General features: G+C 72.2%; 105 protein-coding genes and 1 pseudogene (1 of these 106 cut by a window edge). 60 read left to right on the forward strand and 46 right to left on the reverse strand.

Annotated elements, in window-relative coordinates:
• On the reverse strand, nt 1-81 hold the start of the coding sequence (locus M1R94_RS08020; RefSeq protein ID WP_249381144.1) for a hypothetical protein. The gene continues 444 nt to the left of window position 1, outside the view; only the first 81 of its 525 coding nucleotides appear in the window; it begins with the start codon at nt 79-81; its stop codon lies beyond the left edge, outside the window.
• A gap of 87 nt (nt 82-168) precedes the next feature.
• Between M1R94_RS08020 and M1R94_RS08025 the strand changes: the two genes are divergently transcribed.
• The 4 genes from M1R94_RS08025 (at nt 169) to M1R94_RS08040 (ending at nt 3,530) form a co-directional block, all read left to right on the forward strand.
• Entirely contained in the window at nt 169-855 is a 687-nt protein-coding gene (locus M1R94_RS08025; protein ID WP_249381145.1) for an LmeA family phospholipid-binding protein, read from the forward strand.
• Nucleotides 856-1,078: 223 nt separating this feature from the next.
• Nucleotides 1,079-2,644, forward strand: a complete 1,566-nt coding sequence (locus M1R94_RS08030; protein ID WP_249381146.1) for a sodium-dependent transporter — start codon at nt 1,079-1,081, stop codon at nt 2,642-2,644.
• Nucleotides 2,641-2,799 (forward strand): methionine/alanine import family NSS transporter small subunit, encoded by a 159-nt coding sequence (locus tag M1R94_RS08035; protein WP_249381147.1) that lies wholly within the window; start codon nt 2,641-2,643, stop codon nt 2,797-2,799. The genes M1R94_RS08030 and M1R94_RS08035 overlap by 4 nt, the downstream gene beginning before the upstream one ends.
• Before the next feature lie 11 nt (nt 2,800-2,810).
• The gene (locus tag M1R94_RS08040) at nt 2,811-3,530 is read left to right on the forward strand and encodes a purine-nucleoside phosphorylase (protein ID WP_249381148.1); all 720 of its coding nucleotides are present in this window, start codon (nt 2,811-2,813) and stop codon (nt 3,528-3,530) included.
• A 2-nt stretch (nt 3,531-3,532) separates the two neighbouring features.
• On the opposite strand, the gene M1R94_RS08045 is transcribed toward M1R94_RS08040, so the two are convergent.
• Nucleotides 3,533-4,018: a hypothetical protein gene (locus M1R94_RS08045; RefSeq protein WP_249381149.1), complete on the reverse strand. Its 486-nt coding sequence runs from the start codon at nt 4,016-4,018 to the stop codon at nt 3,533-3,535.
• Nucleotides 4,019-4,138: 120 nt separating this feature from the next.
• Between M1R94_RS08045 and M1R94_RS08050 the strand changes: the two genes are divergently transcribed.
• A complete protein-coding gene (locus tag M1R94_RS08050) occupies nt 4,139-4,459 on the forward strand; it encodes a hypothetical protein (protein WP_249381150.1) in 321 nt (106 codons plus the stop codon).
• A 51-nt stretch (nt 4,460-4,510) separates the two neighbouring features.
• Nucleotides 4,511-4,966: a DUF6176 family protein gene (locus M1R94_RS08055; RefSeq protein ID WP_249381151.1), complete on the forward strand. Its 456-nt coding sequence runs from the start codon at nt 4,511-4,513 to the stop codon at nt 4,964-4,966.
• Between the two features lie 42 nt (nt 4,967-5,008).
• Here the strand turns inward: M1R94_RS08055 and bla are convergent, their stop codons facing one another.
• The 3 genes from bla to M1R94_RS20675 all read right to left on the reverse strand — a co-directional run bounded on the left by bla (nt 5,009) and on the right by M1R94_RS20675 (nt 9,616).
• Complete coding sequence (bla, locus tag M1R94_RS08060; protein ID WP_374109448.1) at nt 5,009-5,947, reverse strand: class A beta-lactamase; 939 nt, start codon at nt 5,945-5,947, stop codon at nt 5,009-5,011.
• Nucleotides 5,948-6,026: 79 nt separating this feature from the next.
• Entirely contained in the window at nt 6,027-7,865 is a 1,839-nt protein-coding gene (locus tag M1R94_RS20670; RefSeq protein ID WP_308199890.1) for an ATP-binding protein, read from the reverse strand.
• Nucleotides 7,862-9,616 carry a TM0106 family RecB-like putative nuclease gene (locus M1R94_RS20675; RefSeq protein ID WP_308199891.1) on the reverse strand — a complete coding sequence of 585 codons (1,755 nt, stop codon included), beginning with the start codon at nt 9,614-9,616 and terminating at the stop codon, nt 7,862-7,864. The genes M1R94_RS20670 and M1R94_RS20675 overlap by 4 nt, the downstream gene beginning before the upstream one ends.
• Before the next feature lie 143 nt (nt 9,617-9,759).
• Here M1R94_RS20675 and M1R94_RS08070 point away from each other — a divergent pair, with 143 nt between their 5' ends.
• Nucleotides 9,760-10,236: a hypothetical protein gene (locus M1R94_RS08070; protein ID WP_249381153.1), complete on the forward strand. Its 477-nt coding sequence runs from the start codon at nt 9,760-9,762 to the stop codon at nt 10,234-10,236.
• Nucleotides 10,237-10,290: 54 nt separating this feature from the next.
• Here the strand turns inward: M1R94_RS08070 and M1R94_RS08075 are convergent, their stop codons facing one another.
• Both M1R94_RS08075 and M1R94_RS08080 read right to left on the reverse strand, forming a co-directional pair.
• A complete protein-coding gene (locus M1R94_RS08075) occupies nt 10,291-11,778 on the reverse strand; it encodes an SPFH domain-containing protein (protein WP_249381154.1) in 1,488 nt (495 codons plus the stop codon).
• 31 nt (nt 11,779-11,809) lie between these two features.
• A complete protein-coding gene (locus tag M1R94_RS08080) occupies nt 11,810-12,301 on the reverse strand; it encodes an NfeD family protein (protein ID WP_249381155.1) in 492 nt (163 codons plus the stop codon).
• A gap of 232 nt (nt 12,302-12,533) precedes the next feature.
• Between M1R94_RS08080 and M1R94_RS08085 the strand changes: the two genes are divergently transcribed.
• Entirely contained in the window at nt 12,534-12,800 is a 267-nt protein-coding gene (locus M1R94_RS08085; RefSeq protein WP_249381156.1) for a hypothetical protein, read from the forward strand.
• A 9-nt stretch (nt 12,801-12,809) separates the two neighbouring features.
• Here the strand turns inward: M1R94_RS08085 and M1R94_RS08090 are convergent, their stop codons facing one another.
• The 5 genes from M1R94_RS08090 to M1R94_RS08110 form a co-directional block, all read right to left on the reverse strand.
• On the reverse strand, nt 12,810-13,352 hold the full coding sequence (locus M1R94_RS08090; RefSeq protein ID WP_249381157.1) for a hypothetical protein: 543 nt from the start codon (nt 13,350-13,352) through the stop codon (nt 12,810-12,812).
• Between the two features lie 219 nt (nt 13,353-13,571).
• Nucleotides 13,572-14,786, reverse strand: a complete 1,215-nt coding sequence (locus M1R94_RS08095) for an ABC transporter permease (protein WP_249381158.1) — start codon at nt 14,784-14,786, stop codon at nt 13,572-13,574.
• Nucleotides 14,783-15,748, reverse strand: coding sequence for an ABC transporter ATP-binding protein (locus M1R94_RS08100; protein ID WP_249381159.1), 966 nt, complete (start codon nt 15,746-15,748; stop codon nt 14,783-14,785). Before M1R94_RS08100 ends, M1R94_RS08095 begins: the two co-directional genes overlap by 4 nt.
• A gap of 26 nt (nt 15,749-15,774) precedes the next feature.
• Nucleotides 15,775-17,271 carry a glucose-6-phosphate dehydrogenase gene (locus tag M1R94_RS08105; protein WP_249381160.1) on the reverse strand — a complete coding sequence of 499 codons (1,497 nt, stop codon included), beginning with the start codon at nt 17,269-17,271 and terminating at the stop codon, nt 15,775-15,777.
• A gap of 71 nt (nt 17,272-17,342) precedes the next feature.
• Nucleotides 17,343-18,125, reverse strand: coding sequence for a hypothetical protein (locus tag M1R94_RS08110; protein WP_249381161.1), 783 nt, complete (start codon nt 18,123-18,125; stop codon nt 17,343-17,345).
• A 170-nt stretch (nt 18,126-18,295) separates the two neighbouring features.
• Here M1R94_RS08110 and M1R94_RS08115 point away from each other — a divergent pair, with 170 nt between their 5' ends.
• The 4 genes from M1R94_RS08115 to M1R94_RS08130 all read left to right on the forward strand — a co-directional run bounded on the left by M1R94_RS08115 (nt 18,296) and on the right by M1R94_RS08130 (nt 21,129).
• Nucleotides 18,296-18,589: a DUF427 domain-containing protein gene (locus M1R94_RS08115; protein ID WP_249381162.1), complete on the forward strand. Its 294-nt coding sequence runs from the start codon at nt 18,296-18,298 to the stop codon at nt 18,587-18,589.
• Nucleotides 18,586-19,230, forward strand: coding sequence for a redoxin domain-containing protein (locus tag M1R94_RS08120; protein ID WP_249381163.1), 645 nt, complete (start codon nt 18,586-18,588; stop codon nt 19,228-19,230). The genes M1R94_RS08115 and M1R94_RS08120 overlap by 4 nt, the downstream gene beginning before the upstream one ends.
• Before the next feature lie 2 nt (nt 19,231-19,232).
• Nucleotides 19,233-20,108, forward strand: a complete 876-nt coding sequence (locus M1R94_RS08125; RefSeq protein ID WP_249381164.1) for a cytochrome c biogenesis CcdA family protein — start codon at nt 19,233-19,235, stop codon at nt 20,106-20,108.
• An 82-nt stretch (nt 20,109-20,190) separates the two neighbouring features.
• Entirely contained in the window at nt 20,191-21,129 is a 939-nt protein-coding gene (locus M1R94_RS08130; protein WP_249381165.1) for a hypothetical protein, read from the forward strand.
• Between the two features lie 58 nt (nt 21,130-21,187).
• On the opposite strand, the gene M1R94_RS08135 is transcribed toward M1R94_RS08130, so the two are convergent.
• From M1R94_RS08135 to M1R94_RS08145, 3 genes are read right to left on the reverse strand one after another with little or no spacing between them, the layout of a single operon-like run.
• On the reverse strand, nt 21,188-21,640 hold the full coding sequence (locus M1R94_RS08135) for a YdeI/OmpD-associated family protein (protein WP_249381166.1): 453 nt from the start codon (nt 21,638-21,640) through the stop codon (nt 21,188-21,190).
• Nucleotides 21,637-22,071, reverse strand: coding sequence for a VOC family protein (locus tag M1R94_RS08140; protein ID WP_249381167.1), 435 nt, complete (start codon nt 22,069-22,071; stop codon nt 21,637-21,639). Before M1R94_RS08140 ends, M1R94_RS08135 begins: the two co-directional genes overlap by 4 nt.
• A gap of 10 nt (nt 22,072-22,081) precedes the next feature.
• Entirely contained in the window at nt 22,082-22,516 is a 435-nt protein-coding gene (locus M1R94_RS08145) for a helix-turn-helix domain-containing protein (RefSeq protein WP_249381168.1), read from the reverse strand.
• A gap of 91 nt (nt 22,517-22,607) precedes the next feature.
• On the opposite strand from M1R94_RS08145, the gene M1R94_RS20680 reads away from it, so the two are divergent.
• Nucleotides 22,608-24,638, forward strand: coding sequence for an alpha/beta fold hydrolase (locus tag M1R94_RS20680; protein WP_308199892.1), 2,031 nt, complete (start codon nt 22,608-22,610; stop codon nt 24,636-24,638).
• An 11-nt stretch (nt 24,639-24,649) separates the two neighbouring features.
• Here M1R94_RS20680 and M1R94_RS08160 read toward each other — a convergent pair whose 3' ends face one another.
• The 10 genes from M1R94_RS08160 to M1R94_RS08205 all read right to left on the reverse strand — a co-directional run bounded on the left by M1R94_RS08160 (nt 24,650) and on the right by M1R94_RS08205 (nt 32,862).
• The gene (locus M1R94_RS08160) at nt 24,650-25,390 is read right to left on the reverse strand and encodes a hypothetical protein (RefSeq protein WP_249381169.1); all 741 of its coding nucleotides are present in this window, start codon (nt 25,388-25,390) and stop codon (nt 24,650-24,652) included.
• Between the two features lie 41 nt (nt 25,391-25,431).
• Nucleotides 25,432-26,853 (reverse strand): MFS transporter, encoded by a 1,422-nt coding sequence (locus M1R94_RS08165; RefSeq protein WP_249381263.1) that lies wholly within the window; start codon nt 26,851-26,853, stop codon nt 25,432-25,434.
• 90 nt (nt 26,854-26,943) lie between these two features.
• A complete protein-coding gene (locus M1R94_RS08170) occupies nt 26,944-27,594 on the reverse strand; it encodes an MBL fold metallo-hydrolase (RefSeq protein WP_249381170.1) in 651 nt (216 codons plus the stop codon).
• A 76-nt stretch (nt 27,595-27,670) separates the two neighbouring features.
• Complete coding sequence (locus M1R94_RS08175; protein ID WP_249381171.1) at nt 27,671-28,324, reverse strand: hypothetical protein; 654 nt, start codon at nt 28,322-28,324, stop codon at nt 27,671-27,673.
• 97 nt (nt 28,325-28,421) lie between these two features.
• The gene (locus M1R94_RS08180; RefSeq protein ID WP_249381264.1) at nt 28,422-29,090 is read right to left on the reverse strand and encodes a GTP pyrophosphokinase; all 669 of its coding nucleotides are present in this window, start codon (nt 29,088-29,090) and stop codon (nt 28,422-28,424) included.
• A 247-nt stretch (nt 29,091-29,337) separates the two neighbouring features.
• A complete protein-coding gene (locus M1R94_RS08185; RefSeq protein ID WP_249381172.1) occupies nt 29,338-30,771 on the reverse strand; it encodes an FAD-binding oxidoreductase in 1,434 nt (477 codons plus the stop codon).
• 97 nt (nt 30,772-30,868) lie between these two features.
• Complete coding sequence (locus M1R94_RS08190; protein WP_249381173.1) at nt 30,869-31,498, reverse strand: hypothetical protein; 630 nt, start codon at nt 31,496-31,498, stop codon at nt 30,869-30,871.
• Complete coding sequence (locus M1R94_RS08195) at nt 31,495-32,121, reverse strand: DUF1048 domain-containing protein (RefSeq protein WP_249381174.1); 627 nt, start codon at nt 32,119-32,121, stop codon at nt 31,495-31,497. The genes M1R94_RS08190 and M1R94_RS08195 overlap by 4 nt, the downstream gene beginning before the upstream one ends.
• Nucleotides 32,114-32,482: a PadR family transcriptional regulator gene (locus M1R94_RS08200; RefSeq protein ID WP_249381175.1), complete on the reverse strand. Its 369-nt coding sequence runs from the start codon at nt 32,480-32,482 to the stop codon at nt 32,114-32,116. Before M1R94_RS08200 ends, M1R94_RS08195 begins: the two co-directional genes overlap by 8 nt.
• 56 nt (nt 32,483-32,538) lie before the next feature.
• The gene (locus tag M1R94_RS08205) at nt 32,539-32,862 is read right to left on the reverse strand and encodes a hypothetical protein (protein ID WP_249381176.1); all 324 of its coding nucleotides are present in this window, start codon (nt 32,860-32,862) and stop codon (nt 32,539-32,541) included.
• A gap of 168 nt (nt 32,863-33,030) precedes the next feature.
• On the opposite strand from M1R94_RS08205, the gene M1R94_RS08210 reads away from it, so the two are divergent.
• The 7 genes from M1R94_RS08210 (at nt 33,031) to M1R94_RS08240 (ending at nt 37,772) form a co-directional block, all read left to right on the forward strand.
• Nucleotides 33,031-33,489, forward strand: a complete 459-nt coding sequence (locus tag M1R94_RS08210) for a hypothetical protein (RefSeq protein WP_249381177.1) — start codon at nt 33,031-33,033, stop codon at nt 33,487-33,489.
• A 120-nt stretch (nt 33,490-33,609) separates the two neighbouring features.
• The gene (locus tag M1R94_RS08215; protein ID WP_249381178.1) at nt 33,610-34,164 is read left to right on the forward strand and encodes a DUF6318 family protein; all 555 of its coding nucleotides are present in this window, start codon (nt 33,610-33,612) and stop codon (nt 34,162-34,164) included.
• Nucleotides 34,165-34,256: 92 nt separating this feature from the next.
• A complete protein-coding gene (locus tag M1R94_RS08220; RefSeq protein WP_249381179.1) occupies nt 34,257-35,036 on the forward strand; it encodes a PKD domain-containing protein in 780 nt (259 codons plus the stop codon).
• A 154-nt stretch (nt 35,037-35,190) separates the two neighbouring features.
• On the forward strand, nt 35,191-35,433 hold the full coding sequence (locus tag M1R94_RS08225) for a chemotaxis protein CheW (protein ID WP_249381180.1): 243 nt from the start codon (nt 35,191-35,193) through the stop codon (nt 35,431-35,433).
• A 96-nt stretch (nt 35,434-35,529) separates the two neighbouring features.
• On the forward strand, nt 35,530-36,072 hold the full coding sequence (locus tag M1R94_RS08230; RefSeq protein ID WP_249381181.1) for a DUF4240 domain-containing protein: 543 nt from the start codon (nt 35,530-35,532) through the stop codon (nt 36,070-36,072).
• A 34-nt stretch (nt 36,073-36,106) separates the two neighbouring features.
• Nucleotides 36,107-37,288 (forward strand): N-methyl-L-tryptophan oxidase, encoded by a 1,182-nt coding sequence (gene solA, locus M1R94_RS08235; RefSeq protein WP_249381182.1) that lies wholly within the window; start codon nt 36,107-36,109, stop codon nt 37,286-37,288.
• Nucleotides 37,289-37,343: 55 nt separating this feature from the next.
• Nucleotides 37,344-37,772, forward strand: a complete 429-nt coding sequence (locus M1R94_RS08240; RefSeq protein ID WP_249381183.1) for a hypothetical protein — start codon at nt 37,344-37,346, stop codon at nt 37,770-37,772.
• Here the strand turns inward: M1R94_RS08240 and M1R94_RS08245 are convergent.
• Nucleotides 37,686-38,096 (reverse strand): RidA family protein, encoded by a 411-nt coding sequence (locus tag M1R94_RS08245; RefSeq protein ID WP_249381184.1) that lies wholly within the window; start codon nt 38,094-38,096, stop codon nt 37,686-37,688. The two genes, M1R94_RS08240 and M1R94_RS08245, sit on opposite strands and share 87 nt — an antisense overlap.
• An 82-nt stretch (nt 38,097-38,178) precedes the next feature.
• On the opposite strand from M1R94_RS08245, the gene M1R94_RS08250 reads away from it, so the two are divergent.
• Complete coding sequence (locus tag M1R94_RS08250; RefSeq protein WP_249381185.1) at nt 38,179-38,580, forward strand: winged helix-turn-helix transcriptional regulator; 402 nt, start codon at nt 38,179-38,181, stop codon at nt 38,578-38,580.
• A gap of 208 nt (nt 38,581-38,788) precedes the next feature.
• Nucleotides 38,789-40,381, forward strand: a complete 1,593-nt coding sequence (locus M1R94_RS08255) for a glycoside hydrolase family 64 protein (protein ID WP_249381186.1) — start codon at nt 38,789-38,791, stop codon at nt 40,379-40,381.
• Here the strand turns inward: M1R94_RS08255 and M1R94_RS08260 are convergent.
• Nucleotides 40,339-41,103 carry a hypothetical protein gene (locus M1R94_RS08260; RefSeq protein ID WP_249381187.1) on the reverse strand — a complete coding sequence of 255 codons (765 nt, stop codon included), beginning with the start codon at nt 41,101-41,103 and terminating at the stop codon, nt 40,339-40,341. The genes M1R94_RS08255 and M1R94_RS08260 overlap by 43 nt on opposite strands.
• A gap of 158 nt (nt 41,104-41,261) precedes the next feature.
• Between M1R94_RS08260 and M1R94_RS08265 the strand changes: the two genes are divergently transcribed.
• The 4 genes from M1R94_RS08265 to M1R94_RS08280 all read left to right on the forward strand — a co-directional run bounded on the left by M1R94_RS08265 (nt 41,262) and on the right by M1R94_RS08280 (nt 46,635).
• Complete coding sequence (locus M1R94_RS08265) at nt 41,262-42,731, forward strand: outer membrane protein assembly factor BamB family protein (protein ID WP_249381188.1); 1,470 nt, start codon at nt 41,262-41,264, stop codon at nt 42,729-42,731.
• Nucleotides 42,732-42,744: 13 nt separating this feature from the next.
• Nucleotides 42,745-45,024 carry a DEAD/DEAH box helicase gene (locus M1R94_RS08270; protein WP_249381189.1) on the forward strand — a complete coding sequence of 760 codons (2,280 nt, stop codon included), beginning with the start codon at nt 42,745-42,747 and terminating at the stop codon, nt 45,022-45,024.
• Between the two features lie 124 nt (nt 45,025-45,148).
• Nucleotides 45,149-46,027, forward strand: a complete 879-nt coding sequence (locus M1R94_RS08275; protein ID WP_249381190.1) for a sensor domain-containing diguanylate cyclase — start codon at nt 45,149-45,151, stop codon at nt 46,025-46,027.
• A 26-nt stretch (nt 46,028-46,053) separates the two neighbouring features.
• A complete protein-coding gene (locus tag M1R94_RS08280; protein ID WP_249381191.1) occupies nt 46,054-46,635 on the forward strand; it encodes a hypothetical protein in 582 nt (193 codons plus the stop codon).
• Nucleotides 46,636-46,657: 22 nt separating this feature from the next.
• On the opposite strand, the gene M1R94_RS08285 is transcribed toward M1R94_RS08280, so the two are convergent.
• Nucleotides 46,658-47,974, reverse strand: coding sequence for a glycosyltransferase (locus tag M1R94_RS08285; RefSeq protein WP_249381192.1), 1,317 nt, complete (start codon nt 47,972-47,974; stop codon nt 46,658-46,660).
• The gene (locus M1R94_RS08290; RefSeq protein WP_249381193.1) at nt 47,971-50,211 is read right to left on the reverse strand and encodes a glycoside hydrolase domain-containing protein; all 2,241 of its coding nucleotides are present in this window, start codon (nt 50,209-50,211) and stop codon (nt 47,971-47,973) included. Before M1R94_RS08290 ends, M1R94_RS08285 begins: the two co-directional genes overlap by 4 nt.
• Nucleotides 50,212-50,573: 362 nt before the next feature.
• Here M1R94_RS08290 and M1R94_RS08295 point away from each other — a divergent pair, with 362 nt between their 5' ends.
• From M1R94_RS08295 to M1R94_RS08315, 5 genes are read left to right on the forward strand one after another with little or no spacing between them, the layout of a single operon-like run.
• A complete protein-coding gene (locus M1R94_RS08295) occupies nt 50,574-50,936 on the forward strand; it encodes an AbrB/MazE/SpoVT family DNA-binding domain-containing protein (protein ID WP_249381194.1) in 363 nt (120 codons plus the stop codon).
• Nucleotides 50,914-51,840, forward strand: a complete 927-nt coding sequence (locus tag M1R94_RS08300) for an ABC transporter ATP-binding protein (protein ID WP_249381195.1) — start codon at nt 50,914-50,916, stop codon at nt 51,838-51,840. Before M1R94_RS08295 ends, M1R94_RS08300 begins: the two co-directional genes overlap by 23 nt.
• Nucleotides 51,837-52,580: an ABC transporter permease gene (locus M1R94_RS08305; RefSeq protein ID WP_249381196.1), complete on the forward strand. Its 744-nt coding sequence runs from the start codon at nt 51,837-51,839 to the stop codon at nt 52,578-52,580. The genes M1R94_RS08300 and M1R94_RS08305 overlap by 4 nt, the downstream gene beginning before the upstream one ends.
• Nucleotides 52,581-52,593: 13 nt before the next feature.
• Nucleotides 52,594-53,379, forward strand: coding sequence for an AraC family transcriptional regulator (locus M1R94_RS08310; protein ID WP_249381197.1), 786 nt, complete (start codon nt 52,594-52,596; stop codon nt 53,377-53,379).
• Between the two features lie 50 nt (nt 53,380-53,429).
• On the forward strand, nt 53,430-53,780 hold the full coding sequence (locus tag M1R94_RS08315; RefSeq protein ID WP_249381198.1) for a VOC family protein: 351 nt from the start codon (nt 53,430-53,432) through the stop codon (nt 53,778-53,780).
• A gap of 27 nt (nt 53,781-53,807) precedes the next feature.
• On the opposite strand, the gene M1R94_RS08320 is transcribed toward M1R94_RS08315, so the two are convergent.
• Nucleotides 53,808-54,539 carry a DUF998 domain-containing protein gene (locus M1R94_RS08320; RefSeq protein WP_249381199.1) on the reverse strand — a complete coding sequence of 244 codons (732 nt, stop codon included), beginning with the start codon at nt 54,537-54,539 and terminating at the stop codon, nt 53,808-53,810.
• A 56-nt stretch (nt 54,540-54,595) separates the two neighbouring features.
• Here M1R94_RS08320 and M1R94_RS08325 point away from each other — a divergent pair, with 56 nt between their 5' ends.
• From M1R94_RS08325 to M1R94_RS08340, 4 genes are all read left to right on the forward strand, one after another.
• Nucleotides 54,596-55,192: a TetR/AcrR family transcriptional regulator gene (locus tag M1R94_RS08325; protein WP_249381200.1), complete on the forward strand. Its 597-nt coding sequence runs from the start codon at nt 54,596-54,598 to the stop codon at nt 55,190-55,192.
• Nucleotides 55,189-55,806, forward strand: coding sequence for a hypothetical protein (locus tag M1R94_RS08330; RefSeq protein ID WP_249381201.1), 618 nt, complete (start codon nt 55,189-55,191; stop codon nt 55,804-55,806). The genes M1R94_RS08325 and M1R94_RS08330 overlap by 4 nt, the downstream gene beginning before the upstream one ends.
• Nucleotides 55,796-56,374 (forward strand): GNAT family N-acetyltransferase, encoded by a 579-nt coding sequence (locus M1R94_RS08335; protein ID WP_249381202.1) that lies wholly within the window; start codon nt 55,796-55,798, stop codon nt 56,372-56,374. Before M1R94_RS08330 ends, M1R94_RS08335 begins: the two co-directional genes overlap by 11 nt.
• Before the next feature lie 368 nt (nt 56,375-56,742).
• Entirely contained in the window at nt 56,743-57,993 is a 1,251-nt protein-coding gene (locus tag M1R94_RS08340) for a hypothetical protein (RefSeq protein WP_249381203.1), read from the forward strand.
• 57 nt (nt 57,994-58,050) lie between these two features.
• On the opposite strand, the gene M1R94_RS08345 is transcribed toward M1R94_RS08340, so the two are convergent.
• Entirely contained in the window at nt 58,051-58,527 is a 477-nt protein-coding gene (locus M1R94_RS08345; RefSeq protein WP_249381204.1) for an SRPBCC domain-containing protein, read from the reverse strand.
• Between the two features lie 16 nt (nt 58,528-58,543).
• On the opposite strand from M1R94_RS08345, the gene M1R94_RS08350 reads away from it, so the two are divergent.
• Nucleotides 58,544-58,870 carry an ArsR/SmtB family transcription factor gene (locus tag M1R94_RS08350; RefSeq protein ID WP_249381205.1) on the forward strand — a complete coding sequence of 109 codons (327 nt, stop codon included), beginning with the start codon at nt 58,544-58,546 and terminating at the stop codon, nt 58,868-58,870.
• A gap of 49 nt (nt 58,871-58,919) precedes the next feature.
• Complete coding sequence (locus M1R94_RS08355; protein WP_249381206.1) at nt 58,920-59,675, forward strand: M15 family metallopeptidase; 756 nt, start codon at nt 58,920-58,922, stop codon at nt 59,673-59,675.
• Nucleotides 59,676-59,836: 161 nt separating this feature from the next.
• Here M1R94_RS08355 and M1R94_RS08360 read toward each other — a convergent pair whose 3' ends face one another.
• On the reverse strand, nt 59,837-60,487 hold the full coding sequence (locus M1R94_RS08360) for an NADPH-dependent F420 reductase (RefSeq protein ID WP_249381207.1): 651 nt from the start codon (nt 60,485-60,487) through the stop codon (nt 59,837-59,839).
• Between the two features lie 249 nt (nt 60,488-60,736).
• Between M1R94_RS08360 and M1R94_RS08365 the strand changes: the two genes are divergently transcribed.
• The 5 genes from M1R94_RS08365 to M1R94_RS08385 all read left to right on the forward strand — a co-directional run bounded on the left by M1R94_RS08365 (nt 60,737) and on the right by M1R94_RS08385 (nt 67,142).
• Nucleotides 60,737-61,360 carry a DUF4956 domain-containing protein gene (locus tag M1R94_RS08365; protein ID WP_249381208.1) on the forward strand — a complete coding sequence of 208 codons (624 nt, stop codon included), beginning with the start codon at nt 60,737-60,739 and terminating at the stop codon, nt 61,358-61,360.
• Nucleotides 61,357-62,160 (forward strand): polyphosphate polymerase domain-containing protein, encoded by an 804-nt coding sequence (locus M1R94_RS08370; protein ID WP_249381209.1) that lies wholly within the window; start codon nt 61,357-61,359, stop codon nt 62,158-62,160. The genes M1R94_RS08365 and M1R94_RS08370 overlap by 4 nt, the downstream gene beginning before the upstream one ends.
• Nucleotides 62,161-62,195: 35 nt before the next feature.
• The gene (locus M1R94_RS08375; protein ID WP_283253078.1) at nt 62,196-63,968 is read left to right on the forward strand and encodes a carbohydrate-binding domain-containing protein; all 1,773 of its coding nucleotides are present in this window, start codon (nt 62,196-62,198) and stop codon (nt 63,966-63,968) included.
• Between the two features lie 197 nt (nt 63,969-64,165).
• A complete protein-coding gene (locus tag M1R94_RS08380; protein ID WP_249381210.1) occupies nt 64,166-64,891 on the forward strand; it encodes a DUF6318 family protein in 726 nt (241 codons plus the stop codon).
• 37 nt (nt 64,892-64,928) lie between these two features.
• On the forward strand, nt 64,929-67,142 hold the full coding sequence (locus M1R94_RS08385; RefSeq protein ID WP_249381211.1) for an EAL domain-containing protein: 2,214 nt from the start codon (nt 64,929-64,931) through the stop codon (nt 67,140-67,142).
• Here M1R94_RS08385 and M1R94_RS08390 read toward each other — a convergent pair.
• From M1R94_RS08390 to M1R94_RS08400, 3 genes are all read right to left on the reverse strand, one after another.
• Nucleotides 67,126-67,563, reverse strand: a complete 438-nt coding sequence (locus M1R94_RS08390) for a nitroreductase family deazaflavin-dependent oxidoreductase (RefSeq protein WP_249381212.1) — start codon at nt 67,561-67,563, stop codon at nt 67,126-67,128. The two genes, M1R94_RS08385 and M1R94_RS08390, sit on opposite strands and share 17 nt — an antisense overlap.
• A 38-nt stretch (nt 67,564-67,601) precedes the next feature.
• Nucleotides 67,602-68,222, reverse strand: coding sequence for an L-threonylcarbamoyladenylate synthase (locus tag M1R94_RS08395; protein ID WP_249381213.1), 621 nt, complete (start codon nt 68,220-68,222; stop codon nt 67,602-67,604).
• A gap of 94 nt (nt 68,223-68,316) precedes the next feature.
• Complete coding sequence (locus tag M1R94_RS08400) at nt 68,317-71,418, reverse strand: tetratricopeptide repeat protein (protein WP_249381214.1); 3,102 nt, start codon at nt 71,416-71,418, stop codon at nt 68,317-68,319.
• Between the two features lie 78 nt (nt 71,419-71,496).
• Between M1R94_RS08400 and M1R94_RS08405 the strand changes: the two genes are divergently transcribed.
• Nucleotides 71,497-72,198: a DnaJ-like cysteine-rich domain-containing protein gene (locus M1R94_RS08405; protein ID WP_249381215.1), complete on the forward strand. Its 702-nt coding sequence runs from the start codon at nt 71,497-71,499 to the stop codon at nt 72,196-72,198.
• Here the strand turns inward: M1R94_RS08405 and M1R94_RS08410 are convergent.
• From M1R94_RS08410 to M1R94_RS08425, 4 genes are all read right to left on the reverse strand, one after another.
• Nucleotides 72,166-73,722: a chitinase gene (locus M1R94_RS08410; RefSeq protein ID WP_249381216.1), complete on the reverse strand. Its 1,557-nt coding sequence runs from the start codon at nt 73,720-73,722 to the stop codon at nt 72,166-72,168. The two genes, M1R94_RS08405 and M1R94_RS08410, sit on opposite strands and share 33 nt — an antisense overlap.
• Before the next feature lie 76 nt (nt 73,723-73,798).
• On the reverse strand, nt 73,799-76,273 hold the full coding sequence (locus M1R94_RS08415; protein ID WP_249381217.1) for a glycosyltransferase family 2 protein: 2,475 nt from the start codon (nt 76,271-76,273) through the stop codon (nt 73,799-73,801).
• A 101-nt stretch (nt 76,274-76,374) separates the two neighbouring features.
• Nucleotides 76,375-77,004 (reverse strand): class I SAM-dependent methyltransferase, encoded by a 630-nt coding sequence (locus M1R94_RS08420; protein ID WP_249381218.1) that lies wholly within the window; start codon nt 77,002-77,004, stop codon nt 76,375-76,377.
• A 75-nt stretch (nt 77,005-77,079) separates the two neighbouring features.
• Entirely contained in the window at nt 77,080-77,922 is an 843-nt protein-coding gene (locus M1R94_RS08425) for a siderophore-interacting protein (protein ID WP_249381219.1), read from the reverse strand.
• A 100-nt stretch (nt 77,923-78,022) separates the two neighbouring features.
• Between M1R94_RS08425 and M1R94_RS08430 the strand changes: the two genes are divergently transcribed.
• The 4 genes from M1R94_RS08430 (at nt 78,023) to M1R94_RS08445 (ending at nt 81,785) form a co-directional block, all read left to right on the forward strand.
• Nucleotides 78,023-79,000, forward strand: a complete 978-nt coding sequence (locus tag M1R94_RS08430) for a siderophore ABC transporter substrate-binding protein (RefSeq protein WP_249381220.1) — start codon at nt 78,023-78,025, stop codon at nt 78,998-79,000.
• 7 nt (nt 79,001-79,007) lie between these two features.
• On the forward strand, nt 79,008-80,033 hold the full coding sequence (locus M1R94_RS08435; RefSeq protein ID WP_308199893.1) for an ABC transporter permease: 1,026 nt from the start codon (nt 79,008-79,010) through the stop codon (nt 80,031-80,033).
• Nucleotides 80,034-80,100: 67 nt separating this feature from the next.
• Nucleotides 80,101-81,030: an iron chelate uptake ABC transporter family permease subunit gene (locus M1R94_RS08440; RefSeq protein WP_249381221.1), complete on the forward strand. Its 930-nt coding sequence runs from the start codon at nt 80,101-80,103 to the stop codon at nt 81,028-81,030.
• Nucleotides 81,027-81,785, forward strand: coding sequence for an iron ABC transporter ATP-binding protein (locus tag M1R94_RS08445; protein ID WP_249381222.1), 759 nt, complete (start codon nt 81,027-81,029; stop codon nt 81,783-81,785). Before M1R94_RS08440 ends, M1R94_RS08445 begins: the two co-directional genes overlap by 4 nt.
• A gap of 40 nt (nt 81,786-81,825) precedes the next feature.
• On the opposite strand, the gene M1R94_RS08450 is transcribed toward M1R94_RS08445, so the two are convergent.
• A complete protein-coding gene (locus tag M1R94_RS08450; protein ID WP_249381223.1) occupies nt 81,826-82,269 on the reverse strand; it encodes a hypothetical protein in 444 nt (147 codons plus the stop codon).
• Between the two features lie 366 nt (nt 82,270-82,635).
• Here M1R94_RS08450 and M1R94_RS08455 point away from each other — a divergent pair, with 366 nt between their 5' ends.
• Nucleotides 82,636-84,813, forward strand: coding sequence for a bifunctional metallophosphatase/5'-nucleotidase (locus M1R94_RS08455; protein ID WP_249381224.1), 2,178 nt, complete (start codon nt 82,636-82,638; stop codon nt 84,811-84,813).
• An 85-nt stretch (nt 84,814-84,898) separates the two neighbouring features.
• On the opposite strand, the gene M1R94_RS08460 is transcribed toward M1R94_RS08455, so the two are convergent.
• Complete coding sequence (locus tag M1R94_RS08460) at nt 84,899-87,019, reverse strand: elongation factor G (RefSeq protein ID WP_249381225.1); 2,121 nt, start codon at nt 87,017-87,019, stop codon at nt 84,899-84,901.
• Nucleotides 87,020-87,249: 230 nt separating this feature from the next.
• On the opposite strand from M1R94_RS08460, the gene M1R94_RS08465 reads away from it, so the two are divergent.
• The gene (locus M1R94_RS08465) at nt 87,250-89,751 is read left to right on the forward strand and encodes a glycoside hydrolase family 94 protein (protein ID WP_249381226.1); all 2,502 of its coding nucleotides are present in this window, start codon (nt 87,250-87,252) and stop codon (nt 89,749-89,751) included.
• A 55-nt stretch (nt 89,752-89,806) separates the two neighbouring features.
• Nucleotides 89,807-90,850, forward strand: coding sequence for an aldose epimerase family protein (locus tag M1R94_RS08470; protein ID WP_249381227.1), 1,044 nt, complete (start codon nt 89,807-89,809; stop codon nt 90,848-90,850).
• Here the strand turns inward: M1R94_RS08470 and M1R94_RS08475 are convergent.
• Complete coding sequence (locus M1R94_RS08475; protein ID WP_249381228.1) at nt 90,841-91,356, reverse strand: DUF421 domain-containing protein; 516 nt, start codon at nt 91,354-91,356, stop codon at nt 90,841-90,843. The two genes, M1R94_RS08470 and M1R94_RS08475, sit on opposite strands and share 10 nt — an antisense overlap.
• A gap of 224 nt (nt 91,357-91,580) precedes the next feature.
• Here M1R94_RS08475 and M1R94_RS20900 point away from each other — a divergent pair.
• Nucleotides 91,581-91,829, forward strand: a pseudogene (locus M1R94_RS20900) (DUF2809 domain-containing protein); the annotation flags it as partial.
• Between the two features lie 90 nt (nt 91,830-91,919).
• Here M1R94_RS20900 and M1R94_RS08480 read toward each other — a convergent pair.
• From M1R94_RS08480 to M1R94_RS08490, 3 genes are all read right to left on the reverse strand, one after another.
• Nucleotides 91,920-92,825, reverse strand: coding sequence for a hypothetical protein (locus tag M1R94_RS08480; protein WP_249381229.1), 906 nt, complete (start codon nt 92,823-92,825; stop codon nt 91,920-91,922).
• Between the two features lie 267 nt (nt 92,826-93,092).
• Entirely contained in the window at nt 93,093-94,949 is a 1,857-nt protein-coding gene (locus tag M1R94_RS08485) for a glycoside hydrolase family 2 protein (protein ID WP_249381230.1), read from the reverse strand.
• A 183-nt stretch (nt 94,950-95,132) separates the two neighbouring features.
• Complete coding sequence (locus tag M1R94_RS08490; RefSeq protein WP_249381231.1) at nt 95,133-96,215, reverse strand: LacI family DNA-binding transcriptional regulator; 1,083 nt, start codon at nt 96,213-96,215, stop codon at nt 95,133-95,135.
• A gap of 276 nt (nt 96,216-96,491) precedes the next feature.
• Between M1R94_RS08490 and M1R94_RS08495 the strand changes: the two genes are divergently transcribed.
• The 4 genes from M1R94_RS08495 to M1R94_RS08510 are packed head-to-tail and all read left to right on the forward strand — an operon-like array spanning nt 96,492 to nt 100,792.
• Nucleotides 96,492-97,838, forward strand: a complete 1,347-nt coding sequence (locus M1R94_RS08495) for an ABC transporter substrate-binding protein (RefSeq protein ID WP_249381232.1) — start codon at nt 96,492-96,494, stop codon at nt 97,836-97,838.
• 1 nt (nt 97,839) lies between these two features.
• Nucleotides 97,840-98,808 (forward strand): carbohydrate ABC transporter permease, encoded by a 969-nt coding sequence (locus M1R94_RS08500; protein WP_249381233.1) that lies wholly within the window; start codon nt 97,840-97,842, stop codon nt 98,806-98,808.
• Nucleotides 98,805-99,719: a carbohydrate ABC transporter permease gene (locus tag M1R94_RS08505; protein ID WP_249381234.1), complete on the forward strand. Its 915-nt coding sequence runs from the start codon at nt 98,805-98,807 to the stop codon at nt 99,717-99,719. Before M1R94_RS08500 ends, M1R94_RS08505 begins: the two co-directional genes overlap by 4 nt.
• Nucleotides 99,720-99,754: 35 nt before the next feature.
• A complete protein-coding gene (locus M1R94_RS08510) occupies nt 99,755-100,792 on the forward strand; it encodes a glycoside hydrolase family 43 protein (RefSeq protein WP_249381235.1) in 1,038 nt (345 codons plus the stop codon).
• A 125-nt stretch (nt 100,793-100,917) separates the two neighbouring features.
• Here M1R94_RS08510 and M1R94_RS08515 read toward each other — a convergent pair whose 3' ends face one another.
• A complete protein-coding gene (locus tag M1R94_RS08515; RefSeq protein WP_249381236.1) occupies nt 100,918-101,910 on the reverse strand; it encodes an FKBP-type peptidyl-prolyl cis-trans isomerase in 993 nt (330 codons plus the stop codon).
• A 183-nt stretch (nt 101,911-102,093) separates the two neighbouring features.
• Here M1R94_RS08515 and M1R94_RS08520 point away from each other — a divergent pair, with 183 nt between their 5' ends.
• The 5 genes from M1R94_RS08520 to M1R94_RS08540 all read left to right on the forward strand — a co-directional run bounded on the left by M1R94_RS08520 (nt 102,094) and on the right by M1R94_RS08540 (nt 108,682).
• Entirely contained in the window at nt 102,094-102,984 is an 891-nt protein-coding gene (locus M1R94_RS08520; RefSeq protein ID WP_249381237.1) for an SDR family oxidoreductase, read from the forward strand.
• A 94-nt stretch (nt 102,985-103,078) separates the two neighbouring features.
• Nucleotides 103,079-104,170 (forward strand): Gfo/Idh/MocA family protein, encoded by a 1,092-nt coding sequence (locus tag M1R94_RS08525; RefSeq protein ID WP_249381238.1) that lies wholly within the window; start codon nt 103,079-103,081, stop codon nt 104,168-104,170.
• A gap of 20 nt (nt 104,171-104,190) precedes the next feature.
• On the forward strand, nt 104,191-105,273 hold the full coding sequence (locus M1R94_RS08530; protein ID WP_249381239.1) for a Gfo/Idh/MocA family protein: 1,083 nt from the start codon (nt 104,191-104,193) through the stop codon (nt 105,271-105,273).
• Between the two features lie 40 nt (nt 105,274-105,313).
• Nucleotides 105,314-106,393, forward strand: a complete 1,080-nt coding sequence (locus M1R94_RS08535; protein WP_249381240.1) for a VIT1/CCC1 transporter family protein — start codon at nt 105,314-105,316, stop codon at nt 106,391-106,393.
• 99 nt (nt 106,394-106,492) lie between these two features.
• On the forward strand, nt 106,493-108,682 hold the full coding sequence (locus M1R94_RS08540) for a putative bifunctional diguanylate cyclase/phosphodiesterase (RefSeq protein WP_249381241.1): 2,190 nt from the start codon (nt 106,493-106,495) through the stop codon (nt 108,680-108,682).
• Nucleotides 108,683-108,845 lie beyond the last annotated feature (163 nt).

Genomic DNA, 108,845 nt, shown 5'->3' on the forward strand with positions numbered 1-108,845 from the left:
CTGCCTGCGCCGTCCCTCGCCGATGAGGTGATCCGACCAGCCTAGGCCTGCGGCACGCACCCCACCACCGTTCTGCCTCACGGATCCGCGGTGCCCCGGTGCGGGGCCACCGGGTGGCCGCGCGGGCCTGCGCGGGCCCCGGTGCGCGGGCCTGTCTAGGGTCGGGGCATGGGACGACGTGCAGTGGTGGGTGTGGTGGTCGTGGTGGGCGTGCTGGTCGGCGGTGCGGCGGTGGCCGACGGGGTGATCCGGGAGCGCACCGAGGAGCGCCTCGCGACCGACCTGCAGACCCAGATCCCCGGGCTGGACACCCCGCCCGAGGTGACGATCAGCGGGTTCCCGTTCCTGACCCAGGTGCTCGCCGGTGAGCTCCAGGACGTGCACGTCACCGCCCCCACCGCCACCGTCGAGGGCCTGCGGATGGAGCAGATCGACGTCCGGCTGCGCGGGGTCACCACCGGCGAGCCGTACTCCGCGCGAGACGCCGGCATGACGGCCTTCCTGCCGATCCGCGCCGTGCAGGACGCCCTGGGCATCCCGTTCGACCTCGCCGTCAGCGGTGAGTACCTGACGACCTCGGCCACCGTGCTCGGGCTGGCCGTGGACGTCGAGCTCGTGCCGCGGGCCGCCGGACGCGCGATCGAGATCGACGTCGAGACCTTCGGCCTGGGTGGTGTCCGGGTCGGTGCCCAGGACCTCCCCCGGGGGTTGGGTGACCAGCTCCAGGGGCTCAGCTTTCCCGTCGAGGGTCTTCCGCAGGGCATCGAGCTGACCGACCTGCGCGTGCGCGGCGACGGTGTCGAGCTGACCGCCGAGGGGACAGACGTCGTGCTGGACGAGACCGCGCTGCCCTGAGCTCGATCGCAGGCCCGGTCGTGGGACCTCTGGCGTGGTCTGCCGGGCGGCGTGGCGCTATGTTCCAGGGCGAGGCCCCGCGCATCCACGGGACCGGTAGGCGGCGCCGCGCACCACCCCCGCGCCCGTTGCCGACGTCACCACCTGATCCGGTGCGCCGCGAACGACGCGCCCTGCGCGCCCGGCGCCCCAGCACCCGTGAACGAGCAGGATCGAGACCGTCGTGCCGAAGACTCACGCCCACGCCCAGCGTCCCCGAGAGCAGTGGTCCGGACAGCTCGGCTTCGTGCTGGCCGCGATCGGCTCGGCCGTCGGTCTGGGCAACATCTGGCGCTTCCCCGGGGTGGCGTACGAGAACGGCGGCGGCGCCTTCCTCATCCCGTACCTCGTGGCGCTGCTCACCGCGGGCATCCCGATCCTGTGGCTCGACTACTCCCTGGGTCACCGGTTCCGCGGGGCGGCCCCCACGGTCTTCCGGCGCCTGACACGGGGCAAGGGGGAGATCCTGGGTTGGTTCCAGGTCACGATCTCCTGCGCGATCATCCTGTACTACACGGTGATCATCGCCTGGTCGGCGAGCTACGTCTGGTTCTCGGTGGACCGTCGCTGGGGTGAGGACCCGGCCGGGTTCCTCATCGGCGAGTACCTGCAGGCCGGCGACCCGGGCATCAGCACCACGATCGTGCCCTCGGTGCTCATCCCCCTGGTGGGCATCTGGGTCGTGGCCATCGCGATCCTGGCCCTGGGGGTCCAGAAGGGCGTCGAGCGCGCCAACCTGATCTTCATCCCGCTGCTCGTGATCATGTTCCTGGGGCTGGTCATCCGCGCGGTGACCCTGCCCGGCGCCCTGGACGGGCTCAACGCCTTCTTCACCCCCGAGTGGGCGGCACTGACCGACCCCGGGGTGTGGATCTCGGCCTACAGCCAGATCTTCTTCTCGCTGTCCATCGCCTTCGGCATCATGATCACCTACTCCTCGTACCTCAAGCGCCGGGCCAACCTGGCCACCACGGGCCTGGTCGTCGGGTTCGCGAACTCCTCCTTCGAGCTGCTGGCCGGCATCGGGGTGTTCAGCGCGCTCGGGTTCATGGCCATGCAGAGCGGCGTGCCGGTGGCCGAGCTGCCGAACATCGCCGGGGTCACCCTCGCGTTCATCGCCTTCCCGCAGATCATCTCGATGATGCCTGGCGGGCAGCTCTTCGGTGTGCTCTTCTTCGGTTCGCTGACCCTGGCGGGCATGACGTCGCTGCTGTCGATCCTGCAGGTGGTCTCGGCCGCCTTCCAGGAGAAGTTCGGCATCACCCCGCGCCAGGCCGCCCTGCGCATCGGGGGTGTCGCGGCCCTCGTCTCGATCGCCCTGTTCTCCACCACGACGGCCCTGCCGCTGCTCGACACCGTCGACAAGTACGTCAACGAGGTCGGCGTGGCGGGATCGGCCGTGGTGATGGCCGTCGTCGTGACCTGGGTGGTGCGCAGGCTCCCTGAGCTCCAGGGGCACCTGAACAACCGGCCGGGGGTGCGGGTCGGCGGCTGGTGGCGGGTGCTGGTCGGCGTCGTCGTCCCGGTGGTGCTCGGGTACATCCTGATCTCGGGCATCCGCACCCTGATCGTCGAGGGCTACGACGAGTACCCGCGCTGGTTCACGAACACCTTCGGCTGGGGGACCATCGCGGCCCTGGTCGTGCTGGCCGGTCTGATGACGGTGCTGCGCTGGCGCCGCAGCCCGGACGACTACCAGCCTGAGGAGCTGCCCGGGCTGCACGGCGACACGAGGGAGGTCGGACGATGACGACGACGGCACTGGTCTTCATGCTGCTCGCGATGGTGCTGGTGTGGGGCGGGCTGGTGGTCAGCATCCTGCGGCTGCGACGCGACGGGAACGACGCCGGCTGGGACGAGCACGGTGACCCGGTCGACGGTCATCCGGGGGTCGGGCGGGAGTAGCGTCGGCGACCATGACCACCCCGCACATCGCCGCGCAGCCCGGTGACCTCGCCCCCGACGTCCTCATGCCCGGTGACCCGCTCCGGGCCCGCCGCATCGCCGAGGAGGTGCTCGACGACGCGCGCCTGGTCACCGAGGTGCGTGGCATCCTCGGTTACACCGGCACCCACCAGGGCCGCCCGGTGTCGGTGCTGGCCAGCGGCATGGGCATGCCGTCGATGGCGATCTACGCGACCGAGCTCTACCGGTTCTTCGGGGTGCGGCGGATCATCCGCATCGGGACGGCGGGCGGCATGGCCGACCGCGTGCGGGTCGGGGACGTCGTGATCGCGAGCGCCGCGCACACCGACTCGGCGATGACCGCGAACCGCATCCCGGGCATCCACTACAGCCACGCACCCGGCTTCGCGCTGACGATGGCGGCCGCCTCGGCGGCGGGGTTCCGGCCCGGTGTGACGCCCGACGGCGTCCACGTGGGCGCGGTGCTCTCGAGCGACGTCTTCTACGCCGAGCGACCCGAGGCCACGGCGCTGCTGGTGCAGCGGGGGACGCTCGCGGTCGAGATGGAGGCGGCCGCCCTGTACGCCGTCGCGGACGCCGAGGGCGGCCAGGCGCTGACCATCTGCACCGTCTCGGACCTGATCTCCGGCGGCGAGTCGCTCTCGGCCGACGAGCGCGAACGCCTGTTCGCGAGGTCGGTCCAGCTGGGGCTGGCGGCCTTCGCCGCCTGAGCTCACTCCTGGGGTGCGGGTCGTGCCTCGTGCCCGGGCTTCCCGTGGGTGCGGTTCTGCTCCTTGAGCCGGGCCTCGTAGACGTGGCGACGACCGTCCATGAGTTGCTCGCGCACGGTGCGCTCCCAGTCGCGGAACGGCTGCCAGTACGAGTCGTCGTAGTCCTCGACGATCTGGAAGGTCCACCGCTTGGCGATGACGTTGCGGCCGAAGAGCTCGGTGCGCATCGCCCCGGCGAGGTCCCCGTGCCCGGCCTCCTCGAGCGCGTCGAGGGCCTCGACGAGGTCGTTGTCCGCGCGCCCGGTCATCCGGTGGAACCCGTAGAGCATCCCGCGCGCCTGCTCGACCACCTCGAGGGCCGCGGTGAGCTTCCCGACGGCGACCACCGTGGCGTCGTCGACCCCCGCGGGCACCTGGTGCGCGGGGTCTGGTCCCTGCGGGGTCGAACCGGCCGGGGAGGGCACCTCGGAGTGGCGTGGGGGCGTCATCTCGTGATCCAACGACGCCGGGGGGTGAACTGCAACCGCAGCGGGTCACGTCGGTCCTCACTCTGCCGATGGGCTGGAGGACGGCGCCGACGGGCACCGCGACGGCAGCGGAGGTGGGCCATGACGCAGACGACGACCATCGCGACGGACCGGTCGGTCACCGACGTGCACCGTCCTCGGTCCGAGGCGCACCGTCCCCGGCCGGACGCCACCGTCCTGTCGATCCACGGCACCGACTCCCGGGGGTTCCCGGTGACCTGGCACGTGACGTCGTTGGCGGACGACGGCGTGGCGGGCACCTACCTGATCGAGCGTGCCGCGGGCGACATCCGTTCACCCGCGGTCTGGATGCAGGCGCAGCGGCACGCGATGACCGTCGGTGAGCCCGAGGTCCTCGAGCTGGTGCGTCAGGTGATGTTCGGCGAAGGCCCGGGCCACTGACCCTTCGCGGCGACGCCGGGGAGCGTCGGGCGCCGGTGCGAGACTGGTCGGATGGCATCCTCCGACCCGGTTGCCCGGATCCCCTTCGCCCCGGCACCGCGTGACTTCCCCGGCCATCCGATGCCCCCGTCGGTGCCTGCGGGCATGCGCCTCGAGCTCAGCCGCGCCCCGCTCGTCGAGGGCAGGGGTGCGGAGTTCGACGAGTGGATGGCGATGCTCAACTCGCGGCCCGAGGAGCTTCAAGCGGGGCTCCCGGCGGAGAGGGTCGTGTTCGAGGCGACCTTCTTGCACGTCGAGGCCGATGGTTCACGCTGGATGTACCACCTCACGCTGCGGGGCGAGGAGTCGGGCGGGCTCGACGAGTCCATCCCGATCGACGCCGACCACGCCGCCTGCTCCCGGCGCGTCAAGATGCCGGGCTGGGAGGAGCTCGCACCGCGGTTCATGCTCGCGCCGGATCATCTGCTCGAGGCCATGCGGTCGTGGGCGGTCACGGGTGAGCGATGAGGTCGGGACCCTCGCGCCACGACTGCGGGCGCGGTGGCCTGGTCAGGTGAGGGCGTCGACGACGACGCGGGCGGCCTCGGCGAGCAGCGCGTCGTCGGCCAGGGCATCCGGCTGCTCCCGGTTCGAGAGGATCGCGATGACCAGCGGGTCGCCGTCGGGAGGCCAGACGACGGCGATGACGTTGCGGGTCCCGTAGCCACCACCGCCGGTGCGGTCACCGACCTGCCAGTCCTCGGGGACGGCAGCGCGCACCAGCGTGTCCCCGGTCGTGTTCCCGACCAGCCACGCGGTCAGCTGCTCGCGCTCGGCCGGTCCGAGCGCGTCCTGGAGGACCACCGCACGCAGCGACCTGGCGAGTGCTCGTGGCGTGCTGGTGTCCCGCTCGTCGCCCGGGGTGGCCTCGTTGAGCATCGGCTCGTAACGGTCGACCCGGGTGACCTCGTCGCCCATCTCGCGCAGGGTGGCCGTCAGCCCCGCGGGCCCGTCGACGGCGTCGATCAGGAGGTTCGCCGCGGTGTTGTCGCTGAAGCGCACGGCAGCGTCGCCCAGCTCGCGCAGGGTCATGCCGGTCGACACCCGCTCTGCCGTGACGGGCGAGTGGGGTACCAGGTCGGCCTCGCTGAAGCTCACGACCTCGTCGATGCCGTCCACCCCGAAGCGGTCCAGGACGGCCGCGGCGGCGAACGCCTTGAAGGTCGACGCGTGGGCGAAGTGCTCGTCGGCGCGGAAGGCGACCTCCTGCTCGGTGCCGGTGTGCACGGCGAGCACGCCCAGCCGTGCGTCGTAGGTCGCCTCGAGGGCGGTGAGCGCGGCGCGGGTCTCGGCGTCCAGGTCGGGGTCGGGGGTGGGTCGCGGGGTCGTGCTCGGGCCAGGACTGCTCGTGGTCGGGTCCACCGGCGGCGGGTCCGCGGCGGGCGCGTCGGTCCGGGCGGGGGAGCAGGCGACCAGCACGAGCAGCGCAGGGACCACCAGCCTGGTCAGGACCCTCCGTGCTCCACGACGACCCGTCCGCGGGTGACCGGGGTCGCGGGACGGCGCAGGTGGGCGACCGCCGTCGTGCCTAGCCGCACAGGCCGATGAACGCACCGAGCTCCTCCAGCATCTCTGGTCGGGTGGGCAGGTGGTCGGTGAGATCGGCCGAGTGGACGACGATCGCGCACCACTGCCCGCGGGAGACCGCCACGTTGACGCGGTTGCGGTTGAGCAGGAACTCCATGCCGCGGGGCACGTCGTCGGCCGACGACGCCGCCGTCGTGACCAGCACCACCGCCGCCTGCTGTCCCTGGAACCGGTCGACGGTACCCACGCGCACCGCGCTCAGGCCGGCCGAGTCCAGGGCCCGGCGCACCGTCCACACCTGGGCGTTGTAGGCCGCCACCACGATGACGTCCCGCGCGGCGAGCGGACGTCCTTCCCGGGTCGCCGGGTCGCTCGAGGCGGGGTCGCGCCAGGTGCGTCCGATGACCGCCTGGGCCTGGTCGACGACCACCGCCGCCTCCTCGGTCGAGGCGACCGCGTTGCCGGTGTGCGGCACGCGGATCCCCCGGACCCCCGGTGCGACACCGTCCAGGTCCCGTTCGGCGGTGCAGGGCATGCTCGTGAGCCGACCCTCGTACGCCAGGCGCGACACCGCGTCGCACAGGTCGGGGTGCATGCGCCAGGTCCGGGCCAGGAAGTAGCCCAGGTGCGCGGGCAGGGTGTCGTGACCGTCGGTCAACCAGCCCAGGGCCGAGGTGTCCACCGGCTCGGGGTGACGCCCCTGGCTCACCTGGGGCAGCTGCTGCGGATCGCCGAGCAGCAGCAGGTTCCGGGCCGAGTCCGCGACCGCCAGGGTGTTCGCCAGGGAGAACTGACCGGCCTCGTCGACGACCAGCAGGTCGAGCGGCTCGGCAGGACGGCGTCGGGCGTTGGTCAGGTCCCACATGGTGCCGCCCAGCACGAACCCGCCCGGCTGGCGTGCGACGAACTGCCCGAACTCCGGATCCTTGCGCAGCCAGGTCCAGGGTGCGTCGAGCACGTCTCCGTGGGGCTTCTTGCCGATCGCCGAGGCCTCGACCCCCGCCTCCGCGACCCCGCGCAGCAGGTTCTCGACCACCGCGTGGGACTGGGCGACCACCCCCACCCGCCAGCCCTGCTCGACCAGGGAGGCGATCACCCGCGCACCGGTGTACGTCTTGCCCGTCCCCGGGGGGCCCTGCACGGCCAGGTAGGACCCGTCCAGGTCGAGCAGCGCCGCGGTGATCGCCTCGACGTAGGCCCCCGCCCCCGCGCCGACGACCGGCAGCGGCCCGCCGGTGCGGGTGCGGGGCGGCACCCGCCGCAGCAGGTCGATCGCGGGGTGGTCGGGGAGTGCGGGCAGGCCGGCCACGACCCTGTCGGCCAGGGAGCGGATCGCTGCCGCGATGCCCGCGGTGCTCGGCGGGACACCGGGCCCCAGGGCCATCGGCACGGCGTCGTGCAGGTCGGCGCCACCGGGGAGGGTGTCCTGGACCACGAGGACGTCCCGCCCGCCGGCCGCCGAGGCCTCGGCGCTCACCTCCTGGACCTCGATCGAGAACGTCCACCCACGGATCCCGTTCTGCGAGGTCTGCGCGCAGCCCGGCAGCGGCCGGTCGTAGATCGCCGACGCCGCGGCACCGGCGCGCAGCTCGCTCCCCGGTTCGAGGCGGCCGACCAGCCGCAGCCGTCGGCGCGGGTTCCGCTTGCCGGGCGGCACGTGCCACGGCTCCAGCACGGTGGCCTCGTCGGCGACGAAGGTGCTGCGTGCCTCGGTCCACTCCGACGGGTCGCTGACCAGGCGGTCGAAGTGGGCCCACCAGAACGGCTTGACCTCTCGCCAGTGGTAGCCGAGGGCAGCGGCCAGGAGTGCCGCGGCCTGCTGGTCCGGGGTGCGCGTCATCGAGCCGGGCTGTCCGCGTAGGCGAGCAGGGCCTCGGCGGTGGGGTCGTGGTCGGGCGCGCCGTCGGCCGCGTGCACCTCGGCGGCGTCAGCCTCGTCCGTGGTCGCGCCGACCGGGTCGCGGGGGCTCACCCCGTGCTCGGCGGCGCGGGCCAGCAACCAGTCACGCAGCCGCAGGGTCGAGAGGCAGTCGTACTCGTTGTAGCGGGCGATCTCGGCGAGCCTGTCCTGCCACTCCTGGGTGCGGCCGGCCTCGCGCACCGCGCACGCCTCGGCGTACTCCACGATCGAGTCCCCGGCGGTAGTGACCTCACCCGTCCGGGCGACCTCCATGTACAGGGGTTCGAGCTTCTTCAGGGAGTAGCTGTCCTGGCCCGTCCGCAGGGACGCCCGCACGGTGGCGTACAGGTCGACCAGCACGCCGTCGGCGAGCAGCCCGTCGACCTCCGCCTCACCGGTGCCGTGGCGCCCGGCCAGTCGCAGGAGGGCGGTCTTCTCGTAGGGCGCGTAGTGGTAGACGTGCATCCCGGGGAAGCGGGAGCGGCGCTCGGCCAGGTAGTCCAGGAAGGCGCGCAGGGCAACCTTCTCCTGGGCACGGTCGTGCGCCCAGAAGGAGACGAAAGGCGGGGTCGCGCGCGGGGACGGCGGGTTCTCGACCACGCCGAACAGGTACTCCAGACCCCAGTCCGCGGGGACCCCCGGAGCTGTGGGCGCGGCCCACAACGGGTCGCCCTCGAAGTCGAAGAACAGGTCCCCGGGGTCGGGGGCCGGCAGGTCACCCACGGCCTCGGGGGCGAAGAGCTCGAACACCACCGCACCGCCGGGCCCCGCGGCGTCGTCGGCCGGCCACTGCCTGACCTGGAGCCTGGCCTGAGCGCGCAGCGAGACCAGGGCCGCCGAGCCGATGCCCTCGACCGGCCCGGTGCTCGCGGCGAGGTCGTCGATCGTCCGGACGGCGGCGGTGCGCAGCCGCGCCCGCTGGGTGGTGCGCATCCCCGCCACGAGCAGGACGTCGCGACGGGCCGTCACCTCGGGGGTGCACAGGTCGCACCGCAGGCAGGCGCGGTACCGCTCGTCCCCCCAGGCCAGCGGGGAACCGGCGGCCTGCTGCTCGTCGAGGATCGTCTGGAGCCGTGCACGGCGTTCACGGTAGACCGGCAGCAGGTCGGCCAGGCGGTGCTCGGTGACGGTCCGGTCCCCCAGGATCAGGTGGACGTGGTCGGAGACCGCGATCCCCGAGGCGAGCATCTGGTCGGCGTACGCCGCGAGCTGCAGCAGAGCGGTGATCTTGGCGTGCCGGGCCAGCTTGGTGTCGTAGACCGCGTACGCCGGCTCACCCGCGGCGGGCACGCGGACCAGGAAGTCGGCCCATCCCCCGAACCTGCCGTCGAAGAAGCCGGCCTGGAAGACGACGTCGGCCCCTGCCCGCAGCGTCGCGACGGTCTCGGCGTGCTTGGCCTCGAGGGTCGCGCGGTCGGCGTACCGGTCCGTGGGGCGGTCGATCAGCGCGACGCCGGTGCCGGACGCCGGGTCCCAGGGCCCGAAGGTCGCCAGGTACTCCCCGAGCACGGTCTCCTCGTGGCGGTCACCCAGTCGCGCGGCACGGTCGAGCATCGCGTCGGCGGCGAGCTCGAGCGGCTCGATCCGGCCGAGCCGCGCGTCGAGCGAGCGCAGCACCGCGAACTCGCACGCCGCGGCGTTCGCCAGGTCGCTCGCGCTGTACACGAGGGCGCCGTCGTCGAGGAGGAACATGCCGCGAGGCTAGCCCCGAGCACGGACACGACCGGCGCGGACCGGAGAGGATCCTGTCGCTGCGGTGACCCCGGCCCTACTGTTCGAGCACCGGACGTCGTCGGTCGACGACGTCGATCACCTGCGACGGAGCGGAGCATGCCATGGGTGGACGTGCGCGATCTCGCCTCCCGGGCTGGTGGCCGGCCCCCGCTGCTGCGCTGAGCCTCGTCGTCGGCGCCCTCGTCGGGTGGGGAGCGGGGGCCGTCATGCTTGCGACCTCCGACCCCGCCGACGGCTGGGCAGACCTGGCCGCGGTGGTCGTGGGGCAGCTCGTCGGGGTCGTCGTCACGATCGGGGTCTGGGTCGCCGTCGTGGTGCGCGCGGCGTGGGTGCTGTACCCCCGGGGACGACGGCTGCGCGTGGTCCTGGTCTCGCTGGGGGCCGCCGTCGCGACCGTGGTCGGGGCCTCCGCCGTGCTGTCCGCGTCGGCCGTCGGTGAGACCGTTCGACTGGAGACCGCCGGGGTGGTGATCCTCGTGACGGTGCTCGTCGTCCCGGTGGTGACCGGCCTGCTGTTCGCCCGCCACACCCGCGTCGTCAGCCACGACTCCGGTGTCGTCGGCCTGCACCCGACATGACAGAGGGTGGGCGCCGCCGGAGCGACGCCCACCCTCTGGTCGAACCGGACCGGGCTAGACGGACGTGCGCGAGCCGTCGTTGCTGGACGTCCCTGACGCCCCCGCCGAGTCGGTCACGCTCGAGATCAGCTGGGACAGGTCCAGGCCGGTCAGCTGCTTGACGACCTCCTGGCCCTGGGCGAGCACCGAGGTCACGTTCTTGGTGATCGCCGAGGCGCCGTCGGTCGAGATCACGGTCATGTTCTGGATCGAGCCGATCGGCTCGGCCGCAGCCCGCACGATCTCGGGAAGCCGGGAGATGACCTCCTGGGCGATGGCCGCCTGGCCGTACTTCTTGAGCGCCTCGGCCTTGGCGTCGGTGGCGACCGCCTCGGCGCGACCCTCGGCCTCGGTGGCCGCGGCACGCGCCTCACCCTGGGCGCGGATACCTGCGGCGAGAGCGACCTGCCGGTCACGCTCGGCCTCACCGGCACGACGGACCGTCTCGGCCGCAGCCTCGGCGTCCTGCAGGGCCGCGGTCTTGTTCGCCTCGGCGATCGTCTTGCGCTTGTACGCCTCGGCCTCGGTCGCGGCGTTGGTCGCGTCACGCTCGGCGTTGGCCTGCTGGACCGCGGCGTACGCGGCGGCCTCGGCCGGCTTGCGGACGTCGATGTCGAGCTGCTCCTCGGTCACCCGGGCCTGCTCCGCGAGGGCCTGACGCTGCTCGGCCGCGACGATCCTGTCCTGCTCGGCGCGGGCGAGCTGACCCGCGGCCTCGGCCTCGGCGTTGGCACGGTCGGTCTGCGCCTTGATCGTGGCCTTCTTGAGGTCCAGGGCCTTCTGCCGCTCGGCGATCTGCTCGGCCGCCTCGATCACGGCGAACTCGGAGACCCGCTGCGCCTCGGCCTCGGAGACCTCGGCGACCTGACGGGCGCGGGCGTTCTCGGCACGACCCAGGTTGGCCAGGTAGTCCGACCCGGGCGTGGAGATGTCGGAGATGTTGAGCAGGTCGACCTGCAGGCCCTGCTCGGACAGGTCGGTCTTGGTCGAGTCGACGACCCGGTCCGAGAGGCCCTTGCGGTCGGAGATGATCTGCTCGATCGTCATGTCGCCGACGATCGAGCGCAGCGAGCCCTCGAGGGACTCCTTGATGATCTCGGTCAGCGTGCCCTGCTGGGAGAGGAAGCGCTGGGCGGCGCGACGCACACCCTCCTCGTCACCGCGGACCTTGAAGTTGATCGAGGCCTTGATCGCGATCTTGATGCGGTTCTTGTCGACGCCCTCGACGGTGATGCCGATCTGGCGCTGCTCGAGCGAGATCGGGAAGCCCTGCTGAAGGATCGGCCAGACGAAGACCCGCCCGCCGACGACGACGCGCTGGCCCGAGTCCGCGGCGGCCGCCTTGCGACCGGCACCCCGCCCCACGATGATCAGCGCCTCGTTGGGGGGCACCCGTCGGATGCGCTTGGCGATGAAGCCGACGATCGCAGCGGCGGCGATCGCCAGTGCCACCACCGAGATCACGGTCACCGTGTCGGCGGCGAGATCGAGAAAACCATTCACGCGGGAGACCTCTTTCGGGTTCGGTACTGCGTCAGACGTCGTGGATCGGGGGGGTCGTGGTCGGTGCGGGCGCGACCTTGACGCGGCTGCCGGACTGCTCGACCACGACGATGCGTGCGCCGCTCGGGATGGTCACGTCGGCCCAGGCGAGCCGACGTTCGACCTCGTGCGGGTCGTCGAGGCTGACCTCGCCGTTGCTGTGGGGGGTGATCGTGGAGGTCACGACCCCGCCGCCGCCGGTGAGCGTGCGGGGCTGGCCGTCCTCGGTGTCACGCAGCTGCTTGATGACCAGCTGGACGCCGATCACCGCGATCACCGCCACGACCGCTGAGGCGACGTAGGCCCAGACGGTGGGCAGGCCGTTCGCCGTGACGATGGCACCGATGGCCCCGAAGGCCACGGCCCCTGCGCCGAGCGAGGTGCCGGACAGTGCGCCGTCGCCGAGCTCGAAGACGTCCCCCAGCGGGAGGGAGATGAGCAGCAGGAGCATCCCGACGGCTCCGATGATGATGAAGGTGATCATGTCCTGGTGGTCCCGCCGTCCCCTGCCCGTGCGTGCACTGGTCTGTGCGAACCCTAGCGGGCTGCCCGGACGCGCCGGGCGCGAACCCGGCGTGATCCCGGGCTCGGGCTGCTCCACCGGGCGGGTGATGTTCGGCCCGGGTCGGTGTTCTGGTTCAGGGCCGGGCCGCACCGGTCGATCAGGACGGTAGAGGCAGCCGTAAGGCACGGCTGCACGGCACAGGAGGTGGGTCATGGCGCAGACGATGCTGGCCCCGAAGGGTGCGAGCGGCCCCGTCCCCGCGGCGGTCGTGCTCCACGGCAGCCACCCCCTGCGCGGGTACCCGGTGACGTGGCACATCACCCCGGTGACCGACCGTGCGGGCACCCGGGGGATGTACCGGGTCGAGCGCGCCGACGGGGAGATCCACGACCCGCTGGTGTGGCGGCTCGCGGAGAAGGACGTGGACGTCATGGCACGGGCCGAGGTGCAGGCGCTGGTCCGCCACGCCCGTCGCTGAGCGCGTCCGTCAGCGCCCTCCCCGTGACACCCATCGCAGCGACCAGCAGTCCTCGTTGGGTCGCCACGGGTTGGTGCGCCGCAGGATCTCGTCTGGTCCACGACCCGCGTGGAGGCCCAGGTCGCGCTCCACGTCGGGCGGCATCATCAGCTCGCCCACCACGTACACGAAGAGGCCCTCGACGGTCAGCCGCTCATCGAGACGTCCCGGCCCCACGAGGTACCCGTGCAGCTCGAGGTCGACCGGGTGGCGCACGGCCGCCAGCAGCAGGGCGCCCAGGGTCGGCGCGTCGTCCGACCGGTCGGCGAGGCGCTCGACGGGTAGTCGCTCGAGCAGGAGCGCGGAGCCGGCGGCATCCAGACCGGCGAAGCCGACGAGCCCTGACGGGCTGGCCGGCATCTCGGTCAGGTAGGGGTCGATGACGTCCGGGACACCGGCGTCGAGCAGCCAGCCACGCGCTCCGTTCTCGCCCTGCCGGGGCTCGTGGGGGTCGGCGAGCACCTCGTCCAGCTGGTGCTGCCACAGGGTGGCCAAGGTCCGTCGTGGGTTCATGGTGCCTCGTCGTCCGGGGTCGGGACGACGACCGTGCCGTGGTGGGCGGCCAGCCCGCCAGACAGCTACCCCTCCCCTGTGGACAGCACCACCGCCCCCAGCCCCAACCTCCCCACCCCGTCCCACCCCGTCCCCACGCTGACGACGCACATCTGCACCGACGTCGCACTGGCGCACGTGCGTCCTCGGTGCGGATGTGCGACCTCGGCGAAGGGTGGGTCAGGAGCGCAGTGCTTCGCGGAGCTTCATGCGTCCGCCGGTGTGCAGCACGCCGCGCTGGTAGATGCGGGCCGCGAGCCAGATCAGTGCCGGGATGGTGAGCAGCGAGACGCTGATGGCCAACGGCATCTCCCAGGGCGCCAGGGCGCCCAACGCGTCCCTGGTCGGCATCATGAAGGGCGAGAAGAACGGCACCTGCGACAGGACGCGCACCAGCGTGCTGTCGGGGGTGTTCGGCACCAGGAAGAGCGTGGCGTAGAAGGGCACGAACAGCAGGAACATCAGCGGGGTGGTCACCGAGCCGATGTCCTCCTGGCGCGAGACGAGCGCGGCCAGCCCGCCGAAGAGCAGCGCGTAGATGGTGTAGCCGATGAGGAACCAGATCACCAGCCACACCAGGGCGATGCCGATGTTCAGGTCGGCGACGTCGCCGAAGTCCAGCACGAGGGCGGACACCCCCGCGGCCCCGCCGAGCAGCACCACCTGGAACAGCCCGTAGACGCCGATGCCGAGGATCTTCCCGGTGAGCAGCTGGCTGGGCTTGATCGTGGCGAGCAGGATCTCGACCACGCGTGAGGTCTTCTCCTCGACGACTCCCACGGAGATCAACGAGCCCGAGCCGATCAGGGCGAAGAGCAGCAGCGAGATCACGACCAGCGAGACGAAGTAGGCCGGTCCGTAGAAGCCGCCGCCCTCGTCACCGTCGACCTCCTCGACGGACTCCACCTGGGGCGCGGCCCCCGCGATCGCGGCCTCGAGGGCGGCGGCGTCCCCACCCAGCGCCCCGAGCTCCTCGGCGAGCACCCACGACTGCGCGGCCTCGGTGACCAGGGCCAGCAGCTGCATGTCGGGCTGGGAGGCGACGAGCATCCGTGGCGCGGACGGCTCACCGTCCAGGAAGGCGTCGAGCTGGAGGTCGCCGTCCCCGACCAGCTGCGTCTGGGCCTCCTCGACCGTCAGGGTGGTCAGCTCGAGGGTCACGTCCTGCTCCGCGGCGGCGGCCTCGAGGTCGCCCTGCAACGGGGTGACGCTCTCGGCGACCGCGAGGTAGGTCACCGGTGGCTCGCTGTCGCGGTTCATGAAGTAGGCGGCGACACCCGTGCCGATCGCGATGACCGCGAGCATCACGGACAGCGAGATGATGTTGGCCTTGGTCAGCATGCGCGTCTTGATCTCGCGCCGGGCGACCATCCAGACGACCCCGGCGGAGCTCATGCGGCCTCCTCGTCGCGGGTGTCGGCCGGTGACCCGGCCGGGGAGTCCTCGGCGCTGACGACGTCACGGAACCTGTCGGCCAGGGTGGGACGCACGCGGGAGAACTCCCGCACGGACCCCAGGGCCAGGGCACGGCCGAGCAGCTGCTGCTCCGCGGAGTCGTGGCTGTCCGAGAGCTCGACGACGACGGTCCCGGGCCGCCCGGGCACGGCCCGCGCCCGCGCGCCCGGGACGGCCTCGGCGAGGGCCAGCACGGCGTCGGGCTCGGCGTGGACGTCGAGCAACCACTGCGGGCGGTCGGTGGTGCGCAGCTCGTCGATGGTGCCCAGCGCCTCCATCGTCCCGGAGCGGATGATCCCCACCCGGTCGCACAGGCGCTCGACCAGGTCGAGCTGGTGCGAGGAGAAGATGACCGGGACGCCCGCCTGGGCGCGCTCGCGCAGGACGGCGCTCATGACGTCGACCGCCACGGGGTCCAGGCCGGAGAACGGCTCGTCGAGGACCAGGACGTCGGGGTCGTGGACCAGGGCTGCGGCGAGCTGGACCCGCTGCTGGTTGCCCAACGAGAGCTTCTCGACCGGGTCACCCCGACGCGCCCCCACACCCAGCCGGTCCGTCCAGAGGTCGACGGCGGTGGTGGCCTCGGCGGCGCTCATCCCGTGCAGCCGGGCGAGGTACACGAGCTGTTCGCCGACCTTCATCTTCGGGTACAGGCCCCGCTCCTCGGGCATGTACCCGACACGCCGGCGTGCGTCGAGGTCCAGCTCGACGCCGTTCCAGCGGACCTGGCCCGAGTCGGCGGCGAGCACACCGAGCATGATCCGCATCGCGGTGGTCTTGCCCGCGCCGTTGGACCCGACAAAGCCGAAGATCTCCCCGGCGCGCACGTCGAAGGTCAGGTCACTCAGGGCTCGGAGGTGGGTGTAGGTCTTGTTGAGGTGATCGATCTCCAGGACGCTCACCGTTCCAACGTATCAACGCACCCGGTTCAGGACCTGCCGAGGACCCAGCCGGCAGGTGCGGCGAGGGCGTCGGCCTCGGCCGGCCCCCAGCTCCCCGGGGCGTAAGGCAACGGCTCGGGCCGGGCGGGGCCGAGCAGCGGCTCGAAGGCCGCCCAGGCGTCGGCCAGTCCCCGGGGGGTGGTGAACAGCGTGCGGTCGCCGACGAGCACGTCGTGCAGCAGCGAGGCGTAGGCGGGCAGCGTGTCCCCGGTCTCGACGTCGCCGAGGTCCAGTCGGGCGGTGCCGGTCGCCAGCGCCAGGTCGGGACCGGGGCGCTTGACGTTGGCGGTGACCTCGATCGAGCCGTCGCCCGCGAGGGACAGGCTGACGCAGCCGGGTGCGACGCCGTCGCCGAAGATCTCGACCGGGTCGCGCCGCAGCACCAGGGAGACCCGTTGGGCCGAGGCGGCCATGCGCTTGCCGGTGCGCAGCAGGAACGGCACCCCGCGCCACCGCTCGTTGTCGATCCACAGCCGGGCGGCGACGAACGTGTCGGTGGTCGAGTCGTCGGCGACGCCCTCGATGTCGCGGTACCCCTCGAACTGGCCCAGGACGACGTCGTCGGCCTCGAGGGGGCGGAAGCAGCCGATGACCTCCTCGCGGACCCGGGCGAGGTCGTCCGCGGCCAGGGCACGGGGCGGCTCCATGGCGACCTGGGCGGCCACCTGGAACAGGTGGGTCACGAGCATGTCGAGCGCAGCGCCGGTCTCGTCGTAGAACTCGGCGCGCTGGTCCACGTCGAGGGTCTCAGGGACGTCGATCTGCACCTGCGTGACGTGGTGGCGGTCCCAGATGCTGCCGAAGAGCTCGTTGGCGAAGCGCAGGACGTGCAGGTTCTGGACCGCCTCCTTGCCCAGGAAGTGATCGATGCGGAACACCTGCTTCTCGTCGAAGACCTCGTGCACCACACCGTCCAGCTCGCGGAAGGACTCGGGTGAGGTCCCGTAGGGCTTCTCGTAGACGATGCGGACACCGTCGGTGAGGTCGTGGGCGTCCAGGGCGCGGGTCAGCGGGATGAACGCCGTGGGCGGCACCGCCAGGTAGTGCACGACGTCGACGTCCTGGGGAGCGTGGTCGTCGCCGGCCACGAGCTCGCACAGCTCGGCCAGGAGCTCGGGCAGGTTGCCGGCGTCCTCCTCGGTGACCTCGCGGGCCCAGCGCGAGTGCCTGACGACGGCGTCTGCGGCGTCGGCGGCGTCCTGGTCGATGTCGCCACCGTCGTCCTCGTCGCCGAACTCCTTGATCGCCTCCTGGATCAGCGTGGCGAACTCGTCGTCGGTCTGGTCGTTGCGACCGGTCCCGAGCAGGGCCCAGCGCTCGGGCAGCAGGCCGCGCCGTTGCAGGGTCGCCAGGGCCGGCAGGACGAGACGGCGTGAGAGGTCGCCGCGGGCCCCGTGCAGGACGAGGACCAGCGGCGCCGGTGAGCTCCCCGCGCCCGACGCAGGGTCGGGGATGTCATCGGTCAGGTCGTCGGTCGACGTCATCGGGGCCGCCAAGAGGTGAGGTGGGGTGGGCGTCTCGACGCTACGTCGATCCACCGGCTCCCGCGCGTCGGTCACTCGGCGCGGGTCGGCCAGTCCTCGGCGGAGACCCCGCGGACGACCCATCCGGTCCCGGTGCGCTCCATCGTGAGGACGAAGAGGCGGTGCTGCGTCGGGATCATCCAGTGCGGCTGCGCCTCGTCCACCGCAGACGTCACCACGCTCTGCTCGACCCCGAACTGCACGTAGGTGAAGGGGTCGCTGCGGTGGTACCAGCTGTCGAGGTGCACTACTCGCAGTGACGCGTGGGTGATGTCGTACCCCTCGGCGTCCGCCGGTGCGACGGTGAGGCGCGGATCGGCGACGAGAAGAGGGCAGAACCCGCACTGGGCACCGGAGATCTCCTCGAGCAGGACCGTGCCGCTTCCTGCCATGGCGTCGTTCCACGCCGCGAAGAAGAGGAGCCCGGTGCTCATGGCCCCCCCGAGTGAGGGATCGAAGCGGATCTCCTCGATGTCCGACGGCTCGAGGCGCGAACCGGTCGGGTAGATGAGCTGATCGTCCGATGCCGGGGGGTCGAGCCTCTCGAGCGCCACCGGCATCACACCCCACGCCTGCAGCAGTGACTCTGCCGCGGCCGTGCCGAGCCCACCGTCGTCGGCCTCGGCGGGCGCAGCAGGTGGTGACGGCCGCACCGGCTCGACATCGGTCTCGGGTGCGCCATCGGCCTCAGATGCTGCGCTGGGAGCCTCCTGCTCGGGGGACCCCCAGGCGGCGAGCACCCCGAGCGCCATCAGCGGCAGGACCAGCACCATGAGGAGCAGCGGTCGTGGGCGCAGGGCGAGGCGAGTCGTCATGCGGAGCAGCCAAGCCGGATCGACCCGTCGTCGGGCTGGGGGGCCCGTTCGGTCGGGGGTGAGGGGTGCACGCGTGCGCCTGTGGATGACTGGAGGGAATCCCGCCGAGCGCCCACGGGTTGTCCTCACACAGGGCGAGGTCGTGTCCTCGCGAGTCGAAGGAGACCCACATGACCGTCACCGCACGTCTGAACGGGGTGGAGGTCGCGCGCAGCGACCGCACCGTGATCGTCGAGGGCAACCACTACTTCCCGCCCGACGACGTCCGGTGGGACCTGCTGACGCCGACCTCCCGCACGAGCGTCTGCCCATGGAAGGGCACCGCGAGCTACTGGTCGGTGCGCGGGGGTGATGAGGTCGCGGAGGACGCCGCGTGGGCGTACCCGACACCCAAGGATGCCGCCGCCGAGATCCGTGACCACGTCGCCTTCTGGCGCGGGGTCGTGGTGCGAGAGGAGTCGTGACGGTGGTGGTCGTGACCCGCGCCGGCCGCACCGCACCTCGCCGCCAGCTGCTGGCGTTGCTCGCCACTGCCTGCCTCGCGCTCGCGGGGTGCGCGGCGGGTGACGGGCCGGCCGCGCAGGACCCGCCGTCGGACGGCGCGACGTCGCCGTCCGCACCGGCCACCGAAGGCACCCCCACCCCGGGCGACGAGGCGGGCGGCGACACCGACGTCGAGCCCGGCACCGCCGACCCCGATGGTCCGCTGACCTTCACCGCGACCACCCTCGACGGCGTCACGGTCGACGCCTCCACCTTCGCGGGCGAGCCCGTGGTCCTGTGGTTCTGGGCGCCGTGGTGCTCGATCTGCCGGGCCGAAGCGCCCGACGTCGTCGACGTGGTGGCCGACCTCGACGGTCAGGTCACGTTCCTGGGCGTCCCCGGGCTGGGCGAGGAGGACGCGATGCGGTCGTTCGTCGACGACACCTCGACCGGGACCTTCGAGCACCTCGTCGACGCCGACGGTGCTCTCTGGCAGCGCTTCGGCGTGGTCAACCAGCCGGCGTACGCGTTCGTGTCGGCCGACGGCACCGTCGAGGTCCACGCCGGGGCGCTCGGGGCCGACGCCCTGCGCGAACGCGCCGCACAGCTCACCACCGGCTGACCGTGATCGACCCGGCGGTCCTGACCCTCGCGCTGGTCGCCGGGGCGGTCGCGGCGTTCAACCCCTGCGGCTTCGCGCTCCTGCCCGCGTACCTGACGATGCTCGTGTCCGGCCCGGGCGGGCAGCAGGGTGCCGCCGTCGCCCGGGCGCTGCGCTTCACCGCCGGGATGACGGTGGGGTTCGTCGCGGTCTTCGGCGGGTTCGCACTCCTGGTCGCGCCGTTCGCCCTGTCCCTCGAGCGATGGCTCCCGGTGCTGACGATCGTGATCGGCGTGGTGCTCATGGGTCTGGGCGTCTGGCTGCTCGCCGGACGGACCCTCGCCCTGCCGGCGCTCCGGCGTGGCGGGCGCGCACCGACAGGGTCGTGGGGATCGCAGGTCGGCTACGGGGTGACCTTCGCGCTGGTGTCGTTGTCCTGCACGATCGCTCCGTTCCTGGCGGTGACGACCGGGGCGCTGCGCAGCGGCAGCGTGGTCGGCGCCCTGTCCGCCTTCGTCGCCTACGCCGTCGGGATGGGCGCGGTGGTCGGGGTGCTCGCGGTCGCTGCGGCCACCGCGAGCGCGAGCGTCACCGCACGCCTGCGCCGGGCCGGGCCGGTGATCGCCCGGTCCAGCGGTGCGCTGCTGGTGCTGGCCGGTGGGTACGTCGCCTGGTACGGCTGGTTCGAGCTGCGCGTGCTCGCCGGGACCGGGACGGACGACCCGGTGATCGGCGCCGCCATCGGCGTCCAGGGGTGGCTGACCCGCGCGGTGATCGACCTCGGCACCGGTGGTGTCCTCGTCGGGCTGGGTGTCGTGCTGGTCGCGGCGGCCGTGGTCGCGGTGCGCGGTGCGCGTCGTCGGGCGAGCGTGGCACGAGCGGCCGCCGACCCGTCATGACCCACGGTGTGGTCAGGGCGTGCAGCGCCCTCGATGACGTGCCAGCATCGAGTCTCAGCACGAGCGCGGGGGGCGGTACCGGATGGGCACGACGGGCGAGCGGGGATCTCGGCGAGCCTCGGCCGCCCTGGTCCTGGCGCTGACGACGGCACTGGTCCTGTCTGGGTGCGGCGCCGGGGACGGGGAGGTCGTGGGCGGCACACCGACCGAGAGCGTCACCACCCAGGACCAGCCTCTGCTCCAGGTCAGCTCCTCGGGCGGCTACACGCTCTTCGGGACCGACTTCTCGACCGTGGCCCAGCTGACCGTGTACCCCGACGGGCGCGCCGTGACCCACGGCCCGCAGATCGCGATCTACCCGCCACCGGCGCTGCCCTCCCTGCAGCTGCACACGCTGCGGGAGGCCGACGTCGACGCACTGGTCGACCTCGCACGGGAGGCCCGCCTGCTGGCCGACGGCCCCGACTACGGCAGCCCACCTGTCGCGGACGCCCCGGTCACGAGCGTGACGCTCCGGGTGGACGGCTCGACCTATCTCCACGAGGTCGACGGCCTGGGCGTCGAGGGCCTCGAGGACACATCCCTGCCGGGGGTGAGCCCCCAGGCCCGTGAGGCCCGCGAGGTGCTCAGCACGTTCGTCCAGGACGCGCAGGAGCTCGTCACGGCCGCCGCCGACGGCGTGCCGTACCAGCCGGGTTCCTACGCCGTCCTTGTCCTGCCGGTCGACGACGTGACGAGCGATGACGGTGCCGAGCGCAATGGCGAGGGGAACGGCGCGGCCGCCCCGCCGGAGCCGACCGCCCCCGACAGGCCGACGGTGCTCCCGTGGACCGTCGACGGCGTGACGCTCGCGGACGCCGGGCAGTGCGTGCTCGTCACCGGGGACCAGGCGCGCGACCTGGAGGATGCGCTCGCGGACGCCGACCTGCTGACCCGCTTCGAGCAGGACGACGTCGTGTACGACGTCTGGGTGCGCCCCCTGCTGCCGGAGGAGCAGGGCTGCGCCGACGCCCAGCCGTGACCGCGGACCTCGGCCGGTCGGCGGACAGTGGACCTCAGCCCGTGACCGGCGCGAGGACTCAGCGCGTGCGTGGCGTGTCCTCGCGCAGCGCGGTGAGCACCGCGTCGATCCGCCGACGCCGGGTCTCGTCGGTCTTCGCGCCCTGGACGGCCAGGGCGTGCGCCTTCTGCCTGCTGGGCGACAGCGCGGAGAACGCGTCCTGCGCGCCGGCCTCCGCGAGGGCCTCCGCGAGCTCGGCCGGCAGGTCGACGGTGCGCGGCTCGAGGTCCACCTCGACCTCGACCTCGACGTCCTGCCCTCCGGCGACACCTGCTGCGGAACGGTTCTCGGCGCTCAGGGAGATGAGCGTCCGACCGCCCATCGTGGCCACCGTGCTGCGGTAGGTGTGATCGCCGACGGTGACCCGGACCGGTGGCCTGCGGCCCTGACCGAGGGCGACCAGGACGTCGTCGGGCACAGGGATGCCCGTGGTGGTCGGGCCGGTCTGCAGGATCGTGGTGCGGTACCTCACGTCGGGCTCCCGGCGGCGTGGGTGGCGTTGAGCTGACCGATCCGGATCGCGTTGCCGAACGGGTCGCGGATGCCGAAGTCGATGCCGTACGGCCGCTCGGTGGGCTCGTCGGTGACGTCCACACCACGGGCCGTGAGCTCGGCGTGGGCGGCGTGGGCGTCGGGGGTGCTCAGGCACAACCAGCCGCCCATCGCCCCCTTGGTCAGGAGCTCGCGGACCTGCTCGGCCGTCGCGGGGTCCATCGCGGGCGGGCCCGGGACCTCGAGCAGGATCTGATGACCCGGGTCGCCCGGCACGTGCACGGTGAGCCACCGCATGAAGCCGAGGTCCTGGTCGACGGCGACCTGCAGACCGAGGGTGTCGACGTAGAACGTCAGCGCCTGGTCCTGGTCGAGGACGAAGATCTGGGACTGCGTGATGGAGGTGAGCATGTCCTCGACGCTAGGGCCCGGCCCGCTCGGTGCCTTCTCCGAAATTGCTCGGTCTGGTCCACGCACGGGTGAAGCAGGTGGGGGCCCCGACGGCCGGGGGCAGACCTCGCATGCGCTGCCGGTACTGCGTCGGTGACTCCCCGACGACGTCGCGGAAGGTCCGGCTGAACGTCCCGAGGCTGGTGAAGCCCACCGTCATGCAGATGTCGGTCACGCTCGTCGGTGTCTCACGCAGCAGGGTCATGGCCCGCTCGATTCGCCGGCGCTGCAGGTAGCGGTGAGGGGTCTCGCCGAAGGTCGCCCGGAACGTCCGCACGAAGTGCGCCTCGGAGACGACGGCGATCGCCGCGAGGGTCGGGATGTCGAGGGGCTCGGCGTATGAGCGGTCCATCGCGTCGCGGGCACGCAGGAGCCGTCGGTTCTGCTCCTCGACGGCGCGGCCCACGGTCGTATCTCACCATCGTGCGGCCGGTGCCGCGACGGTGCGATGCTGCGTCGACCGGCGGGAGGGTTCCGCCCACTGATGAGGGAGCCACGTGACGACCTACCTCGGCATCGACCTGGCCTGGGGGGTGCGGGCCCGCACGGGGCTCGCCGTCCTCGACGAGACGGGTCGGCTGGTGGCCTCCTGCTCGGTCCGCACCGACGAGGAGATCGCCGCGTTCGTCGAGGCCGCGTCGCCGCAGGACTGCGTCGTGGCGATCGACGCGCCGCTGGTCGTCCCCAACCTCACCGGTCGACGCGTGTGCGAGGCCCTGGTCAGCCGCGAGTTCGGGCCCTACGACGCGGGCGCCTACCCGGCGAACCGCAGCAACCCGCACTTCGACCCGCCGCGTGCGCTGAGCCTCGCGCGACGGTTCGGCTGGGAGATCGACCCGGCCGTGCAGCCGGGGCGGGGGGCCGTCGCGATCGAGGTGTACCCGCACCCCGCGATGGTGACCCTCTTCGGCCTCGCGACGGTCCTGCCCTACAAGGCGCGCGCGGGTCGTGACCTCGAGTCGTTGCGGGCCGCGTTCCTGCAGCTGTTCGCCCACCTCGAGCGGGTCTGCGACGCGACCCTGCAGCTGTCGACCTCGACCCGGTGGCGCGAGCTGCGGGAGTCCGTCCGCACGGCGGGGCGCAAGAGCGAGCTCGGCGTCGTCGAGGACGAGGTCGACGCGATCCTGTGCGCGTACCTGGCCTGGTTGTGGGGCCGACGCGACCCGGGCATGCGGGTGCTGGGCGATGTCACCACGGGCTACATCGTGGTGCCGGGTCACCCGACCGTCCCTCCGGCGCGGGCGCCCCGGGTCCGTGCGTCGGCCGCGGCGGCGCGTGAGGTGGTGGTCTCGGAGATGGTGGTCCGCGAGCACCGGATCACGGTCCCGGTCGACCGGGCGCACCCTGACCGGTACCCGCCGATCGAGGTCTTCGCGCGCGAGATCCTCGACCCCGCGCGGCCGGACCTGCCCCTGCTGCTCTTCCTGCAGGGCGGGCCCGGGGGTCAGGGCCCTCGGCCGGGGCCGACGGGCTGGTGGCGCACCGCGTTGCGCACCCACCGGGTGGTGCTGCTCGACCAGCGCGGGACGGGTCGGTCGTCACGCGTCGACGGTCGCCTGGTCGCAGGGCTCATGCCGCAGGATGCCGCCGACTACCTCGCGTGCTTCCGCGCGGACGCGATCGTCGCCGACGCCGAGGACCTGCGCCGCACCGTCTACGGCGGGCAGCAGTGGTCGACCCTCGGCCAGTCCTACGGCGGGTTCGTCACGCTCACCTACCTGTCGCGCCACCCGCAGGCCCTGACCGCCTGCTACGTCACGGGCGGCCTGCCGGGCCTGCACGCCGACGCCGAGGAGGTGTATCGCCGCACCTACCCGCGGCAGCTGGCCCGCAACGCCGAGCTCGCCGCACGCCACCCGCAGGACGTCGAGCTGCTGGGTCGGATCGCGGACCGCCTGGCGGTGGGCGACGTCGTCCTGCCGAACGGGGACCCGCTGACGGTGCGGCGCCTGCAGCTGCTGGGGATGTCACTGGGGATGAGCACCGGCGTGGACGACCTGCACTGGTTGCTGGACACCGCGGTCGGGCCGACGGGTGAGCCGACGGACGCCTTCCTCGCGGAGGTCGCGACCCGCACCGGGTTCGACGCCAACCCGCTGTACGCGGTGCTCCAGGAGGTCATCTACCACCAGGGTGCGCGCGCCGGCGGGTGGGCGGCCGACGCCGAACGCGCCCGCTGGGCGGAGCTCGGGCCGGGCCACCGTCCGCTCCGGCTGACCGGGGAGGGGTTCTTCCCGTGGATGTTCGAGGAGATCCGGGCGCTGCGCCCGTTCGCGGCGGCGACCGAGCTGCTCGCGGCGCGTACCGAGTGGCCCGAGCTCTACGACACGGCGCGGCTCGCAGCCAACGAGGTGCCGGTCGCCGCCGTGCAGTACACCCGCGACCCGTACGTCGACCTGGACCTGGCGCTGGGCACCGCCGACGCCGTCGGGAACCTGAGGGTGTGGGTGACCGACGAGCACCTGCACGACGGGCTCCGGGTGGCCGGCGACACGATCCTGCCGCGGCTGATCGAGCTCGCGACCTGAGGGCTCGTGGTCTAGGGGAAGACCGCTGCGTACCCGGGCACGCTGCTGGCGAGGGTCGGCGCGAGAAGCAGCCCGAGCAGGAAGGCCCAGCCTCCGGTGAGTCGGCGCTGCGCGGGTGGCAGCTGACCCTTGACCCACCACGGCGTCGGCTCGAGGACCACGAAGACCAGCCACAGCGGCGGTACGTACATGCACAGCCAGAACCACGCCCACTTGGTCGCCAGGCGCGGCTGCGGGCCGAGGACGAGCAGCAGGAACGCCCCGATGCCCCCGATGCTCATCAGGTGCCAGGTGGTGCCCTGGGGCCCGAGGTAGCTGTGGGTCACCAGCACAGGCGTTCCGGTGCGTGCTGCCGTCTCGAGCACGGCTCGCCCCTCGTCCAGGACGGGCGGGGCGCTGCCGTCCTGCGCCGAGCGGTACTCGTACGAGGCGTAGCCGGGCCTGCCGGTACCGCTCCACTCGACCCGGAACGAACCGTGGGCCTGGGCGTCCTCGTGCGGTCGTTCGATGGTCACGCTGGTGACCTGGCCGGTGTACAGGGCCTCGAGGAGGTGCTCCACGGACCGTTCAGCCGGCTCGGAGAGGGTCTGCAGCAGACCCACGACCATCATCACCGCGAGGGCGACCCGCACCACCAGCACCAAGGGGTGCTGGGCGGCCGGTGGCCAGGGTGCCTCCGGCGGGACGAGAGAGGTCGGGCCGTCGAGGGGCACGGACGGGTGGTGCGTCGGAACCCCCCGCTCGTCGCTCACCCGACCACCCTAGGAGTCGAAGGGCGCCGCGGGGAAGAAGATCACCGGAGGTCTCCAGCCGGGCGTCCGACCCGCGGCATGGCCAGGGCGACGAAGGCCGTCACCAGGGCGACCCCCGCGACCGCGACGAAGACCGCGGTCGCCGCGACGCCGAACTCCTGCGGCGCCTCGGTCGCGCTCTGCCCGCGCATCAGGGCGTTGACCAGGGCGCCCAGGGCGGCGACCCCCACGGCGCTGCCGATCGACCGGGCGAACATGTTGGCCCCGGTGACCACGCCGCGCTCACCCCAGCCGACGCTCGACTGCGCGGCGATGAGGCTCGGTGAGGCCACGAGTCCCAGGCCCAGTCCCATGACGAAGCAGCAGAGGCCGACGACCGCGAGCGACGGCTCGGTCGAGGTGATGGCCAGGGCCGCGCTGCTCGAGACCACCACGGCCGTGCCGATCAGCACGGTGGTGCGGAACCCGTAGCGCAGGTACAGCCGGCCCGACTGGGAGGCGGCGATCGGCCACCCGATGGTCAGCATCGCCAGGGTCAGGCCGGAGACCAGCGGTGAGACACCGAGCAGCGCCTCGAGGTAGGTCGGGACGTAGGTGGTGACCCCGAAGAGGACCACGCCGACGCCGACGCCGATCGCGGCCGTGGTGCCCAGCAGGCGGCGGGACAGCACCCACAGCGGCAGCACGGGCTCGGGGGCGTGGCGCTCGACCAGGACGAACGCCACCAGGAGGGTCAGGCCCGCCGCGAACGCAATGATGCTCGGGGCCGACACCCACGCCCACGCGTTGCCGCCCTCGAGCAGGGCGAGGATCACCAGGCTCAACGAGAGGGTCAGCAGGATGCCCCCGGCCCAGTCGACCGGCCGGCGACGGCGCTCGACGGTCTCGTGGTGGAACCGGACCAGCAGCCAGCCCGCGGCCAGGCACAGCGGGACGTTGACGAAGAAGATCCAGTGCCACGAGGCGAACTCCGAGAACAGCCCACCCAGGGTGGGTCCGACCACGGCGGAGATGCCCCAGACGCTCGCGATGTACCCCTGGGCCTTGGCGCGCTCGGCCACCGTGTAGATGTCCCCGGCGATGGTGATGGCCATGGGTTGTACGGCCCCGGCGCCCAGGCCCTGGACCGCGCGGAACGCGATGAGGGCCGGCATGCTCCACGCGAAGCCGCACAGGATCGAGCCGAGCAGGAACAGCCCGACGCCGAACAGGATCACCGGCTTGCGGCCGATGCTGTCGGAGATCTTGGAGTAGATCGGGACCGAGACCGCCTGGGTGAGCAGGTAGATCGAGAACAGCCACGGGAAGCTCGAGAAGCCACCGAGGTCGGCGACGATGGTCGGGATGGCCGTGGCGAGGATCGTCGCGTCGATCGCGATGAGGCCGGTGGTCACCATGAGGGCGACGAGGATCGGCCCACGGTCGGAGCGGAATCCCACGGCGGCGGTGCTCACGTTGCTCAGGGTGCGGCCCTCCGGTCGTGGCCGTCCGATGGCGGCGACGTGTAGCAACGGTGGGCCGGCCCGCCGCATTCCGACGTCGAGGGCCCGGCGTCAGCGGGTCACGAGCTCCTCGCCGACGGCGAGACGCCGGTAGGCGGTCCTGCCGAGGGAACCCATGAGCCGGTCGACGAGCCCGATGCCGATCTCGCTGAGCAGGGCGTCGTGGATCGGCACGGCGGTGCGGGGCGCGACGGCGCGGACGTGGTCGACGGCCTCGCTGATCTTGAGCCAGGGCGCGCTCACGGGGACGAGCATGACCTCGACCTGCGGACCGCCGGCCGCCGGGACCGTGAACGAGTCACCGGGGTGGAGCACGGTGCCCTCGACCAGGTAGGCGACGTTGACCGGGGTCGGGACGTCGGGGTGGACGACGGCGTGGGTGTCGCCGAGCACCTCGACGGCCAGGGTGGCAGCGGTGAACCGGTCGCCGGCTCGGACCTCGTGCAGGCGCTCGCGATCCGTACCGGCGTCGGCGAGCAGCTCCACGACGGGCGCCGGTGCCCAGACCCCGACCCCGGCCCGGTTCTCCAGGGCCTGGACCAGCGGTTCGACGGCCACGTGGTCGGGGTGCTCGTGGGTGATGAGCACGGCGTCGGCACCGGCGAGCACGGTGAGGTCCGAGAACCCGCCGGGATCGATGACCAGGACGTTCCCGTCACGGCTGAGCCGGACGCACGAGTGTCCCCAGAGGGTGAGGTTCATGGGGGTCAGCCTGCCACCGGGGCCCGACCCTCACGAGCCGAGACCCGAGGCTGACGGTGCGTCCCGCGACGCACCATCAGGTGGCGAGGTCCGCCAGGACGTAGGAGTCGGGGTCGGGGGTCGAGGCGATGGTGCGCTCGGCGTGGGCCACCGCGGAGGCGGCGTCGTCGTGCACGGCCTCGAAGGGGTCGAGGGCGAAGGCGGGTGCCCGTGTCGCGACCACGTACAGCACGCGGGAGCCCCGACCGGGCTCGGAGTACAGGGTCGGGACGACCAGGACGTGGCTGCGGCCGGTGGCGTCGGCCCGGTCGATCAGGTCGTAGACCGCCTCGGTCCGGGCCCGCGTCTCGACCTGACCGCCCGCGGGAGAGGCGAGACGCTCGCCGAGGGCGAACAGGTCGCTGCTCAGCGCGAGGGGGGTGCCGGCTGCCGGGTCCACGGCGTACCTGGTCCCGTCGCTGGCGAGGTACACGCGGAAGCCGACGTGCAGCGCCGCGTCGACGTCCTCCTGCGTGGGCAGCAGGGTGTCGTGCGAGAGGTCGGGGTCGATCACCGGCGCGGGGTCGGCGATCTCGTTCGTGGTGTCGAGGGTCTCGACCTGCCCGGCGCTCGTGGCGCTCTGGACGCCGGCAGCCGGACCTGTCCCCATGCCCGCCGCCCACCCGGCGAGCACCAGGATCGCGGTCGTCGTCAGGCCGGCCAGGGCGGCGAGGGGAAGGGATCGGGGCATACGGCGCTCCTCAGGGGGTGACACGCCGTCGCGTGTCTGGGTGCCCATCGGCCCGGCAGGAGTCTTCGTGAGAGGTGCGGGCTGTGACCTGCGCCGCTCACCTGGTGCGCGGCTGCGTGCGGATCGCCCGCAGGCGCTCCAGGACGTCGTCGGTGGGCACGAGGGTGTTGTCGGGACGGTCGACGACGGCGTCACCGTTGTGCACCCGGTGGTGGAGGGTCTCCATGAGGTCGTCCAGACGGTGCGCGGTCTCGGCCGCCTCCGCGAGACCGTCCAGGACGTCGCTCGGGACCGACCGCTGGTACTTGTAGAAGATCTTGTGCTCGAGGCTGGCCCAGAAGTCCATCGCGATGGTCCGGAGCTGGACCTCGACGATCACGGGGACCACACCGTCGGACAGGAACACGGGCACCTCGAGGAGGGCGTGCAGGCTGCGGTAGCCGTTCGGCTTGGGACTGCGGATGTAGTCCTTGACCTCGAGCACGGTCAGGTCGGACTGCCCGGTGAGCATGTCGAACAGCCGGTAGACGTCCGAGGCGAAGCTGCACGTCACCCGGATCCCCGCGATGTCGGTGATCGACGCGCGGATCGCCTCGAAGGACGGGTCGCAGCCCTTGCGCGCGACCTTCCCGATGATCGACTCGGGGGACTTCAGGCGGGAGCTGACGTGCTCGATCGGGTTGTAGTCGTGCAGCAGCCGGAACTCCTCACGCAGGATCCCGATCTTCGTCGTGACCTCGTCGACCCCGAACCGGTACTGCAGCATGAACCGGGTGAAGTCGGTCCGCAGCTGGTTGAGGTCACCCAGGACGGACGGGTCCAGCGCGGCCAGCGGGCCGATCGGTCGCACGCCGTCGGGCTGCACAGGGCCGTCGGGGGTTTCGGGGACGGTCACGGTGCGGCTCCGGTTCGGGCGGTCGGGCGTCGTGGCGTGCGGGGACACCTCGTCAACGGCTCGACCGGGCCCGGCGTTCCGCCCGACCCCGGGCGTTCCGCCGCGGCGTCCGGCTCATCTACCCCTGGGCCGCGGGCGGCACGTTGTGGTTCCGGCGGAAGACGTTGTCCGGGTCGTAGGTCGCCTTGACCGCCGCGAGCCGGTCCCAGGTGCTCCCCGGGTACGCCGCGCGCACCCGGTCCGGGCCGTCGTCGCCCAGGAAGTTCACGTACAGCCCGGGGTCGCCCTGGTCCAGCAGGGCGCTGAGCTCGGCAACCCATGCGGCACGGGCCGGGCGGTCGTCAGGACCGGAGTAGAAGGCCGCGACGTTCGTCATCAGGCGGCTCGAGCGGTGGGCGTAGGCCGTGTCCTGCGCGGGCACCCGTGCGATGGCGCCGCCGAGTGCCCGCACCTGGACCACCCGCACCGGTGCGTCGCTGGCCTCGAGGTGCCCGAGGATCGTCCGGGCGAGGTCGAGGTCCACCGTGCGCATCATCAGGGTCCTGGACACCGCCGTCGGGCGGTACTCGGGGTCGGCCGGCGGGAACATCTCGGGGTAGGGGATGGGGCGCACCAGGTCCGCGAGCGGCGGGGCCAGGGCGCGGAACGGGGCCAGCGCCGCCGCGCCGTCCTCCTCGGGACCGGCGAAGCACAGCAGGCCCATGACGACCAGCTGCCCGTGGAGCTCCTGCGGGACGAACGGCAACGGCGGGCACGTCATCACGTTCATGATGCAGCCGAGCTCCTCGGGGGCGGCCTCGGCCGCGGCGACGAAGCCCGCGACCACCTCAGGTGTCGCCGGGAGCACGAGCATCCCGCCGACCACGCCGTCGACGGGACGCAGGCGGTACCTCAGCCGGGTCACCACACCGAAGTTCCCGCCCCCGCCCCGCAGCGCCCAGAAGAGCTCGGGGTGCGAGGTGTCGTCGACCAGCAGGACCTCACCGGCGGCGGTGACGACCTCGGCCGCGAGGAGGTTGTCGATGGTCAGGCCGTGCGCCCGTGACAGCCAGCCCACGCCACCGCCGAGGGTGATCCCGGAGATCCCGACCGAGCCGGTGTCGCCGAAGCCGACCGCCAACCCGTGCTCGGCCGTCGCCGCGGTGAGCTCACCGGCGGTCAGCCCCGCCCCGGCCCACACGGTGCGCGAGGCGAGGTCCAGGTCGATCGAGGTCAGGTCGCGCACGTCCACCACGACACCGCCGTCGACCGTCCCGTGGCCCGCCCCGCCGTGCCCGCCGCTGCGCACCGTGAGTGGTAGCCCGGCCGCGCGGGAGAACCGCAGCACCTCGACGACGTCGGCCGCGTCGGTCGGCCGGGCCAGGAGCGCCGGCCGGCCGGTCACGTCCACGGCCATCACCCGGGTCAGCGCCTCGAAGTCGCGCTCGCCGGGTTCGACGACCCGACCGCGGAGACGGGTGCGCAGGTCGGCGACCGCGCCATGGTCGACCGAGCTGGGCGTGCCCCGGTCGGCGGGTCGGTGCGTGCTCGGAGCGGACGGCGGCGTGGTCATGGGTCCTCCTTGGTACGGCGGGTGCTGGGCCGGGCAAGGCCCCCTGGTGGAGACCTGCCACGGGGCGAGAAGTCACCGGCCGGGGATGCGCAAGATCTCAGGCCGTTGGGGCTGGCCGTCCCGAGGCACGCCCCCGCGGGGTCAGGCGGAGCCGCCACGCGATGACCAGTGCCACGACACCGACGAGCACGAGTGCGGCGCCTGCTCCGGCTGACACCTCGACGACGGGTCCGCGGGTCGCCTGCAGGTATCCCAGCGCCGCCCCTCCTGCACCGGCCACCAGGACGGCGGCCAGGGCCAGGGCCGCGACACGGCGTCTGCCCAGGCGGCCCCGGTTCATCTGCGTGACGTCCTTGCCGAGCACGCTCAGCGCCGGGATCGACATCATCCCGAGCGTCTGGATGCCCGGTGCGCTGCTCACGCCGGGCAGGTGCGGGAACAGGACGGCCACCGCTCCCCAGCCGACGGCGAGCATCCCGACGAAGCGCAGCGCCGCCGAGGCCCACGGGTGCCGCCGATCGGCCAGGATCCACTCGGCGGCGAAGGCCAGAGCGTCGGGGCCGACGACGTCCTCGGGTCCGCGGCCCTGCGCGGCGGCGTCCTCGAGGTGGGTCCGCAGCTCGTGGATCCGGTCGCGACGTTCGGACCGGGGCACGCCGCTGGTGCGCCAGTACCGGTCGACGTCGCGCAGGGTGGTCGAGAAGGGCGCGGGCAGGGAGGCGTTCATGAGACCTCCCGGCCGTGCCGCGTCCGCGCCGTGCGGCGCATCCGGTCATCGATCAGGGCAAGGCTCACGCCGGCGGCGAGCAGCCCGAGGCCCAGCGGCCAGGTCGGCTGGGCGGTGACGCCACCGAGTCCGATCGCGATCATCAGGTAGCCGGCGGCGGCTGCGACCAGTCCGAGCCCCGTCAGGACGGCGGCGCGCAGGGGTCCCAGGCGGCCTCGGTACCGGCGGATGAGTGCGCCGCCGGTGGCGAGCGCCGCGGCGAGGACGGCGAACCCGAGGTCGTGCCAGGGGAACGCGGGCTCTTCACCCCAGGGCGCGACGAGCCGGACGAGCATCAGCCCGCCTGCCACGCCGCACAGCATGCTCATGAAGAGCAGCAGCGATCCGAGCCAGGGATGGCGCCGGTCCGCTGCTGTCCACTCGGCCGCGAAGCCGACGGGGTCCGGGCCCAGCACCTCCTCGGGCGGGTAGCCCTCTGCGGCTGCGTTCTCGAGGTGGGCGCGCAGCTCGTCGACCCGGGCGATGCGTTCGACCTCCGGGACACCGTCCTTGATCCAGAACCGGTCGATCTCCTCGAGGGCGTCGTCGATCGCGATGTCGTGACGTGGCCTCGGTCTAGGCATCTCCATGAGGTGCTCCCCCTGCCGGTGGTGGGTGCAGGACGGCGTGGACGCCACCGGCGACCTGGTCCCACAGTGCTCGTGCCTCGTCGAGCTCGGTGCGTCCCGCGGCGGTGATCCGGTAGTAGCGGCGGCGCTGCCCGCGGTCGGTCCGGACGACGTACCCCTCGATCAGGTTGCGGCGTTCGAGTCGCGCGACCAGTGGGTAGATCGACCCGTCCCGGACGATGCCCAGCCCTGCCCGGCGAAGCTCGGCGGCCAGCTCGTAGCCGTACCGGTCGCGCTCGGCCACGAGGGACAGCAGACAGGCGTCGAGGATCCCGCGCAGGATGCGCGACCCGCGCTCGCTACCGTCGGTGTCCACCCTCGTACCTTGCACTGCATGTGCCTTGCGGTGCAAGGGTCGGACGGCCCAGCCCCTCAGCGCGTCAGTGCCCCGCGCGCTCGCGGTGCGTCGACGAGCCCGTAGGTCACGATCCCCAGCACCACCGACGCGGCGGCGACGGCCCCCCAGCTGCCGAGCGCCCCCGCCATGAGGTGCGAGAGCACGAAGCACGCCGCGCCCACCAGCACGACGACGGCGATCCGCCACCAGGGGGTCCGGCGGACCTCTCGGGCGACGCACCAGCCGGTGCCGGCCAGGACGACGACGGCGCCGGCCCACCTCAGGTCGGTCAGCTGCGCGGCGGCGAAGCCCACGACGAGACTCAGACCCGCGATCAGGGCGGTGGGCAGGCGCGGCACGGCGTCACTGTACGGCGCACGACGGCCCGACGGCCTAGCCTCGACGGAGTGCGCCACCGTCACCGACTCCTCCCCGTACCGTTCGGCGTTGCGACGCTGGCTCTGATCCTCGTCGCGTGCGCGGGGGCGGATGAGCCACCGCCGAGCGACCCGCCCGTGCAGGACCGTGTGACGACCGACGCCCCGACCGCCCCGTCCGACGGGCCCACCGCCGGGTCGCCGTCGGCCGACCTGTCGTCGTTCCCCGACCGGGACGAGGTGGAGGCCGCGCTGGTCGAGGGCGAGCCCGGTGAGGTCGACCCGACCCCGCCGCAGACCGCGTTCTTCGCGTCGCTGGTCCCCGGCCAGCCGGAGGTCCTCTCCGACGAGCGTGCGGCGGCCGGGGGGACGGTGAGCCTGCGGGTCGCTTGCACGACGCGCTCAGGCGGTGACGTCATGATCGACCTGGCCCTCGCGGACGGCACGCCGGTGACCGACTACCCCGCACCGTGCGGAGCCGTCACCGCGACGGGCCACTCGATCGCGACCAGCCGGACCCCGGCTCTCGAGGTCGACGGGCCGTACACGGTGACCGTCGTCGCCGAGGAGGACGCGGTCGTCGGGGTGGGCCTGGTCGACGTCGGCTGACCCCGAGGGTGCTGTGTCCACAGGATCCCCCTTCGGGCCCCACGGACGGACGGCCGTTGCTAGGGTCCGTTGACCATGAACCAGGGGGCAGTTTCGACCGGTCTGTCATGTCTTCGTCGGGTGCGCGGTGCCCTGCTGCTCGCGGGGGCCCTCGTGCTCGTCACCGGGTGCGCCGCGGAGGTCGCGCCGCAACCCATCCAGACGCTCCCCGCGCCCAGCCCGTCACCGGCTCCCGAGGTGGACACGGTGCTCGCGCCGCAGCGGACCCCCGAGATGGAACGGGACGACGGCGTCGGGGCGGCCGCCGCGGCGCAGTACTTCCTGCACCTGTTCACCTACGTGCTCGCGACGGGCGACCTCACCGAGTGGGACGAGGTCACGTGGGAGGAGTGCCAGTCCTGCGCGGCGATCCGAGACGACGTCCTCAGGGTCTACGGAGGTGGCGGTCACTTCGCCCCGGGTGTCATCTCGATCGAGTCAGCCGTCGCAGGTCCACGGCACGAGCTCCTTGGCGGGTTCCTTGTCGAGGTCGCCTTCTCTCTCGTGGCCGGGGCTGAGTACGACGCGGCGGGTCAGGAGGTCGCGACGGCGACCGAGCAGGAGTCGACGGTCGGCGTCGATGTGATCTGGCAGGGCCAGTGGATTCTCGTCGGCCTGAGCGACGGTGAGCAATGAGCATCCTCGACAGGGGGGCCGCGCCCTTGCTGACGGTACTTGTCGGCGTATCCATGTGGCAGGTCTCGCCGACACCACCACCATCGCCCGGCGTGAACGCTCTGAACGACGGATACGTGGTCGATGCTGAGACCTTTCGGCCGTCCGGGGCCAGGACGTCGTCTGTTGACGATGACTCCCGGATCACCCCTCCCGTCTACGAGCACAAGCGCCCCCCGCTGCGCTTCTGCGGGACCGTCGACGCCTCCTCGGCCGGGGTGCCCTGCGTGGACGGCGCCGAGTCCGGCGACGTCGTCCGGATGTGCGCGGACGGCTCGGTCGCTCTGGCACCGTTGATGCGCCGTCAGGTGGGCCCGGACCTCTCGGTGCCCGGCCCCTGGGTGCAGGTCGACCGGGGCGGTTGTCCCGAGGACCCGGCTGTCACCGTGACGCTGAGCGCCGAGGAGTTCCGGCGGTTGCCGTTGACCTCGTCGGTGCCCTCCGTCCAGCCCGCTGACGGTCAGGGCCTGGTGAACCTGGACATGATCCTGATCACGGACTCGGACCCGCAGACCCTGTCCACGACGGTCCTGGACGTCCCGGTGACGGTGATCGCGACGCCGGTCCGGTTCACCTGGACCTTCGGTGACGGCTCGGAGCCGTTGGTCACGACGGAGCCGGGGGCCCCGTACCCGCACCAGACGGTCGGGTACTCCTACCGTGAGCCGGGGGCCTTCGCGATCCAGCTGACCACGGCCTGGTCGGGGCGGTACCAGGTCGACGGTGCAGGCCCGTGGATCGACGTCGCGGGGACGGCCGAGACGGTCTCGGAGGCGTTCCCGGTCACCATCCACGAGGCCCGGACCTACCTCGTCGACGGCACCTGGGGCTAGCGACTCCCCGCCCACCTGACCGCCCCCAGGAAGGTGCTGGAACTCACCCGCTCCTGGGCACAAATCCCCATCCGCGGTGGTTGCAGAGAGGAGACAATGGTGGTGTCGGTGACCCCGACTCCACGTACCCGCGAACCACACCCCGGAGCGCCAGATGAGCACCATGCAGATCCTTCCCCCGAACGCCCCACCTGCCCACTCGCCGTTGTCGACGGTGCGCGAGGCTGTCCGCTGGGTGCGTGAGACGCCGTCCCCCCAGTGGGAGGGCGACGCGGGCGACAAGGCCACGTTCCTCGGCTACGTCGGGGCCAGCATGCTCGTCTGGATCGCGGTCGGCGTGCTGGGCATGGCCGCGGTCGGCGAGGGCCTGAAGGCGCTCGCCTCGGTCCTGGGCTGAGCGACCGCACGCACTCCGCGACCCGGGGATCACGTCGTCGATCGGCGGCGTGATCTCGGTCGCGGACCCCACCCGCCCCCGCAGTACAGTCCGACAATGGACAAGACCGATGTGTGGGAGCTGGTCGAGCAGGCGCGGTCGCAGGTCGTCGACGCCGATGACGTGGATGCCGTCGCGCAGCGGATGGCCGAGCTCCTCGCCACGCACCAGCCGGACCAGATCGCGGCCTTCGACCGGCCGCTGAGCGACCTGGTCGCCGAGTCCTACCTGGCCCCGCTGTGGGCCGCGGCGTACGTGATCAACGGTGGCGCCTCCGACGACGGCTTCGACTACTTCCGGGGCTGGCTGATCGGCCAGGGGCGCGGCGTCTACGAGCGGGCGCTGGCCGACCCGGACAGCCTCGCCGACGTCCCCGCCGTCGTCGAGGCGGCCGACGAGGACGACGTCCTCGAGAGCGAGGACATGCTCAGCGTCGCCTGGGACGCCTACGAGGCGGCAACCGGTGGCGAGCTCCCGGCGACCAGGGGCGGGTCGCCCCGCCCGCCTCTCGACCCCGACTGGGACTTCGACTTCGACGACGACGACGAGATGTCTGCCCGACTGCCGCGACTGACCGCCCTCTTCTACGACGAGGACTGAGCCGCCGGCTCGGACGACCAGGGACGACGGCCGCGTGCAGACCTACGACGTGATCGTCCTGGGTGTCGGCTCGATGGGTGGCGCCGCTGCCGCGGAGCTCGCGGGCCGCGGTCTGCGGGTGCTCGGGCTCGAGCAGTTCTGGCCCGGCCACGACCGCGGTTCGGCGCACGGCGGGACGCGCATCGTGCGGCAGTCGTACTTCGAGGGGGCGGCGTACGTCCCGTTGCTGCGGCGCGCCTACGTGGGGTGGCGGGCACTCGAGGAGGCGTCGGGCCGTGAGCTGCTGACGCTCTGCGGTGGCCTGTACGTCGGCGACGAGGACAGTGCCGTGGTGGTCGGCAGCCTTGCGTCCGCCAGGGAGCACGGTCTCGCGTACGAGCTGCTCTCGGCGGGGGAGATCCGTCGCCGCTTCCCGACCATGGCCCCCGCCCCGCACGCCGTCGGGGTGTACGAGGCGGCCGCCGGCTACACCCGCCCCGAGGAGACGACGTTCGCGACGGTCCAGGTCGCACGGTCGCACGGGGCGGAGATCCGGTTCGACGAGCGGGTGGTGCGGTGGTCCCCGACGCCCGGTGGCGGGGTGCAGGTCGAGACCGTGAACGGCACCTACGGGGCCGACCGGCTGGTGGTCACCCCCGGCGCCTGGGCACCGGAGCTCCTCGGTGACCTCGCCCTCCCGCTGCGCGTCGAACGGCAGATGTTCGCCTGGTTCACTCCCGAGCTCACCGACGCCGTGCCGTACGCGCGCTACACCGACGTCGAGCACCCGGTCTACGTCGAGGAGACCGACGGCAACGGCATCCTGTACGGCTTCCCGATGGTCGACGGTCCCGACGGCGGCCTCAAGCTCGCCTTCTTCCGGCAGGACGGCCCACCCACCACCCCGCAGGGCGTGGACCGCACCGTCCACCCGCACGAGGTCGCCGCGCTGCGCAGTCGGGCGCTCGAGCTCTTCCCCCACCTGACCGGCCCCCTGGTGACCGCCAAGACCTGCCTCTACACCACGACCCGCGACGAGCACTTCGTCGTCGGCCTGCATCCCGGGGTGCCGCAGGTCGCTGTGGCCTGCGGGTTCTCCGGGCACGGGTTCAAGTTCGTGCCCGTGATCGGCGAGGTCCTCGCCGACCTCGTCGTCGACGGAGCGACCCCGCATGACATCACGCTGTTCGACCCGCTGCGCGGCGGGCTGCGCCCCAGGGCCGATCGGGTGACGTAGGCGGCAGAGCGTCACATACCGGACGGGTCGCGCTCCTTCCCCTCAGGAGGTGGCGATGACCCACGACGGCACGACTCCCCACGGCACGACTCCCCACGGCACGGCCCCCGACGAGACGACCACCGACAGTGCGACCGCCGCGCCCGACGAGCCCGGCACCACCGCAGGCGACCCCCCGTCGGCCCTGGAGCTCACCCGGCGGGTGCGGACCGAGGCGCTGCTCGGAGTCATCGCGATCGCCATCGTGGTCCTCACCGCGCTGCCCGACCTCGGCCCGCTCGCCGCCGATCCGCCGACGAGCGAGGAGAGCGTGAGCGTCCCGTCGCCCGCGGTGACGACGCCCGCGTCCGTCGTGCGTCCCGTGCAGAGCCCCGGGAGCCCGCTGCGCAGCGGGCTCCTAGTCCAGGATCGCTGTGGCCTCGACCTCGACGAGGACGTCCGGCTCGAAGAGGTGGTCCACCCCGATCAAGGAGGCCGGTGGTAGGGGGCGCGGCAGCCGGAGCTCCTCGGCGACCGACTCGATGCCCGCCATGAGCGGTTCGATCTTCTCGGGGCTCCACTGCGTGACGTAGAAGGTCAGGCGCAACACGTCAGCGAAGGACGCACCGGTGCCTGCCAGGGCTCGGCTGGTGTTGCGCAGGGCCTGGGCGACCTGTCCGGACAGGTCGCTCGGGGAGACCGGGGTCCCGCTTCCGTCGCGCGCCACCTGTCCGCTGATGTGGATGTGCCGAGTCCCGGTGCCGACCGCGACGTGGTGGTAGGGGGTGTTCGGGAGCAGGCCTTCTGGTGTGAAGCGGTTGACGGGCATGGTGCTCTCCTTCATGCGAGGAAACGGTTGGTCTACTCTTGATACCTGGTAGATGGAAGACACTGCAACGAGACCAGGTTTCATGAGCGATACCCCGACCGGACACCCCGATGCGCTGCGCATCGACGCCCCGCACCGCGAGCTGCTGGATCAGGTGCTCGACAAGTGGTCGTTGAGCGTCCTCAACGAGCTGTGCGAGCGACCGTGCAGGTTCAACGAGCTGCGCAGGGCGGTCCCGGCGGTGACGCAGAAGTCGCTCACCGCCACGCTGCGCCGGCTCGAACGCAACGGCATCATCCAGCGGATCGTCATCGACACCCGGCCGGTAGCGGTCGAGTACCGGATCACCATGCTGGGGAAGACCCTGCGCGACCCGGTGGACGTCCTGCTGCAGTGGGCGGATGCGCACCTGCCGCAGATCGAGCGTGCTCGGGCGGAGTTCGACAGCGGACCCGTTGACCTGGCTCACCCGCGACAGCCGTGAGCTGCAGCACCGCTGCACCAGACCCTCGTGATCATGGAGAGATCCGCTAGCCCATTCGGGTGACACGGCCGCGCCGGGTATGTCAGGGTTGCTAACTAATTGCCCGGCGGTGCTGTCCCCGTACGGACGCGTCGCCGCGCCCGTGCGACCGGTGTCGCGGGCCCGCACCTGCGCGCCGGGGGCGCGCGGGCACACCCAGGGGGAGTAGATGCGTCATCGTCGGAAGTGGCTCACCACGCTGGTCGTGGGAGCGCTGTGCGCCCTCGGTGCTGCCGCACCAGCGGCGGCGCTCGGGCCGGACAGGTTGCCGATCACGATCGCGAACCAGTCCGGTCGGGGTGAGCAGGTGTTCGTCCACGTGCTCGGCACCGACCTGGCCTCGGGCCGGCTCGGCTGGGTCGACGCCGGTGGCACGTTCCGGCCGTGGCCCGCGGGATCCAACCCGCCGTCGCCGGCCCCGGACAGTGCCGTCGCGGGCCCCTCCGACGGTGGGGCGGTCACCGTGCAGGTCCCCCGCGGCTTCTCGGGCCGCATCTACTTCTCGTTCGGGCAGAAGCTGCCGTTCTCGCTCACACCCGACGGTCTCGTCCAACCGGCTCCGTGGGCGGCGGGCGACCCGACGCGCGACTTCCTGTTCGACTGGAGCGAGCTGACCTACAACGACGCCGGCCTGTGGCTCAACAGCTCCCAGGTCGACATGTTCGGCGTCCCGCACTCCGTGAGCGTGACCGGCGCCTCGGGCGCCACGCGCACCACCGGTCGTGTGGTGCCGAACGGTCGCCAGCAGGTCATCGACGCGCTGAGCGCGAACCCGGAGTGGGCGCGCAGCGTCGTCAAGCGCACTGACGGCACCGTCCTGCGCGTGCTCGCGCCCGGCAAGGCAGCGAGCGCCGGCCTGCTGAGCGCGACGTACCTCGACGACTACATCGCCTCGGCGTGGAACGCCTACACCACGCGCACGCTCACGGTGCAGCCGTTCGGTGACCGGCCCGAGGTCCGCTACACCGGTCGGACGTCCGGCTCGACCCTGCGGTTCACCGACGCCGCCGGGCGTGAGGTCGCTGCGTTCGGGCGGCCGTCGTCCTCGGACGTGTGGGGGTGCGACGGCGCCCTGCACGCACCGAACGACCAGGTGGTCGGCCCGATCGCCCGGACGCTGTGTGCCGCGCTGTTCCGCGGGACGCTCGGCACGAGCAGCACCGAGCCCGTGCTCGACGCCGCGCAGTTCTACCGCAGCACCCCGCCCAACCTGTACGGGCGGGTCATCCACGACGCGATGGCCGACGGACGCGCGTACGCGTTCGCCTTCGACGACGTCGGCGCGTTCGAGTCGCTCGTGCACGACGGCGACCCGCGCAGCGCACGCGTCGACCTGACGCCGTTCGGGGCAGCAGGCGGCGGTGCGACGACGGGTACCGGAGCGGTGCGGTCCGGTGCGACCGGCAAGTGCCTCGACGTGGCCTCCGCCGACAGCGCCAACGGCACCGCCGTGCAGCTGTACGACTGCAACGGCACCGCCGCCCAGCGGTGGACCCTGGGCGTCGACGGCACGATGCGCGCCCTGGGCAAGTGCCTGGACGTCACCGGGTGGGGAACCGCCAACGGGGCGACGGTGCAGATCTGGGACTGCAACCCCGGCCAGTCCAACCAGACCTGGGTCCGGTCCGGCGACTCCTACCGCAACCCCGCGTCCGGCAGGTGCCTGGACAACCCCAGCGGACGTAGCGTCAACGGCCAGCGCATCCAGATCTGGGACTGCTACGACAACAGCGCCCAACGGTGGTCGGTGCCGGGAGCCTGACCTGAGCGCGACCGCCCGACGGCACGTCCGTCGGGCGGTCGTGGGGTCGCCTGTCGACCTGGCTGTGCGCTCCGAGCCAGGTGCTCGTATGCCCGGCCGACCCGGTCCCAGCCGGCGACGACCGCTGCCGCGAGCCCCAGGCCGACGACCGTGAGGTACCCGGTGTGGGGTGGGACGTCCCAGTCGGCCTCGCTCAGGCTGATCGCCACCGAGTACTCGAGCATCAGGTTGCCGAAGCTCATGGCCGTGGCACCGGCCAGCACGACGGCGTACCGCACCCGGTGCCCATCGGGCTCGAGGTCCCGAGCGGCGACCAGGACGAGGAGCGCCACGATCGACGCTGCGTCGATCGTGACCAGGAGCGCCTCGACCGGTGCGCCGAGCGCCAGGGTGAGCACCGCAGCCAGGGCAAGCAGCGACGGGGCTGCCAGAGCCACCCGGGCACGCCGACCGGTCCGGATGCTCGGCAGCACCACCAGCCAGGCGAGGGAGAGAGCCGCCATCGCACCGAGCGAGAGGATCTCCGGCAGCACGAGCCCCTCGGGCCTGATGATCACCGGCAGGGGGTTGGTGCCGTCCATCGCCCTCAGGCACTCCGGGGAGAAGGCGTCGATGCTCTGCCCTGCACAGGGGAGCCAGGCCATCCGGACAGCGACAGCCTGCAGAGCTGCACCAGCACCGAGCAGCCCGGCGGAGACCAGCCAACGCGTCGACGTCCGCACGAGACGGACGCTAGCGCCACGCGTGAACGCCACGCCACCCTTCGACTCGCCGTCGTCCAGGGTGGTCGAACGGGCCATGCTCGGGGCCGCTGGGTGCGTCCGCCTCACGGCAGAGACACCCCCGAAGTCTCCACTCACCTCCGACGTACTCTGGAGGGATGCGCAGGGCCGACGGCGGCACGCTCGACGACGGCATGGTCGAGGTCGAGCTCGTCGGTGAACAGGCCGACGGGCCGGACCCCAGCGAGCGCGCGCAGTCGCCGCCGTCACCCGGCCGCACCGGCCCTGAGCCCCGCGAGGACCACGCCCTCCGCGACCCGCACCCCCGTCGCCACCTGCTGCGTACGGCACCGGCGATGGGCCTCGGGCTCGTCGTGCTGCTCGGGCTGGGGCTGACGGTCGTCGAGCAGCGGCGCGACGAGGCGCTCGTGGCGTCCGTCGCCCACGTCCCGGGGTTGTCGACCTCGCTGCGTGAGCCTCTCGTCGAGCGGTGGCAGACCGGTGGGCCGACCTCGGTCGCGGGCGGGCTCGTGCTGGGTCGGCAGATGGTGGACGGGCAGTCGAGGACCGTCGCGCACGACGCACGCACCGGTGAGGTGCGGTGGGCTGCGCCGTCGGGCATCGACGCCGCGGGATCCCCGTTGCGGTGCCGGACGGCGGTCGCCGGGGATGCGCTGCTGGTCTGCATGATCAGCGGCGGCGGGGTGCGGGCCCCCAACTCCGACGCCGTGCTGGGCGGGCTGCCCGGCAGGTTGCTGCTGCTCGACGCCGAGGACGGGTCGGTGCGCGACGAGCGTCCGTTGAACTCCCGCACGGTCGGGTGGGACGTCCTGGAGGAGGACCTGGTCCTGGCGCGTCGGGAGAGCGGTGCCCTGCACATCTCCCGGTCGCGCCTGGTGAGCCGCGAGGTCGTGTGGTCGGTCGAGGTGCCGTTGGCCCGTGATGTCCGCGCCCGGCAGGTCGTGCTCGGCGTCGCGCACGGCCTGGTGGTGGTGGAGGGCCGGATGGCCGTCGTCGTCGACGGGCGGGACGGCGAGGTGCTGGGGACGTGGGATCCCGAGGGGCGGCGGGTGCAGCCCGTCCAGGTGCAGACCGGTCCGCTCGGGTTCGCCGTGTGGCGGACGCCCCGCGAGGCCCAGTGGTTCGACCGCGACGGCCACGCGGGGGCGACCCTGCCGGGCAGCCCGCTCGAGGCGGTGGTCGACGACGGCTCGTCGCCGCACGTCACCCTCGTCCAGGACCGTGCCGACCTGCTCGCCGTGGACGTCCGGACCGGTGAGGTGCTGTGGCGCGGACCGCCGGTGCGTCGTGCGTTGACCCGGATCGACGGTCTGGTGGTCGTCGAGGGAGGCGGGAGCCTGCACGCGATCGACCTGGCGACGGGGGAGGGTCGGTGGTCGGCGGCGCTCGGCCCCGACTCGGTGCCGGGCTTCTCGCCGGTGACCGACGGCGTGCGGCTGCTGGTACCGGGCTACGAGGTGGCGACAGGGCGTCAGGTCACTGCGGTCGACCTGCGCGACGGGACCCCGCGGTGGACGCTTCCGTTGCCCGGCAGGGGCTCCGCGCTGTCGGTCGACGACGGCGTGGTGCGGGTGCGCTTCGGCACGCAGGTCGCGATCTTCGGCTGAGATGCTTGGGCGCATGCCCGACCGCCCCGATCTCCCCGCACCGCGGCCCGGGCCGCAGACCAGGGCGGTGGTCGACCGGCACCGGGCCCTGGCGGGGACGGCACGTGCGGTGCTCGACGACGTCGCGTCGGCACGGCTGCGTGTCGCCGAGCTCGTCGCGGCCGACCGGGACGCGACGGTCCGTGCCGAGCTGTCCGGCATCGCCGTCGGGCGCCTGGCGGAGCTCACGGACAAGAACCTGCGGCTGCGGGCCCTGACCGACGCGGGCTACCGCACGGCCCTGGACCTGCTCGACACCAGCGCGGCCGACCTCGAACGGTTGCCGGGCGTGGGACGGGAGACGGCCCGCAGCGCCCTCGCGGCCGTCGACCAGCTCGCCCGGGCGGTCGCGGCGGGGATCCGCCCGCGCATCGACCTCGACCTCCCGCCACGTGGGGTCACCCGCACCGCGGGCCCGACGGGGGAGGCGCGGGAGACGTGGGACTCCCAGGTCCTGGCCGAGATCCTCGGCCTGCTCCACCGGCTGCTGCTGCTCGGTCCCAGGGTCGAGGCGCACCGCACGGCCCTCGAGGACTACTCGTCGTCGGTGGCCGCGCTGCTGCCCGCGGCCCAGCGTGCCGCGCACCGGCTGCGCCTGGCCCTGCGTCGCCGTCGCAGCCGTGACGCCAGCATCGACGCGCTGCGGCGTCTGGTCGAGTGGGAGGAGTGGCTGACCCTCACCGGGCTGCCGGTCGCGCTCGCCGAGATCGACGCCCTGCGACGGCAGGCGCCGCCTGCCCACGGGGAGCTGTGGGCCGACGTCGAACGCCGCAGCGTCGAGTACTACACCGTGCTCGGGGAGATCGTCCCGGTGCCCGACGCCGTCCTGGCCTCGCACGGGATGCTCCCGGGAGAGCTGGCCGAGAGGGTCGCCGAGCACCCGCTGGACCTGTCGGTGATGCGGGTCGCGCTGCGCGGGTACCAGGAGTTCGGGGCGCGCTTCGTGCTCAACCAGGGGCGGGTGCTGCTCGGCGACGAGATGGGCCTCGGCAAGACCGTCCAGGCGATCGCGGTGATGGGCGACCTCGTCGTGCGCGGGGAGCGGCACCTGCTCGTGGTGTGCCCCGCGAGCGTGCTGATCGGCTGGGTCCGGGAGGTCGAGACGCGCAGCACGCTGGCCGCCCATCGGCTGCACGGTGCCCGGCGCGACGAGGCGATCGCCCGATGGGTCGCCGAGGGCGGGGTGGGGGTCACCACGTTCGAGGGGCTCCAGCACGTCCCGCGCCCGCAGGTCGACGGTCCGTGGAGCGTGGGCCTGCTGGTGGTCGACGAGGCCCACTACGTCAAGAACCCGAACGCGCAGCGGTCGACGCACGTCGCGCGGTGGGCGGAGTCGACCTGGCGGGTGCTGTTCATGACCGGGACCCCGATGGAGAACCGCCTCGAGGAGTTCGTGACCCTGGTGCGCATGCTCCAGCCCGAGGTCGCGGACGGCGTCCCACGGCATGCGGGGCTCGCGGGCGCCGACGCGTTCCGGCAGGTGATGGCGCCGGTGTACCTGCGGCGCAACCAGGTGGACGTGCTGGTCGAGCTGCCCGAGCTCGTCGTCGTGGACGAGTGGGAGGAGCTCACCCCCGCGGGAGAGGCGGTGTACCGGGCGGCCGTGGCGAGCGGCAGCCTCATGGCGATGCGCCGGGCGGCCTTCGCGACGCCCGACCCCGGGGACTCGACCAAGCTCGACCGCCTGCTCGAGATCGTCCAGGACGCCCAGGAGAACGGGCACAAGGTGGTGGTGTTCTCCTACTTCCGGGACGTGATCGACACCGTGGTCCGGGCGGTGGGGGCGCAGGGACCCGGCAGCGTGCACGGCCCGGTGACCGGGGCGGTGCCCGCCGAGGACAGGCAGCAGGTCATCGACGGGTTCACCGCGGCGGAGCCGGGTGCGGTCCTCGTGGCCCAGGTGCAGGCAGGCGGGGTGGGTCTGAACATCCAGGCGGCGAGCGTCGTGATCCTGTGCGAGCCGCAGCTCACGCCGTCGGCCGAGGCGCAGGCCGTGGGCCGGGTGCACCGCATGGGCCAGCTCCGCACCGTCGTCGTGCACCGGCTGCTCGTCGAGGGTGGGGTCGACGAGCAGATCACCCGGCTGCTGGGCGAGAAGAGCCGCCTCTTCGACGCGTACGTCCGCGAGTCGAGCCTCGCGGCCGGTGCGGTGGGTGCGGTCGACGTGACCCAGGCCGACCTGGCCCGTGAGGTCGTCGCGGCAGAGCAGGCACGGCTCGGCTACGGGCCGGTGTGGGAGGCCCTCGACGGCTGAGCCTGGCCCGTGCACCGAGCAGCACGGCCCGACACCTGGTGATACGGGTGGGTCACAAACCCTCGGCTCGGCCCCATAGTGGTCGATGGGTGGGTACGAGGGGGCGGACGAGACGGGGACGAGGATGGGCACCGCGCAGGGAGCCGACGCCGGCGCGCTCGGCGAGGTCCTCGACCTGCTCAACGAGCGGATCGTGCGCTACCGCGTCAGCGACCTGCAGATCCTGTACTGCAACACCGCCTGGGCGGATGCCGTCGGTCTCACCCCTGAGGCCGTCACGGGTCTGACCATGTGCGCGGTGCTGCCCCCGGACGAGCTCACGGGGTTGTTCGCCCAGGTCGCCCGGCTCGGGACCGAGTCCTCGCACCTGATCAACATCCAACGCTCCGGTGACCGGTGGACCGAGTGGTCTGACCTCTACCTGACGGGACCGGGCGGGACACACATCCTGGCCGTGGGTCGCGACGTCACCGACCGGCAGGACGCCGAGATGCGGCTCGCGGCGAGCGAGGAGCGCTACCGCGAGCTGGCCCTGCGTGACGCGTTGACCGGGCTCGCGAACCGGCGGCTGCTGGACGAGCTGCTGGCGAGCGCCCTCGCGCGGACCCGTCGTGACGGGCACCGACTGGTGGTCTCCTACCTGGACCTCGACGGCTTCAAGGAGGTCAACGACGAGCACGGGCACGCCGTCGGTGACGCGGTGCTCGTGGAGTGCGGGCGGCGCCTGCGCGAGGGCCTGCGCGAGTCGGACGTCGTCGCCCGGGTGGGTGGTGACGAGTTCGTCGTCGTCCAGGAGTGCCTGCCCGGGAAGGAGGGCCACGCGGCAGCACGGCTGGCCGCGATCATGGCCCCGGACTACGCGGTCGAGGGGTTGGTCCTGCCGTGCTCGGCCAGCACGGGATCGGTCGTCGCGGAGCCGCACCACGACGCTGCGGGGCTCGTCGCGGCGGCCGACGAGGCGATGTACACGGTCAAGCGCGGCCGCGCCGCGGCGCGGCTCTGAGCGGTGCCGGCCCTCGAGGAGATGCCGTGAGGCGCGCCGTCGTCGGCGCGCTCGCCCTGGGCGTCGTGGTCGTGGTGGGTGCCGGCGCGGCACTGGGGGGCGTGCTGCCCTGGTGGCCGCGGGGTGGAGGGCCGCTGTCGCTCCCGGACCCGCACGGCTACGCCCTGCCTGTCGAGGTGGGAGACGTCGTGACCGATGCGTTCGACATGCTCGTCGTCGAGGGACCCGGTGCGGTGGTCGTCACGCGGATCACACCGCAGTTCAGCGGCCAGGGTGTGCGCACCGTGGGGACGTTGCTCTCCGGCGTCGATCGTGAGGTTGCTGTCGAGGAGCAGTTCTACCGGACGTGGCCGCCGCAGGACGCGGCGTTGGGCGGGGTGACGGAGGTCAGTGGCACGCAGGTCCGGGCGCCTGATGCGGACACGCTCCCCCCGCAGGTGCTCATCGGGATGGAGGTGAGCACGCCGGGGCACCACCTGCGGGAGGGGATCTGGGTGGAGTACCGGGCTGGGATGGTCCACTACCGGGAGTTCTTCGACGCGCAGATCACCTTCTGCACACCCGAGGTGATGGAGGGTGACGTCTGCCCGTTCCTCGGAGACGGCTGACGGCAGGTCGGGAGCGCGACGTTCACGCGCTGACCGCGTGCCTCCCGACCCGTGCCGCCGCCACGACCTGCGCCCGGTCGACGCGTCGCAGGATGCCGTCGAGCACGGCCGCCCGGTCGAACTGCAGGGCGTGGGCACGGGCCCGCTGCTCCCAGTCGGCGCGTTCGAGGGGGTTCATCTCGAGCACCACCCGGTCCAGGGCGTGAGCGATGGCCTGAGGTGACTCGACCGGGACGAAGATCGCGCAGTCGCCCACGGCCTCGCCGATGCCGCCGGTCTCGGTGGTGATCACGGGGCCGCCGCCGGCGAGCATCTTCTCGACCAGGGCGATGCCGAAGGTCTCGGTGAACTCCGGCAGGGGCTTGCTGGGCAGCACGTACGCGGCGGCGCCGGCCATGAGGTGCGGCTTCTCGGCGTCACCGACGTCGTCCAGGAAGGTGATCTGGCCGGCGACGGCCGACTCGGCCGCCTGGGCGCGCAGACGCCAGGCGTCGGGGCCGTTCCCGGCGACGACCAGGCGGATCGCGGTGCGGCAGCGGCTGCGCTCGAAGCCCGCGATGAGGTCGTCGACGCCCTTGGCGGGGCTGAGCCGGGACAGGTAGAGCACGTACCCGTCACGTTCGAGACCTCTCCGCTCCAGGGCACGGTCGGTCGACCGGGGGTCGAGGTCGACGTAGGCGCTGACGTCGATCGCGGGGTAGGAGATCTGGATGCGCTCTCCGAGCTGTGCGGCGAAGGTGGTGCCGTGCAGGGCGTCGAGCGCCTCGGCCTCGGCGACCACGATGTCGCGGGTGTAGAGGGACACCGCGAGGCACACGTCGTGGTCGAGGTAGCTGGTGAGCACGTGCGCGGCGGCCCCCCAGCGGCCCTCCTCGACGCAGGACCGCACCACGTTGGTGACGTCCGAGCCGACCGCCTCCGCGACGGTGGTGACCTCCACGGGCAGGCCGGTGCCGCGGGCGATGCGGACGGCGTCGGCGATGGCCACGGCGTGCGGGCTGAGGTACAGGGACATCGCGACGGTGGGCACGCCGTCGGTGAAGAGCTCGACGAGCCGCCCGGTGAGCCCGGCGAGGTAACGACCGTCGGGCACCTTGTAGTCGCCCACGGGCTCGGGGCGCTCCACCACGATCCCCTCGCGGTAGGGCAGCACCCGGTCCAGCGGCTTGAGCGGCAGCCCGGTCTCCTGGAGCCGGTCGATCGGCCAGGTCACGATGCGCACCTCGTCGAAGCCGCGGTCCAGGGCGGCCTCGGCGAGGTTGCGTGCCTCCCCGGAGTGCCCGCAGATGACAGGGTCGGCGCGCACGACGATCACCAGCCGTCGGTTCGGTGTGGTCATGGTGTGCCTCCGGGGGTGTCGGCGAGCGGGCGTGAACGGGCGGGGACGGTCGAGGGGGAGGACGGCGGACGGGCGGCGTCCCAGCGGCCGGGGTCGGGGCCCAGCTCGATGCTCAGCCGGCCTCCGCGGTGCAGCTCGGTGCCGGTCAGCCAGGTGCGGTCCAGGGGGGCGCCGTCGAACCGGACGGACTGCACGTACTGGGCGGGTCCGTCCGGCTCGGGCTCGACGAACCCGGTCGTCTCGACGTGCAGGGTCGAGCCGCCCACCTGCATGCGGGCCTCGCGCCAGGCAGGGGCGTTGATCAGGAAGAGGTTCTGCCCGGCCACCGGGAACAGCCCCAGGGAGGCCCACACGTACCAGGAGGACAGCCCGCCCGAGTCGTCGTTGCCGGGCAGACCCCCACGTCCGGTACCGAACTGGTTCTGCACGACGGCGTGCACGACGTCGGCCGTGCGGTCGGGGCGCCCGGCGTACTGGTAGGCCCAGGGGGCCTCCATGTCGGGCTCGTTGTTCAGGCCCTCGAAGCGGTTCAGGGCGTACCCCTCGGCGAGCTCCGGCAGGCCGGGCCGTACGCCGGGCTGGGTGACGGGCTCGGCGCCGAAGCCGAAGAACCGGTCCAGGAGGCCCACGAACGCCTCGTCGCCGCCGGCCAGCGCGATGCGCGAGGCCATGTCGTGGACCAGGCGGAAGGAGTAGTTCCACTTGCCGCCCTCGTAGTACGTGGAGTCCTCGAGCAGCCCGGTCGCGGGGTCGAAGGCGTTGGTCCACTGGGCGGCCAGGGGGCCGAACTGGGCCACCAGCGCCTGGTCGCCGAGGTGCTCGGCGACCTTGGAGGTGCACCAGTAGCCGAAGGCCAGGTCCAGGGTGTGGCTGATCGGCTGGGCCTTGCCGCGCAGCAGGAAGTCCTCGCCGTAGCTGCGGCGCAGGTCGTTGTGCATGTGCACCAGGGCCCAGTCCCAGTCCACCCCGGGCAGGCCCAGCTGGCACAGGTCCGCCAGGAAGGTGTGAGCCAGGGCGCTGGCCTGCCGGGAGAACTGGTCGGCCCCCCGGGCCATCCGGTACCCGATCGGCAGGTTGCCCTCCTCCTCGGAGATGAACAGCAGGGCCTGGGCGAGCTCGACCGCACGGTCGGGCCGCAGGGCCGTGAGCAGGGGCAGCTGGGTGCGGTAGATGTCCCACATGGTCGCGATGTCGAAGGCGAACGCCCCGCCGGCCGGCCAGAAGGGGCTCTCGCCGGGGGCCAGGCACGGCTTGACCAGCGAGTGGTACAGGGCCGTGGAGAAGATCGTCTGCTTGTCGGTCGAGGGGGTGTCGACGGTGATCGCGCCCAGGTGCTCGCTCCAGGTCTGCGCGGTCGCCGCGCGGCGCGAGGCGAAGCTCGACGGGCCGGGCCCGCAGTCGCGGTAGAGGTTCTCGCGGGCCTGCTCGGCGCCGCGCAGGGAGAACCCGAACCGCAGCTCGACGACCTGGCCGGGTTCGGTCGGCCCGGCCCACATCAGACCGAACGGGCGCAGCGTCGTCGGGCGGATGTAGTCGAAGTCCAGGCGGGTGCCGCCGGGCATGAGCCGGCGGTCGTACCAGAGCATCTGCCGCCACTGGGGGGTGTCGCACTCGACGTGCACGGCCAGCGGGGCGCCCTCCACCACGATCTCGCCCTGCGCGACGCCGGGGGACAGGGTGTGCAGGTGTGCCCGCAGCGGCACGGTCTGCCCGTGCGGGATGGCCAGGCCGCCCAGGGAGAAGTCGATGACCACGCGTGCGTCGTGGTGGCTGGGGAAGGTGTAGCGGTGCACCGCGCTCTTGGGGCCGACGGTCACCTCGCAGCGGATCCCCGAGGACAGCGTGGTGGCGTACCACCCGGGTTCGGCGCGTTCGTCGTCGATGTCCCACAGCTCCCCGAGGCCGTCGAGGGGCTGCAGCATCGGGGTGACCCGGAAGTAGTTGTAGTACTTGCGGATGGCGCCCGTGCCCGACTGCTGGAAGTGCGTGAACCCCGAGGCGACCTGCCGCTCGTGGATCTGCGGCGGCACACCCTCGGTGACCAGGTCGTGCCGGCCGTAGCCGGTGGGGTAGGCGCCCGAGTACGCGCAGGCCGAGACCATGCCCAGCGGGTACGTCGCCCCGGGGTGGGTGTTGCCGACCTGGGGCTTGGGCCACCACCAGGTGGCGGCCAGCTCGCTCGACGGGGGCAGGTCGGTGACGTCGGTCCCGATGAACGGGTCGACGCGGTCGATCACGGGGCACTCCGCGGTCTCATGCGCAGACGCTAGGAGGCGGACGTGTCTGTGGTGTTGCGCGCAGGTGACCGTTGGGTCGCGGCGGACTCCCTGTCCGGCCAGCTCCCCCGCCCCAGGCTCCCCCCGCCCCCCGCCCCCCCCCCCCCCCCCCCCCCGCCCGAGCACCCACAGCAGCCGAGATCGGGCTTTCCGTCGCTATCCGAACGCGGTAAGCGACGGAAAGCCCGACCTCGGCCGGTCACGGCGTCGAGGTGCGCTCTGGGACCTTGTGCGGCATGGGGGATCTGGGATTCACTGGACACATGTTCTACATGTCATGACATGTAGAACATGTGTCGAATCCGACGGCGAGGAGTGCACTGATGCCCCCTGAGGAGAACGTCCCGCACTACGGTCCGGGTGGTCGAGGGTTCTACGGCGCGGTGACGGTGAGCGAACGCGGTCAGATCGCCCTGCCCGCTCAGGCCCGACGCGACCTGGGCATCTCGCCCGGGGACAAGCTGCTCGTGCTGGGCGACCCCGAGCAGGGGATCGCGCTGATGACCCTCGAGGTGCTCATGCGCACCCTGCAGGGCTCCTCGACGTTGCTCGAGCAGATCCAGCGTCACGCGCAGGGTGCGGGCGGCCCGACGGTCCCGCCGGAGAGCGCGCCGGACGACGGCGACGCGCCGGACGACGGCGACGCAGCGGAGGAGGCGCCCGGTGTCGACGGCGATCAGGTGTGAGGGAGTCGTCAAGCACTACGGACCGGTGCGCGCGGTCGACGGCGTCTCGTTCGAGGTCCAGCGGGGCGAGATCTTCGGGGTGATCGGTCCCAACGGCGCGGGCAAGACCACCCTGCTGGAGTGCCTCGAAGGGCTGCGCAGCCGGGACGGTGGCGTGGTCGAGGTGCTGGGCGTCGACCCCGAGCGCGAGGTCCGTGAGGTCCGCCGACGCACCGGGGTCCAGCTGCAGTCCTCGGCGCTGCCCTCGCGGATCACGGTCGGTGAGGCACTGGCCCTGTTCGCGTCCTTCTACGAGCGACCGGCCGACTGGCGGGCGCTCCTGACGCGGCTGGGTCTGGAGGAGAAGCGCGACACCCTGGTCGAGAAGCTCTCGGGCGGGCAGCGCCAGCGGGTCTTCGTGGCCCTGGCCCTGGTCAACGACCCCGAGGTGGTCTTCCTCGACGAGCTCACCACCGGGTTGGACCCGCAGTCACGGCACGCCATCTGGGACCTGGTGCGCGACCTGCGCGACCAGGGCACCACCGTGCTGCTCACCACGCACTTCATGGAGGAGGCCGAGCGGTTGTGCGACCGGGTCGCGATCGTCGACCACGGCACGGTCGTGGCCCTGGGCACCGTCGACGACCTGGTGGCGTCGATCGACGCCGAGAGCCGCTTGACGTTCTCCGTCGACGGCAGGCCGCCGGTCGAACAGCTGCAGGCGGTGACCGGGGTGACCCGGGTCGAGGCGACGGGTGACCGGGTCGTGGTGCACGGCAACGGCTCGCGCTTCCCCCAGGGTGTGCTGGGTGTGCTCGCCGACCAGGACCTGCGGATGCGTGACCTGCGGTCCGACCAGCCCAACCTCGAGGACGTCTTCCTGACACTCACGGGCCACGCGATGCGCGAGGGGGTGGTGTCGTGAACGCCTTCCGGCAGCTGGTCGGCATCCAGGCCCGCCGCACGATGCGCGAGCCTGCCGCGGTCTTCTTCATGCTGGCGTTCGCGCCCATGTTCGCCGTGGCGATGGGCCTGATCTTCGGCAACGAGCCCGTCGCGCAGTTCGGTGGGCGTGGCTACCTCGATGCGAACCTGGTGAGCTTCACGGCGATCATCGTGGTGATCCTGGGGCTGATCATCGTCCCGGTGGACATCCTCAGCCAGCGTGACAGCGGCGCCCTGCGGCGCTTCCGCGCGACCCCCCTGCGACCCGGGACCTACGTCGCCGCCGACGTCCTGGTCCGCTTCGTGATCTCGCTGACCAGCATCGTGGTGATGCTGGCCATCGGCATCCTCGCCTTCGGCGCCCGCCCCGAGGGGAACCTGGGCAGCGTGCTGCTGGTGGCCGCCCTCGGCGTCGTGGTGTTCCTGGCCGTGGGCTACGCGCTCGCCGCGGTGCTGCCCTCGCAGGGTGTCGGTCAGGCGCTGGGCAACATCCTGGTGTTCCCGCTGATCTTCCTCTCAGGTGCGGCCGTGCCCCTCGACGTGCTGCCCGACGACGTCCGGCGGGTCGCCCAGGTCTCCCCGCTCACCCAGCTCGTCGAGCTGCTGCGCGGGCTGTGGGACGGGCAGCCGTGGTCGGAGCAGTGGGTCCCGGTCGTGGTGCTGCTCGGGCTGCTCGCCGTCGCCGGGGTGGTGGCGTCACGGTTCTTCCGGTGGGAGTGAGGAGGGTCGTGGCATGGAGTACCGCCGCCACGAGCCGGCCCCGCGCCTCACCGGGCTCGTCGAGCACTACTGGTCGGTGATCGAGCCGGCCCCACCTGCGCCGCTGCGGGCCGTGCTCGTGCCCGACGGGCGGGCCACGATCCAGCTCTGCCTGGGCAGGCCCGGGCGTCGCTTCACCGTCGGTGGCCCCGCGCAGGAGAACGCCGACGTGTACCTGCCGACCGGGACGCAGCCGTTCGTCATCGAGCAGGAGGGTCCCTCGCACTACGTCGGCATCCAGTTCACGCCCTGGGGTGCCCGGACGCTGTTCCCCGGCGCCCCCGAGCATCCAGCGCAGATCCAGGACGTGCTCGGGCCGCTGCCCGGCAAGCCAGCGTTGGCCGTGGACCCGGCCCGTGAGCTGGACCGCTGGCTCGACGCGTTCCTGCCTGCCGTCGTGCCCACCGCACCCGACCTGCTCGCTGCGGCGACGGAACGGATCGATGCCGACCCGGCAGCCGTCGAGGTGGGCGCTCTGCCCGCCGCGCTCGCGGTCTCGTCCTCGACGCTCTACCGGACCTTCCGGCGCGGCATCGGCCTGTCCCCGAAGCAGTACGTGCAGGTGATGCGCCACCGCGCGTTCACCGATGCCCTGCTCGCTGGGACGGGCGGGGTGCCGACGGCTCTGGTCGCCTCGCTCTCGGGCTATGCGGACCAGCCTCACGCCGCGCGTGAGTTCACCCGCTTCACGGGGATGACCACGACCGCGTTCCGCGACACCTATGACGGCATCGCCCGGCTGATGGCCCGGTCAGGATGATGACCGATTCCTTCAAGACCGGTGGCGATCTCCGTTCCTAGCCTGGGTGCATGGGAACGATCATCCACATCGAGCTGACCAGTGCCGCACCCGCGGCGACCGCCGACTTCTACGCCCGCGCGTTCGGCTGGGAGTCCATCGCCTCCCCGTTCGTGCCCGACTACCTCCTCGCCAGCACCGGCGACGGTACGGGCATCGGCGCGGCCATCATGAGCAACCGCTACCAGAGCCAGAGCACCATCCTGTGGATCGAGGTGCCCGACGTCGTCGCGGCGATCGACGCCGTGACGGCGGCCGGAGGGGCCGCGGCGGGCGAGGTCCAGGACCTGCCCGATGTGGGGCGGTTGGCCTACGTCACCGACCCCGACGGCGTGGTGATCGGGTTGAAGGAGCCGCGCTGACCTGACGCAGCACGGTCCACCGCGTCGCTATCGCGCCGCATGGGCGAAGAGGAGCCCGAGCCAGACCCAGCCGACGACGATCACCGCACGCTGCACCAGGCCGGCGAGAGGGTGGTCCTTCTCCCAGGCGGCTCCGAACGCCACGAAGCCCGCCGCCATCGCTGCTGCGGTCAGGGCCGAGAGCCACGTCCACCAGGGCCCGGGCAGGACGAAGGCCGCGACGGCTGCCGCGATCGGCAGTGAGCCGAAGACGAGCATCCCGGCCCAGTCGTGGAGCTCGTGGCGCGTCGAGGTCTCGGAGGGTGTCTCGTCGGGCGTGCCCGGCGGGTATCCCCGCATGGCGTCCATCGGGAACACCCCCGAGGCGACCAGTGAGACCCCGAACACCGCGATGACGGTGGCGAGGAGCGTGCTCCCCAGCGCGGGCCCCACGGCGAGCGCTCCCGCCGTGATGGCCAGGCCGCACACGATGAAGTTCGTGGTCTGCAACCACCCTCGGGGGCCGAGGGCCAACGCGCTGACCGGATGGCGCGCCGGCCGGAACCCGGGCCGGGTCCAGCCGTCGAGCAGGAACGTCGCGATGAAGAGCCATGAGCCGAGGGCGCCGAGCCACAGGAGGGGCGTCACCGCGTCACTCGCTCGCAGGGTGACGGCACCAGACACGTCGGCCCCGGCACCGAGCAGGTAGCCGATCCGTTCGGAGAGCAAGCCATGCAGACCGATTCTGCCCCAGCCGTAGATGTCGTTGAACGGCGACACCCGATCTGCGCCTGCCGCGACACCGATGGTGGACCAGTGGTGTGTACCATCGGTACATGCCGCTCCCTCGCTTCGGACGCCTCGCCCCTGACCGCCAGGCCGCCATCCTGGGCGTCGCCCGAGCCCACTTCGCCGCCGAGGGCCCCGAGACCGCCTCCTACAACAAGATCATCGAGGCGTCCGGGATCTCCAAGAGCGCCGTCTACCAGTACTTCGACGGCCGCGAGGACCTGCTGGGCGCGGTGCTGGCCGGGGTTCGGGACCGGCTGCTCACGGCGCTGGGCCCGTGGCGGGAAGCCCACGACCCCCAGGAGTTCTGGGAGCAGCTCGCCCGCGGGGCCCGCGGGTTGCGTGAGCACCTCGTCGCCCACCCTGACGACCTCGCCCTCGTCCCCGCCGCCACGACCCGCGCCGGCGCCGAGGCCGACCCGTGGTTCGAGGCCGTGCTCGCTGACGGGAGGCGACTCGGGGTGATCCGCGCCGACGTCGACCCCGACCTCCTGCTCGCCGCCACCGTCGCGGTCTTCCGGGCAGCCGACGGCTGGGCGGTGCAGGCCCTGCAGGAGGGGCGGCCGGTGGATCTCGACCGCCAGCCCTGGACCCTGCTCGCCGGTCTCTGGGGAAGTCCCCTCCCTCCCGGGATCACGCCGTGAGCCGCCCGGACCTCGTCGTCGACTGGACGATCCCCGACACCGGTTCCGGCTGGAGCGGCAGGATCGACCGCTTCATGGGGCCGGGCAAGACCCGACCCGAGTACGTCGTCGAGATCGTCGGGGGTGTGGTCTGCGTCGCGCTCCTGGCGTGGCTGGTGCTGCACACCGGTGCCTACCGCGAGTGGTCCGTGCTGCAGGCGGTCATCGTCGGCGTCGCGGCCCTCGACCTGGTCGGTGGCGTCCTGACCAACGCCACGAACTCGGCCAAGCGCTGGTACCACCGAGACCGGCCCGGAGCCGCGCGCGCCCGGCTGGTCTTCGTCGGCGCCCACGTGATCCACCTGGCGGCGCTCGGGCTCGTCGTCCCGCACGGCCTGGTGTGGAGCGCTGCGAACGCCGTGCTGCTGCTCGCCGGGGCGGCCCTCGTCGAGGCGGTGCCGGTGGAGGTCCGACGCCCCGTCGCGATGGTCGCCCTGCTTGCCGCGGTGACGATCAACCTCGTCCTGCTCCCGCTGCCGACGGCGCTGGCGTGGGTGGTCCCGTTCCTGTTCCTCAAGCTCCTGGTGTGTCATCTGGTCCCCGAGGCCCCGCTGCGGAGCCGACATGAGCGCTGAGGTGGCCTCGGGCGTCGATCCGCTCGTCTGCGCCCGACTGCTTGCCGCGGCGTTCGCCGACGAGCCGGGGATCGGCTGGGTGTGCGGTCCGCGAGCGCGCGCCAGGCAGGCCTGGTTCGCCGCGACCCTGCGCACCCACGAGACCCTGCCGGGCGCTACTCGCTACGTGGTGCACGTGGCGGGCGACCCTGCTGGGGCTGCGGTGGTGACACCTGCCGGCAGTCGGCCCGGGACGCTCGCCCAGCTGGCCTGGACGGCCCGGGTCGCACTCGACTGCGGTCCGACGGCGATCCGGCGCACCCTGCGCTACCTCGGTGCGAGCGCTGCCCCAGATGACGCCTTGACCCTCGAGTTCGTGGGGGTGCTGCCGGCCCAGCGAGGGCGGGGCGTGGGTGGCGCGCTGCTGAAGCAGGTGATCGCCGACGCCGCGGGTCGTCCGGTGTACCTGACCACGGCTGACCCGGCGAACGTCGGGCTCTACGAGCGGTTCGGCTGGCGGGAGACGGGGAGGGCTGGTGTCGGGGGGCTGGTGGTTGCTGCGATGCTGCGGTCCGGTGTGGGTGGCTGACGGATCCCGTGGTCCGCGGTAGCGGCCTCGTCTGTTTGTATGCCTTCGAGCGTTATCTGGGCGCTGGCCGTCTGCGCTGCTCAGCCCCCCCAAGCAGGGCTACCAAGTAGTTTCTCGGGCCTGGGTGGTCTCATGCCCGTGAGCAGAGCTCTACCACACGAACTACACCGCTGTCAGTTGGTGGTCGGTTGGCTAGGGCGGGCTGCCGCGCGACCGTTCGTCCTCGGCCGCTGGGCGCCCTGCGGGCGCTGCGTCCCTTGCCACATGGCACCCACGGTCACCAAGGTCTGAGCCGCTGAGGCTCCCCGAGTTGCGTTGCTATATCAAGTCAAGGGCGGGCCTTCGGCCCGCCTCGGTAGCCTAGGAGGGTGCCTGAGACTCGCCCCTTAGTGCTGTCGGCCGAGAAGTACCAGTTCTGGGCAATCGACCACGTTGGCCGCCAGATCACTGTCGTCCCGCAGCGTGGCAATTCCGTGACGGCTCCCCTTGAGGGCGATCACGTGATTTCAGGAATCAAGACCTCCATTTTCGATTGGGAGAAGTGGTGGGTCACGACTATCACCGACCGTGACCACCTAATCAACACTGTCGGATTCAACGCCGAGCACCCTGATCCCACTCCGCATCGGCCGACCGTATACCTTGATCAAAACATGTGGAGCCGCGTGGCGGCTGCCATGTTCACCCCGGAACGAGTCAAGCCAGAGCGAGAACTCCGGGCGGCATCCGAGATTATTCGCTTCGGCATGGACGACGGCATCATCCTCCCGCTTTCGTCCGCACACCTCCTCGAGACCTCAGCCCTCCACACCGACTTGCGGTATGAAGTCGGGGTTGCGCTCGCGCGCCTTTCGGGAGGGTGGCAGATGCGCCATCCAATCGACGTCTTCGAGCAAGAGGCGATCCATGCCCTTGGAGAACGCATTTCTGTGAGGGCCGAGGGTCGGACGCGGCGTGCAGTGCTCACCACAGAGCCGAACGCCTGGATGCGAGACGAGTCGACGTTGGGGATCAGCCCACCCCGCGCAGCGACCGTCGAACTGCTAATCGAAATGATGAGCGCGCCGGGAGCGGTGATCGCCCATCTCGTTGATCCAACTCCGCTTGAGCGCACGTCATTGTCACGGTGGGTAGAGCATCATCGCAGAATAACCGAGCAGTTTCGCGCCCTAGACATCCCCAAGCCGCAGAGGCGAGGGATGGCCCGTCGACGGTTCTGGAACGAACACATTTCGATGTACCGTTCGGCCTCGCGCGTGTTGGGCTTGCCGGAAGTTCCGCTGCTATCTGACCGCGATCTCAAGGCATTCCTTGATGGCGCGGAGATGTCATCGCTGTTAAGCGCGTTGTTCGTCACTCGGTTTATTGACAGCTCGACTCGATGGCACGCGAACGATCTGGTCGACATGTTCTATCTGTCTTGCGGGGCTGCCTACTGTGATTACGTCGTCGGCGAAGCGAAGACAACCACCCAACTGGCGCAGGCTCAACGGAGCCTGGGTAAGCGGGTGACAGCCTTTCGGACCCTGGGCGACCTGGTGGACACGCTGCACGCGGAGGGGGTCACAACCGATAGCGAGCGGCGCGCACTGTCGCAGCCGGGGGACAACTACGGCTGACCGTGGGGGTTGGTTGGCAACTAGCGGGGTTGCCGAGCTGGGTCGTTCCCTTGCGGTTCAGCGGTAGAAGCCCTCGCGCAGGTTGATCCCGTGCTCGACCCACGCCTTGAGGGCGGACAGCATGCTGGTCCACCCCTCGCAGTTGCCGAACGCGGCGCGCGCTCCCGCGGCCGTCGGCTGCCAGGACGTCTCCGTGATCGTGACGAGCGTGCGCACGTCGTCGTCGATCGGCTCGAACTCGAAGACCGTGCGGGTTCTGCCGTTCTCGGTCGCCGTGGCGTCGCCGTCCCACTCGATGACGATCCGGTGGGGTGGCCGGGCCTCGACCACGCTGACCGCGAAGGCGCCCGGGTGATCCGCGAAGTCCCAGGTGACGTCCGCGTCTGGCTCGAGACGGCCTCGCGCACCGCCGGTGGTGAAGTAGTGGGAGAGCTGCTCGGGGTCCGCTACGGCCTCGTAGACCTGGGCGCAGGGGCGCGCGACGCGCCCGGAGATGGTGAAGGACAGGTCAGTGAGCGAAGTGGATGCAGACATGTTGTAGTTTTACAACATGTCTGGTGTGGTCGACAAGGGCGACGAGGATGACCGGGTCTTCAAGGCGCTCGCTTCCCCGGCGCGCCGGCGGATGCTCGACGCCCTCAAGGAGTCCGCGCACACCACGGGCTCCCTGTGCGCCGCGCTCGCGGACCTCGACCGCACCACTGTGCTCCAGCACCTTCGGGTGCTCGAGGGTGCCGGCTTGGTCACCGGGCGCAGGGTGGGTCGGGAGCGTCACCTGGCGCTCGCCCCCATGCCGATCAAGCGCATCTACGAGCGGTGGATCAGCGACTACATGCGGGCTGCCGTCGATCTGCTCGACCGGCTCGACGCCGACTGACGACGGTCGAGCAAGGTGTCGCCCGCTGCACTGGCGCCATACTCGGCCCATGGGTCGCACGGCGTCAGCGCTCGCAGCGGTGACGCTGTCTCTCGTGCTCGCGGCGTGCTCGCCGGGCCTGGTGCCGGCCGCACTGGAGACCGTCGCCCCCGTGCCCCCGAGCGTGCGCAGCACCCCACCCGCACCAGTAGAGCCCAGCACGCCGCCGCCACCCGCCGAGCCCTCGCCCGAGCCGACCTTCGACGCGTCCGTCGGCCCGATCACCGCCGAGCTCGCCGAGCGGATGGTCCCGACCTCCTGGCGGGAGGGCTGCCCGGTGCCGCTCGAGGACCTGCGTCACGTCACGATGAGCCACGTGACCTTCGAGGGCACGGTCGCGACCGGGGAGCTGGTGGTGCACGCGGACGTCGCCGACGGCGTGGTGGAGGTGTTCGCGGAGCTCTTCGACGCGCAGTTTCCGATCCATTCCATGCGCCTGATCGACGACTTCGACGGCGACGACGACGCGTCGATGGCCGCCGACAACACCTCGGCGTTCAACTGCCGGGCCATCACGGGTGGCACCGGGTGGTCGGAGCACGCGTACGGGCGTGCGATCGACCTCAACCCCGTCGAGAACCCGTACGTCCGGGGTGACCACGTGGCGCCGCCTGAGGGGCGTGCCTTCGTGGACCGGCCCGATGCACCGGGCGTGATCCGGGCCGACGACGTCGTCGTGCGCGCCTTCGCCGCGGCGGGCTGGCAGTGGGGCGGCGACTGGGACCGGCCGATCGACTACCAGCACTTCAGCATCTCAGGGCGCTGAGGTCGTCGGCCGCATCCCCTGCCCGCGCCCGCCGCGCGAGATGGGGCTTTCCGTCGCTATCCGCACGCGGTAAGCGACGGAAAGCCCGATCTCGGCAGGCGGCAGGCGCGCGCGGGCGGGCGGGCTGGTGGAGGTGCGGGGCGGCTAGGACTGCGGGGCGGCTAGGACCCGGCGGGCGCGCGGGTGGCGGCGGCGAGGTCGGCTCGTAGCTCGTCGGCGGTGCGGCGGGTGCCGTAGCCGGGGGTGTCGCGCTGGATGCGCCAGCCCTCGGAGAGCGGCTCGAGCTCGACCGCGTCGTACCCGAAGCTGTCGACCAGCTGCGCGACCCAGGTCCGGGCGTCGGGGTCGTCCCCGGCCACGACCAGGGCGCGGCGACCAGAGGTGCCTGGTTCCTGGCCGTGCTCGGTGAGCTCGCTCGCGACGATGTGGTTGAACGCCTTGACGACCTTCGACGTCGGCAGGTGCCGCTGGAGCAGCTCGGCGGTGGTGGTGGCCTCCTGGTCGAGCTCGGGGATCTCACCGTCGCGGTACGGGTAGTAGTTGTTGGTGTCGATGACGATCTTCCCGGCGAGGGGTTCGACCGGGACGCTGCCGATCGCGTGCAGGGGGATCGTGACGACGACGACCTCGCCCTCCTGCGCGGCCTCAGCGGTGGTGCCGGCCCGTGCGCTGTCGCCGAGCTCGGCCACGAGGTCCACGAGGGTCTCGGGGCCACGGGAGTTGCTCACCACGACGGCGTGCCCCTGGGCGACCGCCAGCCGTGCGAGCTGTGAGCCGATGTTGCCTGCGCCGATCAGTCCGATGGTTGCCATGAGAAGTACAACCCCCGGGCCGCCCTGACATTCCGGCCGGGTCGCACGCGCTCCCTCGACCATCCCGCCGAGATCTCGCTTTCCGTCGCTTTCCGCGCGCGGAAAGCGACGGAAAGGCACACCTCGGCGGGCGCTCGCGGTGAGGCCGCTCGTCCAGGAACCCGCGGCTGGTCCACAGCCGTCTCCCAGGGTTCTCCCACCTGGGGGCGCCAGGGTGGCGGCACACCACCAGCACCCAGGAGTCCTGCGATGTCCACACCGATCGTCTTCGCCCTCGACCTGGTCGCGATCAGCGTCCTGACCTTCGGCCTGTACTTCCCCCGCCACCGACGTCGTGACCTGGTTGCGGCCTTCCTCGGCGTCAACGTGGGGGTGCTGGCGGTGGCTGCCGCCCTGGCCTCCACCACCGTCGGCGCGGGGCTCGGGCTGGGCTTGTTCGGGGTGCTGTCGATCATCCGGCTCCGCTCGACCGAGCTCGACCAGCACGAGGTCGCTTACTACTTCGCGGCGTTGGCGCTCGGGCTGCTCGGCGGGCTCGGGGTGACCCCGCTGTGGCTCACCGTGGTGATGATGGCGGTGATCGTGGTCGCGATGTACGTGGGTGACCATCCGCGGCTGTTCCGCCGCTACCGCCGCCACGTGATGTCCCTCGACCGGGCCTTCACCGACGACCAGGCCCTGCACGCCCACCTCACGGGGCTGCTCGGTGCCACGGTCCACGAGGCCACCATCCAGCGGGTCGACCTGGTCAACGACACCACCACGGTCGAGGTCCGCTACGAGCTGCCCGCCCCGGCGCGTCGGCGCGCACGCGCCACCCCCGTGGGGACCGTGACCACCGCGCCGGTCGAGCTCGTCGGGGCCGACCGATGAGCGACCCCGCCACCGCCCTCACCCGCAACGTCATCCCCACCCCGTGGGCCGCCCTGCCGGCGATCGGTCTCGACGAGCTCACCGAGCGCGCGAGCCTGCTCACCCGTGTGGACCGCAAGTACCTGGTGCCGACCGCCGAGCTCACCGACCTGGTCGGGGGCCTGGCCGACGACGGCGCCCAGGTGCTCGAGATCGACGGGTCGCGGACCTTCGCGTACGCCTCGGTGTACTTCGACACCTCCGACCTGACCAGCTATCTGCTGGCCGCACGCCGCCGTCGGCGTCGGTTCAAGGTCCGTACCCGGACCTACCTCGACTCCTCGCAGTGCTGGCTCGAGGTCAAGACCCGTGACCTGCGGGGTCGCACCGTCAAGCACCGGTGCGCGCACGACCTCGCCGACCAGGCCAGTCTCACCCCCCGGGGTGCGGCCTTCGCCGACGACGTGCTGGCCGGCGCGAGCGTCACCGGCACCGAGGCCGCGACCCTGCTGCCCACCCTGGTCACCCGGTACGACCGCTCGACCCTGCACCTGCCCTCGACCGGCAGCCGGGTGACCGTGGACACCGGTCTGCGGTGCACGGCTCCGGACGGCCGGGTCGTCGACCTGCGTGACCTGGCCGTCGTGGAGACCAAGACCACCGGGTCGGCGTCGTCGGCCGACCGGCTGCTGTGGCGCAGCGGCCACCGACCCGTGGCTTTCTCCAAGTACGCGACCGGCCTGGCCGCGCTGACACCCGACCTGCCCGCTGCCCGGTGGCACCGGGTGCTGAGCAACCACCTCCAGCCCGCGGCCCCCTGACCCGGACCGCACCACCCACACCCCAGGAGAACCTGATGCGAGACCCCCGGAAGTCCCTGAGCACCGCGGTGATGTCCGCCGCCGCCGCGCTGAGCCTGCTCACGGCCTGCTCCGCCACGACCGCGGAGACCACCGCCACCGCCACCACCGCCATCACCGCAGAGACGATGCTGACCAGCACCACCGAACGCCCCGAGGACCACGACGGCGCCGCCGACCACGAGTGGGACGAGGCGGACGTCGTGGACCTGACCCTCACCGGGGACACCGCGACCGCGGCGGACGGCGTCGTCGTGGACGGCAGCACCGTGACCGTGACCGCCGCCGGCACCTACCGGGTGAGCGGGAGCCTCGACGACGGCAGCCTCGTGGTCGACACCGCGGACGACGGGATCGTCCGGCTGGTCCTGGACGGGGTCGACATCTCGAGCTCGACCACCGCGCCGGTCTTCGTCTCCGAGGCCGAGGAGGTGATGGTCGTGCTCGAGGACGGGTCGCAGAACACCCTGAGCGACACCGAGACCTCCGTGCACCCCGACGCCGACGACCCCAACGCGGCGCTGTTCTCGACCGCCGACCTGACCATCGCCGGCACAGGTGCGCTGACCGTCACCTCCTCCTACAACGACGGCATCACGAGCAAGGACGGCCTGGTCATCACCGCCGGGTCGATCACCGTGGACGCCGTGGACGACGGGATCCGCGGGAAGGACTACCTGGTCGTCGAGGGCGGGGACATCACCGTCACCGCGGGTGGTCACGCCCTGAAGTCCGACGACGAGGACGACGCGACCGTCGGGTACGTGTCCGTCGCCGACGCGACCCTCGACCTCACGGCCGGTGTCGACGGCATCAACGCCACCTCCGACGTGCTCATCACCAGCGGCCGGGTCACCATCGCCGCCGCGGACGACGGCGTCCATGCCGACGGCGCCCGGACGGTCACCGGCGGCGAGGTGGACGTGACCGAGTCCTCCGAGGGGCTCGAGGGTGCGCTGGTGACGATCGATGGCGGCGACATCAGCATCGTGGCCAGCGACGACGGCATCAATGCGGCGGGGGGCACCACCGAGGGGGAGGGTGCGCAGACCGGCGCGGATGCCGATGGCGCCGTTCCCGAGGCCGGGATGCCGGCCGGCGGTGAGGTGGCCGCGGGTGGTACCCGGCCCGAGGGAGGCTCCCGGAGGCCCGGCGGCGGCGAGCCGCCCACCGACGGGAAGGTCCCCGAGCGTCCGACCGACGGGACCGTGCCGGGGGGCGGCAGGGGTCAGCGTGCCGGCGGTGGTGCCGGGATGCCTGGTGGCGGCGGTGACTACCACGTGGCCATCAGCGGCGGCACGATCCTCGTCGACGCGGGCGGCGACGGGATCGACGCCAACGGCGACCTCACGATCACCGGTGGCACGACGGTGATCCACGCGACGAACAGCGGCGGCGACGGGGCGCTCGATGCCGACGGCACCATGGAGATCTCGGGCGGCGTGCTGCTCGCGGTCGGGGGCGCCCAGATGCTGCAGGCTCCGGTCGGGACCTCGGGACAGGCCACGGTCACGGTGACCCTGACGTCGGCGGTCCGGGAGGGGACCGTGCTGCACGTGGTGCGGGCCGACGGCGAGGTGGTCGCGAGCGTCGAGACCGTCCACGACCTGTCCGCGGTGGTGCTCTCCTCGCCCGACCTGGTGGTCGGCGAGAGCTACGAGATCCGCACCGGTGGCGGTCTCTCGGGTGAGGTGAGCGGTGGACGTCTGGCCGACGGGGATCTCGAGGGCACGACGGTCGTGGGGAGCGGGACCGCCACGGGGGAGTGAGGACGCCGCAGCACAGGCCGCACGGGCAGCGTCCCGTGCGGCCTGTGTCCCGTGCAGCCGCTGCGCGTCCTCGGGACACCGTCTGCGCGTCGCGTGGGTCCCGCCTGTCACACGAGTCACGCCGCTGAGTCACGATCTGGATACTCTTGGGCCCTTGGTGCCCCTGCGCGTCGATCATGGTTGCTAAGGTCCGCTTTATGACAACAGGCCCGGTATCGGTCGTTTTGCGTGCGATCGGACCGGGAACCCGGCTCGGGTCCGCACCGCACGGCAACCGCTCTCCTCGCCGGCGACCGCCCCTGGCCCGGGCGGCGGCGCCCCTGCTGCTCGTCGCGGCGCTCCTCGGCGGGTGTGCGCAGACGTCGTCCGGGCCGCTCGCCGCTGCCCGGATCGGGCCCGCGGCGGCCGGGCCCTCGGCCGCCGAGACCGTCGCGGCGGAGCCCTCCGAGCCCGCGGTGCTCCGCCGGCCCCCGGTGTGGAGCACCGGGATGGACGACGCCGACGGCGCCGGGGCGGTCGCAGCCACCGAGCACTTCCTCGAGCTCTTCGCCTACGCCCAGACCACGGGCGACCTGCTCGCGTGGAACCTGGTCAGCGGCGAGGCGTGCGCCTTCTGCGCGAGCGTCCGCGAGGACGTGACCCAGGTCTACGACTCCGGCGGCCGGTACACCGACTACGACCTGACCATCGGTCCGGTCGTCGTCCTGGACCGTGCGGACGTCCAGGACGGCGACGTGCTGCGGGAGGTGTTCACCGTCGAGGCCGGGTACCGGACCACGGCCGGGCAGCTCCTGGGTCGCCGTGGCGCGGTCCTCGACGAGATCCCTGCGGAGGCGGGTGCCCTCGTCCTGGACGTCACCTACGCGGACATCGGCTGGATGATGCTCCGTGGAGAGGCCCGTACCGAAGAATTAACACGTTGATCATCATGTTGCGGTCCGAGCGTGACGATGACGTCCTGTGGACATCGCTCAGCACCCGGCGCGCGCCGACCCCGACGCACTGGTCGAGTCCCTGCTGCGCCCGGGCGCCATCGTCGCGGCCTTCCAACCCGTGGTGCGGGTGGCCGACGGCGCGATCATCGGCTACGAGGCGCTGGCCCGTGCGCGCGACCAGCCCGAGGTCTCACCGGCCGTGTGGCTCGAGGCAGCGGGACGGCGCGGGCTCCGCACCGAGGTCGAGCTCGCCTGCCTGGGCGCTGCTCTGGTCGCCGGCGACCTGCCCGACCGCGCGCTGCTCTTCCTGAACGTCAGCCCCGAGGTCGCCCTCGACCCCCGGATCGCCGCGCTGTGCGCACGGTTGCCCCGGCACGTCCTGGAGGTCACCGAGCACGCCGAGGTGCAGGACTACGGACCGCTCCTGGACGCGCTGCAGATGCTGCGGTCGCAGGGTTCGCTGGTCGCGGTCGACGACGTCGGCGCGGGGTACGCCTCGATGTCCCACGTGCTCCAGCTCAGCCCGTCCTTCGTCAAGATCGACCGCTCGCTGGTGCAGGGGCTCCACGACGACCCGCGGCGGCGCGCCCTCGTCGAGGCCCTGCAGGCGTTCGCGGGGGCCATCGGTGCGGTGACCGTCGCCGAGGGGGTCGAGACCACCGCGGAGCTCGAGGCGCTCAAGGCGATCGGGGTCGACCTCGCCCAGGGGTTCCTCCTCGCCCGACCCGCCCCGCCGTGGACCGCGGTGAGCACCGAGGCCCGTGCCGTGCTCGCCCCACCACGCGAACGCCCGGACAGCCTCGACCCCGCGCGCCTGGTCGCCGACCTGGATGCGGCCGGCGACCCGGCCGAGGCCTGCGACGTCGTGGGACGGTACGTCTCACGGCACGGCGGGCTGCTGCCGAGCATCTACCTCGAGCGCGGCGGTGCACTGCGGTGCCAGTCGCGTCGAGGGCAGTGGCTGGTGATGGACGGCCTGCAGCCCGGTTCGGGGATCACCGGATCGGCCTTCGCCGACGGCGTCGAGATCCTCGTGCAGGACGTGAGCACCGACCCGCGCTACCGGTTGGCGGTGCCCGGGGTCGCGAGCGAGCTCGCCGTCCCGCTGCGCGTCGACGGGGTCCCCGTCGGGGTGCTCAACGTCGACTCGCTGGCGCCGATCCTGCCCGCCCACCTGGCGCTCGTCCGCGAGTGCGCGGCCCTCCTCGACGTGCGGCTCACGACCCTCGCACGGTCCCGCGCGGCGAGCTCGACGCTGCATCACCTGAGCCGCCTGGCCCCGTCCCTGGCGCTCGCGGGCAACGCGGTCGACCTGTGCGAGACCACGCTCGCCGCGGTCACCGACCTCACGGGCTTCGACAGCGGCTGCGTGTGGAGCTTCGACGGGGACCTGCCCACCGCGGTCGCGACGGTCGGGGAGGGCGCCGTCGTGCTCGGCGGGCTGGACCGGGCCGACGTCGTGCAGTTCCGGGACCTCGTCGCGGACCTGTCGTCCTGCTACAGCGGTGGCACCGATCTGAGCTTCACCGTGCCGCCCACCCACGTGCTCCCCAGACGAGGTGTGCGGGGGGTGGTGATCGTGCCCATCCGTGACGGCTGGCGACTGACCGACGTCCTCGCGCTGACCAGCACCACGACCTCGTTCGTCGCCGCTGAGACCATCGACGCGGTGGAGGCGCTGTGCCTGCAGGCAGGCAGCAGGCTCGCCTCGCTGCGTCGGGTCGCCGAGCTCGAGCTGCTGGTCCACCGCGACGCGTTGACCGGCGTCGGCAACCGTGGGCTGTGGAACGTGGTGCTGGCCGACGCGACCGACCCGACCGGTGCGCTCGAGCCGTGCTGGCTGGCCGCGGCCGACGTCGACCACTTCAAGCAGGTCAACGACACCCGCGGTCACGTGGTGGGCGACCAGGTGCTGTGCGCGCTCGCCGCGCTCTTCTCGTCACGGCCCGGGTGGTCCGTCTACCGCCTGGGTGGTGACGAGTTCACCCTGCACGGTCCCGCCGACGACGACCTGTGGTCGCACGAGCTCGCGGCCGTGGCGGCCGAGGCCCACGACCTCCTCCTGCCCTTCGGGGCCAGCGTGTCGATCGGAGCCGTCCGTACCGTGCGGGGAGAGCTGCAGGCCGCGCAGGACCTCGCCGACCGCGCGCTGTACCGGCGCAAGCGCCAGGGAGGCGACGGACTGACCTTCGACCGGCAGGGCGACGTCCGGTCGAGCGTGCTCAGCCCATCGGTGTGAGCACGAAGACCGGGATGAGCCGGTCGGTCTTGGCCTGGTAGTCGGCGTAGTCGGGCCACACGGCCACCGAGCGCTCCCACCACAGGGCGCGCTCCTCGCCGGTCGCCTCGCGGGCCAGGTAGTCCTTCGTCACGGCGCCGTCCTGCAGCTCGACGTGGGGGTCCGCGACGAGGTTGTGGTACCAGACGGGGTGCTCGGGGGCCCCGCCCTTCGAGGCGATCACCGCGTACTCGCCGTCGTGCTCGACGCGCATGAGCGGGGTCTTGCGCAGCTTGCCGGTCTTGGCCCCCACGGAGGTCAGCAGGATGATCGGGACGCCGCGCAGCAGGTTCGCCTCGGCGCCGCGGGTGCGCTCGAAGGTCTCGGCCTGCTCACGGGCCCAGTCGGAGGGGCTCGGGGCGTACTCACCGGTCAGAGGCATGTCTTAGTGAACCAACCGCGGGCCGTGGGCATTCCTCGCTACTCGAACCGCGACGGGTCGCCCGCGCCGACCCGGACCACCTCGGGGAACCCGGCCGACCAGTCCACGACCGTCGTCGGCTCGGTGCCGCAGTCTCCGGCGTCGACCACCGCGTCGACCACGTGGTCGAGCTCCTCCTTGATCTCCCACCCCTGGGTCATCGGCTCGGCCCGGTCGGGCAGCAGCAGGGTGCTTGACAGCAGGGGCTCACCCAGCTCGCGGACCAGCGCCTGGGCCACCGGGTGGGCGGGGATGCGCACCCCGACGGTGCGCTTCTTGGCGTGCGCGAGCCGCCGCGGCACCTCTTTGGTCGCGGGGAGGATGAACGTGTACGCGCCGGGGGTCGAGGCCTTGATCGCCCGGAACGCCGCGTTGTCGAGCTGGACGAACTGGCCGAGCTGGCCGAAGTCCGCGCAGACGAGCGTGAAGTGGTGCTTGTCGTCGAGCCGACGGACCGCCCGGATCCGGTCGGCCCCCATGGGGCTGTCCATCGCGCAGCCGAACGCGTAGCAGGAGTCCGTGGGGTACGCGATGAGCGCGTCCTGACGCAGGAGCGCGGCGACCTGCCCGATGCTGCGCGGCTGCGGGTCCTGCGGGTGGACGTCGAAGTATCTCGCCATGCCCCGAGCGTAGGCCGGTCGGGGCACGCCGGGCCATGGGGTGCGGCCGGCCGCCAGGCGCCGGACGGCGAACGCCGTGCAGCCCGACGAGGTGTCAGAGCGATCGGAGCGCTGCCTCGATCCGAGCGACGTCGTCCAGTGCGCTGATCGTCTCGTGGTGGTCGGGACCGAGACGCCGTTCGAGGAGGCTGTGCCGCCGCTCGGCGACCTCGTGCGCCTCGGCGAACCGGCCGAGGCCGACGAGGTCCTCGGCGAGGGCCCACCTGCTGACGTCGGTGTCCGGGTGCTCGTCACCGAGGATGCGGAAGCGCTCCTCGAGCACCTCGCGATCGAGTGCGAGCGCGTCCTCGGTGCGTCCGACCGCACGGTAGGCCGCGGCGATCTCGAACGTGCACGTGAGGGTGAGGGGGTGGCCGGCACCGAGCACCCGGAGGTGAGCATCCTGCACCTCGGTGCCGTGCGTGATGACGTCCTCGGGATGACCGAGGTGTCGCACGAGGGTCAGGATCAGACGCTCGATCGCAAGGGTGGAGGGGTGGTCGCTGCCGAGCACGTCGGTGCAGTCGGTGAGGACCCGCACCCCCAGGACGAGCGCGTCCTCGGTGCGCCCGACCACCAGGTAGACGCGGCACAGGTCGGTCGCCATCGCGAGGGTCTTCGGGTGGCGCTCTCCCAGCACCCGTCGCCCGTCGCGAAGGAGGTTCTCCGAGCTGCTCACCGCCTGCTCGAACTGCCCGTCGACGAGCAGGGCGGCGGCAAGGCTGCTCCGGGCGAAGAGGGTCGCTGGATGGGTCGGGCCGTTGAGGCGCTCGTGGTCGGCGAGCAGCGTCGCGTCGAGCTCTGCGGCACGGTCCTGCTGGCCGAGGGCGCGCAGGGCACGGGACACGTACGTCCGCGCCTGGAGGGACCGCTCCGAGTCCGCGCCGAACAGCCGGTCGCTGTCCTCGACCAGCGCTTCGGCCATCTCCAGCTCCTCGTCGAAGCGGCCGAGCGTGCTCAGGATGTCGACCACGGCGCCGCGGCTCAGGAGCGTCTGCTCGTGGTCCGGTCCGAGGGTCGCCGTGCTGTCGGCGAGGATGGCCCGCGACTCGGCGAGCGCGTCGTCGTGCCTGCCGAGCTCCCGCAGCGCCACCGCGGTGTTGGCGCGGGCGGTCAACGTGTGAGGATGACCGGTGCCGTACCGCTCGGACTGCTCGGCGGTCACCCTGCCGAGGAGGGTGAGCGCCTCGTCGAGCCGGCCCGCGTCGAGCAGGTCGGCCGCGAGGTTGTTGGCCACCCAGAGCGCGTCGTCGGTCTCCTGGTCCGTACCTGGGGCCGCGGCGTCCGCGTCGAACGCAGCGCGCAGCGTCGTCCACTCGTGGATGGCCAGGTCCGGCCGCCCCGAGTCGCTCAGCGCCTGGGCGTAGAGCCACCGGACCGAGCGGACCTTGGGGGAGTCCTCGGAGCAGAGCGAGAGCACTCTCTCGGCGAGGACGATCCGGGTGCTGAGCTCGCGTGGTTGGTCCGCCAGTGCTGCCAGGACGACGTGGGTCGCGTGCAGCGCGAGGTCGGTGCCGACGCGGCCCTGGGCGTGGAGCGCGAGGGCGAGCCGGGCCGCGTGCACGACCTCCTCGGTGGTCGCCAGGGTTCCTTCGGCGAGTGCGGCGTCGACATGGTCGGCGAGAGCGTCGTGGAACTCCTCACGGTCGGAGTCGAAGAGGAACTCGTCGTCGTCGTGGGCGACGCGGAGCTGATCGACCTCGTGGAACTGTCGTAGGGCGTCGTCGACCACCCGGGCCCAGGCGCGCGTCGTCGGTGCGCTCTCCAGGGCCCGTGCCACCTCGTCGGTCGGGGCGACGCGCAGGCCTGCGAGGGTCCGCAGGAGCAGAGGCTGGTGCCAGGCGAGGTCCGTCGAGCCGGCCGGGTCGATCGCGGCGGGGATGCCGAGACTGGCGAGGGTCAGCGCGCGCCGGACCGGCGAGGGCAGCTCACGCCACAGGTCGCGGTAGAGGTCCTGGACGGTCTGCGGGAGTCGCGCGACCTCTGCTGCCGGCAGTCGGAGATCACCGTCCGGGAACCGGTCGCGGTACCGTCCGAGCAGGCAGAAGAGCTCCAGGGCCAGAGGGTTGGAGTAGCGGGCGACGAGACTCTCGAGTGTCGACGTCTCGACCCTCGGGTAGTAGTGCCGGACGATGCTGGCCCGGTCGACGTCGGTGAGGGGGCCGAGGGAGGCCGTGGGACCGAACGGTGGTGGCAGCGTCGGCGCCTCGGAGTCGACGACCACGAGCCGGTCCGGGCGGGCTGCCATCGCCCGGGCGACGTGCGGGTTCTCCTGGGCGTGGCCCGGCCACGCCGTGGTGAGCACGAGGATCGCGGCGTCGGACGCGACCAGTCGCTCGAGCAGCTCGGCCAGCACGGGGTCGGCGTCGTGAGCGTCCTCGACGAACACCACGGCGGGGAGCCCCGGCCGGGCGAGCCGGACGAGCGTCTCGACGGTCCGGTCGACCAGGTCGAGTCCGTCGGTCGCGACCGGGCCGGCCGACGCGAGCCGTTCGACACGTGCCCGGGCGGCGGTGCGCTGCGCGCGGAGCGCCTCGACCAGCCCGACCGCGAGGCCGAGCCCCGGCACCGCGACTCCGGCGGCGGCCTCCACGGCCCGGCCGGCGAGCTCGGTCACGGCCTCCTCGGTCGCGTCACCCAGTGGTCGCTTCCACCACCCCGCGTGGCGCTCGCTCCAGGTGGCGAGACGACGCCACGTGTCGTCGAGGTAGGGCGCGTGCGCCTCGAGCTGGCGCACGTCCTCGGTGAGGGCTGACGACGGCTCGCCGTTGCGCATCGAGGCGGCGATGCCCCACCACCAGAACGCCGGCAGCGTGCCAGGACGGTGCACGACGTGCGGATGGACCTGCTTGCGCCTCGCGGAGACGTCTGCGGACGCGGCCGCCGAGCCGAGGATCGAGGCCGGCCAGTACCTGCCCGAGTGCTGGCGCTCGGCAGCGAGCCGTGCGTACATCTCCCGCGCGACTCGCGTCTTGCCCGCGCCGGATGCGGCCTCGAGCGCGATCCACACAGGACCGTCCCCACGATTGACCTGGTCGTAGGCGGTGACCAGGCCCTCGACGAGGGCACGTCGACCCGCACCGACGAACGCCGGTTCGGTCAGGGCGGTCAGGCTCGGGTCCGGCAGCTCGCCCGGACCGTCCTTCGCTGGGGGCATGCGTCATTGAACCGGATCAGGGGAGTGACCGCCATGCCGGGTTCGCGCTAGTTTGTCCGGATCGCGGGAGGAGCCTGTGTGCCGGACAACACGCTGACCTGCCGCTCGTGCGGCGGTACCGGGAAGATGCTCGGCAACCCCGATGCCGTGTCGTGGTGCGGGGTGTGCGGCGGGCAGGGGTGGGTGCCGCGGGGGCGTGTCGGGGGATCGCGCAGCAGGCCTGCGCCGAGCGGTCTGGCCTTCGTGCTGGGCCTGCTGTTCCTGCTGACCCTGGTCGCCGTCCCGTTCGTCGCCCTGGTCATCGTCCTCGACTGGTTCAAGGTGCTCGTCGCACCCGTGCGGTCGCTGCTCGAGGCGGTTCCCGGCTCGGCGGTGGTGACGGCCCCGGGGGGTCAGGGCGAGCCGCTCACCGTGACCCTGGCCACCGCCCTGCTGCTCGTGGTCGTGCTGATCACGGTGAGCGTCGTGCACTGGCGTGCGGTGCGGTCCTCGTCCAGCAGGGCCGGGGACTGGAAGGCACGCGGGATCGGGTGGGTGTTCGCCCTGATCCTGGTGATCGCCCTGCCCTTGCTGCTCACGGTCTACGCCGTCGCCTCAGGTGCCGACCTCGAGCAGGAGATTCCTCCGCCCGGGCTGACCCACTGGGGGTTCTTCGTCGGCGTGGCGGTCCTCGTCCTGCTCGTCGGGTTCCTGTTCACCGGTCGGCGCTTCGTGAAGAACGCCGACCGGGTGTGGCGCCGGGAGGTCTCAGCCCCCGGTCATCACCAGGACCCACGGTGACCCGCCGGCGATCGCGACCCCGGGCTCCTGCCCCTGGGACCACCACTTGGCCTCGTAGGGGACCTGGTCCAGCAGCACACGGGTGCCCGCCTGGTAGACCTCCTCGGGGTCCCACTCGGGGTAGCTGCCCGCGGGCAGGGTCGGCAGGGGGGCCGGGGTGTCACCGGGCATCACGGGCCCGATGAGGGTCCACGGGGAGTCCTTGGCGTTGCTGACGGGGGTGTCGGGGGCGAAGCCGCTGGTCCAGTACCAGGCCTCGAAGACCTGCTGGCGCCACACGATCTTCGTCCCGGCGGGGTAGGTGCCCAGCGGGTCCCAGATCGGGAACGGGCTGGTCTCGGGGTCGTCGACCACCACGGCGGTGCGGTCGGGGACCGGCGTCGGGTCCTCGGAGGGCGTCGGGGAGGGGGCGGTGATGCGCTGCGCGGACGCGAGGTCGGCGGCCAGCACCTCGGCGAACCGACCGGCGCCCTGGTCGATGCCGCTGCAGCCGGTCTGCACCACGGTCAGCACCTTGGGCAGCGGGTGGCTGCACGTGGAGTCCCGGTTGAGGGACCACATGGACACCTGGCCCACTCCCTGGGCACGGGCGAACTCGTTGACGACCTCGGCGTCGGCGAGGGTGAACCGCTCGGCGGCGATGTCGCTCTGGCCGATCATCGGGGTGATGCCGACCTTGGCCCACGCGTCGGCGTCGTCCAGGGGCTGACCGGTGCGGGTGTACGCGTCCTGCACCTGGGCCTGGAGCGCGGTGGAGGCCTGCAGCACGACGTCGGCCAGCGGGTCGTCGGGGGTGGTGACCACGTTGAAGTCCATCGTCATGCCGTTGACGCCCGCGACGTCGACCCCGGCGGCGAGCATCCCTGCCAGGACGGCGACGCCCTGGTCGGTCAGGCCGGTGGGCGCGACCGGGAGGGTCAGCCACACCGCGAGGCTGCTGCCCTGCTCGAGCGCGTCGTCCTGGAGGGCCCTGACGGCCTGCGCGCGTCGCTCGTTCGCCGCGGTGTCGTCCAGGGCGGGACCCTCGATGTCCAGGTCGATGCTGGTCAGCTCGTACCGGTCCACGACGGCGCCGTACGCCTCGCGCAGGTCGTCGAGGTCGGTGCAGACCGTGGCGAGCTCGTCGTTCAGCGCGCCGCCGAAGGAGACGCGCGCGTCCCCACCGGTGAGTCGCAGCTGCGAGACCCGGCGGTCGAGCTCGATCTCCGACGCGGCCTCGTCCAGGGTGTAGTACCCGCCCCAGCTGGGGGTGCAGCGGTCCTGGGTGTCAGCCACCACGAAGGACAGGATGACGCTCGCCTGGGCCGGGCCCTCGGGGGTCTCGAAGGGGTAGGGCGGCCAGGCGGTGACGTCGACGTACGCGGCGAAGGTCGCCTGCTCGGGGACCACGGCCTGCGTGACGGCCTCGGAGACCGACCGGTACCCGCCCCACACGACGGCGGAGGCGCAGAGCAGCACCACGCCGACCCGCAGGAGCGAGATCCGCATCCGGGGCGGGCGGGGTGCGTCGAGAGCGGTGGTCATCGGGGTGTCCTGGTCCTGGTGGAGGGGGCGGTCGTCCCGGTACGGGCCGGGTGGTCGGCGCGGGTGCCGGTCATGGTCAGGTCCGCTGACGTGCGCGGGTGTCTCCGCGTCGTGGCAGCGGGACGTCGGTGACGGTCACGGTCGAGCGGCCTTCGACGGTGCCCTGGTGGTCGGGCCCGAAGTACAGCACCGACTCCCAGTCGGGCTCGGGCGGGGGCGAGCCGGCCTTATCTCGGCGGCCACGGTCGGGGGCCTTCGCGGGGACCTGGATCCACCGCACGAACCCGAGCAGCACGTCGACGATCGAGTTGCGGATCCCGATGAACGCCGCGATGGCGTAGCAGGTGAGCGTCCCGTTGACCGCGGCGAAGGCACCGTTGGTCCAGTTCTGGACCAGGATGTCGTTGAACAGCGTGTAGAAGGAGAAGCCGGCGATCAGGTACGCGGCCAGCACGTACAGGGCCGGGGCGGCCGTCCGGTCCTTGACCTTGGGCGTCCGGGCGAAGGCGATCTTGGACTTGGCGGCGGCCTGCTGCAGGGACTTCAGGGTCCCGGCGAGGTTCACCGGCAGGAGCACCAGGTTGAACGCGTAGACGCGGAACACGTCGGTGCGCTTGTAGCCGAGCTTCTTGAAGTCCGAGCTCATCGCCAGGAAGTAGGGCAGGGCCGCGGCCAGGATGATCGGGCTGAGCAGCTGGTCGTCGAAGGGGAAGACCAGCAGGAAGACCAGCCCGACGCTGGCCCAGCAGATCGAGGCCATGTAGTTGAGGCGCAGCGCGACGGCCGCGCGGCGGACACGGGTGCCGCTGCGTCGCTGCGCGCGGGCGTAGCGCCAGAACTTGGGGGCGATCAGCAGCCCGCCGTTGGCCCACCGTGCGCGCTGCACCACGAGCGAGCCGAAGTCCGGTGGGGTCGCGCTGTAGCTCAGCCGCTCGGGGTAGTTGAACAGCGTCCACCCGTGGGCGATGAGGTCGATGCTCGACTCGGTGTCCTCGATGACCGTGCGGTCCTGGACGTACCGCCGGACCTCCTGGCCGCCGACGAAGGAGACCTCGACGATGTCGTCCAGGGCGATCTTGCGGATCACCGCGTTGGCACCCACCCAGAACGTCGCCCCGAAGTAGGTGAGTCCCTGGTGCAGGATGTGCTGGATGTCGGTGGTGGCCCCGGCGATGCGCTCGAGACGGGTGCTCGCGCCCCGGAAGGCCGCGTACGGGGTCTGGGTCACCGCGATGCGTTCGTTGCCGGGCAGCTCGAGGTGGTGCACCAGGCGCAGGCAGTACTCGCGCAGCAGCACGCTGTCCGCGTCGAGGGTCAGCAGGTAGTCGCTGTCCGGGATGAGGATGCCGTCGGGGTCCTCGGTGTCGCGCAGCACGAGGCCCTTGCGGGTCTCGATCTGGCGGACGGTGCGCCCCATCAGGCCGATGTAGGCGTTGAGGTTCATCGCCTTGTTGGCGTCGTGGGGCAGGTGCGCGTAGGTCTTGCGCTCGAAGGACGAGATCTCGGCCTGGAACGTCCAGACGAGTCGACGGCACAGCTGGCTGAGGCGTTCGGCGGGGACCTGCGCCTTCTCGTCGAGTGCCGCGAACAGCGCCTTGGCGGTGATCTCGAAGTCGCCCGCGAGCCCGCCGAGCACCTCCTCGGCGAGGAAGTCCTCGGCGCCCGAGGTACGCGGGTAGCCGTCCGCCTGCTCGCGCAGCCACCGGCCGGCCCACACGAAGTCCAGGGCCAGCGAACGCAGGGCGTCGTTCGTGCTGGGCCCGCCGGCCAGTGCCGCGGCCTCGTGCACGATGAGCGAGGCCGAGAACCGCTCGTAGGGGCCGCTCATCAGCGCCATGGTCTCGGCGGGCAGCGCCCGGCAGCCGGCGAGGCTCTCCGCGGCGGCCGGGTCGGTCGGGTTCGGCGGGTCGTCGAGCAGCAGCACGATGCGCATGCCGGGGTACTCCTGCAGCGCGGCGGAGAGCAGCGTCGCGCGGACGACGGCCGGCTCCTCGCAGTAGGACGGCACGAGGACGGTCAGGCTGGGGCGGGAGTCGGTGAGGAACGCGTCGATCTCGGCCCGGGGCACCCGCACGTGCCCGCGGGACCGGTACAACGCCCCCTGCCGGGCGAGCAGGTACATCAGGGCGGAGAAGGTCAGGAAGGTCATGACCACGACGTAGGCGATGGTCTGCGCGACGAACCGGCTGTCGTGGATCCCGTTGTCGATGAACTCCGAGACCACGGTCCGAGCGATGTAGGCGATCCATGCCGCGACGGTGGCGGTGATCGCGAGCCCACCCATCCAGGTCGCGAGCTGGCTCGCCGGCTGGTCCATCACGGGAAGCGGGGGGCGGGGGCGCTCGGCGCCCCACTGCCGTCGTGGGCGCTTGCCCGGTGACGCAGGTTCGGTGGCCGAGGTCGGGGGCGTGCGGTGTCCCGGGCCGGTCGCGTCGAGCCCGGCCTGCGTGGGCAGCGAGGTGCCCTGGGTACCGCCTTCGAGCACTGCTGTCGCTGGTCCGGTGTGGTCCGAGACCTGAACCTCGTCACCGTCGCGGTGGTCGACCTTCACCCGTCACCCCTCATCGTTCGTTGATGGTTGAACCATCGACGGGGGTTCCGGGGGAACTTGACCTGTTTGTCGGGTGAAAGGCCGGGTCGACCGGGTGAAGATCAGTCGGTCGAGCCCGTGGCCGGCCTGCCCCGTGCCAGCACCGCGACGAGGAAGTCCTGGCTCCCGGTGAACGGTCGCAGGTCCCACGTCGACAGGGCGATCTCGAGGTGCAGACCTGCGGTCACCACGTCGGCGAAGAAGGCGTCGAAGTCGTAGCCACGGCCCGCGCCGAACCCGACCACGAGCCGTCCGTCCTCCGCCAGGTGCGCTGCCAGGCGCCGCAGCACCTCGACCTCGGTGCCGGCAGCCAGGAAGGTCAGGACGTTGCCCGCGCACACGATCGCGTCGAACGGCTCGACCACCCCGGCGGCGGGGAGGTCGAGCTCGGCGAGGTCGCCCACGTGCCAGTCGCCCGCTGGATGGTCCTGACGCGCGGCCTCGACGAGCACCGGGTCGACGTCGACCCCCACCACGGCGTGCCCGCGCGCGGCGAGCTCCCCGCCGACCCGCCCGGGCCCGCATCCCGCATCGAGCACCCGCGAGCCGCGCGGGAGCATCGCGTCGATCATCCGTGCTTCGCCCGCGAGGTCCGCGCCGTCGGCCGCCATGGCGCGGAAGCGCTCGACGTACCAGTGGGAGTGCCCGGGGTTCGACTGCGTCTTGGCTTCCCACTTCGTGATCGCTCGCATGCCCCGACGCTACTGCGCGCCGGGACGGCCGGGACAGCCGGCCCACCGGCAGGGGGCTCCCGGCGGACGGCGCGCTCAGGCGTCGGGCGAATGGTGGTCGAAGTTTGCCTCGCCCACCCTCCAGTACCCCGTCATCTGGACGCTGTCGCGGTCCATCCCGCGCTCGTCGCGCAGCGTCCGCCGGATGGCGCGAACGGTCGCAGCCTCGGCACCGGCCCACGCCCAGCCAGGTCCGGTCGGCAAGGTCAGGGTGGCGACGGCGTCGGCCAGGAGGGTCACGGTCCCGGCCGGCGCGTCACGCCGGTACAGCCAGGTGACCTCGGTCCGGGCATCGGACCGCAGGTCGATCTCGTCGCCGGGCCCGCCGACCTCGACGAACGCGTGGGCGGTGGTCGACGCCGGGAGGAGGTCGAGCCAGTTCGCCAGAGCGGGCAGGCCGGTCTCGTCGGCGGCAAGCAGGTACCAGGCGCGGTCCAGGGGAGGCAGGGCCGAGCCCCTCGGGCCGAGCACGCCGAGCCGCTGGCCGGGACGGGCCCCCGCCGCCCATCGACCGGCCGGGCCGTGGGGGTGCAGCACCATGTCGATGACCAGCGCGCCGGGCTCGACGTGACCCCGCACGGTGTAGTCGCGGTAGAGCAGGGCCGGGTCGTCGTGGTTGACCCACCGTCCGCCGTCGACGACGGGGAGCCTCGGCTCACCGTGCGGGTCGTGGGGGAAGAAGACCTTGACGTGGTCAGCCGGTCCCGGCGCGTCGAACCCGGCGAGGTCGGGCCCGCCGAGGACGACGCGTCGCAGGCTCGGGGTGAGGTCCTCGACGCGGTGCACGGTGAGCGAGCGGGCGACGAGCTCGTGGGAGACACGACGAAGGGTCGCGGGTGCTGCGGGGGTCGCAGGTGCCGGGGCTGCGGGCTGGGGCATGGGACTCCGTCCGAGGCGGGTGCAGACCGCGGTGGCCTGAAGTAGGTAAGGATAGGCTAACCTACGGATCTCTTGCTGGCCCTGAACCGATCGGAGACCCATGACCTCCCCCTGGCGCCGCACCACGGCAGCCGCCACCGCCACCGTCCTGCTCGCAGCCCTGACCGCCTGCGCCACAGCAGAGGCGCCCACCGAGCAGACGCCGGCCCCCGAGTCAGGCGCAACCCTCGCCCCGAGCGAGGTCACCGTCACCCACGCGCAGGGCGAGACAACGGTCCCGTTGACCCCCCAGGTCGTGCTGACCTTCGACCTGGCCAGCCTCGACACGCTCGCCACACTCGGGGTCGACGTCGCAGGGGTGCCCAAGTCCAACCTGCCCGGGGCGCTCGCGGCCTACGACACCGACGAGTACCTCGACATCGGCACCCTGTTCGAGCCCGACTACGAGGCCGTCAACGCCGCCGAGCCCGACCTGATCATCGTCGCCGGACGCTCGGCCGAGGCGCTCCCCGAGCTCACCAAGATCGCCCCCACCATCGACCTGAGCAACGACTGGGCCGACTTCCGCGGCAGCATCGAGACCAACGCCGAGGTCCTGGGCCAGATCTTCGACCTCGAGGAGGACGTCGCCGCGCTCGTCGACCAGCTCGACACCGACATCCGGGCCGCACGCGAGGTGACGGCCGAGGCCGGAACCGGGCTGATCGTGATGACCGCAGGCGGCGAGGTCACCGCCTACGGCCCGGGCTCACGGTTCGGCTTCGTCCACGACGAGCTCGGGCTCACCCCGGCCGTCGAGGACGTCGAGGAGGCGACCCACGGTGAGGCCGTGAGCTTCGAGTTCCTCGCCGAGACCAACCCCGACTGGTTCGTCGTCGTCGACCGCGACGCGGCCATCGGCGAGAGCGGTGCCGCAGCGGCCCAGGTCCTGGACAACGAGCTCGTCGCCCAGACCACCGCCTGGCAGGACGACCAGCTCTACTACGCCGACCCGGTCGACTGGTACATCATCAACGGCGGCCTGGGCACCCTGTCCCGCATCGTCGCGTCGGTGACCGACGCGCTCGGCGGGCGCTGACCCGCACGTGAGCACCCTCACGCCGCGGGCCACCACGCCCACCCGGACGCCGTCGACCCCACCGCGGGCCCGTCGGCGACCGCCGCTGGGCGTGGTGGTCGCAGCGGTCGGCGTGCTGGCCGTGGTGAGCCTCTTCGTCGGGGTCAGCACCGTCACCCCGGCCACGCTCCTCGCGCAGGACGCGCAGGCCCTGCTCGTGCTGCTGGTCTCCCGGCTGCCGCGCACCCTGGCCGTGCTGCTCGCCGGTGCGGCCATGGCGGTCGCCGGGATGATCATGCAGATGCTGGCCCGCAACCGGTTCGTCGAACCGTCCACCGCGGGCACCGTCGAGTCCGCGGTGCTCGGCATCCTCGTGGTCACCGTGCTGTCCCCGGGCGCGCCGCTGATGGTCAAGATGCTCGTGGCCAGCACCTTCGCCCTGGCCGGTACTGCGCTCTTCCTGCGCCTGCTGGCCTTCGTCCCGCTGCGCTCGGTGCTCGTGGTGCCGCTGGTCGGCCTCATGCTCGGCGGCGTGATCGGAGCCGTCACCACCTTCTTCGCCTACCGCCTGGACCTGCTCCAGTCGCTGGCCTCCTGGACCACGGGCGACTTCTCCGGAGTGCTGCGCGGACGCTACGAGCTGCTCTGGATCACCCTGGCCCTGACCGTCGTCGCGTACCTCGCTGCCGACCGCTTCACCCTCGCCGGCATGGGGTCGGACCTGACCACCAACCTGGGGATGAGCTACCGCACCGTGATGACCCTGGGCCTGGTCATCGTCTCGATGGTCAGTGCCGTGGTGGTCGTGACCGTCGGGGTGATCCCCTTCCTGGGCCTGGTCGTGCCCAACGTGGTGTCCCTGATGCTCGGGGACAACATGCGCCGCACCGCCCCCTGGGTCGCGGTGCTCGGCGCGGGCTTCGTGCTCGTCTGCGACCTCGTCGGGCGGGTCGTGCGCCACCCCTACGAGGTGCCGGTGGGCGTGGTCGTCGGCGTCGTGGGCAGCGCGCTGTTCCTGGCCCTCCTGCTGCGTCGGGGCTCTCGTGCCGCCTGACCGGACCGCCGACGTGTCTCGGGCGGGTACCCGCGTCGCAGCACCCGACCGGCGCCCCGTCCGCCTGATGATGGTGCTCGGCCTGCTCGTCGCCGTGGCCGCCCTGGGCTTCATGACTCTGGGGGCCCGAGGCGCCTGGGACTACGTCCTGCCCTTCCGCGGGGTCAAGCTCGCCGCGCTGGTGCTGGTCGCCTTCGCGATCGCGGTGTCCACCGTGCTGTTCCAGACGGTCACCGACAACCGGATCCTCACCCCCTCGATCATGGGGTTCGACGCCCTCTACGTGCTGCTCCAGACCACGGTGGTCTTCACCGTCGGCTCGGCCCGGATGGTCGGGATCGACCCGCGGCTGCGCTTCACGGTCGAGGTGCTGCTGATGGTCGGCTTCGCCGGGCTGCTGTTCCGGTGGCTCTTCGCGGGGGCCCGGCGCAGCCTGCACCTGCTGCTGCTCGTGGGCATCGTCCTGGGCGTGCTGTTCCGCAGCCTGTCCTCCTTCATGCAGCGGCTGATCGACCCGAACGAGTTCGCCGTGCTCCAGGAGAGGTTCTTCGCGAGCTTCAACGCCGTCGACAGCCGGCTGCTCGGGGCCGCGGCGGTGATGGTGCTGGGTGCGAGCCTGCTCGCCTGGAGGCTGCGCCGATCGTTCGACGTGCTGCTGCTCGGGCGGGACAACGCCACGATGCTGGGGGTCGACCACCGGCGCGCCGTCACCGGGGTGCTGGTCGTGGTGGCCGTCATGGTGTCGGTGTCCACCGCGCTGGTCGGTCCGGTCACCTTCTTCGGCCTGCTCGTGGCCAACCTCGCCTACCAGCTCAGCGGGACCCACCGGCACCGGGCGGTGCTGCCCGTCGCCGTCCTGCTCGCCGTGCTGTGCCTCGTGGGAGGGCAGGTCGTGCTCGAGCGCGTGCTCGGGTACGACACCGCGCTGAGCGTCGTCATCGAGTTCCTCGGAGGTCTCATGTTCCTGACCCTGCTGCTGCGCGGGAGCCGACGATGATCGAGGTCACCGGCGCGACGAAGAGCTACGGCGACCTGCGGGTCCTCGACGACGTGCACCTGCGGCTGCCCCGCGGCGGGGTGACCGCGCTGATCGGTGCGAACGGCGCCGGGAAGTCGACCCTGCTGTCCTGCATGAGCCGACTGCTGCACCTGGACGCCGGAGCTGTCACCGTCGACGGCCTCGACGTGAGCACCACCCGGGGTGATGTGCTGGCCCGCCGGCTCGCGACGCTGCGGCAGGACAACCACCTGACCGCCCGGCTCACCGTCCGCGACCTGGTGACCTTCGGCCGCTACCCCCACTCCAAGGGCCGCGCCACGGCCGACGACCTGGTCCACGTCGAGAGGTCGCTGCGGTTCCTGGACCTCGAGGACCTTGCCGACCGCTTCCTCGACGAGCTGTCGGGCGGTCAGCGACAACGTGCCTTCGTGGCGATGGTGCTGTGCCAGGACACCGACTACGTCCTCCTCGACGAGCCGCTCAACAACCTGGACCTCAAGCACGCCGTGGCGATGATGCGCCTGCTGCGCCGCGCGGCGGACGAGCTCGGCGCGACGGTCGTGGTCGTGCTCCACGACATCAACGTGGCGGCCTGCTACGCCGACCACGTGGTGGCGATGCGCGACGGCGTGGTGGTCCACGAGGGCAGCCCCGAGCAGGTGATGCAGACCCACGTGCTGCGCGAGGTCTTCGACCTCGACCTGCGCGTGCACCGGATCGACGGCCGGCTGGTCGCGCTGCACGTGGCCTGAGGGTGCGTCCCGGCCGGACCCCTGCAGGGCTGACGGCGGGTCAGTCGGCGCAGAGCTCGAGCTCGAGGCTCGAGTCGTCCTGGAGGGCCGCGGTGAGCTCGAAGGTGCTCTCGTCCTGCCAGAGGACGACCGCGACGTCGTCGCCCTCGACGTCCGAGACGGTGTGCTGCCATCCCGCAGCGGGCTGCACGGCACCGACCACCACGCGGTCCTCCTCCACGGCGAGGGTGACCGTGCCGGCATCGGCGATCGTGTAGAAGCCGTCGTCTGACTCGGGCACGTCCACGCACGAGCCCGGGGCCGGGCTGGGCCCGCCACCGGGGACCTGCTCGGCGCCCTCGACCGGTCCGGGGGAGCCGAGGCCCGGCTCGGCCTCCTCGCCCGCCCCGACGCCGTCGTCGATCTCGACGGCCTCGGGATCGACCCCGCAGCCCGCCACCACCAGGAGGAGGGCCGTGCCGGCGAGGGCTGCGAGTCGGCGCATGGGGTCTCCTGATGGCTCGAGACGGGACGAGGTCGTGGCCCCGAGCGAATCACGGGGAGGCCGGCCAGGCATCTCGAGCGCGAGAACCACCCCGGTCGGACACCCGCCCGGAACCTCCCGTTCCGTCCCGGTTCGCCCGGCGGGCAAAGACGGATGAAACGGCGGTCGCCGGGGGGTTCTGGAGCCGGGTCCACCCTTGTTACCCTCCAGTAGCCGGCCTGGTCCCGACCCCGGGGCGAACGTCGCCGGCAGCCTCGTCACCGCCGACCGCACTGCACGCGCGGGCCGCTCCCGGGAGGGTGGGACCCGCGCTCGCCGGGCTCGCGCGGCGGCAGGTTCCGTGCCCCCTCGGACCGAAGGAACCACGTGGACCCGACCCGAACATCCCCCGGACGCCGCCGGCGCGCACTGCCCGCGGCCCTCGCCCTGACCCTCGTCGGTACCGCCCTGACCCCGGTGCTGGCCACCTCGGCCGCAGCGGCCGAGGGCGACAAGGTGCTCCAGATCGTGGGCATCAACGACTTCCACGGCCGCATCGAGGCCAACCCCGGTCCCTTCAACCTCGAGGCGGGCATCGCGAGCATCGCCGGGGCCGTGAACCAGCTGCGCAGCGAGAACCCGAGCACGGTCTTCGTCTCGGCCGGTGACAACATCGGTGCCTCGACCTTCACCTCGTTCTCGCAGCGCGACGAGCCGACGATCGACGCCCTCAACGCCGCGGGCCTGCAGGTCACCACGGTCGGCAACCACGAGTTCGACACCGGCTTCGCCGACCTGACCGAGCGGGTCGTCCCGCGCGCCGACTTCCCCCACCTGGGGGCCAACGTCTACTTCTCCGCGACCGGCGAGCCGGCCCTGCCCGAGTTCGAGGTCATCGACGTCGACGGGATCGACGTCGGGTTCATCGGGGTCGTGACCCAGCAGACCGCGTCGATGGTGACCCCGGCCGGCATCGCGGGCCTGGAGTTCGGTGACCCGCTCACCGCCGTGAACCGCGTCGCCGCGCAGCTCCAGGACGGCGAGGAGGGCAACGGCGAGGCCGACGTCCTGGTCGTGCTGACCCACGACGGTGCCGAGACCGACTCGTGCGCCGACCTGGCCGCCGCCGACAACGGCGTGGCCGACCTGATCCGCGAGGCCGACCCCGGCGTCCGTGCGATCTTCACCGGGCACACCCACCGCCAGTACGCGTGCTCCTTCCCGGTCCCGGGACTCGACGGGGCCGAGCGTGCCGTGGTGCAGGGCAGCGAGTACGGCAAGCACCTGGCCCGCGTGCAGATCACCGTCGACGCCGACGGCGAGGTCACCGAGGTCGTCCCCGACGTGCTCCCGATGTACGACGGCGGCGCCCTGATCTACCCCGAGGACCCGACCGTCGCAGCGATCGTCGCGGCCGCGGCGGCGCAGGCCGAGGTCGTCGGGTCCGTCCCCGTGGGCCGGATCACCGGTGACATCCGTCGGGCCGTGACCGAGACCGGCAGCGAGGACCGCGGGGCCGAGTCGTCCCTGGGCAACCTGGTCGCCGACATGCAGCTGTGGGCGACCTCGAACGACACCTTCGCCGGGACCCCGGCGCAGATCGCCTTCATGAACCCCGGCGGACTGCGGGCCGACCTCATCCACACGGGTGACGGCACCGTCACCTACCGGCAGGTCGCCTCGGTGCAGCCCTTCGCCAACACCCTGGTCACCGCCCGGTTCACGGGCGCACAGGTCAAGGCGGTGCTCGAGGAGCAGTGGCAGCCGGACGGGTCGTCCCGACCCAAGCTGCACCTCGGTGTCTCGGAGGGCTTCTCCTACACCTACGACCCGGACGCCCCGCGCGGCGAGCGGATCACCTCGATGACGTACCAGGGCGCCCCGGTCGGGCTCGCCGAGACCTACGTCGTGGTGATGAACTCCTTCCTCGCCTCGGGCGGGGACAACTTCGCGACCCTCGCCCAGGGCGCCGACGTGACCGACACCGGTCAGGTCGACCTCCTCGCGGCGGTCGAGTACTTCGAGGAGTTCGAGGTCGTCGATCCCGCTCCGGTGGGTCGCGCGACCGTGGGCCAGGGCGGCGGGGACGACACGCCGTGGGCCGAGGTCACGCTGGCCGTCGACCGCGTCAAGGCGGGATGGCGGCTGCCCTTCACGGTGACCGGGCTCGAGCCCGGTCAGGAGATCACCGTCACCCTCGACCCGGGCGCCACGCTGCTCGGGACGTTCACGGCCTCGGCACAGGGTGTGGTGGACGGCAGTGTCATCGTGCCCGGGCGCACGAGCCCGGGGAGCTACGCCCTGGTCATCGGTTCGGGCGACCTGACCCCGGTGGTCACGCCGTTCGAGGTGACCCGACGCCCTGCCTCGACCCCGCCCGGCCACGGGCCCGGGAAGCCGGGTTGGGGCTCGCACGGTCCGGGCAAGCCGGGGTGGGGCTCGCACGGTCCGGGCAAGCCGGGCTGGGTCTCGCACGGGCCCGGCAAGCCGGGTGCGGGCCTGCACGGTCCGGGCAAGCCGGCCGTGCACTGCAAGGCCGTGCACGGCTCGAAGTTCCGGGTCTGACCACGCGCACGACGTGACCGAAGGGGGCCCTGCCGTACGGCAGGGCCCCCTTCGGTGTCCGGTCCCGAGGTCGGTGCCCGCGGCCTCAGCCCTCGGTCGAGACCAGGTGCGCAGGCACGGCGTCGTAGTGGTCGTGGACCGCGGTGAACTCGCCCCGGCCTCCGGTCAACGAGCGCAGGTCCAGCACGTACCGGCGGAGCTCGGCCTCGGGCACCATCGCCTGGACCTGGCTCCGCCCGTCGGCCAGCACGTCGCTGCCGATGATCCGGCCGCGCCGCGCCGACAGGTCACCCAGGACGTCGCCCTGGAGGGTCGCCGGCACGGTGACGGTCACCCGGGAGATCGGCTCGAGGACCACCGTCCCGGCCTTGGCGAGCGCGTCGCGCAGCCCGTGCGCGGCGGCGGTGCGGAAGGCCATGTCGGAGGAGTCGACCGAGTGGTACTTGCCGTCGTAGGCCTCGACCCGGACGTCGACCACCGGGAAGCCGTGCACGCCCCCGGCCGCCATCGCCTCCATCACCCCGCGCTCGACCGCGGGGATGTAGTTGCGGGGGATCGCCCCTCCCACGATCGAGTCGACGAACGCGCTGCCTTCGCCGCGTGCGGTCGGGCTCACCCGCAGCTGCGCGACGGCGTACTGCCCGTGGCCACCGGACTGCTTCTTGACCTTCCCCTCGGCCTCGGTGGGTCGAGCGATCGTCTCGCGGTAGGCGATCCGCACCTCCTCGGTGGTCACGCGCACCCCGAACTTGCGCTCGAGCCGCTCGAGGGCGACGGCGAGGTGGACGTCACCGGTGCCTCGCAGCACGGTCTGCGCGTGCCGCTGGGTCTGCCCGTCGCCGTACCCGCTGATCCGGTCGACCACCAGGGTCGGGTCCTCGGCGCACAGCCGTTGGAGGGCACCGGAGAGCTTGTCGTCGTCGGACTGGGTCGCGGGGGTCAGAGCCAGCGCGTAGGGCGTCTCCCGCGGGGCCGGGCCCTGGACGGCGACCGGTGAGCCGGGGCGGGCCAGGGCGGTCCCGGTGGGGCTGGCGCCGAGCTTGGCCGCTGCGGCCAGGTCACCGGCGACGACGGCGTCGGTCGGCAGGTGCTCCTTGCCGCGCAGGAAGAACATGCCGTGCAGCCGCTCGGTGCCGCCGGTCGTGGTGTTGACCAGCCGGTCGTCGGTGCGGACGGTGCCGCTGAGCACCTTGAACAACGAGACCTGGCCGACGAAGGGGTCGGCGACCGTGCGGAAGACGTGCAGCAGCGGGTCGCCCGCAGGGTCCGCCGCGACCGGCACGGGGACACCCCCGGTGCCCCCGGACGCGCCGTTGCCCCCGGTGGCCCCGGCGATCACCGTGACGGGCCGGTCGGCCGGGGAGGGCCCCAGCTCGCAGATCAGGTCGGCGAGCCGGTCGATGCCGACCTCGCTGGTCGCCGAGCCGAGGAGCACCGGGAACTCGGTGCAGCCCAGGACCTCGTGCGCGAGGGTCCGCTCGAGCTCGGCAGCGGTGGGGATCTCGCCCGAGAGGTAGCGCTCGAGCTGGTCGTCGTCGCCCGAGACGATCTCCTCGGTGACCTCCTCGTGCAGCCGGTGCTCCTCGTCGACGACGTCGTCGGGCAGGGGCTGGGTGCGGTGGTGGCCGGTCGCGTCGTACTCCAGGCCTTGGTCGGTCAGGACGTCGGCGACACCGTGGAACGTGTCCTCCTCACCCAGCGGCAGCTCGAGCGGCACGATGCCGGCGCCGAAGTGCTCGCGCAGCTCGCCGAGGACCCGGCGGAAGTCGGCCCGCGGCTTGTCCTCCTTGGTGACGAAGACCATCCTCGGGATGCCCAGGTCGGCGCACTGCTGCCAGACCACCTCGGTGCCGACCTCCACGCCGTCGACCGCGCTGACGACGATCACCGCGAGGTCGGCGACGGCGAGTGCGGCGTCGACGCCGCCCGCGAAGTCGGCGTACCCGGGGGTGTCGATGAGGTTGACCTTGTAGGTGGTCGAGTCGGTCGCCGTCCACGGGAACGGTGCGACGGCCGGCGACAGGGAGATGCCGCGCCGGGTCTCCTCGGGCTCGGTGTCGCACACCGTGGTGCCGTCCTCGACCCGGCCGGTGCGGGTGGTCACGCCGGCGCGGTGCAGCAGCGCCTCGGCGAGGGTGGTCTTGCCGACACCGCTGTGGCCCACCAGGGCCACGTTGCGGATCCTCGGCGTCGATGCCTGGTCCATGCGGATCTCCTTCGTTGGAGTGGCCCTTGGCAGCAGGCTAGCCAGGCTGCGCGCGCAGGGGTACAGGACCTCGGTCCGTCGACGCCCCGGTGGCCGCGTCGCCATGCTCTGCGGCTGCACGTGATGCGCAGGGGCCTCCCGTCGGACGCGTCGGAGGGCTATAGTTCCGAGAAGACCGTGGGAGCGCTCCCGCACCCGGTCGCTCCGGACTTCCACGAGAGGGCATCACCATGCGTTACGGGCACTTCGACGACGAGACCCGCGAGTACGTCATCACCACCCCGCACACGCCCTACCCGTGGATCAACTACCTCGGCTCGGAGCAGTTCTTCTCCCTGATCTCCCACCAGGCCGGCGGGTACTCCTTCTACCGCGACGCGAAGATGCGTCGCCTCACCCGCTACCGGTACAACAACATCCCGGCCGACGCGGGCGGCCGCTACCTCTACATCAACGACGGCGGGGATGTCTGGACCCCCTCCTGGCTGCCGGTCAAGGCAGACCTCGACCACTTCGAGACCCGCCACGGCCTGGGCTACACCCAGATCACCGGTGAGCGGGGCGGGGTGCGCGTCGAGAGCCTCTTCTTCGTCCCGATGGGCGAGGACGCCGAGGTCCAGAAGGTCACCCTGACCAACACCTCCGACGGTCCCAAGTCGCTGACCGCCTTCTCCTTCGTCGAGTTCTGCCTGTGGAACGCCCAGGACGACCAGACGAACTACCAGCGCAACCTCTCGATCGGCGAGGTCGAGGTCGAGCTCGACGGGCCGCACGGCAGCGCGATCTTCCACAAGACCGAGTACCGCGAGCGCCGCAACCACTACGCGGTCTACGCGGTCAACACCCGGGCCACGGGCTTCGACACCGACCGCGACACGTTCGTGGGTGCGTACAACGGCCTCGGCGAGGCCGCCGTGCCCCGCTCGGGCCGCTCGGCGAACTCGGTGGCCAGCGGCTGGTACCCGATCGGCTCGCACAGCGTCGCGGTGGACCTCGCCCCCGGCGAGTCCCGCACGCTGACCTTCGTGCTGGGATACCTCGAGAACGACCCGGCCGACAAGTGGGCTCCGGCCGACACCGCCGCGGGCGTCGGCGCGCTGCAGGTCGTCAACAAGACCCGCGCCCACGAGCTGCTCTCCCGCTTCGCGACCACCGAGCAGGTCGACGCGGCCTTCGAGCAGCTGCGCTCGCACTGGACCGCCCTGCTCTCGACCTACTCGGTGAGCTCGACCGACGACCGGCTCGACCGGATGGTCAACATCTGGAACCAGTACCAGTGCATGGTCACCTTCAACATGTCGCGCAGTGCCTCGTTCTTCGAGACCGGCATCGGGCGGGGGATGGGCTTCCGCGACTCCAACCAGGACCTGCTGGGCTTCGTGCACCTGATCCCGCAACGCGCCCGCGAGCGCATCCTCGACATCGCCGCGACCCAGTTCCCCGACGGTTCGGCCTACCACCAGTACCAGCCGCTCACCAAGCGCGGGAACAACGACGTGGGCTCGGGCTTCAACGACGACCCGCTGTGGCTCATCGCCGGGGTCGCGGGCTACGTCAAGGAGACCGGCGACTACTCGATCCTCGACGAGCAGGTGCCCTTCGACAACGACGAGGCCCTCGCCGACACCCTCTTCGAGCACCTGACCCGGTCGTTCGCCTACACCGTCGACCACCGCGGCCCGCACGGGTTGCCCCTGATCGGCCGGGCCGACTGGAACGACTGCCTCAACCTCAACTGCTTCTCGACCGAGCCGGGCGAGTCCTTCCAGACCACCGAGAACCAGTCCGGCGGGGTCGCCGAGTCGGTGTTCATCGCGGCGCAGTTCGTGCTCTACGGCGCCGACTACGCCGAGCTCGCCGAGCGTCGCGGTCTGCCCGACGTCGCGGCCAAGGCCCGCGCGGCCGTCGAGGAGATGCGCGCCGCGGTGCTCGAGCACGCGTGGGACGGGGAGTGGTTCCTGCGCGCCTACGACTACTACGGCGAGAAGATCGGCACCGACGAGCACCTCGAGGGCAAGATCTGGATCGAGCCGCAGGGCTTCGCGGTGATGGGCGGGATCGGCGTCGTCGGCAGCGACCCGACCACCCCCGAGGCCAAGGCCAGCCCGGCCGTGCGTGCGCTGGACTCGGTGCGCGAGCACCTGGCCACCGACCACGGCATGGTCCTGCAGCACCCTGCGTACACGAGCTACCAGATCCAGATGGGCGAGGTCACGACCTACCCGCCGGGGTACAAGGAGAACGGTGGCATCTTCTGCCACAACAACCCCTGGGTGATCATCGGCGAGACGGTCGTCGGGCGCGGCGGTCAGGCCTTCGACTACTACAAGCGCATCACCCCCGCCTACCGCGAGGAGATCAGCGAGGTGCACCGGCTCGAGCCGTACGTGTACGCGCAGATGATCGCGGGCAAGGAGGCCGTGCGGCACGGCGAGGCGAAGAACTCGTGGCTCACCGGGACCGCGGCGTGGAACTTCGTGGCGGTCAGCCAGCACCTGCTGGGGGTGCGTCCCGGGTACGACGGCCTGGTCGTCGACCCGCAGATCGGCCCCGAGGTCCCCGAGTTCACGGTGCGTCGGGTCTGCCGGGGGGCCACCTACGAGATCACCGTCACCAACTCCGGGGCCGACGGCGCCCGCGCGAGCCTCACGGTCGACGGCGCACCGATCGTGGGCAACGAGGTCCCGTACGCGGCCCCCGGCTCGGTCGTGCAGGTGACCGCTCGGCTCTGAGGTGCGCGGGCCGTCGTCGGGACGGTGGCGGTCGCGAGGGACGTGAGGGGACGACGTGGCTCCAGAGGTGCTGGTCATCGAGAACGACTGCTGGCGGGTGGGGGTGCTCCCGGGGACGGGGGCGTCGTTGGACTCCGGGCAGGTACGGCTGGACGGGGTCTGGCGTGACGTGCTGCGCCCGACCCGGCCGGCCGGTCGGCGCCGGTACCCGCAGTGCGCGAGCTACGTGCTGGTGCCGTTCTCGAACCGGGTGCGCGACGGGATGCTGCGCTTCGGCGACCGCTCCTGGCAGCTGCGGCGCAACGCCGCGGACGGCACGGCGATGCACGGCGCGGCCCACGAGTACCCGTGGGCGGTGGTCGCCCGGACCCCCACGTCGGTGACGGCGGAGTTCGACGCGGGGGCCGTGGTCGGGGTGAACTTCCCGTGGACCTTCACCGCGCGGGTCACCTACGCCCTGGACGGTCCCCGGCTGTCGGTCCGGACCGAGCTGACCAACACCGATGTCGAGGCGTTCCCGGCCGGCTTCGGCCACCACCCGTACTTCCAGCGGGGTCTGGTCGACCCCACGGTCTCCGAGGTGCGGGTCCGGATCCCGACCGAGGCGAGCCACCCGCTCGAGCGCGGGATGGCCGTCGGTCCGCCCGGGCCGCTGGCGTCCGCGGCGGACTACCGGACCCTGCGCCCGCTCGCACGGCTGCCCTTCGTCGACGTGTGCCTGACCCGTCGCACCAGCGCCGACACGGTGCACCTGGAGTGGCCCGCCTCGGGGCTGGCCGTGCGGATGCGGGCCGACGACGTCTTCTCGCACACCGTCCTGTACGTCCCGCGCGGCAGGCCGTGGTTCGCGGTCGAGCCGGTGACCCACGCCAACGACGGGTTCACGCTGCGGGCAGAGGGGATCGAGGGGCACGGGGTGGTCGTCCTGGGCCCGGGGGAGACCCTGACCGGCACGTTCGACCTGACGGCCGAGCCGCTGGACCCCGCGACCGGGCCGACCGGTCGTCGGGCCGCGGTGGGCTCGACAGCCTCAGGCCCCGAGGCTGTGCCGTCCGCCGTGCCCCGGCCGGTCGCACCCGTCCCGGTGGGTCACACGTAGGGACGCACCGAGGACGCGTCGCCCAGCTTCCCGTGCTCGACGACCGCGAAGGTCCCGTCAGCCTGGAGGATCACCGCGGCCACCTCCTCGAGCGAGCCGAGCCCGTTCTCGCGCACCGCGGAGTGGATGTCGGACTCGGTGAAGCGGTGCCGGCGCAGGGCACGGTCGATCATCCGGCCGTCGAAGTAGAGCAGGGTGGGTCCGGTGTCGACGAGGCGGGTGAACCGGCGCGAGCGCTGCCGCGCGACGGCCATCGCCCACTGCAGCGACACCAGCACCGTGAACGCGACCAGCGCCTCGACGACCGTGACGTCGTCGGCGGTCAGGACGCGGCCGAAGGCTGAGCCCAGGGTGACCGTGAGCACGAAGTCGAACGGGGTCATCTTGGCCATGTTCCGTGGACCGGTGACCCGCAGCAGCATGACCAGCCACAGGTACCCGAGGGTCCCGACGACGACGATCTTGACCAACGGCTCCCAGCCGTCCCAGAACAGGGGGTTCTCCATGGGGTGCGCTCCTCGGGTCGACGACGCACGGGCGTCCGGGTCCCGCGCACGGCCCTGCCACCGTAGGGTGCTGCGCGCGGCCCGGCGCGTCCAGGTCGGGCCACGGCGGGCGGTCCGCGCGGTCGAGGCGGGAGGTGTCCGTGCCGGGAGCTGAACGTGGTGCCGTCCGTCGTCGAGTGTCGGCGGGGTGCGCGGTGCCCGTGGTGGTGGCCCTCGGCCTGGTGGTGAGCACCCGGTCCGGCGTCGCGGCGGATCTCGCGGGCGGTGCCCTGTACGCCGTGCTCGTCCACCTGCTGGTGGTCCTGGTCGTCCCGCGGCTCGGGCCCTGGCGGGCAGGAGCGGTGGCCCTGGGCCTGTGCGTCCTGGTCGAGCTCGCCCAGCTCACCGGTGTCCCGGCGGGCCTGGTCGCGTGGTGGAGGCCGCTCCGGTTCGTCCTGGGGACCACCTTCTGGGCACCGGACCTGCTGGCCTACGCCGTCGGGGCGCTGACCGCAGCGACCGTGGACCGCGCCACGGGGGCCCGTGGTCCACGACGCGCCGTGGGGCGCCCCGACGTCAGTGGCTCAGGCGCACTGGCCGGTGCGGGTCCCCCCCACGTCCACGCCCGAGACATTGACCCCGCGGGGGCCGACGTTGCTCTCGCAGACGAGGTCCCCGGCGATCGACCCGGCCCGCACGAAGATCGAGTGCGGGTTGCCGGTCAGCAGGACGGACCCGCCGACGTGCACGGCGTCGCGCTGGGCGGCCGGGAGGGTCAGTCGGGGGTCGCCCTCGGCGAGCTGCGCCACGGTGCACCCGACGGCGCCCGAGAAGCCGATGCCGATCAGGCTGTGCGCCCAGCGGACGGTCAGGTCCCCGGCGATGTCGGTGCCGCAGGTGCGGAAGCCGTCGGCCCCGCTCACGGTCGCCGACGAGCCCAGGCTCGACCAGGCCACACCGACCTGGCCGCCGTGGACGCGGAAGGACCCGCTCACGGTCGAGTCGACCACCGAGGTGCTGCGTCGGGCTCCGAGGTTGATGCTGCCCTCGACGGTCGAGGTCGTGAGGTCGACGGTGGCGACGCGGCCGAGCACGCTGCCGACCACCCGTGAGCCGTGCACCAGGGCCGCGGTCGACTCGTTGACCAGCAGGTCGGCGTGCAGGGTCGAGCCGTGGACCTCGGTGCGTGACCCCTCCCAGGCGACCAGGTCCCCACCGATGCTGCTGCCGGAGAGCGTGAGGAGGGCGTCGTCGCTCACGACGACCCGGCCGGTGACCTCGACTCCCTCGAGCGCGCAGCTGCCGGCCGGCGGCACCCAGAGGTTCCCGGTGACCACCTGGTCGGTCAGGGGCCCGTCGCACACGTGGTGCTGGGCCGGTGCGTCGGTGGTGGCTGCGAGAGCCGGCGAGGCGACGACGGCCCCGGCGACGACGGCCAGGGCGGTCACCCCCACCGAGACGGTGCGACGCAGCGACGTGGTGATGATCATGATGGTGCTTCCCCCGGTGAGGTGTCCGTTGACCGTGCAGAAGGGGTGTGCGGACCGTGGTGCGCGCGCCCCCGACGAGTGGGTCCGAGCGGGGGCCTCGAGCCGTGTCGTCCGGCCGCCGAGCGGCCGTGGACAGAGAGTGGCACCCGTGGTCACCATGTCCAAAATGTTCCGGCCCACAGGGTGGGATTGATCATCGTCGCAGGTCAGGGCGCACTCTCGTCTCGGCCGGGTGACGTGCGCAGCCGGCGATCCGCACGGCTCGGGTCAGCCGACGACGAGCCTGCGCAGCGTCTCGACGGGGAGCTTGGGGGTGCGATCGGCCCGGAGCAGCCCGTTGGTCTCCTGGCCGGTGTCGGTCAGCTGGGTCCAGCAGAACCCGGAGATCGGCGGGCAGTCGCGGACGGCGTCGAGGAGGTCGCCGACGCGTGCCGCGAAGTCCTGGTCGTCGGTGGCGGTCGAGTAGCCCCAGGCGTCGCTGCGACCGCCGTCGTAGCTCACGCCGCCGAACTCGGTGATCATGACCGGCTGGGCGCGGTCGGTCGGCATTGCTGCGTCGGTGAGCCGCATCCGTCGTCCGGCCGGGCCGATGCCCTCGAGCAGGGACCGCACGGCCTGCGGGGTGCCGTACCGGGTGCGGAGGTCCGCACCGTGCTCGGCGTAGTCGTGCACGGTCCAGATGTCGGAGTCGGTGTGCTCCCAGCCGTCGTTGGAGATCACCGGTCTGCTGGGGTCGAGCGCCCGGGTGAGGTGTGCCAGCGCCAGGCCGTAGTGCTGCTGCGCGGGGTCGTGGGCACCGTGCTGGACCCCCCAGCTCTCGTTGAGCGGCACCCAGGTGATGATGCTGGGGTGCGACCGGTCCCGCCGGACGAGCTCGAGCCACTCGCGGGTCAGCAGCTCGACCGCGCGGGGCGAGAAGGCGTAGGCGTTGGCGGTCTCGGCCCACAGGGCCAGGCCCAGCCTGTCGGCCCAGTACAGGAAGCGCGGGTCCTCGGCCTTCTGGTGCACACGGGCCGAGTTGAACCCCAGGTCCTTGATGACCTGCACCTCGGCGCGCAGCGCGTCCGCGTCGGGGGCTGCGAGGTGCGTCTGCGGCCAGTACCCCTGCTCGAGCACCGAGCGCAGGTAGTAGGGCCGGTCGTTGAGCAGGAAGACGCCGTGCGCGACGCCGACGCTGCGCAGCCCGAGGTAGGACGTGACGGTGTCACCCGGGACGGGCCCGCCGGCGCCGTCCGTGCCCTGCGGTGCGTCGTGCCCGAGCGTGACGGTGGCGTCGACGAGGGTCGGGTGCTCGGGGGACCAGAGCAGCTCCTCGTACTGCTGGCCGTTGGCCTGGCGCGGCAGGTCGACGTGCACCCGGACCTCCTGGTCGAGCACCCGGACCCGGTGCTCGGCGAGCACGTCACCGCCGTGGTCGAGGCGCACGGTCAGCGTCGTCGGGGCGAGGGGTCGGCGGCTCAGGCGCGCGGTGAGCTGGACGGTGCCGGCCGGCAGGTCGGTCTGCCAGGCGATCTCGGTCAGGTGGACCGCCGGGACCGCCTCGAGCCAGACGGGTTGCCAGATCCCGGTCGTCCGGTGGTACCAGATCGAGTGCGGCTCGGGTCGCCAGTCCTGCTTGCCGCGGGGCAGCGAGACGTCGAGCGGGTCGTCCTCGGCGCGCACCACCAGCCCCAGCCCCCGTCCGCCGGCTCGGGTGACGACGTCGGTCACGTCGAAGCTGAAGGGGGTCTGGCCGCCCTCGTGGGTGCCCAGGTGCTGCCCGTCGAGCCAGACGTCGGCGCGGTGGTCGACCGCTCCCAGGTGCAGCACGAGCCGGTCGCCCTGGGCTCCCAGCCCTGCCTGCCCGAAGTCGTCCGCGGTCACCTCCCGGCGGTACCAGACGACGCGCTGGTGGTCGGTGGCCCCGATGCCCGAGGCGGGCGACTCGGGCGGGTAGGGCACCTGGATGCGCTGGTCGAGCGCCATCGCGCCGGCGTCCTCGAACCAGGCCGAGCCCAGGCCCACGTCGTGCGGGTCGCCCGCGAAGCGCCACTCCCCGCAGAGGTCCGCCCAGTGTGCGCGCACCAGCTGGGGTCGGGGGTAGGAACCGTCCTGGGTGGATGCGCGCTGGGGCGTCGGGGTCATGACGGTCCTTCCCTCCGATGGGCGTCCCACGGATCACCCCCACGACGGCCCTTGGCCGCCTGGGGGTTCTGCCGCAAGGCACGGGGACGTGCGGTACAAGGTTTACCACATCGGCGGTTCAAGGTTTACCTCTCGGCACGGGGACCTGCGTCCGGACCGCCGCGCGAGGCGGTGGCCGACGGGTCAGACGCCCGTGCGCCCGCCGTCGGGTCCGGGTCCGAGCTGCGGTGGCACGGCCGTCGCGGCGGTGCTCTCCCGCGCGATCACCCGGTGCTCGGTGACGGCGCTGCGTGGTGGGGCGTCGGGGTGGGCCGACCGCTCGAGCAGCAGCGAGATCGCCACCTCGGCCAGGCTGCGCTTGTCCGGGGCCACGGTGCTCAGGCTCGGTGAGCTGAAGCGACCCTCCTCGATGTCGTCGATGCCGATCACCGCGACGTCCTGGGGTGCGCTCAGGCCTCGGTCCCGCAGAGCACGCAGGGCGCCGAGGGCCAGCAGGTCGTTGAAGCAGAACACCGCGTCGGGCGGCTCGGGCAGGTCGAGCAGGGCATGCATCGCGGAGGCGCCGTCGGCCCGGTGGAAGTCCTCGACCTGGCGGACCAGCTCGGGTCGAGCGGGCAGCCCGGCGTCGGCCAGCGCCGCGTGGTAGCCGGCGAGCCGCAGGTTCGCGGTCTCCAGGGGCGTCGCGCTCTCGGGGTGCGAGTAGTCCTTGGCGCCGATCGCGGCGATGCGTCGTCGGCCCAGCTCGATCAGGTGTGCGGTGGCCGCGACGGCGGCCGCCTGGTTGTCGATCGCGACGTGCGAGAACGGGGAGTCGTCGCCGATGTGCTCGCCGAGCAGCACCAGCGGTGAGGAGTCGGCGCGGTGGCGCAGGTCCTCGGTGCCGAGCGCCAGCGGGCTCATGATCAGGCCGTCCATGAGCGGCATGTCGATGCCGTCGCTGATCGCGCGCTCGGAGTCGGCGCGTCCGTCGGTCTGGGCCAGGAGCACGGTGAGCTGCTGGGCCTTGGCCGCCCGGACCAGCTCGGAGGCGAGCTCGGCGAAGTAGGGCTGGGTGAGCTCGGGCAGGGCGACGGCGATCATGCCGCTGTTGCCGTGGCGCAGGTGGCGGGCCGCGACGTTGGGTCGGTACTGGAGCTCGGCGACCGCCTCCTGCACGCGCAGGCGGGTCGCGTCGGTGATGGTGCCCTTGCCGTTCACGACGTTCGAGACGGTCTTGATCGAGACCCCGGCGCGCTCGGCCACGTCCTGCAACCGGATGCGTGCCACGGTGGTCCTCCCTCGCGATCAGCGCGGGCTGCTCGCCGTGCGGATGTCGGTATCGGTATCGGTGCCCGACGGTACCGGTGCGGGGGAACGGCCGACTGGCGACGCGCGACGCACAGGGAGACGCTACTGCCGAGGTAACGACTCGTACAAGGTTTACCGGTTCCTCTGTACAAGGTTTACCTCGATGGGGTAGGAATGCCAGTACAAGGTTTACCCCTGGGTCTGCACGCCCTGGCGCAGGGCGACAGCCGGCCGAACTCGACGAGGAGCTCACCGATGAGAACCGCACCGCAGTGGAACCGACACCCCCGGCGCAGGCTCGCAGCCGGCGCCATCACCCTGACCGCAGCGCTCGCCCTGGCCGGTTGCGGCGGTGGATCCACCCCCGAGGAGGCCGCCGGCGGCGGCGCCGCACCTGAGGGTGGGGACTTCACGGGCGAGTACACCGGCCCCGACGTCGAGCTCTCCTACTGGAACGGCTTCACCGGCGGCGACGGTCCCTTCATGCAGGAGCTCGTCGACGAGTTCAACGCCGAGCACGAGAACATCACCGTCGTGCCCAACACCATCCAGTGGGCCGACTTCTACCAGCGTGTCCCCGCCGCGGTGAACGCGGGCGAGGGGCCCGACGTCGGCGTGATGCACCTCGACCAGCTGGCGACCAACGCCGCCCGCAACGTGATCGTCCCGCTCGACGACCTCGCCGAGGCGCTCGAGCTCAGCGCGGACGACTTCACCGACGAGGTCTGGGACGCCGGGGTCTACCAGGACCAGCGCTACGGCATCCCGCTCGACGTCCACTCCCTGGCGATGTACTACAACACCGAGCACTTCGAGGCCGCCGGGATCACCGAGCCGCCCACCGACGAGGCCTCGTTCATGGCGGCCCTCGACGCCCTCCAGGAGGCCGGGTACTCCCAGCCCTTCTGGATGCCGACGATGTGGCCCGCGCACCTGATGTACCTGTCCCTGACCTGGCAGAACGGCGGCGATCCGTATGCCGCCGACGGCTCCGCAGCGGCCTTCGACTCGCCCGAGGGCATCGCGGCGCTCGAGTGGCAGCGCTCGATCGTCGAGCAGGGCTACAGCCCCTCGAACGTCGCCATCGACTCCCAGTACGTGGCCTTCAAGAACGGCGAGACCTCGATCACCTGGGACGGCATCTGGCAGATCAACGACCTCGAGGCCTCGGGCATGGCCTGGGACATGGCCCCGATCCCCACGATCGGCGACAGCGACGCCGTCTGGGCGAACTCGCACAACTTCTTCATCACCCGCCAGGCCACCGACGACCAGGACAAGTACCAGGCCGCCCAGGTCTTCATCAGCTGGATGAGCGAGCAGTCGGGTGACTGGGCCGGGTCCGGCATGATCCCCGCCCGCCAGTCGGTGCGCGACAGCGGTGTGCTCGACGGCCTCAAGCAGGCACCCCTGGCCGAGCAGATCGACCAGATGCGCTTCCTGCCGGCCGTCCCGGGTGTGGGTGGCGTGCAGGCCGAGACCCTCGAGCCCGCCGTCTCGAGCTCGATCCTGGGCGACGACCCGGTCGCCGACGCCCTGGGCCGCGCCACGTCGCAGGCCACCGAGCTCATGGAGCAGAACCTCGAGAGCTTCGGGGGCTGACATGACGACGACGCGCGTCGCGGCGCCCGGGGACATGGCCGACGCCGCTCGGCGAACCGGCCGCAGGGCGCCGCGGCGCGGCGTCGTCAAGCACGGCCGCGCGACCCCGTGGCTCTTCCTGGCGCCCTACCTGGCGCTCTTCGGGGCCTTCGTGATCGCCCCGGTGGTGCTCGGGGCGTGGATCAGCCTGCACCGGTGGGACTTCACGCTGCCCGGCAAGCCGTTCGTGGGGCTGGACAACTACCAGGCCCTGTTCGACCCCGACTCGATCGTCTTCGCCACCTTCTGGAACTCGATGCGGGCCACCGGGATCTTCACCGTGGCCAGCGTCCCGCTGCTCATGGTGCTCCCGCTGCTCGTGGCCCTGGTGATGAACCAGAAGTTCCCCGGCCGCAACCTGTTCCGCGCGGTCTACTTCGCCCCCTACGTGCTCGGGGTCGCGGTGGTGGCAGTGCTCTGGCGGTACCTGCTCGACAACAACATCGGGCTGATCAACCACTACCTGGGCCGGCTCGGCCTGCCCTCGGACATCGCCTGGACGACGTCGACCCCTGCGGCCTGGTTCGCGCTGGTCGGCGTCACCGTGTGGTGGACCCTGGGCTACAACTCGGTCATCTACCTCGCGGCCCTGCAGGACATCCCGCGCGAGCTCTACGAGGCGGCCCGGGTCGACGGCGCCAACACCTGGCAGCAGTTCCGCAACGTCACCCTGCCGGGGCTGCGACCCGTGCTGGCCTTCATCACGATGATCACGATCCTGGCCTCGGCCAACATGTTCGGCCAGTCCTACCTGATCACCCAGGGCGGCCCCGGTCGGGAGACCCGCACGGCGATCTACCAGATCGCCGAGACCGGGCTGCGCAACTACCAGATGGGGAGCGCCGCCGCGATGAGCTACGTGCTGACGGCCTTCCTCATGGTGCTCAGCGTCGTCATCTTCTGGTTGTTCCGCGAGAGGAAGCAGCGATGAGCACCACCGAGCAGACCTCTCCCGTCCGCGACACCGGCTCCGCCCGGGCGACGCGTCCCGGCCGGGCCCGCGGTCCCGACACCGGCGGCGGTGGACCCCGCACGGTGCTGCGCTACACCCTGCTGATCCTCCTCGGGCTGCTGTTCGTCAGCCCCCTGATCTTCATGATCGTCACCTCGTTCAAGACCCGGGGGGACGCCGGCGGCATCCCGCCGTCGTGGATCCCCGACCCGTTCACCACCCAGGCCTACGAGTCGATCCTCACCACCCGCGGCACCCCGGTGCTGCGCTGGTTCGCCAACAGCCTGGTCGCGGCGCTGGCCAACGCGACCCTGGTGGTGGTGACCGCAGCGCTGGCGGCCTACGCGCTGGCGAGGATGCAGTTCCGCGGCCGCAACCTGGTGTTCGGCGCGATCATCGCGACCCTCTTCGTGCCGCCCGTCATCCTGATCATCCCCAACTACCTGATCGTCGGGGAGCTGCGCTGGCTCAACACCCTCGCGGCGGTGATCGTCCCCACGGCGGCCTCGGCCTTCGGGGTCTTCTTCCTGCGGCAGTTCTTCCTGAGCATCCCCGACGAGCTCGAGGAGGCCGCCCGGCTCGACGGCGCCAACCCGTGGCAGATCTTCGTGCGGGTGGTCCTGCCGCTGTCGCGGCCCGCCCTGGCGACCCTGGCCCTGCTCGCCCTGCTGACCAACTGGAACGACTTCCTGTGGCCGGTGTACGTGCTGTTCAGCCCCGAGATGCAGACCCTGCCCGCGGGGCTCTCGACCCTGCAGTCGGCCAACGCCGTGCGCTACGACCTGCTGATGGCTGGTGCGGTGATCGCGAGCGTCCCGGTGCTCATCCTGTTCGTCTTCCTCCAGCGCTTCATCATCGAGGGTGTCTCCCGCTCGGGTCTCAAGGGATGAGGGCTCACGGGATGAGGGCTCGAGGGATGGGTCGGGTGCGCGCCGTCGTCGGGCCCGGGGTCCTGGTCCTTGCCCTGGTGCTCGGCTCGTGCGGGCAGGGCGGCGACGACGTCGACGCGACCTCTCCGTCGCCGGCCTCCCCGCAGGGGTCGGACGACGCCGCGGCCGAGGGAGCCGACGGCCCGCAGGAGCAGGGATGGTCGGCGGTGAATCCCGTCATCGCCGACGACTTCCCTGACCCCGACGTCCTCGAGGTCGACGGCGTCTACTACGCCTACGCGACCAACGGCAACAACCGGAACGTCAGGGTCGCCCGGTCCACCGACCTGGTCGAGTGGGAGGCCCTGCCCGACGCCCTGCCCGACCTCCCGTCCTGGGTGATCCCGGGCAAGACGTGGGCGCCCGAGGTGACCGAGCTCGAGCCCGGCCGCTACGTCATGTACTTCACCGCGACCAGCTTCCAGCCGACGCTGCAGTGCATCGGTGTCGCGACCTCCGACTCCCCCGAGGGGCCCTTCGAGGTCGTCGGTGACCAGATGCTCGTCTGCCCGCCCGACGAGGGCGGTGCGATCGACGCCGCGACCTTCCGGCACGAGGACGGCACCCTCTACCTGCTCTGGAAGAACGACGGCAACTGCTGCGGCCTGGACACCTGGCTCTACCTGGCCCCGCTCTCTGCCGACGGCACCGCGCTGGTCGGGGAGGCGGTGCCCCTGGTCCAGCAGGACCAGCCGTGGGAGGGCAACCTCGTCGAGGCGCCCACCCTGGTCGAACGTGACGGCACCTTCGTGCTGCTCTACTCGGCCAACGACTACGGCGGCGACAGGTACGCCATCGGCTACGCCACGGCCCCGGCGATCGAGGGCCCCTGGACCAAGGACCCCGAGCCCCTCCTGACCACCGCGCTCACCCAGGACCGGTACGTCGGGCCGGGCGGGCAGGACGTCGTCGTCGGGCCGGACGGCCAGGAGTACCTGCTGTTCCACTCCTGGTACGGCGGCACCACCTACCGGGCGATGATCGTCCTGCCGCTCTCGTGGGAGGACGGGCGCCCGGTCGTCGCGGTCGACTGACCTCCGGCCGGACGCTGCGCACGCGCAGCGACGCCGTCCTGCCGCTGCCCGCCCGCGCGACCGGCCGGGAACCGCCCCCCGGAGGATGAGCGGGTCCCGGCCGGTGGCCGAGCCGTGCCGAGCGGTCAGCTCGCCTCGAGGATGTCCACGACGAAGATCAGGTCCTCCTCGGCCAGCGGGCTCTCCGAGCCGCCGTAGGCGAGCTCGGCCGGGATGATCAGCAGCAGCTGGCTGCCGACCGGCTGCCCGACGATGCCTTCGTCCCAGCCGGGGATGACCGCGCCGGTGCCGATCACGGTGGTGAACGGGGAGCCGTTGACCCACGAGGAGTCGAACTGCTCGCCGTCGAAGGTCCAGCCGCTGTACTGGAAGGTGGCCTGCTGGCCTGCCTCGACGAGCTCGCCGTCACCGACGATCAGCGGCTGCACCACGAGCTCGGTCGGCGCCTCGAGGTCGGCCGGGATGTCGATCGACGGCTCGCCGTCGTCGGCCAGCGTGACCTCGGGCAGGCCGGCGGGCGGCTCGACGGCCTCACCCTCGGCGCGGGACGGGACGGTGCGGGCCGAGAGGATCTCGATGGCCATGACGGTCGCGGGGTAGGCCTCGGTCGCGGCGCTCGTCTCGGTGGCCTCGGTGGCCTCGCCACCCGGGGCGGCGAAGAGCACCCGGGCGCCCACGTTCTCGCCGCGCAGCACGTCGGTCAGCGCGGTGATGATCTCGGGGTCGCCGAGCACGATCGAGTCGGGGCCGGTCTCGTAGGTGCTGCCCACGGTCGTGCCGTCGTCGCCGGACAGCGCGACGTAGTGCATCTCGACCCGCTGGCCGTCCTCGAGGGCCTCGCCGTCACCGGCCTCGACGAGCCGGGCGACCGGTGCCGAGACCGCGAACGGCTGGTCGAAGGTCACCTCGGGCGCGCTGCCGAGGGGGCCTTCGACGGTCACGGCCTCGAGCGCGGCGATGTCCTCGGGGGTGGCCGTGGGGAGCTCGTTCTGCGGCTCCTCGGCCCCCGTGGGCTCGGGCTCGGCGGGGTCGTCGCCCCCGGCGCAGCCGGCGAGCAGGAGGGTGGCTGCCAGGACGGCGGCGGCCGTACGGGCGGTCAGGGTGGTGGGACGGCGCACAAGGGCCCCTTCTGGTGGTGATCGGTGCCTGGTGGAGGCTCTGCGGTCGGCGGCGAGCGGTCGATGGCGCACCGACGGACCCGACAACGGTACGCGCTCATCCTGAGAACTACCTGGGAGTCCCCGGCCGGGGTTCGCCGTGCTCCGGTGGCGACCATGGGCGGGCGCAGGTACCAAAGGAGCATGAGCGACCAGACCGCACCCAAGGACCCGCGCGACGACTACCCCACCGACCAGCCCGAGGAGAGCATCGAGCACCCGGGTGTCACCTCGGACATGGAGCAGGAACCCGACCACGGCGAGGAGAGCTATCGCGGGAGCGGGCGCCTGGACGGCAAGCGCACCCTGATCACCGGCGGCGACTCGGGCATCGGACGGGCCGTGGCGATCGCCTTCGCCCGTGAGGGGGCCGACGTGGTGCTCTCCTACCTCCCCGAGGAGGAGGAGGACGGCCGCGAGACCGCCCGGCTGGTCGAGCAGGCCGGACGGCGCGCCGTGCTGGTCCCCGGTGACATCCGTGAGGAGCAGCACTGCATCGACCTGGTCGAGCGGGCCGTCAGCGAGCTCGGCGGCCTCGATGTGCTGGTCAACAACGCGGCCTACCAGATGGCGCAGGAGAACAGCCTGCTCGACATCACCACCGAGCAGCTCGACCGCGTCTTCAAGACCAACCTGTACGCCCTGTTCTGGATCACCAAGGCCGCGGTGCCGCACATGGAGCCGGGCTCGTCCATCATCAACACCGCATCGGTCCAGGCGTACAGCCCGAGCCCGCAGCTGCTCGACTACGCCTCGACCAAGGCGGCGATCATCAACTTCACCCAGGGCCTCGCGCAGTTCCTGGGGGACAAGGGGATCCGGGTCAACGCGGTGGCCCCCGGCCCCATCTGGACCCCGCTGATCCCGGCGACCATGCCCGAGGAGAAGGTCGGCAGCTTCGGGGCCGACACGCCCCTGGGACGCGCGGGCCAGCCCGCCGAGCTCGCGCCCCTGTACGTCTTCTTCGCCTCCCACGAGTCGAGCTACGTCAGCGGTGACCGCCTCGGTGTCACCGGCGGCAAGCCGCTCGCCTGACCCGTCCCCTCCTTCCGAGTTCTCGAACGCTTGTGTGCTCCGCACGCACAGGATCGTTCGAGAACCTGAGCGGCGGGCAGGGGAAGATGACCGGGTGACCAGCGGTGAGGGACCGGTACGGGTCGGCGTCGTCGGCACCGGCTGGCGGGCGGGGTTCTTCCTGCGTGTGGCGGACCTGCTGCCGGACCGCTTCACCACCGTCGGTGTGGTCAGCCGCACCGCGTCGCGCGGGCAGGAGGTCTCCGCCCGGTGGGGTGCACCGAGCTACCGGACGGTCTCGGCGCTGCTCGCCGCCCAGCGTCCCGAGCTCGTCGTGGTGGCCGTCCCCTGGGAGGTCGCACCGGAGGTGACGGTCGAGCTGGCCGAGGCCGGCGTGCCGGTGCTCACCGAGACGCCACCGGCTCCGGACGTGCCCGCGATGGTCCGCCTGTGGGGTCGGGTCGGTGCGAGCGGTCTGGTGCAGGTCGCCGAGCACAGCCCGTTCCTGCCGGCGCACGCGGCCCGTGCCGGGATCGTGGGCTCGGGGCTCATCGGACGGGTCACCTCGGTGCAGGTCTCCTCGACCCACCGCCATCACGCGGCCGGTCTGGTCCGTCACCTGCTGGGTGCGGGCCTCGAGCCCGTCACGGTGACGGCCCGCCGCTTCGTCGCGCCGCTCGTCGACCCGACCTCGCGTGCGGGCCTCACCCTGGACCCCGCCCCGCGCCCTGCGACCACGACGCTCGCCCTGCTCGACCTGGGCGAGGGGCGCAGCGCGGTGTACGACTTCACCGACAACCAGTGGCGCAACCCGCTGCGCGGCGACCGCATCCTGGTGCGCGGCAGCCACGGCGAGATCCGGGACGGCCGGGTCACCCGATGGGTCGAGGGCGTCGGGCCGGTCGACTCCACGATCGTGCGTCGCCAGAACGGTGTCGAGCAGGACCTCGAGGGCTTCGACCTCGACCACCTGTCCCTCGACGGGCGGGTCGTGCACCGCAACCCGTACGCCGGTGCCCGGTTGTCCGACGACGACCAGGCGGTCGCGACCCTGCTGGACCGCACCGGGGCGTGGACGCGGGGCCACGGCGAACCGCCGTACCCCCTGGCCCAGGGCTGCCAGGACCACCTGATCGGCCTGGCCGTCGAGGAGGCCGCCACGACGGGTCACGCGGTGACCACCACCCAGCAGGTGTGGGCCCGATGACGGCGGTGCAGGATGGCGGCATGACTCCCCCCGTGCGGTTCGGCCTGGTCGGTAGCGGATGGCGTGCAGAGTTCTTCCTGCGGATGGCCCGCCTCATGCCGCTGCGGTTCACGGCTGTCGGGGTGGTCACGCGCAGCGTCGAGCGCGGCGAGCAGGTCACCGCCGCCTGGGGTGTGCCCACCTACCGCAGCCCCGCGGAGCTGGTCGCCGCGCAGGCGCCCGAGCTCGTCGTGGTCGCCGTGCCGTGGGACGTCGCCCCGGGTGTCACCGCCGAGCTCGTCGCTGCGGGCGTCCCGGTGCTGACCGAGACGCCGCCCGCCCCTGACGTCGTCGGCCTGCGGGAGCTGTGGGACCAGGTGGGCAGCAGCGGCCTGGTCCAGGTCGCGGAGCACAGCCCGTTCATGCCGGCCCACCGGGCCCGGGCCGAGATCGTCCGGTCCGGTGCGATCGGCGAGGTGACCTCGGTCCAGGTCTCCTCGACGCACATGTACCACGCGGTCGGGCTGATCCGGAGCCTGCTCGGTGCGGGGTGCGACCCTGTGACCGTCACGGCGCAGCGCTTCACCGCCCCGCTCCTGGACCCGATGACCAGGGACGGGTGGACGGGTGCCGTCGAGCCCGTCCCGGCCGGGACCACCCTGGCGCTGATGGACCTGGGCGAGGGGCGCAGCGCCGTCTACGACTTCACCGACAACCAGTGGCACAACCCGCTGCGCGGCAACCGTCTGGTGGTCCGTGGCAGCCACGGCGAGATCATCGACGACCAGGTGACCCGTTGGGTCGACGAGCGCACCGTCGTGACCTCCCCGCTGGTCCGCCGCCAGGGTGGTGTCGAGCAGGACCTCGAGGGCTTCGACCTGGACCACCTGTCGTTCGAGGGTCGGGTGGTCTTCCGCAACCGGTACGCCGGGGCCCGGCTGGCCGACGACGACCTCGCCGTCGCCGCGCTGCTGGACGCGACGGGTGCCTGGGTGCGTGGCACCGGCGACCCGCCGTACCCGTTGGCGCAGGGCTGCCAGGACCACCTGGTCGCGCTCGCGGTCGAGGAGTCGGCGCGTACCGGGACGTCGGTCACGACCGGTCGCGAGGCCTGGGCCGGCTGAGCCGTACCGGGTCCCGACGCGGTCGTGGCACGCTTCTCCCGTGACCAGCCCGTCCTCCGCAGACCTGCGCCGGTGGCGTCGCCACCTGGCCGACGAGCTCGCCGAGGCCTCGGTGTACCGCGAGCTCGCGGGTCGGCGCACCGGGGAGGAGCGGGAGATCCTGCTCGCCCTGGCCGAGGCCGAGGGACGGCATGCCGCGCACTGGCAGGAGCTCCTCGGGGACCAGGTCGGTCGTCCCCACCGGGGTGACCTGCGTTTCCGCATCCTGGTCCGGCTGGCCCGCCACTTCGGCTCGGTCTTCGTCCTGGCGCTCGCCCAGCGAGCGGAGTCCCGGGCGACCTACGAGGTCGACCTCGACGCGACCCCCGCGATGGCCGCCGACGAACGCATCCACGGCGAGGTCGTCCGTGCGCTCGCGGCCCGCGGACGCCACCGGATGTCGGGCACCTTCCGAGCGGCCGTCTTCGGGGCGAACGACGGGCTGGTGTCCAACCTCGCCCTGATCATCGGCGTCGCCGCGGCCGGCACGTCGACCTCGGTGGTGCTGCTCACCGGCCTGGCCGGGCTGCTCGCCGGGGCCCTGTCCATGGGGGCGGGGGAGTACATCTCGGTGCGTTCCCAGCGTGAGCTCATCTCGGCCTCGTCGCCCAGCGCGGCGGCCGGTGCGGCGCTCCCGCACCTCGACCTCGAGGCCAACGAGCTGGCCCTGGTCTACCGCGCCCGGGGGCTGTCCCCCGACGAGGCCCAGCAGCGGGCCGATGCGCTCCTGACCGATCTCACGCAGGCCGGTGCGCGGGCGCTGCACCCCGAGGGCAGCGCGGTCGAGGACTCCCACGAGCTGGTCGGCACGGACGTCGGAGCAGCCTTGTCGAGCTTCTGCTTCTTCGCGACGGGTGCGGCCATCCCGGTGCTGCCGTACCTCTTCGGGCTGGAGGGCCTGGCCGCGCTCGTCGTCGCGGGCGGCGCGGTGGGGGTGGCCCTGCTCGTCACGGGCGCGCTGGTGGGGCTGCTCTCGGGGGGCCCGCCGTTGCGTCGGGCCCTGCGGCAGCTCGCGGTCGGCGCCGGGGCGGCTGCGGTGACCTACGGCCTGGGAGCGGTCTTCGGCACGACGCTGGCGTGACCGGGAACATCACCCCACCTGCCCGGGGTCCCGGTCCGGCAGATCCAGTACGGTGTGCCTGCCGAGCCACCCCGTCACTCGGTGAACAGGCGCACAACGATGAGCTCCCCCCCGTACCGCACGACTGCCGAGCAGTCGGCGTCCGTGGTGCACGGTGACGACACGTTCCTGCGGAGCCTGCTCGACACCTCCGAGGAGGTCATCTACTTCAAGGACCTGCAGAGCCGTTTCGTGCGGGTCAGCCTGGGGTGCGCGCGGCTGCACCGCAGGACGCAGGCCGAGATGGTCGGGATCAGCGACCACGACCTCTTCTCCGAGGTGCACGCCCTGGCTGCCCGGGCCGACGAGCTGCGCATCATCGAGACCGGTGTGCCGATGCTCAACCACGAGGAGCGGGAGAGCTGGTTCGACCGGCCCGACACGTGGGTGGCGAGCAGCAAGTTCCCGTGGCGTGACGCCGAGGGGCAGGTCATCGGCACCTTCGGCATCTCGCGCGACGTGACCCGCAGGGTCCAGGTCGAGCAGGAGGTCAAGGAGATGGCTGCGGCGACCACGGCCGCCAACGCCGAGCTGCGCCGGGTCGAGGCTCAGCTGCGGGCGGTGCTGAACAGCTCGACCGACGCGATCGCGAAGTACGACGGCGACCTGCGCTACCAGTACATCAACCCGGCCGGGGAGCACTCCCGCGGTGCGACCCTCGCTGACCTCATCGGTCGCACCGACCGCGAGACCGGCATGGCCGAGTCCTCCCTGCAGGTGTGGGAGCCGGCGTTGCGTCGGGTGCTGGAGACCGGTGAGCCCGACGACGTCGAGTTCGCGGTGAGCAGCGGGACGGAGGGCGAGGAGACGTGGTTCCACACCACGGTGTCCCCTGACCGGGACGCGTCGGGCGCGATCGTGGGCGTGCTGACCTCGGTGCGTGACATCACCGACATCAAGCGCGCCGAGCAGGCCCTGGCGCACCAGGCGATGCACGACTCGGTCACCGGGCTGGCGAACCGCTACCTGCTGATGGACCGTCTCGAGCAGGCCGTGGTCCGGATGGCGCGCTACCCGAGCCGGCTCGCCCTGTTCTTCGTGGACCTGGACCACTTCAAGAGCGTCAACGACACCTACGGTCACGAGGTCGGCGACCACGTGCTGATCGAGTTCGCCCGTCGGCTCGAGCACGTGGCCCGTCGTGAGGACACCGTCGCGCGGCTGGGTGGCGACGAGTTCGTCGTGCTGTGCGACCGGGTGATGACCGACCACGACGTCGCCGAGATCGGCAACCGGGTGGTGCGGGCGCTCGCCGAGCCCTTCGTGGAGGGCCCGGTCTCGGTGCGTCTCTCGGCCAGCGTCGGCGCAGTGGTCACCGATGACCCGCAGGCACGCGCCTCGGACCTGCTGCGCAGTGCCGACACCGCGATGTACCGCGCCAAGCAGGACGGTCGCAACCGGTTCCAGGTGTTCGACCCGCAGTCCGCCGACCACCGCGACGGCGGGGCGACCCTGGAGAGCGAGCTGCGCCAGGCGTTGGCCGACGGGGAGTTCCGCCTCGTCTACCAACCGCTGCTGTCGCTCAGCAACCAGCGGGTGCTCGGGTTCGAGGCGTTGATCCGCTGGCACCACCCCTCGCGGGGGGTCCTGACGCCCAAGGACTTCCTGGACGTCGCCGAGGAGCGTGGGCTGATCGGGCTGGTCGGCGACTGGGTGCTGGACACGGCCTGCGCCCAGCTCGCGCGGTGGACCGTCGACCGTGATCCCGGGGCTCGCCCGCTGAGCATGGCCGTGAACATCGCGGGCGCCCAGCTGCGCGAGCCCGGGTTCGCGCAGCGCTGCGCTGTCGTGGTCGCCGCTCACGGGCTGGTGCCGGGGCAGCTGTGCCTGGAGATCACCGAGCGTGACCTGGTCCAGGACGGCCCGGACGTGAGGGAGGCGCTCGAGGCGCTGGCCGAGCTCGGCGTCCAGCTCGCGGTCGACGACTTCGGCACGACCTACACCTCGCTCGCACGGCTGCCGCAGTTCCCGGTCAGCATCGTCAAGCTCGAGTCCATCGGCCAGGACGTGCGCGACCGGGGGGTCGCTGCCGCTGTGATCGCGATGGCGCACGGGCTGGGCATGAGCGTGGTGGGCGAGGGGATCGAGACGGTGGACCAGCTCACCGAGCTGGTCGAGCTCGCCTGCGACGAGGGCCAGGGCTTCCTCCTGGGCCGACCGCTCGCCACGCGGGACGTCTCGCGGCTGCTCTCGGCCGACGCCGCGGCCTCCCGGGCGGACGACGCCTCACGGCACCTGGGTCGGCGCTGACCCCTCGCCGGGCTCTCCCGCGCAGTCCACCGCCAGCCCGGCGGTCGACTGCGCCCCGACGCCGCTGGCCTCCGCGGCGGGCGCCGCCCCCCCCCCGCGCCGCGCCCCCGCCCGGCCCCCGGCCCGGCCCCCCCCCCCGCCCGGGCGCGGGGGCCGGCGGGGC

It is taken from the genome of Actinotalea alkalitolerans (assembly GCF_023369855.1).
In the GTDB taxonomy this organism is placed as follows: Bacteria; Actinomycetota; Actinomycetes; order Actinomycetales; family Cellulomonadaceae; genus Actinotalea.

Coding starts and splice junctions, on each gene's coding strand:
- M1R94_RS08485 (WP_249381230.1), bottom strand. CDS start 94,949: ATGACCCCGACGCCCCAGCGCGCATCCACCCAGGACGGTTCCTACCCC.
- M1R94_RS08050 (WP_249381150.1), top strand. CDS start 4,139: ATGACGCAGACGACGACCATCGCGACGGACCGGTCGGTCACCGACGTG.
- M1R94_RS08520 (WP_249381237.1), top strand. CDS start 102,094: ATGAGCGACCAGACCGCACCCAAGGACCCGCGCGACGACTACCCCACC.
- M1R94_RS08095 (WP_249381158.1), bottom strand. CDS start 14,786: ATGAGCTCCGCCGGGGTCGTCTGGATGGTCGCCCGGCGCGAGATCAAG.
- M1R94_RS08090 (WP_249381157.1), bottom strand. CDS start 13,352: ATGAACCCACGACGGACCTTGGCCACCCTGTGGCAGCACCAGCTGGAC.
- M1R94_RS08325 (WP_249381200.1), top strand. CDS start 54,596: ATGCCGCTCCCTCGCTTCGGACGCCTCGCCCCTGACCGCCAGGCCGCC.
- M1R94_RS08245 (WP_249381184.1), bottom strand. CDS start 38,096: ATGCCCGTCAACCGCTTCACACCAGAAGGCCTGCTCCCGAACACCCCC.
- M1R94_RS08410 (WP_249381216.1), bottom strand. CDS start 73,722: ATGACCACCGCTCTCGACGCACCCCGCCCGCCCCGGATGCGGATCTCG.
- M1R94_RS08255 (WP_249381186.1), top strand. CDS start 38,789: ATGCGTCATCGTCGGAAGTGGCTCACCACGCTGGTCGTGGGAGCGCTG.
- M1R94_RS08085 (WP_249381156.1), top strand. CDS start 12,534: ATGGCGCAGACGATGCTGGCCCCGAAGGGTGCGAGCGGCCCCGTCCCC.
- M1R94_RS08390 (WP_249381212.1), bottom strand. CDS start 67,563: ATGCCTCTGACCGGTGAGTACGCCCCGAGCCCCTCCGACTGGGCCCGT.
- M1R94_RS08240 (WP_249381183.1), top strand. CDS start 37,344: ATGACCCACGACGGCACGACTCCCCACGGCACGACTCCCCACGGCACG.
- M1R94_RS08115 (WP_249381162.1), top strand. CDS start 18,296: ATGACCGTCACCGCACGTCTGAACGGGGTGGAGGTCGCGCGCAGCGAC.
- M1R94_RS08190 (WP_249381173.1), bottom strand. CDS start 31,498: ATGAACGCCTCCCTGCCCGCGCCCTTCTCGACCACCCTGCGCGACGTC.
- M1R94_RS08445 (WP_249381222.1), top strand. CDS start 81,027: ATGATCGAGGTCACCGGCGCGACGAAGAGCTACGGCGACCTGCGGGTC.
- M1R94_RS08055 (WP_249381151.1), top strand. CDS start 4,511: ATGGCATCCTCCGACCCGGTTGCCCGGATCCCCTTCGCCCCGGCACCG.
- M1R94_RS08480 (WP_249381229.1), bottom strand. CDS start 92,825: ATGATCATCACCACGTCGCTGCGTCGCACCGTCTCGGTGGGGGTGACC.
- M1R94_RS08335 (WP_249381202.1), top strand. CDS start 55,796: ATGAGCGCTGAGGTGGCCTCGGGCGTCGATCCGCTCGTCTGCGCCCGA.
- M1R94_RS08450 (WP_249381223.1), bottom strand. CDS start 82,269: ATGCGCCGACTCGCAGCCCTCGCCGGCACGGCCCTCCTCCTGGTGGTG.
- M1R94_RS08420 (WP_249381218.1), bottom strand. CDS start 77,004: ATGCGAGCGATCACGAAGTGGGAAGCCAAGACGCAGTCGAACCCCGGG.
- M1R94_RS08295 (WP_249381194.1), top strand. CDS start 50,574: ATGCCCCCTGAGGAGAACGTCCCGCACTACGGTCCGGGTGGTCGAGGG.
- M1R94_RS08035 (WP_249381147.1), top strand. CDS start 2,641: ATGACGACGACGGCACTGGTCTTCATGCTGCTCGCGATGGTGCTGGTG.
- M1R94_RS08040 (WP_249381148.1), top strand. CDS start 2,811: ATGACCACCCCGCACATCGCCGCGCAGCCCGGTGACCTCGCCCCCGAC.
- M1R94_RS08270 (WP_249381189.1), top strand. CDS start 42,745: ATGCCCGACCGCCCCGATCTCCCCGCACCGCGGCCCGGGCCGCAGACC.
- M1R94_RS08180 (WP_249381264.1), bottom strand. CDS start 29,090: ATGCTGCAGTACCGGTTCGGGGTCGACGAGGTCACGACGAAGATCGGG.
- M1R94_RS08465 (WP_249381226.1), top strand. CDS start 87,250: ATGCGTTACGGGCACTTCGACGACGAGACCCGCGAGTACGTCATCACC.
- M1R94_RS08080 (WP_249381155.1), bottom strand. CDS start 12,301: ATGATCACCTTCATCATCATCGGAGCCGTCGGGATGCTCCTGCTGCTC.
- M1R94_RS08500 (WP_249381233.1), top strand. CDS start 97,840: ATGACGACGACGCGCGTCGCGGCGCCCGGGGACATGGCCGACGCCGCT.
- M1R94_RS08505 (WP_249381234.1), top strand. CDS start 98,805: ATGAGCACCACCGAGCAGACCTCTCCCGTCCGCGACACCGGCTCCGCC.
- M1R94_RS08540 (WP_249381241.1), top strand. CDS start 106,493: ATGAGCTCCCCCCCGTACCGCACGACTGCCGAGCAGTCGGCGTCCGTG.
- M1R94_RS08265 (WP_249381188.1), top strand. CDS start 41,262: ATGCGCAGGGCCGACGGCGGCACGCTCGACGACGGCATGGTCGAGGTC.
- M1R94_RS08365 (WP_249381208.1), top strand. CDS start 60,737: ATGTCCACACCGATCGTCTTCGCCCTCGACCTGGTCGCGATCAGCGTC.
- M1R94_RS08250 (WP_249381185.1), top strand. CDS start 38,179: ATGAGCGATACCCCGACCGGACACCCCGATGCGCTGCGCATCGACGCC.
- M1R94_RS08105 (WP_249381160.1), bottom strand. CDS start 17,271: ATGACGTCGACCGACGACCTGACCGATGACATCCCCGACCCTGCGTCG.
- M1R94_RS08375 (WP_283253078.1), top strand. CDS start 62,196: ATGCGAGACCCCCGGAAGTCCCTGAGCACCGCGGTGATGTCCGCCGCC.
- M1R94_RS20675 (WP_308199891.1), bottom strand. CDS start 9,616: ATGTTCCTCCTCGACGACGGCGCCCTCGTGTACAGCGCGAGCGACCTG.
- M1R94_RS08425 (WP_249381219.1), bottom strand. CDS start 77,922: ATGCCCCAGCCCGCAGCCCCGGCACCTGCGACCCCCGCAGCACCCGCG.
- M1R94_RS08275 (WP_249381190.1), top strand. CDS start 45,149: ATGGGCACCGCGCAGGGAGCCGACGCCGGCGCGCTCGGCGAGGTCCTC.
- M1R94_RS08355 (WP_249381206.1), top strand. CDS start 58,920: ATGGGTCGCACGGCGTCAGCGCTCGCAGCGGTGACGCTGTCTCTCGTG.
- M1R94_RS20670 (WP_308199890.1), bottom strand. CDS start 7,865: ATGACGCGCACCCCGGACCAGCAGGCCGCGGCACTCCTGGCCGCTGCC.
- M1R94_RS08345 (WP_249381204.1), bottom strand. CDS start 58,527: ATGTCTGCATCCACTTCGCTCACTGACCTGTCCTTCACCATCTCCGGG.
- M1R94_RS08170 (WP_249381170.1), bottom strand. CDS start 27,594: ATGAACCTCACCCTCTGGGGACACTCGTGCGTCCGGCTCAGCCGTGAC.
- M1R94_RS08370 (WP_249381209.1), top strand. CDS start 61,357: ATGAGCGACCCCGCCACCGCCCTCACCCGCAACGTCATCCCCACCCCG.
- M1R94_RS08495 (WP_249381232.1), top strand. CDS start 96,492: ATGAGAACCGCACCGCAGTGGAACCGACACCCCCGGCGCAGGCTCGCA.
- M1R94_RS08380 (WP_249381210.1), top strand. CDS start 64,166: ATGACAACAGGCCCGGTATCGGTCGTTTTGCGTGCGATCGGACCGGGA.
- M1R94_RS08140 (WP_249381167.1), bottom strand. CDS start 22,071: ATGCTCACCTCCATCACGCAGTCCCAGATCTTCGTCCTCGACCAGGAC.
- M1R94_RS08025 (WP_249381145.1), top strand. CDS start 169: ATGGGACGACGTGCAGTGGTGGGTGTGGTGGTCGTGGTGGGCGTGCTG.
- M1R94_RS08310 (WP_249381197.1), top strand. CDS start 52,594: ATGGAGTACCGCCGCCACGAGCCGGCCCCGCGCCTCACCGGGCTCGTC.
- M1R94_RS08395 (WP_249381213.1), bottom strand. CDS start 68,222: ATGGCGAGATACTTCGACGTCCACCCGCAGGACCCGCAGCCGCGCAGC.
- M1R94_RS08175 (WP_249381171.1), bottom strand. CDS start 28,324: ATGCCCCGATCCCTTCCCCTCGCCGCCCTGGCCGGCCTGACGACGACC.
- M1R94_RS08440 (WP_249381221.1), top strand. CDS start 80,101: ATGATGGTGCTCGGCCTGCTCGTCGCCGTGGCCGCCCTGGGCTTCATG.
- M1R94_RS08225 (WP_249381180.1), top strand. CDS start 35,191: ATGAGCACCATGCAGATCCTTCCCCCGAACGCCCCACCTGCCCACTCG.
- M1R94_RS08530 (WP_249381239.1), top strand. CDS start 104,191: ATGACTCCCCCCGTGCGGTTCGGCCTGGTCGGTAGCGGATGGCGTGCA.
- M1R94_RS08045 (WP_249381149.1), bottom strand. CDS start 4,018: ATGACGCCCCCACGCCACTCCGAGGTGCCCTCCCCGGCCGGTTCGACC.
- M1R94_RS08400 (WP_249381214.1), bottom strand. CDS start 71,418: ATGCCCCCAGCGAAGGACGGTCCGGGCGAGCTGCCGGACCCGAGCCTG.
- M1R94_RS08130 (WP_249381165.1), top strand. CDS start 20,191: ATGGGCACGACGGGCGAGCGGGGATCTCGGCGAGCCTCGGCCGCCCTG.
- M1R94_RS08110 (WP_249381161.1), bottom strand. CDS start 18,125: ATGACGACTCGCCTCGCCCTGCGCCCACGACCGCTGCTCCTCATGGTG.
- M1R94_RS08350 (WP_249381205.1), top strand. CDS start 58,544: ATGTCTGGTGTGGTCGACAAGGGCGACGAGGATGACCGGGTCTTCAAG.
- M1R94_RS08285 (WP_249381192.1), bottom strand. CDS start 47,974: ATGACCACACCGAACCGACGGCTGGTGATCGTCGTGCGCGCCGACCCT.
- M1R94_RS08460 (WP_249381225.1), bottom strand. CDS start 87,019: ATGGACCAGGCATCGACGCCGAGGATCCGCAACGTGGCCCTGGTGGGC.
- M1R94_RS08315 (WP_249381198.1), top strand. CDS start 53,430: ATGGGAACGATCATCCACATCGAGCTGACCAGTGCCGCACCCGCGGCG.
- M1R94_RS08475 (WP_249381228.1), bottom strand. CDS start 91,356: ATGGAGAACCCCCTGTTCTGGGACGGCTGGGAGCCGTTGGTCAAGATC.
- M1R94_RS08430 (WP_249381220.1), top strand. CDS start 78,023: ATGACCTCCCCCTGGCGCCGCACCACGGCAGCCGCCACCGCCACCGTC.
- M1R94_RS08360 (WP_249381207.1), bottom strand. CDS start 60,487: ATGGCAACCATCGGACTGATCGGCGCAGGCAACATCGGCTCACAGCTC.
- M1R94_RS08230 (WP_249381181.1), top strand. CDS start 35,530: ATGGACAAGACCGATGTGTGGGAGCTGGTCGAGCAGGCGCGGTCGCAG.
- M1R94_RS08070 (WP_249381153.1), top strand. CDS start 9,760: ATGGGTGGACGTGCGCGATCTCGCCTCCCGGGCTGGTGGCCGGCCCCC.
- M1R94_RS08195 (WP_249381174.1), bottom strand. CDS start 32,121: ATGCCTAGACCGAGGCCACGTCACGACATCGCGATCGACGACGCCCTC.
- M1R94_RS08185 (WP_249381172.1), bottom strand. CDS start 30,771: ATGACCACGCCGCCGTCCGCTCCGAGCACGCACCGACCCGCCGACCGG.